The sequence below is a fragment of the Nocardia sp. NPDC059195 genome (assembly GCF_042754695.1).
GTDB lineage: Bacteria > Actinomycetota > Actinomycetes > Mycobacteriales > Mycobacteriaceae > Nocardia.
In genome coordinates this window covers 56,762-172,104 of the sequence record NZ_JBHZBG010000006.1, presented here as the reverse complement: position 1 = coordinate 172,104, position 115,343 = coordinate 56,762, and the positions used below count along the sequence as shown (strand labels likewise).

94 protein-coding genes and 1 pseudogene (2 of these 95 running past the window's edge) are annotated in these 115,343 nt (G+C 67.1%); 48 read left to right on the top strand and 47 right to left on the bottom strand.

The annotated features are described in order from the left end of the window. Together ACFXKN_RS11100 and ACFXKN_RS11095 are read left to right on the top strand one after the other, a co-directional pair. Positions 1-230 carry the end of an AAA family ATPase gene (locus ACFXKN_RS11100; RefSeq protein WP_379432923.1) on the top strand. Its footprint begins 835 nt before the window's first position, so the window shows 230 of its 1,065 coding nt (coding positions 836-1,065); its start codon lies off the left edge, out of view; its stop codon occupies positions 228-230. Positions 231-390: 160 nt separating this feature from the next. Continuing rightward, positions 391-879, top strand: a complete 489-nt coding sequence (locus ACFXKN_RS11095; RefSeq protein WP_379432922.1) for a DUF3558 family protein — start codon at positions 391-393, stop codon at positions 877-879. Positions 880-934: 55 nt separating this feature from the next. On the opposite strand, the gene ACFXKN_RS11090 is transcribed toward ACFXKN_RS11095, so the two are convergent. After that, positions 935-1,930 carry an LLM class F420-dependent oxidoreductase gene (locus tag ACFXKN_RS11090; protein WP_379432921.1) on the bottom strand — a complete coding sequence of 332 codons (996 nt, stop codon included), beginning with the start codon at positions 1,928-1,930 and terminating at the stop codon, positions 935-937. Between the two features lie 188 nt (positions 1,931-2,118). On the opposite strand from ACFXKN_RS11090, the gene ACFXKN_RS11085 reads away from it, so the two are divergent. Then, entirely contained in the window at positions 2,119-2,646 is a 528-nt protein-coding gene (locus ACFXKN_RS11085; RefSeq protein WP_379432920.1) for a hypothetical protein, read from the top strand. Here the strand turns inward: ACFXKN_RS11085 and ACFXKN_RS11080 are convergent. Next, complete coding sequence (locus tag ACFXKN_RS11080) at positions 2,625-3,311, bottom strand: DUF899 family protein (RefSeq protein ID WP_379432919.1); 687 nt, start codon at positions 3,309-3,311, stop codon at positions 2,625-2,627. The two genes, ACFXKN_RS11085 and ACFXKN_RS11080, sit on opposite strands and share 22 nt — an antisense overlap. Positions 3,312-3,391: 80 nt before the next feature. Here ACFXKN_RS11080 and ACFXKN_RS11075 point away from each other — a divergent pair, with 80 nt between their 5' ends. Both ACFXKN_RS11075 and mgtE read left to right on the top strand, forming a co-directional pair. Further along, positions 3,392-3,967: a TetR/AcrR family transcriptional regulator gene (locus ACFXKN_RS11075; RefSeq protein ID WP_379432918.1), complete on the top strand. Its 576-nt coding sequence runs from the start codon at positions 3,392-3,394 to the stop codon at positions 3,965-3,967. Between the two features lie 357 nt (positions 3,968-4,324). After that, a complete protein-coding gene (mgtE, locus tag ACFXKN_RS11070; protein WP_378953277.1) occupies positions 4,325-5,773 on the top strand; it encodes a magnesium transporter in 1,449 nt (482 codons plus the stop codon). A 16-nt stretch (positions 5,774-5,789) separates the two neighbouring features. Here the strand turns inward: mgtE and ACFXKN_RS11065 are convergent, their stop codons facing one another. From ACFXKN_RS11065 to ACFXKN_RS11055, 3 genes are all read right to left on the bottom strand, one after another. After that, positions 5,790-6,770, bottom strand: coding sequence for a peptidase (locus ACFXKN_RS11065; protein WP_378953279.1), 981 nt, complete (start codon positions 6,768-6,770; stop codon positions 5,790-5,792). Positions 6,771-6,950: 180 nt separating this feature from the next. Beyond that, a complete protein-coding gene (locus ACFXKN_RS11060; RefSeq protein WP_379432917.1) occupies positions 6,951-7,895 on the bottom strand; it encodes a hypothetical protein in 945 nt (314 codons plus the stop codon). Between the two features lie 20 nt (positions 7,896-7,915). Continuing rightward, positions 7,916-8,902: a hypothetical protein gene (locus tag ACFXKN_RS11055; protein WP_379432916.1), complete on the bottom strand. Its 987-nt coding sequence runs from the start codon at positions 8,900-8,902 to the stop codon at positions 7,916-7,918. Positions 8,903-9,281: 379 nt separating this feature from the next. On the opposite strand from ACFXKN_RS11055, the gene nrdF reads away from it, so the two are divergent. Next, on the top strand, positions 9,282-10,244 hold the full coding sequence (nrdF, locus tag ACFXKN_RS11050; RefSeq protein WP_378953286.1) for a class 1b ribonucleoside-diphosphate reductase subunit beta: 963 nt from the start codon (positions 9,282-9,284) through the stop codon (positions 10,242-10,244). Positions 10,245-10,291: 47 nt separating this feature from the next. On the opposite strand, the gene ACFXKN_RS11045 is transcribed toward nrdF, so the two are convergent. After that, positions 10,292-10,570: a hypothetical protein gene (locus ACFXKN_RS11045; RefSeq protein WP_378953288.1), complete on the bottom strand. Its 279-nt coding sequence runs from the start codon at positions 10,568-10,570 to the stop codon at positions 10,292-10,294. Positions 10,571-10,666: 96 nt separating this feature from the next. Continuing rightward, positions 10,667-11,113, bottom strand: a complete 447-nt coding sequence (gene tnpA / locus ACFXKN_RS11040) for an IS200/IS605 family transposase (RefSeq protein ID WP_378953290.1) — start codon at positions 11,111-11,113, stop codon at positions 10,667-10,669. A gap of 25 nt (positions 11,114-11,138) precedes the next feature. Between tnpA and ACFXKN_RS11035 the strand changes: the two genes are divergently transcribed. From ACFXKN_RS11035 to ACFXKN_RS11020, 4 genes are all read left to right on the top strand, one after another. Continuing rightward, a complete protein-coding gene (locus tag ACFXKN_RS11035; protein WP_378953292.1) occupies positions 11,139-12,287 on the top strand; it encodes an RNA-guided endonuclease InsQ/TnpB family protein in 1,149 nt (382 codons plus the stop codon). A gap of 94 nt (positions 12,288-12,381) precedes the next feature. Next, positions 12,382-12,762 (top strand): hypothetical protein, encoded by a 381-nt coding sequence (locus ACFXKN_RS11030; RefSeq protein ID WP_378953294.1) that lies wholly within the window; start codon positions 12,382-12,384, stop codon positions 12,760-12,762. 62 nt (positions 12,763-12,824) lie between these two features. Next, complete coding sequence (locus ACFXKN_RS11025) at positions 12,825-13,502, top strand: TetR/AcrR family transcriptional regulator (RefSeq protein WP_378953296.1); 678 nt, start codon at positions 12,825-12,827, stop codon at positions 13,500-13,502. Between the two features lie 41 nt (positions 13,503-13,543). Further along, a complete protein-coding gene (locus ACFXKN_RS11020; protein WP_378953298.1) occupies positions 13,544-13,666 on the top strand; it encodes a hypothetical protein in 123 nt (40 codons plus the stop codon). A gap of 31 nt (positions 13,667-13,697) precedes the next feature. Here the strand turns inward: ACFXKN_RS11020 and ACFXKN_RS11015 are convergent, their stop codons facing one another. From ACFXKN_RS11015 to ACFXKN_RS10980, 8 genes are all read right to left on the bottom strand, one after another. After that, positions 13,698-14,603, bottom strand: coding sequence for a dioxygenase (locus tag ACFXKN_RS11015; protein ID WP_378953300.1), 906 nt, complete (start codon positions 14,601-14,603; stop codon positions 13,698-13,700). An 86-nt stretch (positions 14,604-14,689) separates the two neighbouring features. Next, positions 14,690-15,784, bottom strand: coding sequence for an ABC transporter substrate-binding protein (locus tag ACFXKN_RS11010; protein ID WP_379432915.1), 1,095 nt, complete (start codon positions 15,782-15,784; stop codon positions 14,690-14,692). 48 nt (positions 15,785-15,832) lie between these two features. After that, positions 15,833-16,621 carry an ABC transporter permease gene (locus tag ACFXKN_RS11005; RefSeq protein ID WP_378953304.1) on the bottom strand — a complete coding sequence of 263 codons (789 nt, stop codon included), beginning with the start codon at positions 16,619-16,621 and terminating at the stop codon, positions 15,833-15,835. Then, positions 16,621-17,439, bottom strand: coding sequence for an ABC transporter permease (locus ACFXKN_RS11000; protein WP_379432914.1), 819 nt, complete (start codon positions 17,437-17,439; stop codon positions 16,621-16,623). The genes ACFXKN_RS11005 and ACFXKN_RS11000 overlap by 1 nt, the downstream gene beginning before the upstream one ends. Then, complete coding sequence (locus ACFXKN_RS10995) at positions 17,436-18,446, bottom strand: ATP-binding cassette domain-containing protein (RefSeq protein WP_379432913.1); 1,011 nt, start codon at positions 18,444-18,446, stop codon at positions 17,436-17,438. Before ACFXKN_RS10995 ends, ACFXKN_RS11000 begins: the two co-directional genes overlap by 4 nt. Then, a complete protein-coding gene (locus ACFXKN_RS10990) occupies positions 18,443-32,215 on the bottom strand; it encodes an amino acid adenylation domain-containing protein (protein ID WP_379432912.1) in 13,773 nt (4,590 codons plus the stop codon). The genes ACFXKN_RS10995 and ACFXKN_RS10990 overlap by 4 nt, the downstream gene beginning before the upstream one ends. Positions 32,216-32,359: 144 nt before the next feature. Beyond that, entirely contained in the window at positions 32,360-32,782 is a 423-nt protein-coding gene (locus ACFXKN_RS10985) for an AMP-binding protein (protein ID WP_378953313.1), read from the bottom strand. 144 nt (positions 32,783-32,926) lie between these two features. Further along, entirely contained in the window at positions 32,927-33,730 is an 804-nt protein-coding gene (locus tag ACFXKN_RS10980; protein WP_379432911.1) for a VOC family protein, read from the bottom strand. A 295-nt stretch (positions 33,731-34,025) separates the two neighbouring features. Here ACFXKN_RS10980 and ctaD point away from each other — a divergent pair, with 295 nt between their 5' ends. From ctaD to ACFXKN_RS10930, 10 genes are all read left to right on the top strand, one after another. Next, a complete protein-coding gene (gene ctaD, locus ACFXKN_RS10975; RefSeq protein ID WP_378953317.1) occupies positions 34,026-35,768 on the top strand; it encodes a cytochrome c oxidase subunit I in 1,743 nt (580 codons plus the stop codon). 81 nt (positions 35,769-35,849) lie between these two features. After that, positions 35,850-37,079 carry a phosphoserine phosphatase SerB gene (serB, locus tag ACFXKN_RS10970; protein ID WP_378953558.1) on the top strand — a complete coding sequence of 410 codons (1,230 nt, stop codon included), beginning with the start codon at positions 35,850-35,852 and terminating at the stop codon, positions 37,077-37,079. Between the two features lie 110 nt (positions 37,080-37,189). After that, complete coding sequence (locus ACFXKN_RS10965) at positions 37,190-37,972, top strand: peptidyl-tRNA hydrolase (RefSeq protein WP_378953319.1); 783 nt, start codon at positions 37,190-37,192, stop codon at positions 37,970-37,972. A 255-nt stretch (positions 37,973-38,227) separates the two neighbouring features. After that, complete coding sequence (tnpB, locus tag ACFXKN_RS10960; RefSeq protein WP_378953321.1) at positions 38,228-39,694, top strand: IS607 family element RNA-guided endonuclease TnpB; 1,467 nt, start codon at positions 38,228-38,230, stop codon at positions 39,692-39,694. Between the two features lie 85 nt (positions 39,695-39,779). Further along, positions 39,780-39,938 carry a hypothetical protein gene (locus ACFXKN_RS10955; RefSeq protein ID WP_378953323.1) on the top strand — a complete coding sequence of 53 codons (159 nt, stop codon included), beginning with the start codon at positions 39,780-39,782 and terminating at the stop codon, positions 39,936-39,938. An 18-nt stretch (positions 39,939-39,956) separates the two neighbouring features. Beyond that, entirely contained in the window at positions 39,957-40,793 is an 837-nt protein-coding gene (locus tag ACFXKN_RS10950; RefSeq protein ID WP_378912610.1) for an ABC transporter ATP-binding protein, read from the top strand. Positions 40,794-40,993: 200 nt separating this feature from the next. After that, a complete protein-coding gene (locus tag ACFXKN_RS10945) occupies positions 40,994-41,800 on the top strand; it encodes an NUDIX hydrolase (protein WP_378953325.1) in 807 nt (268 codons plus the stop codon). Between the two features lie 10 nt (positions 41,801-41,810). Then, positions 41,811-42,587 carry an enoyl-CoA hydratase-related protein gene (locus ACFXKN_RS10940; protein WP_378953327.1) on the top strand — a complete coding sequence of 259 codons (777 nt, stop codon included), beginning with the start codon at positions 41,811-41,813 and terminating at the stop codon, positions 42,585-42,587. Positions 42,588-42,802: 215 nt separating this feature from the next. Further along, positions 42,803-43,780, top strand: coding sequence for a class I SAM-dependent methyltransferase (locus ACFXKN_RS10935; protein WP_378953329.1), 978 nt, complete (start codon positions 42,803-42,805; stop codon positions 43,778-43,780). Further along, the gene (locus ACFXKN_RS10930; RefSeq protein WP_378953331.1) at positions 43,781-45,094 is read left to right on the top strand and encodes a class I SAM-dependent methyltransferase; all 1,314 of its coding nucleotides are present in this window, start codon (positions 43,781-43,783) and stop codon (positions 45,092-45,094) included. A 61-nt stretch (positions 45,095-45,155) separates the two neighbouring features. Here ACFXKN_RS10930 and ACFXKN_RS10925 read toward each other — a convergent pair whose 3' ends face one another. From ACFXKN_RS10925 to ACFXKN_RS10915, 3 genes are all read right to left on the bottom strand, one after another. Next, positions 45,156-45,608 (bottom strand): Uma2 family endonuclease, encoded by a 453-nt coding sequence (locus ACFXKN_RS10925; protein WP_378953333.1) that lies wholly within the window; start codon positions 45,606-45,608, stop codon positions 45,156-45,158. A gap of 77 nt (positions 45,609-45,685) precedes the next feature. Next, positions 45,686-46,228, bottom strand: a complete 543-nt coding sequence (locus ACFXKN_RS10920) for a DUF1697 domain-containing protein (protein WP_378953335.1) — start codon at positions 46,226-46,228, stop codon at positions 45,686-45,688. Positions 46,229-47,146: 918 nt separating this feature from the next. Continuing rightward, positions 47,147-47,893: an acyltransferase gene (locus ACFXKN_RS10915; protein ID WP_378953337.1), complete on the bottom strand. Its 747-nt coding sequence runs from the start codon at positions 47,891-47,893 to the stop codon at positions 47,147-47,149. Positions 47,894-48,027: 134 nt separating this feature from the next. Here ACFXKN_RS10915 and ACFXKN_RS10910 point away from each other — a divergent pair, with 134 nt between their 5' ends. Further along, on the top strand, positions 48,028-49,320 hold the full coding sequence (locus tag ACFXKN_RS10910; RefSeq protein WP_378953339.1) for a PQQ-binding-like beta-propeller repeat protein: 1,293 nt from the start codon (positions 48,028-48,030) through the stop codon (positions 49,318-49,320). Between the two features lie 53 nt (positions 49,321-49,373). Here ACFXKN_RS10910 and ACFXKN_RS10905 read toward each other — a convergent pair whose 3' ends face one another. After that, positions 49,374-50,387, bottom strand: a complete 1,014-nt coding sequence (locus ACFXKN_RS10905; protein ID WP_378953341.1) for a polysaccharide deacetylase family protein — start codon at positions 50,385-50,387, stop codon at positions 49,374-49,376. Positions 50,388-50,502: 115 nt separating this feature from the next. Between ACFXKN_RS10905 and ACFXKN_RS10900 the strand changes: the two genes are divergently transcribed. Then, positions 50,503-51,852, top strand: a complete 1,350-nt coding sequence (locus tag ACFXKN_RS10900; RefSeq protein WP_378953343.1) for a putative glycoside hydrolase — start codon at positions 50,503-50,505, stop codon at positions 51,850-51,852. A gap of 48 nt (positions 51,853-51,900) precedes the next feature. Here the strand turns inward: ACFXKN_RS10900 and ACFXKN_RS10895 are convergent, their stop codons facing one another. The 6 genes from ACFXKN_RS10895 to ACFXKN_RS10870 form a co-directional block, all read right to left on the bottom strand. Next, entirely contained in the window at positions 51,901-52,263 is a 363-nt protein-coding gene (locus ACFXKN_RS10895) for an STAS/SEC14 domain-containing protein (RefSeq protein ID WP_378953345.1), read from the bottom strand. A 124-nt stretch (positions 52,264-52,387) separates the two neighbouring features. Next, positions 52,388-54,325 (bottom strand): TerD family protein, encoded by a 1,938-nt coding sequence (locus ACFXKN_RS10890; RefSeq protein ID WP_378953347.1) that lies wholly within the window; start codon positions 54,323-54,325, stop codon positions 52,388-52,390. A 155-nt stretch (positions 54,326-54,480) separates the two neighbouring features. Next, positions 54,481-55,026 (bottom strand): GNAT family N-acetyltransferase, encoded by a 546-nt coding sequence (locus ACFXKN_RS10885; protein ID WP_378953349.1) that lies wholly within the window; start codon positions 55,024-55,026, stop codon positions 54,481-54,483. Between the two features lie 11 nt (positions 55,027-55,037). Beyond that, positions 55,038-56,291, bottom strand: coding sequence for a glycosyltransferase family 4 protein (locus tag ACFXKN_RS10880; RefSeq protein ID WP_378953353.1), 1,254 nt, complete (start codon positions 56,289-56,291; stop codon positions 55,038-55,040). Further along, positions 56,288-57,832 carry a 1,4-alpha-glucan branching protein domain-containing protein gene (locus tag ACFXKN_RS10875; protein WP_378953355.1) on the bottom strand — a complete coding sequence of 515 codons (1,545 nt, stop codon included), beginning with the start codon at positions 57,830-57,832 and terminating at the stop codon, positions 56,288-56,290. The genes ACFXKN_RS10880 and ACFXKN_RS10875 overlap by 4 nt, the downstream gene beginning before the upstream one ends. Further along, a complete protein-coding gene (locus ACFXKN_RS10870; RefSeq protein WP_378953358.1) occupies positions 57,829-58,617 on the bottom strand; it encodes a class I SAM-dependent methyltransferase in 789 nt (262 codons plus the stop codon). The genes ACFXKN_RS10875 and ACFXKN_RS10870 overlap by 4 nt, the downstream gene beginning before the upstream one ends. A 187-nt stretch (positions 58,618-58,804) precedes the next feature. Here ACFXKN_RS10870 and ACFXKN_RS10865 point away from each other — a divergent pair, with 187 nt between their 5' ends. The 5 genes from ACFXKN_RS10865 (at position 58,805) to ACFXKN_RS10845 (ending at position 64,163) form a co-directional block, all read left to right on the top strand. Continuing rightward, positions 58,805-59,590 carry an electron transfer flavoprotein subunit beta/FixA family protein gene (locus ACFXKN_RS10865; RefSeq protein WP_067449214.1) on the top strand — a complete coding sequence of 262 codons (786 nt, stop codon included), beginning with the start codon at positions 58,805-58,807 and terminating at the stop codon, positions 59,588-59,590. Between the two features lie 37 nt (positions 59,591-59,627). Further along, positions 59,628-60,584, top strand: a complete 957-nt coding sequence (locus ACFXKN_RS10860; RefSeq protein WP_378953360.1) for an electron transfer flavoprotein subunit alpha/FixB family protein — start codon at positions 59,628-59,630, stop codon at positions 60,582-60,584. Positions 60,585-60,776: 192 nt separating this feature from the next. Next, the gene (locus ACFXKN_RS10855) at positions 60,777-61,427 is read left to right on the top strand and encodes a hypothetical protein (protein WP_378953362.1); all 651 of its coding nucleotides are present in this window, start codon (positions 60,777-60,779) and stop codon (positions 61,425-61,427) included. 39 nt (positions 61,428-61,466) lie between these two features. Beyond that, entirely contained in the window at positions 61,467-62,447 is a 981-nt protein-coding gene (locus tag ACFXKN_RS10850; protein WP_378953364.1) for an aminoglycoside phosphotransferase family protein, read from the top strand. Positions 62,448-62,558: 111 nt separating this feature from the next. Continuing rightward, positions 62,559-64,163, top strand: coding sequence for a protein kinase (locus tag ACFXKN_RS10845; protein ID WP_378953366.1), 1,605 nt, complete (start codon positions 62,559-62,561; stop codon positions 64,161-64,163). A gap of 43 nt (positions 64,164-64,206) precedes the next feature. Here ACFXKN_RS10845 and ACFXKN_RS10840 read toward each other — a convergent pair whose 3' ends face one another. Further along, positions 64,207-65,058 (bottom strand): LysR family transcriptional regulator, encoded by an 852-nt coding sequence (locus ACFXKN_RS10840; RefSeq protein WP_378953369.1) that lies wholly within the window; start codon positions 65,056-65,058, stop codon positions 64,207-64,209. A gap of 145 nt (positions 65,059-65,203) precedes the next feature. On the opposite strand from ACFXKN_RS10840, the gene ACFXKN_RS10835 reads away from it, so the two are divergent. The 4 genes from ACFXKN_RS10835 (at position 65,204) to ACFXKN_RS10820 (ending at position 75,101) form a co-directional block, all read left to right on the top strand. Further along, entirely contained in the window at positions 65,204-66,541 is a 1,338-nt protein-coding gene (locus tag ACFXKN_RS10835) for an NAD(P)/FAD-dependent oxidoreductase (RefSeq protein WP_378953371.1), read from the top strand. Between the two features lie 248 nt (positions 66,542-66,789). Further along, complete coding sequence (locus ACFXKN_RS10830) at positions 66,790-67,608, top strand: GNAT family N-acetyltransferase (RefSeq protein ID WP_378953373.1); 819 nt, start codon at positions 66,790-66,792, stop codon at positions 67,606-67,608. Positions 67,609-67,654: 46 nt separating this feature from the next. After that, positions 67,655-68,569 carry a lysophospholipid acyltransferase family protein gene (locus ACFXKN_RS10825; protein WP_378953375.1) on the top strand — a complete coding sequence of 305 codons (915 nt, stop codon included), beginning with the start codon at positions 67,655-67,657 and terminating at the stop codon, positions 68,567-68,569. 439 nt (positions 68,570-69,008) lie between these two features. After that, entirely contained in the window at positions 69,009-75,101 is a 6,093-nt protein-coding gene (locus ACFXKN_RS10820) for an amino acid adenylation domain-containing protein (protein ID WP_378953377.1), read from the top strand. A 49-nt stretch (positions 75,102-75,150) separates the two neighbouring features. Here the strand turns inward: ACFXKN_RS10820 and ACFXKN_RS10815 are convergent, their stop codons facing one another. Further along, a complete protein-coding gene (locus ACFXKN_RS10815) occupies positions 75,151-76,002 on the bottom strand; it encodes a 3-hydroxybutyryl-CoA dehydrogenase (RefSeq protein ID WP_378953379.1) in 852 nt (283 codons plus the stop codon). Between the two features lie 154 nt (positions 76,003-76,156). Further along, positions 76,157-76,348, bottom strand: a pseudogene (locus ACFXKN_RS10810) (amino acid permease C-terminal domain-containing protein); the annotation flags it as partial. A 116-nt stretch (positions 76,349-76,464) separates the two neighbouring features. Here ACFXKN_RS10810 and ACFXKN_RS10805 point away from each other — a divergent pair. Then, positions 76,465-76,776, top strand: coding sequence for a hypothetical protein (locus ACFXKN_RS10805; protein WP_378953564.1), 312 nt, complete (start codon positions 76,465-76,467; stop codon positions 76,774-76,776). 43 nt (positions 76,777-76,819) lie between these two features. Here the strand turns inward: ACFXKN_RS10805 and tnpB (ACFXKN_RS10800) are convergent, their stop codons facing one another. The 4 genes from tnpB (ACFXKN_RS10800) to ACFXKN_RS10785 all read right to left on the bottom strand — a co-directional run bounded on the left by tnpB (ACFXKN_RS10800) (position 76,820) and on the right by ACFXKN_RS10785 (position 83,747). After that, positions 76,820-78,289: an IS607 family element RNA-guided endonuclease TnpB gene (tnpB, locus tag ACFXKN_RS10800; protein ID WP_378953381.1), complete on the bottom strand. Its 1,470-nt coding sequence runs from the start codon at positions 78,287-78,289 to the stop codon at positions 76,820-76,822. 633 nt (positions 78,290-78,922) lie between these two features. Beyond that, a complete protein-coding gene (locus ACFXKN_RS10795) occupies positions 78,923-82,396 on the bottom strand; it encodes an indolepyruvate ferredoxin oxidoreductase family protein (RefSeq protein ID WP_378953383.1) in 3,474 nt (1,157 codons plus the stop codon). Positions 82,397-82,553: 157 nt separating this feature from the next. Beyond that, complete coding sequence (locus ACFXKN_RS10790) at positions 82,554-83,039, bottom strand: Lrp/AsnC family transcriptional regulator (protein WP_378953385.1); 486 nt, start codon at positions 83,037-83,039, stop codon at positions 82,554-82,556. A gap of 120 nt (positions 83,040-83,159) precedes the next feature. Then, on the bottom strand, positions 83,160-83,747 hold the full coding sequence (locus ACFXKN_RS10785) for a TetR family transcriptional regulator (RefSeq protein ID WP_378953387.1): 588 nt from the start codon (positions 83,745-83,747) through the stop codon (positions 83,160-83,162). Positions 83,748-83,871: 124 nt separating this feature from the next. Between ACFXKN_RS10785 and ACFXKN_RS10780 the strand changes: the two genes are divergently transcribed. Continuing rightward, positions 83,872-84,810 (top strand): aldo/keto reductase, encoded by a 939-nt coding sequence (locus ACFXKN_RS10780; protein WP_378953389.1) that lies wholly within the window; start codon positions 83,872-83,874, stop codon positions 84,808-84,810. After that, on the top strand, positions 84,807-85,853 hold the full coding sequence (locus ACFXKN_RS10775; protein WP_378953391.1) for an NADPH:quinone reductase: 1,047 nt from the start codon (positions 84,807-84,809) through the stop codon (positions 85,851-85,853). The genes ACFXKN_RS10780 and ACFXKN_RS10775 overlap by 4 nt, the downstream gene beginning before the upstream one ends. On the opposite strand, the gene ACFXKN_RS10770 is transcribed toward ACFXKN_RS10775, so the two are convergent. The 3 genes from ACFXKN_RS10770 to ACFXKN_RS10760 form a co-directional block, all read right to left on the bottom strand. Further along, positions 85,835-86,059: a hypothetical protein gene (locus ACFXKN_RS10770; RefSeq protein WP_378953393.1), complete on the bottom strand. Its 225-nt coding sequence runs from the start codon at positions 86,057-86,059 to the stop codon at positions 85,835-85,837. The two genes, ACFXKN_RS10775 and ACFXKN_RS10770, sit on opposite strands and share 19 nt — an antisense overlap. A 79-nt stretch (positions 86,060-86,138) precedes the next feature. Continuing rightward, positions 86,139-86,828 carry an isochorismatase family protein gene (locus ACFXKN_RS10765; protein WP_378953395.1) on the bottom strand — a complete coding sequence of 230 codons (690 nt, stop codon included), beginning with the start codon at positions 86,826-86,828 and terminating at the stop codon, positions 86,139-86,141. A 120-nt stretch (positions 86,829-86,948) separates the two neighbouring features. Then, positions 86,949-87,128: a hypothetical protein gene (locus tag ACFXKN_RS10760; RefSeq protein ID WP_378953397.1), complete on the bottom strand. Its 180-nt coding sequence runs from the start codon at positions 87,126-87,128 to the stop codon at positions 86,949-86,951. Between the two features lie 202 nt (positions 87,129-87,330). Here ACFXKN_RS10760 and ACFXKN_RS10755 point away from each other — a divergent pair, with 202 nt between their 5' ends. The 3 genes from ACFXKN_RS10755 to ACFXKN_RS10745 all read left to right on the top strand — a co-directional run bounded on the left by ACFXKN_RS10755 (position 87,331) and on the right by ACFXKN_RS10745 (position 89,992). Further along, a complete protein-coding gene (locus ACFXKN_RS10755; RefSeq protein ID WP_378953399.1) occupies positions 87,331-87,804 on the top strand; it encodes an RrF2 family transcriptional regulator in 474 nt (157 codons plus the stop codon). Between the two features lie 69 nt (positions 87,805-87,873). After that, positions 87,874-89,121 carry an MFS transporter gene (locus ACFXKN_RS10750; RefSeq protein ID WP_378953401.1) on the top strand — a complete coding sequence of 416 codons (1,248 nt, stop codon included), beginning with the start codon at positions 87,874-87,876 and terminating at the stop codon, positions 89,119-89,121. 169 nt (positions 89,122-89,290) lie between these two features. Continuing rightward, positions 89,291-89,992 (top strand): phosphotransferase family protein, encoded by a 702-nt coding sequence (locus tag ACFXKN_RS10745; protein ID WP_379432910.1) that lies wholly within the window; start codon positions 89,291-89,293, stop codon positions 89,990-89,992. Between the two features lie 88 nt (positions 89,993-90,080). On the opposite strand, the gene ACFXKN_RS10740 is transcribed toward ACFXKN_RS10745, so the two are convergent. Beyond that, positions 90,081-90,659 carry a dihydrofolate reductase family protein gene (locus ACFXKN_RS10740; protein WP_378953405.1) on the bottom strand — a complete coding sequence of 193 codons (579 nt, stop codon included), beginning with the start codon at positions 90,657-90,659 and terminating at the stop codon, positions 90,081-90,083. A 95-nt stretch (positions 90,660-90,754) separates the two neighbouring features. Continuing rightward, positions 90,755-91,942 carry a PucR family transcriptional regulator gene (locus ACFXKN_RS10735; protein WP_378953407.1) on the bottom strand — a complete coding sequence of 396 codons (1,188 nt, stop codon included), beginning with the start codon at positions 91,940-91,942 and terminating at the stop codon, positions 90,755-90,757. A 279-nt stretch (positions 91,943-92,221) separates the two neighbouring features. Between ACFXKN_RS10735 and ACFXKN_RS10730 the strand changes: the two genes are divergently transcribed. The 3 genes from ACFXKN_RS10730 to ACFXKN_RS10720 all read left to right on the top strand — a co-directional run bounded on the left by ACFXKN_RS10730 (position 92,222) and on the right by ACFXKN_RS10720 (position 96,184). Next, on the top strand, positions 92,222-93,937 hold the full coding sequence (locus ACFXKN_RS10730) for an aldehyde dehydrogenase family protein (protein ID WP_379432909.1): 1,716 nt from the start codon (positions 92,222-92,224) through the stop codon (positions 93,935-93,937). Between the two features lie 23 nt (positions 93,938-93,960). Then, positions 93,961-95,535 (top strand): GMC family oxidoreductase, encoded by a 1,575-nt coding sequence (locus tag ACFXKN_RS10725; RefSeq protein ID WP_379432908.1) that lies wholly within the window; start codon positions 93,961-93,963, stop codon positions 95,533-95,535. A gap of 214 nt (positions 95,536-95,749) precedes the next feature. Next, a complete protein-coding gene (locus ACFXKN_RS10720) occupies positions 95,750-96,184 on the top strand; it encodes an ester cyclase (protein WP_378953413.1) in 435 nt (144 codons plus the stop codon). Positions 96,185-96,213: 29 nt separating this feature from the next. On the opposite strand, the gene ACFXKN_RS10715 is transcribed toward ACFXKN_RS10720, so the two are convergent. Next, positions 96,214-96,831, bottom strand: coding sequence for a pyridoxamine 5'-phosphate oxidase family protein (locus ACFXKN_RS10715; RefSeq protein WP_379432933.1), 618 nt, complete (start codon positions 96,829-96,831; stop codon positions 96,214-96,216). A 214-nt stretch (positions 96,832-97,045) separates the two neighbouring features. On the opposite strand from ACFXKN_RS10715, the gene ACFXKN_RS10710 reads away from it, so the two are divergent. Continuing rightward, positions 97,046-97,582, top strand: coding sequence for a DinB family protein (locus ACFXKN_RS10710; RefSeq protein WP_379432907.1), 537 nt, complete (start codon positions 97,046-97,048; stop codon positions 97,580-97,582). A 690-nt stretch (positions 97,583-98,272) separates the two neighbouring features. Here the strand turns inward: ACFXKN_RS10710 and ACFXKN_RS10705 are convergent. The 3 genes from ACFXKN_RS10705 to ACFXKN_RS10695 are packed head-to-tail and all read right to left on the bottom strand — an operon-like array spanning position 98,273 to position 102,139. Continuing rightward, positions 98,273-99,595, bottom strand: coding sequence for an amidohydrolase family protein (locus tag ACFXKN_RS10705; protein WP_379432906.1), 1,323 nt, complete (start codon positions 99,593-99,595; stop codon positions 98,273-98,275). Beyond that, a complete protein-coding gene (locus ACFXKN_RS10700) occupies positions 99,592-100,845 on the bottom strand; it encodes a threonine/serine exporter family protein (protein ID WP_378953421.1) in 1,254 nt (417 codons plus the stop codon). Before ACFXKN_RS10700 ends, ACFXKN_RS10705 begins: the two co-directional genes overlap by 4 nt. Next, on the bottom strand, positions 100,835-102,139 hold the full coding sequence (locus tag ACFXKN_RS10695; protein WP_378953423.1) for a CapA family protein: 1,305 nt from the start codon (positions 102,137-102,139) through the stop codon (positions 100,835-100,837). The genes ACFXKN_RS10700 and ACFXKN_RS10695 overlap by 11 nt, the downstream gene beginning before the upstream one ends. A 60-nt stretch (positions 102,140-102,199) precedes the next feature. On the opposite strand from ACFXKN_RS10695, the gene ACFXKN_RS10690 reads away from it, so the two are divergent. Continuing rightward, on the top strand, positions 102,200-102,817 hold the full coding sequence (locus ACFXKN_RS10690; RefSeq protein WP_378953425.1) for a TetR/AcrR family transcriptional regulator: 618 nt from the start codon (positions 102,200-102,202) through the stop codon (positions 102,815-102,817). Positions 102,818-102,881: 64 nt separating this feature from the next. Here ACFXKN_RS10690 and ACFXKN_RS10685 read toward each other — a convergent pair whose 3' ends face one another. The 3 genes from ACFXKN_RS10685 to ACFXKN_RS10675 form a co-directional block, all read right to left on the bottom strand. Continuing rightward, a complete protein-coding gene (locus tag ACFXKN_RS10685; RefSeq protein WP_378953427.1) occupies positions 102,882-103,574 on the bottom strand; it encodes a GAP family protein in 693 nt (230 codons plus the stop codon). 102 nt (positions 103,575-103,676) lie between these two features. Continuing rightward, positions 103,677-105,014 carry a M20/M25/M40 family metallo-hydrolase gene (locus ACFXKN_RS10680; RefSeq protein ID WP_378953429.1) on the bottom strand — a complete coding sequence of 446 codons (1,338 nt, stop codon included), beginning with the start codon at positions 105,012-105,014 and terminating at the stop codon, positions 103,677-103,679. Positions 105,015-105,215: 201 nt separating this feature from the next. Then, a complete protein-coding gene (locus ACFXKN_RS10675) occupies positions 105,216-106,775 on the bottom strand; it encodes an SLC13 family permease (protein ID WP_379432905.1) in 1,560 nt (519 codons plus the stop codon). Positions 106,776-107,089: 314 nt separating this feature from the next. Here ACFXKN_RS10675 and ACFXKN_RS10670 point away from each other — a divergent pair, with 314 nt between their 5' ends. The 3 genes from ACFXKN_RS10670 to ACFXKN_RS10660 are packed head-to-tail and all read left to right on the top strand — an operon-like array spanning position 107,090 to position 110,316. Next, on the top strand, positions 107,090-107,467 hold the full coding sequence (locus tag ACFXKN_RS10670; protein WP_378953433.1) for a glutaminase: 378 nt from the start codon (positions 107,090-107,092) through the stop codon (positions 107,465-107,467). Positions 107,468-107,509: 42 nt separating this feature from the next. Further along, a complete protein-coding gene (locus tag ACFXKN_RS10665; protein WP_378953435.1) occupies positions 107,510-109,177 on the top strand; it encodes an MFS transporter in 1,668 nt (555 codons plus the stop codon). A 26-nt stretch (positions 109,178-109,203) separates the two neighbouring features. Beyond that, the gene (locus ACFXKN_RS10660; protein ID WP_378953437.1) at positions 109,204-110,316 is read left to right on the top strand and encodes a hypothetical protein; all 1,113 of its coding nucleotides are present in this window, start codon (positions 109,204-109,206) and stop codon (positions 110,314-110,316) included. Between the two features lie 23 nt (positions 110,317-110,339). Here the strand turns inward: ACFXKN_RS10660 and ACFXKN_RS10655 are convergent, their stop codons facing one another. After that, positions 110,340-110,669 carry a hypothetical protein gene (locus ACFXKN_RS10655; RefSeq protein ID WP_378953439.1) on the bottom strand — a complete coding sequence of 110 codons (330 nt, stop codon included), beginning with the start codon at positions 110,667-110,669 and terminating at the stop codon, positions 110,340-110,342. A 106-nt stretch (positions 110,670-110,775) separates the two neighbouring features. On the opposite strand from ACFXKN_RS10655, the gene ACFXKN_RS10650 reads away from it, so the two are divergent. Beyond that, positions 110,776-111,999, top strand: coding sequence for an MFS transporter (locus tag ACFXKN_RS10650; RefSeq protein WP_378953441.1), 1,224 nt, complete (start codon positions 110,776-110,778; stop codon positions 111,997-111,999). 18 nt (positions 112,000-112,017) lie between these two features. Here the strand turns inward: ACFXKN_RS10650 and ACFXKN_RS10645 are convergent, their stop codons facing one another. Both ACFXKN_RS10645 and ACFXKN_RS10640 read right to left on the bottom strand, forming a co-directional pair. Next, positions 112,018-113,127 (bottom strand): AI-2E family transporter, encoded by a 1,110-nt coding sequence (locus ACFXKN_RS10645; RefSeq protein ID WP_378953443.1) that lies wholly within the window; start codon positions 113,125-113,127, stop codon positions 112,018-112,020. Between the two features lie 630 nt (positions 113,128-113,757). Next, positions 113,758-114,189 carry an NUDIX domain-containing protein gene (locus tag ACFXKN_RS10640; RefSeq protein ID WP_378953445.1) on the bottom strand — a complete coding sequence of 144 codons (432 nt, stop codon included), beginning with the start codon at positions 114,187-114,189 and terminating at the stop codon, positions 113,758-113,760. Positions 114,190-114,364: 175 nt separating this feature from the next. Between ACFXKN_RS10640 and ACFXKN_RS10635 the strand changes: the two genes are divergently transcribed. Together ACFXKN_RS10635 and ACFXKN_RS10630 are read left to right on the top strand one after the other, a co-directional pair. Beyond that, positions 114,365-114,643 (top strand): hypothetical protein, encoded by a 279-nt coding sequence (locus tag ACFXKN_RS10635; RefSeq protein ID WP_378953447.1) that lies wholly within the window; start codon positions 114,365-114,367, stop codon positions 114,641-114,643. Between the two features lie 250 nt (positions 114,644-114,893). Beyond that, positions 114,894-115,343, top strand: the start of a protein-coding gene (locus ACFXKN_RS10630) for a cysteine desulfurase family protein (protein ID WP_379432904.1). Its footprint extends 771 nt past the window's final position; only the first 450 of its 1,221 coding nucleotides appear in the window; it begins with the start codon at positions 114,894-114,896; its stop codon lies off the right edge, out of view.

Genomic DNA, 115,343 nt, shown 5'->3' with positions numbered 1-115,343 from the left:
TCGCGTTCGAAGACGACGGTTTGCGCGACGGTGAACACCTACGGCCGTGGATGACCGAGCGTTTTCGCGACGAACTCACTCGCACCGGAAGGCGATTCACGATGCTGACCGGTCCGCACGAGCAACGCCTCGCCACCGCTGTCGCCGCTGTCGACGAGCTGCTGGCCGAAGGCTGGGCCATCGCGGACCCGCTGCCGGAACGCGCCGCAAGTGAACGGGCGTGCACCTAGTTCGCTGACAGCGCGCAAGACGGAGCACCCGGTGCGGGTTCGTCACAGCGCGAATGCGTACCGGTGGTGATCGGCCCAGGTCTTGTCGAGCGATGGCGCAGCGATGTTGCGAGCCTTGTTAGCGTGGCCGCGTTGTGCGATGCACGGTGAGAGGGAACGGATGAAGCGCGCGCTCATGGTGGTAGCGACCGGAGGATTGGCGCTGGCGGCGCTCGTCGGATGTTCGAGCGAGGAGCCCGGGTCCGCGGAAACGACGGCGTTGTTCGAGCCGTGCACCGGGGTTGCCGCGGACGCACTGCGGAAGGCCGGTGTCGACCCTGCGACGAAGGTGGCGGCCGGTGCGGCATCCGCGGGCTGGCAGACTTGCGCGTGGACCGGCGCCACTGCCCACCTGAGGGTGTTCTCGACCTCGCGAACCCTCGAGGAATTCGAAAACGAATCAGGCGCAACATCATTCACCGACGACACCGTCGCGGGCCGCACCGGCCGCCGACTCGGTGACACCCCTACCTCCTGCGACATTCTCTTCTCCGCAGCCCAAGGTGTAATCCGCATGGTCGTAGCGAACAACCCCACCCAGCCGACCACCGACGCCTGCGCCACCCTGCGCCACATGGGCGAATCGATCGTCCCGACCTTTCCCGCGTAGGCCGGCGAACCGCGACCGCCCGTCACTCCTGAGTGCTATTCGGTGACGACGGGGTTCAGGGTGCCAATGCCGGGATCACCTCGCGTTCGAACAGTTCGATGCCGGAGGTGTCGTAGGCCGCTTCTGGGAAGTTGAGGATGGCGTAGGTGAGGCCGAGATTCTTTACCTCGGTGAGGCGTTCGATGATCTGTTCGGGGGTGCCGACGGCTGCGCTGGTCGCGAATTGTTCGTGCACATAGGATTTCGCCTCATCGGCGCCGAGGAAGGGCGTGAAACGGTCGATGACGGCCGAAAGGCGTTCTTGTACTTCGGTTTCGGTGGTAGCGACGATGGCATTGAAGTTGGAGCTGCGGGTGATCGCCGAAAAGTCTGTGCCGACCTCGGAGCAGTGCCTGCGCAGGATGTCGGACTTGCGGGTGAACTCTTCGGGATTGCCGCTGAAGTTGGTGTAGTCGGCGTATCGGGCGGCGATGCGGAGGGTCTTCTTCTCGCCGCCACCGGCGATCCAGATCGGAATCCCGTTCTCCTGCAACGGTCGTGGGTGCACGATGGCGTCGTCGACCTGGTAGTACTTGCCGTCTAGCGTCGCCCGGCCGGTCTGCCACGCCTGGCGGAAGATCTGCACGCCTTCGTCCAGGCGGCCAAGCCGCTCACCGGCGGACGGGAAGCCGTAACCGTAAGCGCGCCACTCGTGTTCGTACCAGCCACCGCCGATGCCCATCTCCACCCGACCGCCCGAGATGAGGTCGACGGTGGCGGCCACCTTGGCGAGATAGGCAGGGTTGCGGTAGCTCACGGCGGTACACATCTGGCCCAGCCGCACGCGCGACGTGGTGGCCGCGAACGCCGCCATCAACGACCACGCCTCATGGGTCGCCTCGTCGGTGGGAACGGGCGTGGTGTGGAAGTGGTCGTAAACCCAGATCGACTCCCAGTCGGTGCCCGCGTCGAACCGCTGGGCCAGCTCGCGCATCACCGACCACTGATCGGCCGGTTCGATACCGACCAGATCCAGCCGCCAGCCCTGGGGAACGAAGATGCCGAAGCGCACAGGTTTTCTCCTGGAGTGAGAAGGGTGGAACTCGAGCGGCGCCACACGCCGCGGCTGTCGAGATCCACTGTTCCACTTCTCCGCGCTCAGGCAACTATTGTGCGCGCACCGCGCTGAACCCTGGACCGGCCGTTATGCATCGAAATTCGCTTGGCACGCGGGGAAAACCCGGGCATGCTGGCAGCTGTATGAACAATATTTCTCCACCCCGCCTCGGCGTCGACTTCGGCCGAGTGATCCAGGGGGCCGCGCTCACACCGGGCGCCGCGGACACCGTATTCCTTACCGGCGGCTTCGACGAAGCAATGCGCACCCCGCCCAGCCCCGCCGCGTTCGAAGTGCTCAACCGGCTGGTTAACCGCTTCGACGGCAACGCCTGGGTGATCTCGAAATGCGGCCCGCGGATCGAGCAACGCACCAGGCAATGGCTCGACCACCACGACTTCGCCGCCCGCACCGGCATTCCGCGAGAACACTTGCGCTTCTGTCGAACTCGCGGCGGCAAGGCACCGCACTGCGCTGAACTCGGCATCACCCACATGATCGACGACCGGCTCGATGTGCACAGGATCCTGCGCGATCTGGTGCCACGGCTGTATCTGTTCGGCGCGCAGACCGGGCAGGTCCCCGATTGGGTGACCCACACGCCCGACTGGCGTGCGGTCGAGCGTGCGGTCGGTGCGGATCTCGCAGGTCAGGCGCTCGGGTCGCCGTAGGAGGCGGCGATGTCCTTGCTGCTCGGCCAGCCGCTGTAGGTCGGCGACTGCGGCCAGCCCTCGGGGCTGTCCTGCCATTCCTCCTGACGCCCGTAGGGCAGCGCGTCGATGAGGCCGAAGCTGTAGGCGAGTTGCTCGGTGCCACGGCCGGCGGTGTGCCAGCTGCGGTAGACGGTGTCTCCGTCGCGCAGGAAGGTGTTCACGGCGAAGCCCTCGCCGGGGCCGGCGCCCATGTCGGTGCCGAACGGACTGTCCGCGGTCGAAAACCAGGTCATCGTGTTGCCGACGCGCTTCTTGTAGGCGAGTACCTCGTCCATCGGCCCCTGCGTCACGATGACGAATCGCGCGTCGTAGCCGTCGAGGAAATCCAGCCGTGCGTACTGCGCGGTGAGGCCGGTGCAGCCGCCACACTGCCAGGTGTTCCCCGGCGTCCACATGTGGTGATAGGTGATCAGCTGCGAGTGTCCGTCGAAGATGTCGGCGAGCGAAACATCGCTGCCGTCTTCGGCTTTCAGCGTGTAGCCGGGCAGGCGGACGGCGGGCAGGCGCCGCCGCTGGGCGGCGACGGCGTCGAGTTCACGCGTCGCCGCCTTCTCCCGGATCCTGAGCTGATCGAGTTCGGCCTGCCAGGCGTCGCGATCGACGATGGTGGGCAATGCGGTCATGATGGGCCACCCTTCGATGTATACGGTGTGCACATTTGATATGTTCACACCGTATACTTCATCGAAAGGGAGTTCAAGGGTTGGCCTATCACCATGGTGACCTCGCGGCGGCATTGGTCGAGGCCGGGCTGGAACTCACCAGATCCGGTGGCCCCGACGCGCTGACGATCCGCGAAGTCACCCGCCGGGTCGGCGTCACGCCGAACGCCGCCTACCGGCACTTTCCCGACCGGCAAGCTCTGCTGCGCGCGGTCTCGGCCGCGATCGAGTCCCGGATGGCCGAGGGGATGGAGCGCAGCCCGGCGGCGCCGCGTGCGAGCCTGCGCGCGGTCGGCCTCGGCTATATCGGCTTCGCCCTGCTCGAGCCGGGCTGGTTCGCGGTCGCGTTCTTCGGCGCCGGTGACACCTCGCCCGATTCGGTCGTCGACTCGCCCGCCTACCTCGCCCTCGCCGACGCGCTCGACATGATGGTGCACGTCGGCGACCTCGCTCCCGCGGCGCGTCCGGGTGCGACCTGGAGTTGCTGGTCCACCGTGCACGGATTCGCGGAACTGGCGTTGCGCGGGCCGTTGCGGCATCTGGACCGTGCGCAGCTGTGGCCTCTTGCCGAGCAGGCCGTCGACACCGTCATCGCCGGACTGCCGCCGGCGGTGTGATCGACGCCACTGTGACCAGTGGTACGCAAGCTCGAGGTGAAACGGGTGGGCTCCGCATGTATTCTCATAGGTGGAAGGGTGTGCCCGGGTGGGTACTCCAAGCGATCCGCGGAGCGAATACCCGCGGCGACTGCGAGGAGGTGGGGTTGCCATGCGCAACGAACCTCCCAGTCGAAGGCCGCGCGGCGTCGCCCCTTCGTCTTCGCACTGCAAATCCTGACCTGCTCGGTCCGGTCTGTGCGTGTCGGCCTCGGCGGTGGACGCCCCGCGGTGTGAACCACCGTCACTCGTTCCACTTTTCGCACATCCTGTAGCTGTGCCGCAGGCGTGTGCGCTGTAACGCCAGAGGACTCGATCATGTCGAACGTCGATCTCGTCACTACCCGTCATGTACCCACCGAAACCGTTGTGCCCGAGGTGGTTTCGCCGCGCCGGACCACCGTCGAAGATCACGCGGTCACCGAGGCGCTCGAAATCCTGTCCGAATCGGTGCGCGACATCGTCGAGACCCACCGGGTCTGTGGCGGTCTCGACTGGCTCGACAACCGTCCGCCGCACGTCATCGCCGACGCGCTGGCCCGCATGGACGCCGTGCAAGCCGGTGTCGTGTTCCGGCTGCTCGACAAGGAGCGCGCCCTCAGCGTGTTCGAAGAGCTCGAGCCGGTGGACCAGCAGCAGATCCTGCAGGGCCTGCGCGAGAAGAGCTTTCGCGATCTCGTCGAGGCGATGGACCCCGACGACCGCGCCCGCATGCTGCACGAAGCACCCGCCAAGGTCGCCAAGAAGGTACTCGCCGGGCTGAGCCCGCGCGAGCGCCGGATGACGGCCACGCTGCTCGGCTACCCCGAGGGCTCGGTCGGGCTGTACATGACACCGGAAGTTGTTGCGCTGCCGGACAATCTGACCGTCGCCCAGGCGCTGGGTTGTGTGCGCGCCAAGGGCAGCAACGCCGAAACTGTCTACACGCTGCCCGTGGTCGACCGCGGCCGCCGCCTCACCGGCATCGTCGAACTGCGTGAGCTGGTGCTGCATTCGCCGGACGCGATGGTGTCCGAACTCGTCGTCACCGAACCGCCGTTCGTGCGGGCCACCGATTCCGCGGAGAAGGCCGCCCGGCTGATGAGTTCCACCAACCTCATCAACCTGGTGGTCGTCGACAGCGAGGACCGGGTGGTCGGGCTGCTCACCATCGACGACGCGATGGAGGTGCTCGAGGCCGCCGACAGTGAGGACGTCGCCAAGCAGGCTGGTTCGGCGCCGTGGGAGGGCCACTACATGGCCGCCAAGGTGTTCCAGCTGGCGCGCTACCGGGCGCTGTGGTTGACGCTGCTGTTGTTCGCGGCCACCCTGACGGTAAGTGTCACCGACATGTTCGCCACGACACTCGAGCAGGCGGCGAGCCTGGCGCTGTTCATCCCGTTGCTGATCGGGGCGGGCGGCAACGCCGGTGCGCAGGCCGCGACGGCATGCGTGCGAGCGCTGGCGGTCGGCGAGGTGCGCGTCTCGGATCTGTTCAAGGTGATCTGGCGCGAATGCCGGGTGGGGCTGGTGCTCGGCAGCATGCTGGCAGCCGCCGGGCTGCTGATCGGCACGGTGTTCGTCGGCCCGAGGATCGCCATTGTCGTGGCCATCACCTTGGTGGTCATCTGCGGCTGGGCGGCGACCATCGGCGGCACGATGCCGTTGCTGGCCAAGAAGTTCCGCATCGACCCCGCGGTCGTGTCGGCGCCGATGGTGACCACGCTGGTCGATGCGACCGGGCTGATCATCTACTTCACCACCGCGAAGCTGGTGCTGGGGATCTGAAGCTGGTGCTGGGGATCTAACGCGCTGGGAAGAGCGTGAGCGCCTGTGCCATGACGTCCTTGGCGACGTCGTCGGTGGCGGCGACCACCTCGACAACCGGGATGCGCCTGCCGAACGCGGTGGATTCGGCGGGCAGTTCCGGGCCGACGGCCGCGGTGTAGATCGGGATCGAGCTGTCGTAGACCGAGACCGAACGGTGCACGGTGCGGCCGTCGATCTTGTCCTCGGTGCTGTTGGCGGCCAGATAGTCGGGCACGCGGTACTCGTAGCTCACGGTGATCTTCTCGCCGCGATAACCGAACAGGCACTGGGTGAGCCGCTGTTCGTCGTCGGGGACGGCGCCTGCCAGCTTGCCGCGGACCGTGCACGGATCGGCGCCGAGCAGCACGGTCGGTGCGGTATCGGGGGAGGTGCCCTGTTTCGGTGACTGAAGCCAGCGTTCGATCATGCCGGGCATCAGTTCGCCGGCGACCGTGCACGGGTTCTTGCCCGGTGTGGAAAGGCCGAGGTAGAAGGCCGCGCTCGACGGGAACCGGGCGGTCGCACCGCAGGCGCGTGGTTCGCCCGTATCGCGGTCGGGAACTGTGCGTACGCTCGCCTCGCCGACCTGCGTGGTGACACCTCTGCCGCTCGCGCCGAGGCTGCTCAGCAGGGTGGCGTGCCAGGTCAAGGTGGAATCCGCGCCGTCTTTGTCACTGCCGATAATGGCCCGGCACGAATCCAGGCCGACGGTCACGCTCTTGACCTCGCCGAGCTTTGCCAGGGTGTCGCGGGGGAGCAGCGCGCAGACATCGATCTGGCGTGTCGCCTGGGCTACCTCGGCGCGCTGGTTCGCATCCTGGGGGACCTTCGACCAGAACTCGGCGGGCTGGGCGGGAATCACCGGTGCGGGCGGCGGCGGCAACTTCCCGTAATCGGGTGGATTGCCCGCGTCGTCACTCCCGCATCCGGCGCACACGAGCAACGCGGCAGCGGCCAGCGCCATCCTGCGATACATCGGTACCCCTGTCCTCGGCGGATCCGGGCCCGGACCCGCGCCCGACCCACCGAGTCTGCCTGTGGCGGCAACCCTCGCGCAAACATCACGCCAGGTCGTTCTCAGAACGTTGTCGTCAGCGCACCAGCGCCGGGGTGCCAGCGCACCAGCGCCGGGGTGTCAGCGCCCAGCGCCGGGGTGTCAGCGCACCAGTGGCAGGGTTTCGCGCATGACCTTCTCCGCGATCGCCGAGTGGGCCGTGACCGAGACAGTCGGCACGCGCCGACCGAGCAGCGCGTCGGTCGGCCCTGGTGCGAGGCCGGGGCCGACTACGGCAGTCAGCGACGCCAGTTCGGGCTGGGCGGTGTCGAACCGGTACACCTGGCGGGTGCCAACGGTGAATGCGGGGGTGTCGTCGATGATCGAGCGTTCCTCGTTGTAGTCGTAGGTGACGATCGCATCGTGCCCGTCGACGCTCAACTTGCACGTGGTGACGCGCTGATCGGCCACCGGCACCCGGACACCGAGCAACGGCGCGACCGCACACGGATCGGCCCCGGTGACCACTGCCCGATCCGAATCCGGCGAGTAACCCTGCGGCGGCTCGTTTCGCCACTCGGTCAACGCGATCCGCAACAGTGCCTTCGCCGACACGCACGCATCCTGGGGTGCCCGCACACTCAACGACAGATCGGCCCCCGCCACGAACCGCGCCCACGCCTGACATGCTCCACGAACCTGCGGATCGGCCGACGCCGCGGGCTCGGCATGCAACAGCGCCCGCACATCCCCCATCGATTCCTCGTCCACCGGGCCGTCCATGCTCGGCTCACCCTCGAACATCACCCCGGTACTCCAGGTCGCATCGATCCCGGTGAGATGGCCCTCGACGGCGATGCTGAGCCGGCACTGATTCGGATGCACGTTCTCGATGTCACGCACGGTGCCGAGGGCGCCGAGCGACGCGCGCGGGAGCAGCGCGCACACATCGATCGCCCTGACCTTGCGCAGGACGGCGAGCTTGTCCTGATCGGAAACCGCTGCGGTGGACCAGAATCCACCTTGGGGCATGGAGTCCGGCGCGGATTCGCTCCCGCAGGCGACCATCGTCAGCACCGCGGCGGCGAGCAGGATCAGCTGGCGCACAGGGGTTCTCCTTGTCCGGTTCAGGCGGCGGGGAAGAGTTCGACGGTTGCGCGAAGGGCGGATTCGAGGGCCGCGCGGTCCTTGCCGAAGACTTGGACGACGGGGACATTCGGCCCGAGGAGTGTGGAACCGGGTCCCGGCAGCGCTGGGCCGACAACGGCGGTGTAGGAAGCATATTCGCCCGCGTTAGAACTGGAGCCGTAGCCTCGGTGGCCGTTGATGACGAAGATGGGCTCCCCGACGGCGGAGATATCTCGGGCTTGATAGCGGTAGTCCACATCGACGGAAGCATCGCGGAAAGTGAACTGGCACGACCACATTCGTAGATCGAGAACCGTGACCGCGGCGTTGAGCACGGTGGCGACCTCGCACGGGTCTTTGCCCTGCAGCGCGGTCCGCGGGGTATCTGGGGAGGTGCCCTGCGGCGGTTCGGTGGCGAGTCCGCCCATCGCGCGGGCCAGCGCGGACTCCGCGGCCGGGCACGGTTCGGTGCCGAGTGGTGTTCGCACATGTACCGGGAGGGTGGCTGTATTAGCGAAAGCTACGGTGGCGACGCAACTTCGGTCCAGCTGTCCTTCGACCAGGGGGGAGTTATCGAGATCGCCCAGAACCCCGACGGTGATGCCGTCCACCTCTTCACGCTTGGACTCTCCCCAGCCGTACCCGCTCGGCGCGACACCGATCGCCCAACTGACCGAGGTGCCCTTGCCGCTCTCGGTGGAGTCGAACTTCGCTTCGCACCTGTTCGGGCCATCGTTCTCGACCTCGATCAACGTGCCGAGTTTCGCCAGGTCGGTCCGGGGGATGAGCGCGCACGGGTCGATCGCGCGAAGGCGTCGCAGCAGTTCGAGGCGCTGCTCATCGGTGGTCGGCGCGGTCTTCCAGTACGCGGGCATCGCGGAAGCGGCTTCGATCGGTGTGGCGGGCCGATGCTTGGGCAGGTTCTCCTGGCAGGCAGTGAGCCCGATCATGACCGCGGCGGCCGCCGCGTAACGACGCAACAGCATCGATAATTCCCCCTCGCGCGGGACGACTCCCGCTTGCCGCCGGCCCGCGATCGAGCCCTATCGAATGTCCAGTCTGCCGGATCGGCACACGTGGGGAGGTGCCGGGTAGTGGCCGCCCTCACCGGCGGCGGCCACCGCTCACACGCATGTGGCGAATCACTGGCGATGCGATGGTGGTGTGTGCGCGATCGTGCCGCACAATGGTGGCCGCGTGGGTGGTGTGGGTGTTCGGCCGGTCAGGTCGAGTTCTCCGCGCCGCAACACAAGCTGTAGTGCTCCCAGAGGTTGTCACCCACTACGAGTAGTGTTCTGGGTGAAAGGCCTCGTGCACGGCGGCGAGTGCGGGTCATCAGGTCTGGCGGAAAGGTGTGGAAGCGGAATGAAGCTCATCGATCGGGCGTCGGCCATCAACTGGAATCGGGTGCCCGATGAGAAGGATGCCGAGGTCTGGGATCGGCTGACCGGCAACTTCTGGTTGCCCGAGAAGGTCCCGGTGTCCAACGACATCCCGTCCTGGAACACCCTCACCCCGGACGAGAAGCAGCTCACCATGCGGGTCTTCACCGGCCTGACGCTGCTCGACACCATCCAGGGCACCGTCGGCGCGGTCAGCCTGATCCCGGATGCGATCACCCCGCACGAGCAGGCGGTGTACACCAACATCGCGTTCATGGAGTCGGTGCACGCCAAGAGCTACAGCTCCATCTTCTCCACCCTGTGCTCCACCAAGGAGATCGACGAGGCGTTCCGCTGGTCGGAGGAGAATCGCAACCTGCAGCGCAAGGCCGAGATCGTCCTGTCGTACTACAACGGCGACGACCCGCTCAAGCGCAAGGTCGCCTCCACGCTGCTGGAGAGTTTCCTGTTCTACTCCGGCTTCTACCTGCCGATGCACTGGTCCTCGCGGGCCAAGCTCACCAACACCGCCGACATGATCCGCCTGATCATTCGCGACGAGGCCGTGCACGGGTACTACATCGGCTACAAGTACCAGAAGGGCCTCGAGCTGGTCTCCCAGGCCGAGCGCGACGAGCTGAAGAACTACACCTTCGAGTTGCTCTTCGAGCTCTACGACAACGAGGTCGACTACACCCAGGACCTCTACGACGAGGTCGGCCTCACCGAGGACGTCAAGAAGTTCCTGCGCTACAACGCCAACAAGGCGCTGATGAACCTCGGCTACGAGGGTCTGTTCCCGAAGGACGAGTGCGAGGTGAACCCGGCGATCCTGTCGGCGCTGTCGCCCAACGCCGACGAGAACCACGACTTCTTCTCGGGTTCGGGTTCCAGCTACGTCATCGGCAAGGCGATCAACACCGAAGACGCGGACTGGGAGTTCTGAGCGAACTCGACGGCAACGGCGGCGGAGCGTATTCCGCCGCCGTTCTGCTACTCCGGGGCGGTCGCCCGGGTGTATCGCGCGGCGATCAGGCGTAGATGGTCGGTCAGTTCCGGGCCGTGCTCGATGTCGAAGTCGGTGTCGAGGGCGCCGAGGAGGAAGGTCAGTCCGCGGGGGGTGTCGGCGCCGATCTCTAGGCGGCAGGAGTGGGCGTCGATCGGTTCGACGGTGGCGTAGGTGGCCGCGGAGCGGGCCTGTTCGGAGTCGGCGGGCACGTGCAGTCGCACGGTGGCGCGGTAGGGCCAGAGCTGGGCGACACCTTTCGCCACGTGCGCCGCGGCGCCGCCACCGGGGATCTGGCGCGGCGAAAAGCGCGGGCCAACGGGGATTTTGGGCGCGCGCGAGCCCGGTCCTTCAGGGCTGGGTTAGCGCATCAATTTCGGCCTTCCTGGGGCACGGGGCGGCCGTTGCTGTTGCTCGATGTACTGCCTCACGATGGAGATCGGCGCGCCACCGCAGGACGCGGCGAGGTAACTGGGACTCCACAGGTGTCCGTTCATGCTGTGCTGGTTCACCCAGTGCCGGTACTCGTCACGAAGGCGGCGAGCCGACACCCCCTTGAGGCTGTTCACCAGCCTCGACACCGCGACCTTGGGCGCGTACTCGACGAGCAGGTGCACATGGTCGGTTTCGCCGTTGAATTCGACGAGGGTCGCTTCGAAGTCGGTGCACACCTCGCGCATTACCCGCTCGCAGGTGGTGAGCATGTCGTCGGTGAGCAGCCCGCGCCGATATTTCGTGACGAAGACCAAGTGGACATGCATGGCGGAAACAACGCTGCGGCCACGCCGATAATCGTCAGTAGAAATCATAGGCCAATACGGTACTCTCGATCTTGTGCAGCTCCGGTACAACTATCGCGTGTATCCGACGCCGGGCCAACAGGATTCGTTGGCTCGGGTGTTCGGTTGCGCGCGCGTGGTGTACAACGACGCACTACGCGCCCGCCGCGATGCTCACGCCGCAGGGCTCCCGTACATCAAGGACTCGGCGTTGCAAACCAGGGTGATCACCGAGGCCAAGCGGACACCGGAACGGGCGTGGCTCGCCGAAGTGTCATCGGTGGCACTGGTTCAAGCGTTGGGCGACCTGCACACCGCCTACCGCAACTTCTTCGCCTCCGTCACTGGGAAACGCAAGGGCGCGAGGGTCGCGGCTCCGAGGTTTCGGTCCCGCAAGGACAACCGGCAGGCGATCCGGTTCACCCGCAACGGTTTCTCGCTGCGCCCGAACCGGCGGCTGTATATCGCGAAGATCGGCGAACTGAAGGTCGCGTGGTCGCGGGAACTGCCCGCCGACCCGTCGTCGGTGACTGTCGTCAAGGACGCGGCGGGCCGCTATTTCGCGTCGTTCGTTGTCGAGGTCGACGCGCAGCCGCTTGCGCTGGTCGATTCCGAGGTCGGAATCGACCTGGGCTTGACCACGTTCGCGGTCCTGTCGGACGGGAAGATGATCACCTCGCCAAGGTTCCTGCGGCAGGCGGAACGCCGGTTGCGGAAGGCGCAGCAGTCGTTGTCCCGCAAGGACAAAGGCTCGAAGAATCGGGCCAAGGCGCGGCTGCGGGTCGCGAAGGCTCATGCGAGGGTGGCCGATACGCGCCGGGATTGGGCGCACAAACAGTCCACGACGATCATCCGCGACAACCAAGCGGTCTACGTCGAGGACCTGTGTGTGAAGGGCTTGGCCCGGACCCGGTTGGCGAAGTCGGTGCACGATGCCGGGTGGGGCATGTTCACTTCCATGTTGGAGGAGAAGGCCGCGCGGTACGGGCGGACGTTCGCCAAGGTGGATCGCTGGTTCCCGTCGACCCGCCTGTGTTCCGAGTGTGGAGTCGTGGGCGAGAAGAAGCCGTTGCATGTCCGGGAATGGACGTGCGGGTGTGGTGCGGTCCACGATCGCGATCTGAACGCCGCGATCAACATCCTCGCCGCCGGACAGGCGGAGAGGCTAAACGTCTGCGGAGGGGCTGTAAGTCCTGCCGCCTAGCGGAAGGCACGTCCCTGTGAAACAGGAACCCGCCGGAGAACCGCGAGGTTCAGGAGGAATCCCGGCCCTTCAGGGCCGGGAGGATGTCAACAACGTGATGCTCTACTCGCTCGCTCTGGCACTCACCGGCACCGCGGCTTCGTCAGCCGCGCTGTATTACGAGGCCACCCACGTTCGCTCCTGGGAGACCACGCCGCTGACCACACCCACCGGCGTCGCGGTCTTCGCCGAGGACATCGCGATCCGGCGCTACGCCGATGCGGATACCGACATCGTGCACTGGTCGGAGTTCGACCGGGTGGCCACTTCGGGGCGATGGAAATACCGGACTTGTTCGTCGCCGATGTGCGTACGTTCTTCCGTGGACTGCGCCGAATCAGCGGTTTCTCGGCAGAGCAGGCGGCGCCGACCCCGCGTCGGCGCCGCCGAGTTCGCTCAGCCGAGCGCGGCCGGGCCGCGGCGGGTCCAATTCTAGCAAGTGGCCTTGTTGAGAACAAACGGATCTGCTGACATGCGGCAATCGGTAGGCTGAGCTGCGTGACGTCGACCGACAAGAGCCAAGTCCCCTCCCGGCGCATCCAGGGTCTGGACGCCGAACAGCGCCGTGCGCGCAGGCGTGAACAGATCCTCGCCGCCGCCTTCGACCTGATCGCCGCCGAGGGCTACGTCAACACCGCGATCGAGCAGATCTGCCAGACCGCGTTCGTCGGCAACAAAGCCTTCTACGAACTCTTCGAGAGCAAAGAAGACTGCTACCTGGCGCTGCTACAGCAGCAGAGCGAACGCGCACAGGACATGGTCGCCACCGCGCTGTCCGAATCCTCGGGCGACCGCGACAACGTGGTCGCCGCCGTCATCGGCGCCTTCGCCCATTCGATGGTCGACGACCCGCGCGTGGCGAAGGTGACTTTCGGTGAGGCGAGCGGCATTTCGGCAAAGGTCGAACAGCAGCGGCGCGTCAACCGCCGCTGGGCCGCTCAGTTCCTCGAAATCCTGTGGCGGGAAAACGGATTCGTGCCCCCCGAGGAAATCGGCGTAGACCTGCACGCCCTGGCCGTCTCCACAATCGGCGGTCTGTTCGAGAACGTCGCCGACTGGCTCCACACCGACGCCGGTGCGACGGGCGAGATCGATGTGCTGATCAGGGATCTGATGGCTTTTATCGAGATCGTGCATCTCGGCTTGGCCGTTGCCGCGGACCGTTCAGCGCGCTGAGGGCGCCCGGTCGCCTAGCCGAATCGGTCCGCGGTTCGGTGGTGCGCGCGGTCGAACTGGTGTCGGTCTTCGCCGTGCTCGGCGGCGGCCTGGCCCTGTTCGCGCTGCTGGTGATCGGCGGAACTTGGCTGATCGTGGACCGATTGTCCCGCCGATCGCGATGACGTGTGAATGAGTCACCACTGACGACGCCTGTCAGCGGGGTGCGGGGCCGCCGGGGGGTGGGCCGCCGGGTGCGCCGTTGCTAGAGGGCGGGGCGCCCGGAAAACCGTTGTCGGACTGGATGTTCTGGGATTTGGCTGCTACGCCGATGGTGAGTGAGACGGACAGGCCGGTGGTGGGGGTGCAGGTGACCGTGGCCAGTTCGGCGTCCCAGCCGTCGCCGAAGACGCCGTCGGAGGACAGGGTCACGCCGGACATGTTGCGGGTGCTGTTCACATAGCCGGGGTCGGCGTCGAAGACCGAGGTGCAGGCGTCTTGGGGGAGGGCGATCTGGGAGGTGAGGCGGGCGTTGTCGCCCGCGACCGCGGTCGACAGGGAGTCGTAGACCTCGAAGTGGATGTGTGGCCAGCGACCGGCGTAGCAGGCCGGGAAGATCGAGGTGAAGCGTACGGTGCCGTTGTCGTCGGCCACTTGGACGCCGCGCAGATAGTTCTGTTCGGTGGCGCCCTCGGTATAGAGGGAGTACCGGCCCTCGCGGTCGCAATGCCACACGTATACCGCCATCCCGGTGCCCGCGGCGTTCCCGACGAGGTCGCGCAGGTTCAGCGTGAGCGTCATCGGAACACCCTGGGCGGTACCGGAATACGTGCCGAAGCTGGTGGTGATATCGGAGCGCACCACGCCGGATTCGATCAGGACATTGGGTCCGTTGGAACCGTCACCCGGGTAGGGGCCCGCCGTCTCCTGCGGTGCCGCGGCGGGGGTTTCCGCTGACGCGGAAGTGGTGCCATCGGGCGAACTCGTGCTAGAGCCGGTGCTGTCGGTCGAAGTCGCGCAGCCCGCCGCCGCCGCGATCCCGGCCACGCCGAGAAAACTCAGCGCTCGCCGACGTGACATCACTCGAAGATCGTGCCCTAGTCCCAGGTCGTGCTCGCCCATCGCTGCTCCTTCGCTGCCGTGTTGTCGACCACGTTAAGCACGTGGACTGCGTCGGAGCTGCGAACACGCTGGGAGGTAGCTGGGAGTCAGTCGGTGACGTAGCCGTTGAGGCTGTTGCGCAGGTCGGTGAGGATGGCGCGGGCGGCGGTGATACCTGTTGTGTGCCAGATCTTGTCGTCGACCGCGAAGACGCGCTTGTCGGTCGAGGCGCCGAGTTCTTCGAACTGGTCCGAGCGCAGGACCTGTTTGCCGTGCTGCTCGCCGTCGGGGCCGTCGAACATCACGTAGATGAGGTCGCCCTCGGCCTTGGTGGCGAGGTCGGCTTCGGTGATGTCGAAGGAGGGCCCGCGCTGGGCGGTCGGGCGTTGCACGCCCACGTCGGAAAGGACTTGGGCCGCAAAGGTTTCCGAGCCTTGGACCTGAGTGGTGCCGGCGGTGAAGCGCAGCACCGAGGCCTGGGACTGGCGCGCGTTCAGTGCGGGGCCGAGGTCGTGGGCCTCGGTGAGGTAGTTCCGCAGGGCGATGTCGGCGGCGCCGTCGCGGTTCATCCCCGCGGAGTAGGCGGCGAAATCGGACTGCCAGCTTCCGCCCGCACCGATCAGGACGGTCGGGGCGATCTTGCTCAGCGCGTCGTAACTACCCGCTGCCGGGGCGACGTCGCCGAGGATCAGGTCGGGCTTCAGCTCGGCGATCCGTGCCGGATCGGCCTGACCGATCGGGCCGACGCTCGGCACCTTCAGCACGCCGTAACCCAGGTACATCGGCTGCGAACGATCGCCGTCGAGGGTGACCGCGCCCGCGACCCGCTCCCACAGGCCGAGCGCGCAGGCCGCGTCGAGTGCCGAGGTGGTGAGTACCACGATGCGTTGCGGGTCGGCGGGAACCTGCGAGACCCCGGCGGTGTGGGTGACCGTGCGGGTCGCGCCGGAGCCCGCATCGGGCGCGCTCGGCAACGGGCACGCGGTCGCGGTGTCGCGGGCAGCGCCGACCACGCCCGCGCCCGCGATATTCGTGGTGGTGCGGATGATCGTGCTCGCGTCATCGGTTTTCTCCGCGCACCCCGCGGTGAGCACGGCGGCGCACAGCAACGCGGCGGCCACAACGAAGCCGCGCGAGCGGACGCGCCCGCCCGGCTCGGCGGTGCGACGGAATCGGGTGCGGTTTCGGGCGCTCGCCAGCATGCGCACGAGGGTACTGCGTGGCCGCCGGTGTGAGTGCCGCGGGCCGATCTACCGGCGGCTCGCGCGCCGGAAGCCGATGGCGGCGGGCACGGCGAACAACAGCACGGCGGCGCCGGACCAGGCGAGGGTGAGCAACAGTGGCCGGGCGATCGGACCCTGATCGGACAACCCGCGCATGGCATCGACGGCGACCGACATCGGCTGGTTGCGCACCACCGGCTGAATCCAGGTCGGGAAGGCCACGAGCGGCACGAATCCGGTGCTGAAGAACATCATCAGCGAGGTGAGGATCGTGATGCCCTCGACCAGCGAGGCCTTCGCGGTATAGACCGCCACGGCGGTGACGATGGTGGCGAAGGCGAGCCCGAACACCACGGGGACCAGCAGGAACACGACGGCAGCCAGTAGCCCCTGGTGGAAGCGGAAGCCGAGCAGGAAGCCGACGAGCACCACCGCCACGGTGCCGAGCACGATGCGGCAGCCCTCGGCGAGGATGCGCGAGACCAGGCCGGAGGCCCGATGCACGGGCAGCACCCAGAATCGGGCCAGCAGGCCCGCGTCGCGTTCGCGGCCGAGCAGCACACCGCTCGCGACGGCACCGGACAGCGCGCCGACGATGGCGACCATCGGGACCGAGCCGTACAGGGCATCGCCACCGGTGAACTTCTCGATCTGACCGCCGACCACGATGTCGAGCATCACCAGCAGCAGGCACGGGATGAGCAGGGTCTCGAGCAGCGTGATCGGATTGCGGGCCCAGCGCACCAGCAGCCGTTCGGTCTGGATCAGCGTGTGCCGGACCAGCGACCCCGCCGAGGTCTCCAGTTGCTCTGCCATCAAGCCCTCCTCGAACTCAGCCGGATGGCCACCGGTGCGCAGATCGCCACGATGGCGGCGAGCCAGAGCAGCGACGGGCCCATCAGCGCCCAGCTCGCCGTCCCCGCATTGCCCAAGGTGTCACCGGCCAGCGCGCGCAATACCGTCGCGAACTGGGAGACCGGTTGATTGCGGACGAACCACTGGATCCAGTGCGGGAACTGGCTCGCCGGTGCGAGACCGGTCGAGAGCATGCCGAAGATCAACGGCGGCAGCACCAGCGCCTGCGAGGTGGCTTCCGGGCTCTTGGACAGCGTGCCGATCACGTCCGCGCCGAGCGTGAACGCGAGACCGATGAGCAGCGAGAACGCCAAGAAGCCGAGGGTGTGCGCGGCGTCGAGCCGGAATCGGAAGCCGATGACATACCCCGCGGCGACCGCCGCCGCCAGGGAGACCAGCAGCCGGAACAGGTTGGCCGACATCCGCGCCGCGACCGGGACCAGCGGGCGCAGCGGCATCGCACCGAACCGGCGGTTGAGGCCGGCGACGGAATCGCTGGCCGAGCGGAAGGCCGCCGAGATGGCGGTGAACGCCGCGGCCTGCAGGATCACCAGCGGCATCATGTATTGGGCGTAGCTGCTGAAACCGTTGCCGGAGAACGTCATCACGGTCTTCAGCGGGATGTAGAAACTGGCAGTGAAGGCCGCTGGTGCGAATACCGATGCCAGGAACTCGCCGGATTTGACCGAGGGCACGATCACCCGGGTGGTCAGTACCCACCACTGCTGGAGGGTGTCGGGCATGGCGCGGGCATTGGTCTGCCACGTGGCGGCCGTCATGAGGAGACTCCCGATTCGGTCTCCGTCGAGGCGAGATGGCCGGTGAGCTGCAGGAACACATCGTCGAGCGAGGGCCGCCGCAGGGCGATGTCGACGAGTTCGACCGAGGCGTTGTCGAGTCGTCGCAGGGCCTCGGCGAGAGTCTTGGCGCCGTCGGGCGCGGGGATGGTGATGCGGTCCGACTCGGGGGTCAGCGCCGCCAGGTTCTCCGCGGGCAGCAGCGAGCCGAGCGCGGCGACGATGGCGGGCAGCTCTTCGAGATCCAAGGGCACGATCTCGCAGTAGCTGCCGCCGATGTGTTGTTTCAGCTCGTCCGCGGTGCCGGAAGCGATCACCACGCCGTGGTCGATCACGATGATCTGATCGCTGAGCGCATCGGCTTCCTCCAGGTACTGGGTGGTGAGCAGGGTGGTGATACCCGAGGTCTTGAAGCTGCGCACCAGGTCCCAGACGCCCTGTCGGCTGCGGGGGTCGAGGCCGGTGGTCGGCTCGTCGAGGAAGACCACATCGGGCCGCACCACCAGTCCGCAGGCGATGTCGATGCGGCGCCGCATGCCGCCCGAGTAGGTGCCGACGCGCCGATTCGCCGCCTTCTCCAGATCGAATTCGCCGAGCAGTTCTCTGGCCCTTGCCTGTGCCGCCGGCTTGCGCAGGCCCATCAGCCTGCCGAACATGACGAGGTTCTCGTAGCCGCTGAGCATGTCGTCGAGCGCGGCGTACTGCCCGGTCAGCATGATGCGTTTGCGGACCGCGGCCGGGTCGGCGACGACGTCGTGCCCGGCGACCACCGCCCGCCCTCGGTCGGGTGTGACGAGGGTGGACAGGATGTTCACCATGGTCGTCTTGCCCGCGCCGTTGGGACCGAGGATGCCGAGCACCTCACCGGGGGCGGCCTCGAAATCGACGCCGCGCAGGGCGTGGACGTCGCCGAAGGACTTCGCGATCCCTTCGACCACGACACCACCGGTGCGCGGGTTGCTCTGCACGAGAGTGTGTTCGACGCTCATATCCGGTCTCCTGCTTCCAAGTGGTCGTCGAGCAGTGGCGAGATGACTGACAGTGCATACGGATTGGTCATGTCGTCGTGGGTCACGTCGACGTCGTGGTTGGTGATGTCGCCGGTGATGAAGGGCCGCCAGCCGTCGGGCCCCATCCATTCGGGGGGATCGACCGTGGCGCTGAAATAGACGACGTCGCCGTCGTAGACCGGGCGCTGATATCCGGTCCGCGTGCCCGCGGAGGCGTTGTAGGAGCCCGCCATTCGCTCGATGGTCGACGCGTCGATGAGCTCGACTCCGCCGAGGCGAGCGGTGATGAGCTCGGCCGCTTCCTCGGCGGTCGATGCGGCGGGGACGTCATCGATGCCGAAGATGGCGCCGAAGGTGTTGATGAAGGCGCCCGCCGAGAGCCGCTCGATGGTGTCGCCGTCGATGTCGGCGGTGTCGGTGTCCAGGAGCGCGACGACCCCGACCTGCTCGCCCGCGGCGGCCAGTTCCACCGCCATCGCTTGGGCGATGAGGCCGCCGAAGGACCAGCCGAGCAGGTGATAGGGGCCCCTCGGCTGCACCGCGCGGATCTCGCGCACGTAGCGCTGGGCGAATTCCTCGATCGAGCGGGCCGAGGGCTCGCGACCACTGAGGTCGGGGGCCTGGAGTCCGTAGATCGGCCGCCCTGGTCGTAGCTGTTCGGCCAATCCCAGGTAGCTCCAGGACATTCCGGAGGAGGAGTGGACGCAGAACAGCGCGGGTCGATCCCCATCGGGGCGGATCGGTAGCAGCACATCGAGTCCGAGACCGGTCGGCCCCGGCTCCACGAGCGCCGCCGTGTGGGCTGTCATAGCGGCGGCTTCGTCGGCCGAAGCGGTCTGGGCCGCAGGGGTTTCGGCGAATCGTGCTGCCGCGCCGAGTGCCTCGACCCACAGATTCGCGAGTTCGGCGACATCGTCGCGGGCTAAAAGCTGTGCGGCGTAACCGAAGTCGGCGTGTAGCCGGTTGCCGACCACCATGGCGTTGATATCGATCGCCGACATGATCGGTATCTCCGGATACTCGGCCGCCTCGAGATCGCCTAGCGCGTCGGTGGGTAGCCAGCCGAGACCTTCGAGGCCGGTGGGTGTGTCGACGGAGGTGTGCTTGCCGAGGTAGTTCACGCAGATCTGGCCGGGCAGTCGTGCCGGGAGTTCTTCGGCTGCTGCGGGATTCAGATAACGCAGTAGCCCGAATCCGATGCCCTTGTCCGGGACCGCGGCCAGGTCGTGCTTGCCCCGGCGGATAGCCGTGCCCATCGCCGGGCCACCCGCCAGCGCGTCCTCGATATCGATGTCAGCGAGATCGAGCCGCACCGGGTACAGGTTGGTGAACCAGCCGATGGTCCGCGACAGGTCGGCGCCGGGCACGACTTCTTCCTGTCTGCCATGGCCCTCCAGGCGCAACAGCGCCGAGGGTTCGTCCACGCCTCTGCGGGCACGCCAGCGCACCAGCGCCAGTGCCAGGGTGACGAACAGCGCGTCGGTGACGCTGCCGTGGAACAGGCGGGGCAGGGTGGTGAGCAGGGCCGTCGTGGTGTCTTCATCGATCTCGATATCGAGGCGGCGGACCGTCTTCGCCTGATCTGTGGCCGGTTCGAGGTGGCGGGTACCGAGCAGCGGGTCGGGGCCGTTCACCACCTGCTGCCAGTACGGAAGTTCGGCCAGGCGCCGCTCGGAATGTGCCTGCTCGGTCAGGGCATACGACCAGCGCCGCATCGAGGTGCCGATATCGGGCAGGGCCGGCACGGCGCCCGCGGATACCTGGGCCCAGGCGGCGATCAAGTCCTGCACCAGGATTCGCCACGACACGCTGTCGATCGCGAGGTGGTGCGCCACGACGATCAGGCGTCCGGGCCGGGTGTGCGAACCGGCGTCACCGACCGGATCCAGCCACACGAATTGGAGTACCACGCCGTCGGCCGGGTGCAGGCGGTTCATCGCGGAGTCGAGCTCGGTCTGCGCGTATTCACGCAGCTCGACCGGGTCGGTGGCGGCGTCGAAGGCCGTGCGGTGCACGAGTGCGTCGACGTCGATCGAACCGGGGTCGGCCACGCGCAGCCGCCAGCCGTCCTCGCCCGCCCACAGGCGTGCCCGCAGCATGTCGTGCCGGTCGATCGCGGCGGTGAGGGTGGTGACGAGTTGTGCGCGGTCGATGCCGACAGGCAGTTCCAATACCGCGGTTTGGGCGAACCGGTCGAAATCGCCGCCGCGTTCGATCATGTATCGGACGATCGGGGTGAGCGGCAGGTCACCGGTACCGCCGCCGGGCAGTTCCGCGAGCGCCTCCACCGTCTCGGCGGCATCGACGGCAGCGCCCAGCGCCGCGACCGTGCGGTGTTCGAAGACCTGCAGCGGTGTGCAGTGCACGCCGCGCAGCTTCGCCTGGGTGACCAGCTGGATGGCGAGGATGCTGTCGCCGCCGAGGGCGAAGAACGAATCGTCGATGCCGACCTGTGCGCGGCCGAGCAGTTCGGCGTAAACCTCGGCGAGCACCTGTTCGGTCGGTGTTTCCGGTGCGCGGTACGGGGTGTCGTCGGTGACGAACACCGGGTCCGGCAGGGCTTTTCGGTCCAGCTTGCCGACTGCGTTGATGGGAATCTCGTCCAGGACGACGAAGGCGGCAGGCACCATATAGGCGGGCAGTGTGTCGGCGGCGAGTGCTCGGACGTGTGCGATGTCGAGGTCGGTGCCTGGCAGTCGTACAAGGTACGCGGCCAGGGCGGTGGACCCGGTGGGACCCGGAACACCCAGCGTCACTGCGAGATCGATGCCGTCGATGGCGCCGAGGACCGCGTCGATCTCGCCGAGTTCGATGCGCTGGCCGCGGACCTTCACCTGGAAGTCGGTGCGGCCGAGGTATTCCAATACGAGGCTGGCCGGTGCACTGGAAATGCTTTCGGGCCGAGCGGTGGCGTCGGCGCGAGCGCGGTTGCCGAACCGAGCGGGGTTGTCGGACACGGCCGGGTTGTCGCTGCGAGCGGGGTTGCCGGTGCGAGACCACCGCACCAGATCGCCAGTGCGATAAAGACATTCACCGGCCCCCCTGAACGGGTTGGCGACAAATCTGGTCGCAGTCAAGCCTGGCCGGGCGTGGTAACCCCGTGCGAGGGCGGTGCCCGCGAGGTACAGCTCACCCGCGACACCGACTGGCACCGGGCATAGGCGGTCGTCGAGGACGAGTGCCGCCGCACCTCGAACAGGTGAGCCGATGGTGACCGGTTCCGCAGCCGACAGGGGCTCGGAACCCGTTGCCCAGATGGTGTATTCGGTCGGGCCGTACAGGTTGACCATCGTGCGTGCGCCGGCACCGCCGCACCAGCGGGCGACCAGATCGGGGCCGACCGCCTCACCCGCGACCGCGAGTACCCGCAGACTCGACACGTCGGCGGGATCGATCGTGGCCAGTGCCGACGGCGTGATCACCATGTGGGTAACCGACTCTGCGGCGATCAGCTTCGCGAGTGGTGCACCACCGAATACATCCGGCGGCGCGATCACCGAGGCGCCACCGCAGCCGAATGCCATGAGTGCCTCGAAGATCGACGCGTCGAAGCTGGGGGAGGCGACCTGGAGCACTCGGGAACGTTCGTCCAGCGCGAGGTCAGTTCGCTGGGAGGCGACCAGGTCGGCCAGGCCGCGGTGGGTGACGGTGACGCCCTTCGGGGTGCCGGTGGAGCCGGAGGTGTAGATCATCCAGGCCGGGTTCTCGAGCCTGATCGGGACCGGGAGTTCCTCGGGGGTGATCTCGGCGGCGTCGGTGGTGTCGAGACGGGTGGCGAAGTCGGGGTCATCGAGGACCAACCAGCGGGTGGTGCCGGACAGCGTCGGCCGGTATTCGGCGAGGGTGATCCCGACCTCTGCGCCGGAATCGGTGAGCATGTGGTCGATGCGGTCTGCTGGATGCTTGGGGTCGACCGGCAGGAACGCCGCGCCGACCTTCGCGGCGGCCCAGATGCCGACGTGGAGTTCGGCGCAACGTGGGAGGCCGAGGGCTACAACAGATTCCGTGTGCGCCCCCGCCTCGATCAGCAACCTGGCCAGCTGGTTCGACCGGGCATTCAGGGCGCCGTAGGTGGTCGTAACGGATTCCTGCGCGCTGTGTTCCGGGCGGGGCCCGCTGGTAGTTGCCGGTGCGGGCTGGTCCGGGGACGCTGCGGCGGCGTCGATGATCGATGCCGGTTGTCCGCGATGGCGCGCGCCGGTGTCGGTTGGCGGGGTGTCCTGGTTCGTAGGTGTCGCGATGGTGCCGGTGACCGGCGCGGGTTGTTCGAGCAGGACCGCGGTGGTGTGAGTGAAAGGCCTGGGTCGAGTCGCGGAAGCGGTCGTGGTGTCGGTGACCAGCGCGGGTCGGTCAGGGAAGGTTGTGGCGGTGGTGGTGAGCAGGTCGGCCAAGGTGGTCGTTCCCGCGGTGGCGGGGCCGCGGACCGGGATCAGTTCCGCGCGTTCGGCTTCGGCGAGGATGTCGATATCGGCGAGGCGGATGTCGATGTCGGTGAGGACGGTGGTGAGCACCTGCCGCCACCGGGTCGCGAAGGTGGTGACCGTGTTCGCGTCGAACAGGTCCGTCGCGTAGGTCAGGACGCCTTCGATGCCTTCGGGTCCTGCTTCGCCGAACCGTTCGCGCAGGTCGAGGGTGAGGTCGAAGGCCGAGGAGCGGCGGTCGAAATCCTCTACTTCGAAGCGCAGTCCGGGCAGTTCGAGCACCGGCTCGATGAAGTTCTGCAGCGAGAGCGACACCTGGAACAGTGGGTGGTGGGCGGTCGATCGGGTGGGGTCGAGTGCGCCGACGAGCTGCTCGAACGGCACGTCGGCGTGGGCGAAGGCGTCGAGGTCGGTGGTGCGGACGGTGGCGAGCAGCTGCCGGAAGCCGGTGCCGGGATCGACTGGTGTGCGCAGGGCGAGAGTATTGACGAACATGCCGACGAGGTCGTCGAGAGCGGCCTCACCACGCCCCGCGATCGGGGTACCGATGACGACATCGCCGGTGCCGCCGAGCCGGGCCAGTAGTACCGCGAGGGCGGCGTGGACCACCATGAAAACGCTGACATTGTTCGCGGCGGCGAAGTCGATCAACGCGCGGTGCGTCTGTTCGTCGATGCTGAAGTCGACGTCGTCGCTGCGCATCGTCTGTACCGCGGGGCGGGCACGATCGGCGGGGAGTTCCAGGGCGTCCGGTGCATCGGCGAGTGTCTCGCTCCAGTATTTGATTTGCTGTGCTGCAACAGATTCCGCATCCGACCCGCTGCCGAGTAGCTCGCGATGCCACTGCGCGAAGTCGGCGTACTGCACGGCGAGCGGAGGCTGAGCGGGAGCCGCACCCGCGACCCGTGCCGAGTAGGCGGCCACCAGGTCGGCCGCCAATGGTGCCATCGACGCACCGTCCGCGCTGATGTGGTGCACCACGAGGACGACAACATGCACTGGGGCACCGCCATTGGGGCTGTTGGTGTCCTCGGCACTCGGGTGACCGTCGGAGGCCGACGTGCTGCGTGCGCCGTTGTGGCTCGGGCGAGTGTCGATGGCCCGCGAACCGTCGGGTGGGCCGCCGTTGAGGCGGAAAAGACCGACCCGAAGCGGGGGCTCGCGGGTGAGGTCGAATCCGGTTGCCGCCAGGCCATTGATCTGATCCCGCAGTGGCGCACCGTCTTCGGTGTCGATCAGGGGCATTGTGGGGATGGCGATGTCGATGCCGACGATGACCTGGCGTGGGCCTTCGACATCGGCGGGGTAGCGCGTGCGCAGGCTTTCCTGGCGTTCGACCACGTCGGCGAGTGCTCGGCGCATGGCCGCCACATCCAGGGTTCCGGTGAGGCGAAGGGCGATCGCGATGTTGTAGGCCGACGACTCCGGATCGAGCTGGTTGAGTACCCACATGCGCTGCTGGGCGGGAGACAGGGGAATGCGGTCGGGGCGCAGGCGTGGGGCCAGTGCCGGTCGGCCCGCAGTGCCTTCGGCGGCGGGGACGACGCGCGACGCCAGCTGGGCAACGCTCGGTGCGTCGAACAGATCACGCAGCGCGATCGTGGAGCCGAGCGCCGAATTGACCCGGGCGACAACCTTTGTCGCGCTCAACGAATTGCCGCCGAGCTCGAAGAAGGACTGGTCGACGCTCACCTGTTCACTGCCGAGCACGTCGGCGAACACCTCGGCGACGGCCTGTTCGATCGGCGTGCACGGCGCGAGATAGGACTGCTGAGTCGCCGAGAAGTCCGGTATCGGGAGGGCCTTGCGATCCAGCTTGCCGACCGGGGTGAGCGGGATATCTTCCAGGACAACGACATAGGCCGGCACCATGTATCCGGGCAGTTCCGCCGCGACCTGCGCGCGCAGTGTTTCGGTGTCGAGTTCGATGTCCGGCACGGGGAGTACGTAGGACGCGAGCACGGTGGCGCCCGCCGGTCCCTCGCGCCCGATCGTTACCGCGTAGTCGACCTCCTCGGCACGCGAGAGCACCGCGTCGATCTCGCCGAGTTCGATCCGCAGGCCGCGAATCTTGACCTGGAAGTCGCTGCGGCCCAGGTATTCCAGGGTGAGCGCGGCATTCTCGCCGGTAACCCAGCGCACCATGTCACCGGTCCGGTACATGCGTTCCCCGGCGATGCCGAAGGGGTTGGCGACGAACCGGCTCGCGGTCATCTCGAACCGGTTGAAGTAGCCACGCGCCAGCGCGGGCCCGGCCAGATACAGCTCGCCCGCGATACCGACCGGCACCGGCCGCAACCAGCTGTCCAGCACCACCAGCGCCGCACCGCGAATCGGTCCGCCGATGGTCACCGGCTCGCCCGCGACCAGCTCGGCCGGTCCGGTGGCCCAGATGCTGAACTCGGTGGGGCCGTACAGGTTCACCATCCGCCTGCCCGCTGCCCACTTCTCGATGAGCTCGGGCGTGGCCGCCTCACCGGCCACCGAGAGCACCCGCAGATCGGTGAGGTCGGTGGGTTCCATCGTCGCCAGTGCCGACGGGGTGATCACCGCGTGGGTGACCCGCTCGGTGCGCAGCAGCGTCTCGAGTTCGGCGCCGCCGTACACCTCCGGCGGTGACACGACCAGTCGTCCACCCGCCGCGTGCGCGGTCAGCATTTCGAAGACGGAGGCGTCGAAGCTGGGGGAGGCGACCTGCAGTGCGCTGGCCGACGGATCGAGGGCCAGGGTTTCGCGCTGGGCAGCAACGAGATTCGCGATACCGCGGTGACTGAGCAGCACCGCTTTCGGCTTGCCGGTGGAACCGGAGGTGTAGATCAGGTAGGCGGTGTGGTCGATATCGACGGGGCCGCCGCGTTCGGCGTCGGTGATCGGCGCATCGGAGACCAGCATGGCGCGGCGCATGGTGTTCAGATCGTCGAGCAGCAGCCAGTCGATGGATCCGGGCAGGTCTTCGCCGGTGGCCGTCACAGTCACGCCGATCGGGGCCTTCGAATCGGTGAGCATGTGCTCGATCCGCTCCACCGGATAGCTCGGATCCAGCGGGACGAACGCCGCACCGGTCTTGGCCAGCGCCCACACGGCGACCACGGATTCCAGCGACCGGGTCAGCGCGAGCACGACGAATATCTCGGGGCCGATCCCGCGACCGAGCAGCACCCGGGCGAATCGATTGGACCAGGCGTCGAGTTCGCCGTAACTCATCCGCAGCTCACCCGCGCTGACCGCGATCGCATCGGGATCGATGCGCGCACCCGCCGTCAGGATGTCGGCCAGCGTGCGCATCGGCAGCGGTGGCGGGCCGTGAACCGGTGCGAGCGAGGCCAATTCGGTATCGCTGCAGTACCGCAGCTGGGACACCACAGCATGCGGATTCTCGGCGAGTTGGGAGAGCAGGCGGACAAACCGGTCCAGGAGTGACTGCGCCGCAGTGTGTTCCAGCTGGTCGGCCATGAATTTCACGGTGATGCGCAGTGCATCGCCCGCGCCGTCCTCGCCACGCAGCGGAATCACCATGAGGTTCAACGGGTATGGCGTGGCGTCGGTGCCTTCGACATCGAGCACCCGCATGCCCGCGATGTCCAGGGTTTGGGACAGTGCCTCGCGATCGATCGGGTAGGACTCGAAAACGGTGAGGGTGTCGAACAATTCGGCCAGCCCGACAGCGCGGTGGATGGCGGCGAGGCCGACATGCTGATGGTCCATGAGCCGGGCCTGCTCGGCTTGCACGCGGGCCAGTAGGTCGGAAACCTTCTCCGACGGATCCAGCGTCACCCGGACCGGAACGGTGTTGATGAACAGCCCGACCATCTCCTCGACACCGGGCAGCTCCGGCGGCCGACCGGACACCGTGGCGCCGAACACCACATCGGTGCGGCCGGTGAGCATGGCAAGCAGCATCGACCAGCCCGCCTGGACCAGGGTGTTCACGGTCGCGCCCGCCTCCCGGGCGGCCGACTCGAGTACGGCGACCGTGGCGGCGGACAGATCCTGCGAGAGCATCGCGGTTTCGGTCGACTCGATCCCGGCGAGCGTGGGGACGGCGCGGGTCGGCGTGTCGATTCCGGCCAGCGCCTGTTTCCACGCGGCCAGCGAGGCTGGTGCGTCCTGGTCTTCGAGCCAGGACAGGAATTCGCGGTAGGACCGGGCGGCCGGCAATATCGACGCGTCGCCCGCGGTGACGTACAGGGTGAGCAGTTCCCGCACCAGCAGCGGCGTCGACCAACCGTCCAGCACCAGATGGTGATTGGTCATGACGAGCCGGAACGTCTCCGGTGCGGTCCTGATCAGGGTGAAGCGCAGCAGCGGGGGACGGGTGAGGTCGAAGCGGGTCAGCGCGTCCAATTCGATCGTCCGGTCGAGTTCGCGCGTGCGTTGGTCGTCGTCGGCGATATCGGTGAGATCAATTTCCTGCCAAGGGATCTCGGCGGCGGACAGGACCAGTTGGCGGGGGCCGTCGTCGGTCTCGACGAAGGCGACGCGCAGGTTCTCGTGCCGATCGATCAGCGCCTGTGCCGCGCCGCGCAGCCGGGTGGCGTCGACGGTGCCCGCCAGGGTGAGCAGCGATTGGACGGTGTAACCATCGGCGGTATCGGAGTCGTAGAGCGAGTGGAAGAGCAGGCCGTACTGCAGCGGCGAGAGCGGCCAGACGTCGGTGAGCTTCGGATAGGTGTGCTCCCAGCGCTCGATCTGCGGCTGATCGACCGTGACGAGCTCGAAGTCCGAGGGGGTCCGGCCACCCGCGTCGCCGGATCCGGCATGGGTGACGAGCGCACGCAGTGCCTGCGACCACAGGTCGGCCAATTCGCGCACCTCGGCCTCGCCGAGCAGCCTGCTCGCGTAGGCCCAGGTGACTTCCAGTCCGGCATCGGTCAGCACCGCGTTGATGTCCACGACGGCGGCCAGCGGAGCGCGGTCGTCGTTGGTCGCGGCGAAGCGCCGGGGTACCCAGGGATCGTCGCCGGTCACCGCCCTGCCGAGATAGTTGAAGCTCAACTGGGGTGTCGGCGCGTTCGCGAGCGCCGCGGCGGCCTCGTCGTTCAGGTAGCGCAGTAGGCCGAAGCCGACACCGCGATCGGGGACCGACCGCAGCTGCTCCTTGGTCGCCTTGATCGCCGAACCCGCCGCGCGACCACCGGTGAAAGCCTCGCCGAGATCGATCTCCGCCAGGTCGAGTGCGACCGGGTACACGCTGGTGAACCAGCCGACGGTGCGCGCGAGATCGGCACCGGGCAGCAGGGACTCGCTGCGGCCGTGGCCTTCCAGCGTCACCAGGGCGCCGGTGCGGTCGCGCCACCGGCACACTGCCATGGCGAGGGCGGTGAGCAGCACATCGTCCGCGCCGCAATGGAATTGCTCGGGCACGGTGTGCAAGACGGTGTGTGCGACGTCCGCGGGCACCGTTGTCTGCCACTGCGCCATGGTGGCGACCACGTCGAGGGCTGGATCGAATGCGGCAGGGACCGAGGATGAGCCGGTCTCCGCCATCTCGTCGGGGTGATCGGAGGTGGCAGACGGCGAGGCGGTCTCAGTGTCGGCTTCCTGACCGGAGGTAGCCGAGGGAGACGAGGTCTTCGCTCTGCTGGCGTCCTGACCGTTGGTCCGGGCGAACGACGGGTCGGGTGTGGCCAGGATTCGCTGCCAGATCGGCAGTTCGTCGATGCGTGTCGTGGCGTTGCCGGCCTGGCTGTGCGCCCAGCGTCGGAAGGACGTGCCGACGGGGTCGAGCGCGCCGCCGTAGGCCGCAGTGGCGAAGTCCGGCAGCAGGATTCGCCAGGAGACACCGTCGGTGACCAGGTGGTGCAGGACCAGCCAGCACAGCGGGGCGGCGTCGACGCGATCGATCAGGACGAGCCGGGCAACGGTGCCCGCGGTGGGATCGAGCAGATCCGCGGCGTCCTGCAAGGCGCGTTCGGCCGCGTCCTTGGTGTCGGCGCTGACCACGTCGATCAGGGTCTCGGCGTCGACCGAACCACGTTCGGCCACAACCCATTCCCAGCCGTCCGGGACTCGCCGCAGCGAAGAACGGAGCAGATCGTGATGATCGAGCAGGACCTGTAGCGCGGCGGCGATCCTCGGGCGGTCGATGTCGGCGGGCAGCCCGATCAGGACGGCCTGCCCGTAGCGGCCCCAGGTGTCGCCGTGCTCGATCATCTCGTGCACGATCGCAGTGAGTTCCACCTCGCCCACACCGCCACCGGGCAGCTCCTCCACCACGTGGACCTCGGTCTCGCCGGCGACCGCGGCCAGCGCGGCGACCGTCTTGCGTTCGAAGACATCGCGGGCGCGCAGCGAGATACCGGCGGCCTTCGCGCGCGAGACCAGCTGGATGGAAACGATGCTGTCGCCACCGAGAGCGAAGAAGCTCTCGTCGACTCCTACCGCGTCGAGTCCGAGTACCTCGGCGAAAAGGGCTGCCAGTGCCTGCTCGCGTGGCGTCGACGGCGCCCGGCTCGTGACGGCGCGGGCGCTGAAATCCGGTGCGGGCAAGGCCTTTCTGTCCACCTTGCCGAGTGGGGTGAGCGGAACTTCGTCCAGCACCATCACCACGGCGGGCACCATGTAGGCCGGAAGTCGTTCGCCGACCGCGGCTTTCACGGCTTCGGGATGGGCCTCGGCGCCCGGCTCGGTCGTGACATAGGAGACGAGCGCGGTCGCGCCGGTGGCGGTCTCGACGCCGAGGGTGATCGCGAAATCGATCTCGGGAAGCTGCTGCAGGGCGGCATCGATCTCGCCCAGCTCGATCCGGTAGCCGCGCACCTTCACCTGGAAATCGCTGCGGCCCTGGTATTCCAGGGTGAGCGTGCCGTCGCGGTCGGTCCACCGCACCAGGTCGCCGGTGCGATACATCCGTTCGCCCGGTGCGTGCGGATTCGCGACGAACCGGCTCGCGGTCAAGCCGCTGCGCCGGTGATAGCCACGCGCGACGCCGGGGCCCGCGAGGTACAGCTCGCCCACGGTGCCCGCCGAGACCGGTCGCAGCCACGGGTCGAGTACCAGGCCGGACACGCCACGGACGAGGCTGCCGATAGTCACCGGGGCGCCGGGAACCAGCGGTTCGCTCAGGGTCGTGGTGATGGTGGTCTCGGTGGGTCCATAGCCGTTGATCAGGGCGCGCCCGGCCCACTTCGACACCAGCTCCGGCGGGCACGCGTCACCACCGACAACGATCGTGCGCAGGTCGGGCAAGGTCGTGGGGTCGAGGGAACCGACGACGGCCGGGGTGACATTGAGATGAGTGACGTGATGCGTGCGCAGCACCTGCGCCATCTCCTCGCCCGCGTAGGCCGACGGCGGGACCACCGCGAGGGCCGCGCCTGCGGACAGGGTCACCAGAATCTCCTCGACGGAGATGTCGAAGCTCGGTGAAACGGCATGGGCGACAACAGAGTCGGAGTCGACGCCGAAGCCGGCTCCCGAACTCGCGACGAGATTCGCCAGGCCACGGTGCGAGACCAGGACGCCCTTGGGTAGTCCGGTCGACCCGGAGGTGTAGATGATGTAGGCGACCTGATCGGGCTCGATCGCGGCGGTTCGCTCGGAGTCGGTGATCGGGGCGGCATCCTGTGCGGCGAGGTGCGCGACGGTGGCTCCGTCGTCGAGGGAGAGCCAATCGACCTTGTCGGGCAAGGACTTACGTACCTGGGTGACGGTCACGCCGATGACGACGCCGCTGTCGTCGATCATGTGCTCGATCCGGTCATCGGGATAGGTCGGATCGATCGGGACGAACGGCGCGCCCGTCTCGGCCACCGCGATGGTGGCGAGCACCGACTCCGCGGAGCGCGGAATAGACAGTGCGACACCGTGTTCGGGGCCCGCGCCCGCGGAGATCAGGAGCCGGGCCAGTCGATTCGTGTAGTCGTCGACCTCGCGGTAGCTCAGCGTGTCGTCGGTGCCCCAGCGCAGGGCCACCGCGTCCGGGTCGAGCGTGGCGCCCGCGGTGAGGATCTCGGGCAGGGTCTTCGTCTCGACCCCGGCTGGACCGCGAGCGGGCACCGAAGCGGCCTGTTCGGTGACCGAGAGCACGGGCACCGTCGACAAGGGAGCATCGGGCCCGGCGACGAGGAACCGGTGCAGGAACATCAGGAAGCGATCGTGGTGGGCCGCCAGATCGGCGTCGCTGTAGAGGTTTCCGTTGCCTTGGAGATCGATGTGGGTGCTCTCGCCGCCCACGCCGGGGTACACGTTGACGAACAGATCGTCGATCAGGCCCGAGGTGAGCACATTGAGCCGCCCGACGACCGGGCCGAGGGCAATCCTGGTGTCCACCATCATCAGATTCACGGCAGGACCGAACGACGCGGCCTCGTCCATCGCCCAGCCGAGATCGCGGACGATGTCCTCCTGGCGATAGCGCTGACGTCGCAACGCGCCGGTCAGCTCGCTCTGGACCGCGCGGATCACCGCGCCGACGGTCGTCGTGGGATCGAGGGTGACCCGCAGCGGCACGACATTGGCGAGCATGCCGCCCGAACGCCGTAGTGTCGCCGAGGTCCGCGCGGACACCGGCAGGCTCAAGACCACTTCCGGCGCGCCGGTCATCGCGGCGAGATAGGCGCCGAACGCGGCGACCACCGTGGGCGCCACCCCCGAGTTCACCGCCGCGGCAACGGAATCCAGCAGCGCGGTCGTCGCCGCGGGCAGTGCGCCGGAGACCCGGTTCGGATGGCCGTCGACCTCGGCGGCCCGGCCGGCGAGGGTGACCGGATCGGCCAGGTCGGCCAAGTGATCGCGCCAGTACTCGCGGTCGGTCGCGAAGCGGTCGGAGGTCCGGTAGGCCAGATCGGCGTCGACGATCTTCTGCAACGGCTCGGCCTTGGCCGGCGGCGGCTCGCGACCGTCGAAGGCGGCGTTGTAGAGCTCGCCGGTGCGCTGGACCAGGGCAAGCGCGCCCATTCCGTCCAACACGATGTGGTGCATGCGCGAGTACCAGAACCAGCGATCCTCGGCGACCCGCAGCATGGCCAGGCAGACCAATCGGTCGCGCATCACATCCAGTGGTGCGGTGTACTCGGCCCGCATCCAGGCGTGCGCGGCCGCTTCCGGGTCGGGGCGGTCCCGGAGATCCACGTGGGCGATGTCGTCGTCGAGGGTCAGGTCGACGATCTGCTGCGGCTGGCCCTCGACATCGACCAGGCGCAGGTAGCCGGTGCCGAACTCGCGGCCGGTCTGCCGGGCCGCCTCGGTGAGCAGCGTGTGGTCGATCGCGCCGGACAGTTCGACGTACTGGGCGATGGAGATGGGGGTATCGCCCGCGATGTGCTGGGCGAACCAGATGCCGCGCTGGGCGGCGGACAGAGGAAAAGGGCCGTCTGGTGCGATCATGAGCGAACCTGCGTTCTCATGTCTCGAGCTGGGCGTTCACGAGGTGTCCCCGAGCGTCGGGCAGCTACCTGGTTGGTAGTACCCGCCGTTGCGTACTGCGCTCTATGTTCATTCTGGACCAGCGCGGACCGCATCGGAAAGGGTTCAGGAGACTGCCCGCAGTTCGGCGGCCGCCAGCGGCGCGTCGGAACTGACCAGATAGCGCTGCAGGGTGGAACGGTCGTCGAGCACCAGCCAGTCGACGCCGTCGGTGAGCTCGGCCCTGCGGGCCTTGGTGGTAATTCCGAATCCGGCGCCGGGGGCGGTGGACGCACCGTTCGTGAGCGACACCGGGATCGCACCGATCTTGCGCACCGCCGCCTCGGCGACGACCGCCTCGATCCGGGGGTCGACGGCAAGGGCGATGTGGTCGCCCGCCTCGGCACCACGGGCGAGCAGCATGCGGGCCAGGCGGTTCGCCCAACGGTCCAGGTCGGCGTCGGCGAGCTGACCGGCGGCGATCGGCGCGCCGGACCGGCGGCGCAGCTGGATGACGTTGTCGGCGGGCGCGGTGACCATGGTGCTCATCGGGTTCCCCTCGAAGGCTCGGCGGCGGGTGTTTTTCCTACTCCTCCAATCTCGCCGTCAGGAGGGGAATCCGACAGCAACCCCAGCGTTGATGCGCCGACTCCAAGGTGGATCGATTACCACCCCTAAGTGGGCGAACCTCGATCAGCGGGCGTTTCCGCCGATGCTGAAATGCGCGCCGGTCGGGTCGATCAGCCCGGCGAGGCGACCGTAGGGGGTGTCCATGGGTTCGAAGGCGATGGTGCCGCCGAGGGTCACCGCTTGTTCGGCGGACTTGTCGACGTCGTCGGCGCCGAAATAGACCGTCCACGAGCCGGGTACGCCCTCGGCGAGATGGCCCGCCGCGTCCATGATGCCGCCGCCCATGGGTGGTGCGGCGTGGATGGTGGTGTAGCGGAAATCCGCGGTGTCGGCGATCGTCAGGGTGTCGCGCCAGTCGAAGACCTCGCGGTAGAAGACCAGGGACTCGTCGTAGGCGCGGGTCATCAGCTCGAACCAGGACGGGACGCCGACGTGGTCGGTCCAGGTGCCGTCGGCGACCATGCCGACCGCCTCGAAGCCGGCGAAGGTGTCGGCCTGCCAGACGCCGACCCCGATGCCGCCCACATCGGCGAGCACCGCCATCGCTCCGAGATCGGCGACCGCCATCGGCTCGACGATCACAGTGCCGCCCGCCCGGCTCGCCTCGGCCGTCGTCGCGAGGGCATCGGGGGAGTTCAGATAGACGGTCCAGCGGTCGGGATACGGGTCGCCGGGATCGTCGTGACGGCCCATCGCGCCCGCCACCGCCCGACCGTCCTTGCGCAAGGTGGTGTAGCCGCCGAATTCCTCGCCGCCGCGTTCGGCGGTCCAGCCGAACAGTTCGCCGTAGAAGGCGATCGCGCGGTCGAGATCGGTGGTGTAGAGATCGACCCAGGTGGGATCGCCGGGTTTCGGGTGCATCGACATGACTTCTCCTCGGCTGAAGGGGTAGCGCGATAGAGACGCTGACACGTTCGTGCGTCGCATCGATCATGACGCGCCGACCGTCGAAAAGTCATCGCCGACAACCGTTGCACCCACGCGACCTGCGGAGGAAGATCGGGATCGCGAACTACGGCGCGCCGAATACGACACAGAGTAGGACCCGCGCGGAATGCTGCGGCAGCACGGTTTACGATTCACTCCAACGCATGTCTGCTGCTGTTCGTTCCCGAGACGCGGCTGGCCTGCGAGTGACGTACAGGCATCTTCAGGAGGATCAGTGACTGCGGTAGAGCCCAGGCCAGTCCCTCAGTTGGAAGCGACTCGACCGTATCCGGCACGGACCGGTCCGAAGGGCTCGTTCCTCTACAAGGCGGTCACCACCACCGACCCCAAGGTGCTCGGCACCATGTACTTGGTGACGGCGATCAGCTTCTTCCTGGTCGGTGGACTCATGGCGCTGCTCATGCGCGCCGAGTTGGCCCGACCGGGTCTGCAGTTCCTCTCGCCGGAACAGTTCAACCAGCTGTTCACCATGCACGGCACGATCATGCTGCTGTTCTACGCGACGGCGATCGTGTTCGGCTTCGCCAACATCATCCTGCCGCTGCAGATCGGCGCCCCCGACGTCGCCTTCCCGCGACTGAACGCGTTCAGCTACTGGCTGTACCTGTTCGGCGGCACCATGGCGACCGCGGGCTTCGTGACCCCCGGCGGCGCGGCGGACTTCGGCTGGACGGCGTACGTGCCGCTCACCGACATCCTGCACTCGCCCGGTGTCGGCACCGACCTGTGGATCCTGGGTCTGGCCGTGTCCGGTCTGGGCACCATCCTCGGTGGCGTCAACATGCTCACCACCGTGGTCTGCCTGCGCGCACCCGGTATGACCATGTTCCGCATGCCGATCTTCACCTGGAACATCGCGGTCACCTCGGTACTGGTGCTGCTCGCGTTCCCGCTGCTCACCGCGGCGCTGTTCGGTCTGGCCTACGACCGCCACCTGGGTGGTCACATCTACGACCCGGCAACCGGCGGCATCCTGCTCTACCAGCACCTGTTCTGGTTCTTCGGCCACCCCGAGGTCTACATCATCGCGCTGCCGTTCTTCGGCATCGTGTCGGAGATCTTCCCGGTGTTCAGCCGTAAGCCGATCTTCGGTTACACCACACTGGTCTACGCGACGCTGGGTATCGCGGCGCTGTCGATCGCGGTGTGGGCGCACCACATGTACGCCACCGGCGCGGTGCTGCTGCCGTACTTCTCCTTCATGACCTTCCTCATCGCGGTTCCGACCGGTGTGAAGTTCTTCAACTGGATCGGCACCATGTGGAAGGGGCAGTTGACCTTCGAGACACCGATGCTGTGGTCGATCGGCTTCCTGGTGACCTTCCTCTTCGGTGGTCTGTCGGGTGTCATCCTGGCCTCGCCGCCGCTGGACTTCCACGTCACCGACTCGTACTTCGTCGTCGCGCACTTCCACTACGTGCTCTTCGGCACCATCGTGTTCGCCACCTTCGCGGGTATCTACTTCTGGTTCCCGAAGATCACCGGCCGCATGATGGACGAGCGTCTGGGCAAGTGGCACTTCTGGACCACCTTCGTCGGCTTCCACACCACCTTCCTGGTGCAGCACTGGCTGGGTGCCGAGGGCATGCCGCGTCGCTACGCCGACTACCTGCCGTCGGACGGTTTCACCACGCTGAACACGATCTCCACGATCGGTGCGTTCATCCTCGGCTCGTCGATGCTGCCGTTCATCTGGAACGTCTTCAAGAGCTACCGCTACGGCGAGGTCGTCACGGTCGACGACCCGTGGGGCTACGGCAACTCCCTCGAGTGGGCCACCACCTGCCCGCCGCCGCGCCACAACTTCTACGAGCTGCCGCGCATCCGCTCGGAGCGCCCGGCATTCGAGCTGCACTACCCGCACATGGTCGAGCGCATGAAGGCCGAGGCGCACGTCGGCTGGGGCTCGGGTAAGCACAGCACGCACGTGTCCGAAGACGCGCTCGCGAAGAAGTAAGACACCACCGAACGACAGGGTGTGCACCTGCTGAAGAACCAGCAGGTGCACACTCTTTTTGTGGGTAATCGAACGGAGCAGATCGACTTGGCCGACACCACAGTTCTCGTGACCGTCACCGGCCCCGACCGACCAGGCGTCACCTCGGTGCTGCTGGCGGCGCTGTCGCGGCACCAGGTGAGCCTGCTGGACGTGGAACAGGTCGTCATCAGGGGCAGGCTCACCCTGGGTGTGCTGGTGTCGTGCCCCAACGACGCGGAGGCGTTGCAGGACGACCTCGAAGAGGCGATGAACACCGTCGGCATGCAGGTCGACGTGTCCGTGGACGCGCAGATCGGCAAGCCGCCGATGTCCACGCACGCCGTCGTGGTGCTCGGCGCCCCGGTCACCGCGAAGGCGTTCAGCGCGATCTCGCGGGAACTGGCCACCGGTGGCGCCAATATCGACTCCATCCGAGGCATCGCCGACTACCCGGTGACCGGCATGGAACTGATGGTCACCGCGACCGACACCAGCGACGAAGGCGACGCGCGGCTGCGCACCGCACTGGCCGAGGTGGCCGTCGCCGAACAGGTCGACATCGCGGTGGAACGGGCCGGGCTGGCACGCCGTGCCAAGCGCCTCATCGTGTTCGATGTGGACTCCACGCTGATCACGGGCGAGGTGATCGAGATGCTGGCCGCGCACGCCGGCGTCGAGGACCAGGTCCGCGAGGTCACCGAGGCGGCCATGCGCGGCGAACTCGACTTCGCCGAATCGCTGCGTCAGCGCGTGGCCACCCTCGAAGGTCTCGACGAGTCGGTGATCGAGGAGGTCGCCGACCGGATCGAGCTCACTCCGGGCGCACGCACCACGATTCGCACCCTGCGCAGGCTCGGGTTCCGCTGCGGTGTGGTCTCGGGTGGGTTCCGGCAGGTGATCGAGCCGCTCGCACACGAGCTGGAACTCGATTTCGTGCAGGCCAACACCCTGGAGATCATCGACGGCAAACTCACCGGACGGGTCGTCGGCGAGATCGTCGACCGGGCGTTCAAGGCGACCGCGCTGCGCAAGTTCGCGGCCGAGGCGGGGGTGCCGATGGAGCAGACCGTCGCGGTCGGCGACGGCGCCAACGACATCGACATGCTCAACGCGGCCGGTCTCGGTGTGGCGTTCAACGCCAAGCCCGCACTGCGCGAGGTGGCCGACACGGCACTGTCGCATCCCTACCTGGACGCGGTGCTGTTCATCCTCGGCGTCACCCGCGACGAGGTGGAAGCGGCCGACGCGCGCGACGGTGGCGTGCGACGGGTTCCGCTGCTCGGCCGGTAGGGCCATCCTGATCGCCGACGGCGGCGCCGGGTGCGAAGACCGACGAACACTCCGCGACCGCGCTATTAGGCTGGCGGGCGGACTGGTGTCGATCGAACGGGTGTTGTGGCATGGGTAGTGGGCTGGAAACCGAGGAGCAGGCCGAGGCGACGGTCCGCGACGAGGCGGCCGAATTCGCCGCTCGGCATGCGGAATTGGCGCAGGGTTACGGCGGCAACGGTGACCCCGACGACCCGGCGATGGTCCAGGCGATGCAGATGGTGCTGCACATACCCAAGATCGATCCGCCTGCCCGCAGCGCACTGCTGGAGGCCGCGGCAGCCGCGGCGGTGGCGGTGTGCCTCGACCCGCGTTCGGGGCCCGGCGGGGAGTGGGAGCCTCGGTATCTCGCGTGGAAGCGGTCACGGATCAGGAAGGTGGCCCGGCGGGCGCGTGGTGCGCAGTGGGTGGCCGCGGGTGACGTCGACGGAATGACTGTCGATGTCGATGGCGCGCAGGCTCGTGCGTTCGTCCCCGGCCCGGTGGGGGAGATCGATCAGCGCATCCGCAAACTCCAGATCGGCGGTACCGATCTAGAGCACGACGAGCCGGGGCCCGCGGATCCGGCGTTGCCGGTGCTGTGGGTGAACACGGTATTGGCGATGTCGGTGGGCAAGGCGGCCGCACAGGTCGGGCATGCGAGCATGTTGCTGGCGGGTGCGCTGCCCGTGGACGCGGCGGCCGCGTGGGCAGCCCGCGAGTTCCGGTGCGCTGTGCGCGACGCCGACGAAGCGCGGTGGGCGAGCTTGGTGGCCGAGGTGGCCGCGGGTCGTGCGGTGGCTGTGCGCGATGCCGGTTTCACCGAGGTGGCGCCCGGCTCGATGACGGTGATCGCGGTGCCCGCGCACGGTTGATCTCCTCGACACAAGCATCCGAATTCGACGGTTCGGTTGAGGTTTTCGTGAGGCGCCGCGGTCGCTGTGTGTAGCGCCCCTGCCCAGGGGGTACTCAGCGGTTCGGTGTTTCGCGAACGAATGTGATCGACCGTGAGCGATCATCGATAGGGATGCTCTCGACTACTGGCGACGGATCGAGATATGTCGTATGGCTATGGAATAGTGGCCGTGTTGGCTGCTCGCAACGAAACTCGGGGGAAGGAGTGATCGCTGGTGACCAGGTTCGAGATCCCCGAGGGGTGGACGGTTCAGGCCTATCGATTCGCGCTCGACCCCACGCCACAACAAATTTCGATGTTCGGTTCGCATTGCGGTGCATCCCGATTCGCGTTCAACCACATGCTTGCCCTGGTCAAAGCGGTGTTGGATCAGCGTGCCGCCGAACGCAGCTACGGGATCACTGACACCGATCTGACCCCGTCGCTCGGTTGGTCACTGCCGAAGCTTCGCAAAATCTGGAACCAGCGCAAATATGAGCACGCACCGTGGTGGGCGGAGAACTCGAAAGAGGCTTACAATAGCGGGCTCGACGCGCTAGCGCGTGGCCTGGACAACTGGGCGAGCTCCAGTTCCGGTGTGCGGGTGGGAAAACCGGTCGGATTCCCGAGATTCAAAACCGCGGTCCGATCCCGGCGATCGGTCCGGTTCACCACCGGCCCGATCCGCGTCGAACCCGACCGCCACCACGTTGTCTTGCCGCGGGTCGGGCGGCTCAAAACGCACGAATCCACCCGCAAACTCGCCCGTCGGATCGAGGCCGGATCCGCACGGATCTTGTCAGCCACCCTCGCTCAGGACTCGAGACGCCGATGGCACGTATCGTTCCAAACCCTTGTCGCGGCCAAAACCCGTCCAGCACATGCCCGTCGATCGCCACATCCAGTAGTCGGCGTCGACGTCGGGGTCAAAGCTGATGCGCTGCTGGTGATCGCGACCGCTGAAGGTTGTGAGGTCGCGCGTGTTCCGGCGCCTAAATCTTTGAGTGCCGCACAAGCCCGGTTGCGGGTGTTACAACGAAAGGCGGCACGTCAGCAGGGTCCGTATGACCGGGTCACGAAAAGCCGACGCCGTCCGTCGAAGCGGTGGCAGGACACCACGGCACGGATTGCCCGTATCCACGGACGGTCTGGGGCGGTCCGTCGGGACGTTCTCCATAAGGCAACCACTGTGCTTGCCCAGCAATACCAGGTGATCACGGTGGAAAAACTGAACGCGGCAGGGATGCGATCTGCCGGTGGTGCTCGAAAGAAGGGGTTGAACCGGGCGCTTGCTGACGCGGCCCTCGCCCAGATCCGGCAGCAGTTGGCGTATAAAACTCGCTGGTACGGATCGGTTCTGGTGGAAGCTGATCGGTGGTTTCCGAGTTCGAAGACGTGTTCGGGGTGTGGTGGGCGAAAGCCAAACCTGACCCTCGCCGACCGCGTTTATGAGTGTGGGTTCTGTGGTTTATTGATCGATCGTGATCGAAATGCCGCGATCAACCTCGCCCGACTCGGCGAGACCCATTACATGTTGGGTGAACAGAGTTGTGCCGGCAGTGGGTCGGTGCCAGGACGTGGAGCCATCCAGAAGACCGAGCCTGCGCGAGCGGACGAGGCAGGAGGCTGCGAAGCGTCTACCCCGCACCGGCTGCGGCTGGGGCAGGCGGGGACCGCTTCACCGCAAGGTGAGGCTGCCTGATGGAGCGCATGCAGCTTTTCGCAGCGAACGGCAACGGTATCCGTAACCGACAGCCGAACACATCGAGGCACACGGAGGTTCCGCGATGACGACGACGATTGTGGTGATCCTGCTCGTCTGGATCGTGCTGTCGGTGCCTGTCTCTTTTGTCGCCGCGCGGATGTTGCGTAGCGAGGTTCGCAACGCGCGGGACCCGTCGACGACCAGGACCGACGAATCTCGTACGGGCCGGTCGCTGCGCTGAGAGCCCGCGTGGGCCAAGATGGAGCGCGTGTCGCAACCCGATCCCGATCTGCTCATCGACTTCTCCGACGTGACCATCCGTCGCTCGGGCCGAACTCTGGTCGGCCCTGTCTCATGGCAAGTAGAGCTCGACGAACGCTGGGTGGTGCTCGGCCCGAACGGCGCGGGCAAGACCTCGCTGCTGAGAATGGCTGCCGCCGAACTCCATCCGACCTCCGGTGACGCGAATCTGCTGGGGGAGACGCTCGGTCGCGTCGACGTCAGCGAATTGCGCCCGCGCATCGGACTGTCCTCGGCGGCGGTGGCCAGCCGGATCCCGGTGGACGAGAAGGTCAGCGACCTGGTGGTCTCGGCCGGCTACGCGGTGCTCGGCCGCTGGCGCGAACGCTACGAGGACATCGACACCGAACGCGCCGTCGACATGCTGGAAACCCTCGGCGCCGAACATCTTTCCGACCGCACCTACGGCACCCTGTCCGAAGGCGAACGCAAGCGGGTGCTGATCGCGCGCGCCCTGATGACCGATCCGGAACTGCTGCTGCTCGACGAACCGGCCGCGGGCCTCGACCTGGGTGGTCGTGAGGAACTCGTCGAACGTCTCGGCGATCTCGCCGCCGACCCCGACGCGCCCGCGATGGTGCTGGTGACCCATCACGTCGAGGAGATCCCGCCCGGCTTCACCCATGCGCTGCTCCTCAAGGAGGGCGAGGTGGTCGGCCAAGGGCTCCTCGGCGACGTGCTCACCGCCGAGAATTTGAGCAATGCCTTCAGCCAGTCGATCGCCCTGGACCGGGTCGACGGGCGCTGGTTCGCGCGGCGGGCTCGTCGTTCAGGCGGGCATCGGCGCCGGAACTGACCGTTCGCGCGGTGTGCGCCGATTCCGGCTGTCCGAGCTGGCAGGGGTCGGTCAGTCGGGGATCTCGACGCACCGTCGACCAAGCGGGCGTTAGGGTGCTGAAAAGGTTGCCCGCACTCGAAGTAGGCAGCCGGGACCGGTCGGTAGGCCGGTGCGGTGTTGGTCGCCGGGCCGTCGGTTCGGTGGTGGAGAGGAACGGTATGAGTGAGTCCGGGGTCCCCGCGCGGGACGCGTCGACCGTGATGCTGGTGCGTGACGGCGAGGCGGGTATCGAGGTGTTCCTGCAGCGCCGGGTCAAGGCGATGGCGTTCGCGGCAGGGGTGACGGTGTTTCCCGGCGGCGGCGTCGACGCTGCCGACGGCACGGCCGACATCTCCTGGACGGGCCCCGAACCTGCCTGGTGGGCCGAGCGTTTCGCCACCGACGAACAGACCGCGCAGGCCCTCGTCGCCGCTGCCGTGCGGGAAACCTTCGAGGAATGCGGAGTGCTGCTCGCCGGGCCGACCGCGGATTCTGTCGTCGACGACTCGGCGCGCTACCGCGAAGCGCGGGGCAAGCTCGAGCGCCGCGAATTATCGCTCGCCGATTTCCTCGCGGCCGAGGGCTTGGTGTTGCGCGCCGACCTACTGCGCCCGTGGTCGAACTGGATCACGCCCGAGGCCGAACCCCGCCGCTACGACACCCGCTTCTTCGTCGCGGTGCTCCCCGAGGGGCAGATCGCCGACGGCGCCACCTCCGAGGCCGCCCAGGTGACCTGGCGGACCCCGCAAGACGCGCTGGCGAGCTGGCGAGCAGGTGAACACGTGCTGATGCCACCGACGTGGTCGCAGCTCGACGCGCTGTGCGAGTTCGCCGACACCGCGGCCGTGCTGGCCGCCGACCGTGTCGTCGAGCCGATCATGCCGAAGTACTCGCCGGGAGCGGGCGGTCGACCGCTGTCGAACTTCCCTGACATCGAACGGTATTTCGACGAGCTGCCGGAGTTGGGTGCACTCGGCGGCCGGTAGGTTGAGGCGCATGGCCGAATTCGTGACCCTCGAGCTGCCCGCCGAGCCGACCACCCGTGGCGTCGCGCTGCTGCGCGTCGATCGTCCGCCGCTGAACCTCGTCGACGCCCAGCTGGCCCGCGAGGTGGCGGCCGCGGCGGCCACGGTGGCCCAGCATCCCGGGGTCTGCGCCCTGATCGTCTACGGCGACGAGCGGGTGTTCAGCGCGGGTGACGAGATGTCGGAGCTGGCCGAACTCGACGCCGGCCAGGCCGCCGCCATGGCCGCCGATCTACAGGCCGCGCTCGGCTGCCTCACCCGGGTTCCGCAGCCGACGGTCGCCGCGATCACCGGCTACTGCCTCGGCGCCGGTCTCGAACTCGCACTCGGCGCCGACCACCGGATCGTCGGTGACAACGTGAAACTCGGTCTGCCGCAGATCAAAGCTGGCCTGATCCCGCTCTCGGGCATCCGTCGGCTCTCGCTGCTGATCGGTGCGAGCCGGGCCAAGGACCTCGTCTACACCGGTCGTTTCGTCGACGCCGAAGAGGCCGCGAAGCTCGGCCTGGTCGACGAGGTCGTCGCGCCCGACGATGTCCTCACCGCCGCCCGCGCGTGGGCCGCTCAGTTCGTCACCGCCGCGCCCCGCGCCCTCGCCGCGGCCAAGGCGGTTTTCGAGTCCGGCCCGCACGGTCACTCCACTGCCGTCACCGAATGGTCGGCGCTCTTCGACACCGACGACGCCCGCACCGGCACTCGCACCTTCGCGGCCGAGGGGCCCAACGCCGCCACCTTCACGGGCCGCTAGCAACCGGTTCGGAACCCTTGTTAACTTCGCGCATACCGATCGTGCGACAACCTGGGCAACTCTCAGCGACTCCGCGGCGGTGGGGTGCGAAGCGTCCGTTCGGACCGGGGTCGGCTCGCGCTCGCGGGCGCGCGACGGTCGGTCCCGCGCGGTGGAAAGGCCCGTCGCTTGTCCCAGCAGCAGCGTGCCCGGGCGCACATATTAGGCTGGCCTGCATGACGGTCCATCCCGACGACCCGGCGCCGAACCCCCACGCCACCGAGGCCCAGGTCGAAGCAGCGCGCAAAGACACCAAACTCGCCCAGGTCCTGTACCACGACTGGGAAGCGGAGACCTACGACGACAAGTGGTCGATCTCCTATGACGAACGCTGTATCGCGTATGCGCGCGGCCGGTTCGACCTCGCCGTCGGCCCGGCTCCGCTGCCGTACGAGCGCGCGCTCGAGCTGGGCTGTGGCACCGGATTCTTCCTGCTCAACCTGATGCAGGGTGGCATCGCCAAGTCCGGTTCGGTCACCGACCTCTCGCCCGGCATGGTGAAGGTCGCGCTGCGCAACGCCGAGCACCTCGGCCTGGATGTCGACGGTCGCGTCGCCGACGCCGAGACCATCCCGTACGACGACGACACCTTCGATCTGGTCTGCGGCCACGCCGTGCTGCACCACATCCCCGACGTGGAGCTGGCGCTCAAGGAGTGCCTGCGCGTGCTCAAGCCGGGCGGGCGCTTCGTGTTCGCCGGTGAGCCGACCACCATCGGCAACATCTACGCTCGCCGCCTCGGCCAGGCCACCTGGAAGGTGACCACCGAGATCACCAAACTGCCGTTCCTGGCCGGCTGGCGTCGTCCGCAGACCGAGCTGGACGAGTCCTCCCGCGCGGCCGCGCTCGAGGCCGTCGTCGACCTGCACACCTTCGACCCGAGCGATCTCGAGAAGATGGCCAAGTCCGCGGGTGCCGTCGATGTGAAGGCCACCACCGAGGAACTCGCCGCCGCCCTGTGGGGCTGGCCGGTGCGCACCTTCGAGGCCGCCGTCCCCGACGAGAAGCTGACCATGCCGTACCGCCTGGCGCAGTACCGCGCGTGGCTGGGTCTGAGCTGGCTGGACGAGAACGTGCTGCGCAAGGTCGTGCCGCGTGAGTTCTTCTACAACGCGATGATCACCGGCGTGAAGCCGGGCGCGGCGAAGAAGTAGGTGGGCTACCGCTTCGGCCGCGACGATGTCGCCTACCTCGGCAGCGCGGCAGGCCGTGCCGCGCTCGCCGAGGTCGACCGGCTGGAGCTGATCCCCGCGACGCACCTGCGCGATATCGAGCAGGTGCGTCGTTCGCACGGTGATCGTGCCGCCGCGCTGATCGAGACCGTGCGATTGCGTCGCAAGGCCGTGGTGAAGCTGCCTGATGCCGCCGAGTGGTTGTTCACCGACGACGCGCTGCAGCAGGCGACGCCCACGCTCGTCGCCCGACATCGGGCGGCCCGTTTGGCCGGTCGCGCGGTGCACGACGTGACCTGTTCGATCGGGGCGGAGTTGGCCGAGCTGGCCGCGAGGTGTCCGGCCGTGATCGGCAGCGATCTCGACGATGTGCGGCTCGCCATGGCCGCCCACAACCTCGAGGTCTCGCCGCCATCGGTGGCAGACCCCGGCACCATTGCCTCGAGTCCGAGCGACCGCGCGGAGCGGGCCGGCTCAGCCCACGATCGTGCGGACGACCTCCGCCGCGGCGTGCCGGGTGAACAGTCGAACGTCGCGATCGGGACGCGAAACATTGTGCTGGCCATGGCAGATGCGCTCACGCCGATCACTCGCGACACCGTGATCATCGCGGATCCGGCGCGCAGAGCCGACGGCCGCCGCACCTACGACCCAGCGAAACTCCAGCCCCCACTTCCGGATCTGCTGGCCGCGTACACGGGCCGCGACATCGCCGTGAAATCCGCCCCCGGCCTGGATTTCGACCGCCTCGGCTGGGACGGCGAAGTGGAGATCGTCTCCCTCGACGGCGCTGTGCGCGAAGCCTGCCTGTGGTCACCCGGCCTCACCGAGCCCGGCGTCACTCGCCGCGCCACCGTCCTGGACTCCCGCGGCGGCACAACAACTCTCACCGACGCCGCCCCCGACGACATCCCCGACCGAGCCCCCGGTGACTGGATCATCGACCCCGACGGCGCCGTCGTCCGCGCGGGCCTGGTCCGCCACTACGCCGCGAAACACGACCTCTGGCAACTCGACCCCCACATCGCCTACCTCACCGGCGACACGGTCCCCCCGGGCATGCGCGGCTTCCGCGTCGAAGACCGCTTCGAACTCCGCGAGAAAACCCTCCGCCAGGAACTCTCCCGGCGCGACTGCGGCTCCCTGGAAATCCTCATTCGCGGCGTCGATATCGACCCCGACGCCCTCCGCAAGAAACTCAAACAACGAGGCTCCACCCCGTACACCCTGGTGATCACCCGAATCGGTCGAGCCGGCGTCGTCTTCCTCTGCCGAGCCGTCGCAGCCACCCACTGACGGACCAGGGAGACGGCTGCCGTGGCACTGACCGCATGCGGTTCGCCTCAGCCCTCGCAGTTCAGAAGGCCAGATCTGACCAGGGGATATCGATGGGGAAGGGATGGGTTGTGTGCACTCCGCCGTGATCTTCGGCGAACCATTCGCCGGTCAGGATGTAGTTGGCCCGCCGCAGCGGTGTAACGCCCTGCGGGAGGTGGAGCGCATCGGTCGACAACGCATAGGCGCGGACTGCGCTGATTCGACGGGGTTGTGATGCGAGCTCTGCCTCCCAATACCAGGAGATGCCGCCCTCGGCATAGCGGCGCTTCTTCTCTTCGATCTTCTTCGGCGTGTTCGCGGGCGAGAGCACTTCGCCGGCCAGGAGAACATCCTCGGCGAAGACCCAGCCGAATTCGTCTCGCAGGCAACGGAAGATCATGAACTCGGGCGTGAGGAAGCTGGACTTGTCGGGCCGGAAGAAGACATTGGTCTCGAGGTCAACCTGCCAGCAACAACCTGGTTCAGCTGTCATGTGGCGCTTGGCTTCCCGCTCGAAGGCATTGGCGAAGCGCCTGCTGTACGTTCGAGGCTCGGTGCGTGATGAAGGGCTCAGCTCTCGATCTTCTTCACCACCCGCTGCACCGTGAGCCAGGTGCGGGTGGTGATGTCCTTGCCGTAGGTCTTCTCCAGGCGGGCCATGAAGTCAGGGGTCTTGCCGGTGCTGTTGTCGACGACGGTGAGGAAGGCACGGGCCTTGTGGTCGTAGCCGATGACGCGGGTGAGGGGGTCGTCGTCGAAGGCCTTGGTGTCGGCTTCGCGCATCTTCGTTTTGAAGAAGGTGACGGTGAGGTAGGAGCCGCGCTCGTGGGGGAGTCCTTCGAACGGGTCGCGGTCGAGGAGCGCGCGCAGTTCAGGGTGACTGCGGATGATGGTGCCGCCCGGGATGCCGAGTTCGGCGTTGAGCGCCTGCTGAATGCGGTCTTCCAGCTCGGCGGGGTCGTCGGCGGTGCGGAAGACGACGTTGCCGCTGGTCAGCACCGAGGCGACCTTCTCGAAGCCGAGCCCCTCGAACACCCCACGCAACTTCTCGTTGCGCATGTTCGGGTTGGTCGGCATGATCCCCCGCAGCAGCGCCGCATAACTCTCCACCATGCGACCGTACCCACCACCCCCGACAGCCCGCCATATCGGACGGGTCGTCAGCTCCTGCAGCGGGACGTCCTGAAATCTTCCTCGACCGGGCGCGCGCAGCGTGACGGTTTGCCGACGAAGGGGATCTGTCAACGGGAAGCGTGTCGGCGGTCGCGGCGAAATGAATTCCGGTGACGCGATTCAGTTCGGGCAATCAGCGTTCGTTTCCGAAAGCATGACCGGGACCGGCGAAACAATCGCCGATATTCCGACCAGCGCATGTTTTGGAATTCGATGTCCGACGCGCAGAATACGTCCTGGAGGAATTAGTGACGGCAGCGAACTGGAAAAACGGCACTCGGCCATCGCGCCGACCAATCTGGACGAGGCGCGGAAGCCTCGCCCAAGGAAATTGACATAGTATCGGCCCGGGAATCGCGAGCGGTCGGACGTGAAATGACTACACGCAGAACACCCAAAGGATGAATGAGCCGACCAACCATGGCATGGGCATGGGGCCGCAAAAACCGCCGCCGGCGACTTCGTGGAGTTGCCCCGCAGAGGGTCCGGGTACAGGGTCTGCTGTGGCCACGCCCGAACCGAGGGCGATGACGGGGGCAATCGCGAAGGCCGCTGCCGCCGCACGCAATCTATTGTTCATGATGAACCTCCTGGGATTGATGATCAGTGTCAGTGTCCCGGGCGCAGATAAACGTCCGACCGCCGGATAATGGCATTCTGACTCCACCCGGCTCAGGACAGCACTATTATCCCGCGCTCGACGGGATCACACAAGACATCGTTCGTGCAACCGAAGTGAACACCGCCGGTGAGATTCAACGGTTGTCGGTCGTGGCCGTCGAGTTCGGTCAATGAAACCTTTTTATCATCATCCCGGGGCTGAAATCCATCAGACCTCGACGCACGCAGCACGGCGATTTATCCCTGGGCGGCGGCGTTCTTCTTTCGCTCGATATCGGCCAGCGCCGCCATGTAGGCCTCGCGCTCCTCGGCGCTCGCATCCCACGCGACCTTGCGGTTCTTCACGACCTTGGCGGGCGCGCCGACGGCGATGCTGTAATCGGGGACATCTCCGCGCACCACCGCGTGTGCGCCGAGCACACACCCGCGCCCCACCCTGGTATCGCGCAGGACGGTCACCTTGGCCGCGATCCAGGTGTCGGGGCCGATGCGCACGGGGCTCTTCACGATGCCCTGGTCCTTGATGGGCATGTTGATGTCGTCCATGCGATGGTCGAAGTCGCAGATGTAGCACCAGTCGGCGACCAGGGTCGACTCACCGATCTCGATGTCGAGGTAGGTGTTGACGACGTTGTCCTTGCCGAACACCACCTTGTCGCCGATGCGCAGCGAGCCCTCGTGGCAGCGCAGGGCATTGCCGTCGCCGATGTGCACCCAGCGGCCGATTTCCATGCGCGCGAGTTCCGGGGTCGCGTGGATCTCCACATTGCGGCCGAGGAAGACCATTCCGCGCAGCACGATATGCGGGTTGGCCAGGCGGAACTTGGCCAGGCGGTAGTACCGCACCAGATACCAGGGGGTGTAGGCCCGGTTGGCGAGCACCCAGCGCAGCGAATCCCTGGTCAGAAATCGGGCCTGCTGCGGATCGCGGCGGCGTGATCCACGCCAGCGCGCGCTCAGCGGCGCGCCCCACATGCTCGTCACGAACTACTCTCCCTCATTGACCGAGGACAATGATCCGCCGGGCCTGCCCCGGGGATTCGGTCGTCGGCTACACAGAGTACTTTCGCAGGGCACACTTACCGTGCCATACCCCGATAACACAGGGAGATCTGCAGGTGCGAACTCGGACTCGCGTCGTCGCCTCGCTCGCTGCCGCCGGTGTGGTGGCGCTGGCCGGGTGCGGCACGGATGTGGACGACATCAAGGTCGGCGCCGGAAAAGGCTGGCCCGCAACGCATCACGACGGCAGCAATGCGAGCAGCAGCCCGGTGTCGGGTGCGGACTCGGTATCGCTGAGCTGGTCACGTCCGGTGGGTGGCCCGATCGCCCAGCCGTTGACGATCGGCGCCGAGGGGCAGATGTTCGTCACCTCGAACACCGGCAACTGCGCGATCTTCTCCTTCCAGATGCTCACCGGCCGCAAACGCTTCTGCAACCCGCTCGGTCCGTCGACGATCGCGGCGCCGACCGTGCTCGACGGGGTCAGCAATGTCTACGTCGGTGACGACGGCGCGGTGAATTCGTTCAACTACCTCGGTCAGCCCCGGTGGCGCACCCCCGTGGCGGGCGTGCCGGTGGCGATCCAGTTCACCGGCGACGGCAATGTGCTGACGGTGACCCAGTCCGGCCAGGTCGACGTGCTCAGCCGTCAGACCGGCGGTCGTGAGGTGCCGACGGTGCAGTTGCTCGGCGAACCCGACTTCCTGAAGTACCCCGGTCTCACCCGTCCCGCCTCCGGCGACGGCCTCGACGACTGCCAGACCGGCGGCCCCCGCTGCGCCGTCGCCAACACCACCGCCGTCGACCCGTCGACCGGCCGCTTCTTCGTCACCGTCTGGGAGCCGGGCAAGCCGGCCGCCGCCCTGCGCGCGATGCGCTACGCCGACGGCGCCGTGACCCAGGAGTGGAGCGCCGAGGTCCTCACCGGCGGCAGCGCGACCAGCCCCACCCTCTCCGCCGACGGCGACACCGTCTACGTCGGCGACAACAGCAAGCGCCTCATCGCCCTGAACACCGCCGACGGCGCCACCCGCTGGGTTCAGCCACTGTCCTGGGCGCCCCGTGGCGGCATCTCCGTCGCAGGCGATCTGATCATCCCCGCGGGTGACGACGGCTACCTGATGGCACTGCACGACAGCGATGACAAGGCCGAAATAGTCTGGGAGCGTAAGGATCTCGCCCTCCGCGGCACCCCGGCCCAAACCGCGGGTGACATCGGCTACACCGTCGCCGCCATCGGCGCCGGCCTGAACCTCATCACCTTCGACACCACCACCGGCAACACCATCGATTCCGACCCGCTGCCGGCCGCGACCGGCACCACCACGGGCACCTCCATCGGCCCCGAAGGTGAAGTCGTCGTGGCTACCCGCCTGGGTGAGATCTTCGCCTTCACACCGGACATCTGACGGCGCGACAGCTGCGCACTGCCGCAGGTACGCCTGACCGGGTACGCCGTACGTCAGTACGGGTTGGCTCGGTCCAGCCAGCGCACGTCGAGTTCCGTCGCGCGCTGCTGGGTGAAGGAGATACGCGCCGGGTCGCCGTCGGCGGTGTAGCGCTCTTCCGGGTTCGCGGCGAGCCAGTCCAGCCAATAGGCCGAATCGAACGGGACCGCACCCCGGCCCGATCGGATCCGCGGCACCCCGCCGGGGTCGACCGCGCCGTACGGGGCGGGCGCGGGGTTGGAGCCCACCAGCATGACGGCATCGAAGCGGTAGGGGGTGCCGTCCCAGGTGCCCGCCGTGGCCAGCGCGTGATCGCGGGGATACACGCCGAGTGGCAGTGCCATGGTGCGCACGGTGACTCCGGGCGCCGCCGTGGTCACCGCGCGCACGTTCTGCACCAGTTCGCGTTGCACGTTGTCGGCGTCCAGGCTCGCGAGATTCGCGTGATCGGCGGTGTGCGCGCCTATTTCGTGGCCGTGGGCGAGCAGCCATGGCAGCGCGCGCTGGTCGCCGCCGAAGGGCTCGTTGTTGACGTAGAAGGTGGCCACCGGCCGGAAGTCCGGGTAGCGGGCGCCGAACTCGGCGAGGATGCCGGCGGCACTGTCCGGGGCCACCGCGCCGGAATCGGTGAAGCTGAGTTGGCTGCCGGTGGAGTCGTCGAAGGTGAGCACCACCGGGTGTGTGCCCGCAGGCAGGTCGAGGTCGCCGGAGATGTATTGCGCGGCGGTGACCGGGCGGTAGCCCTCGCGGTACAGCCGTTCCAGTTCGTCGCGGAACTCCGCCGGGGTCTGGTCGTATTCGCCCGCCGGGTTCGGTGCGATCTGGTGATACATCAGGACCGGGACGAGTCCCAGTTCGTTGGCGGCGATCTCGGCCGGATTCGGTGGTGCCGGTCTCGCGATTGTCGTCACCGACTCCGCCGGGTGCGCCGAAGCCGCTTCCTTTTCCACGGCGGCACAGGCCGTGAGTGCGGCTGCCAGCGCTGTCGCTGACGCGAGCCGGAACATTGTGTTCGAACCGCCCATCATCAATGCGATATTACGCCGCGGCGACGGATTACAGTCGATTCATCGATACCGAGTACGCCGTGTCGGGACTACGAAATAGTTGGCGTGTCAATGGTTTTGGAAGGCGGTGTTGACGTTGGGATTGCAACTCCGATCGGCCGATCGACGGCGATGGACGACTCCCGTTATCGGTGTCGCCCTCGCGGCGCTGGTCGTCTCTCTGGTGGCCGGGTTCGCGCTGAGCAGATCCGGCGAACTGCCATCGGCGGACACCGTGCCACCGACCCTTCAGCTGACACCGGCCGATCCCAACCGTTCGTATCGCGAGCCGGTTGTGGTGCGCGGTAACGCTGTCGACGCGGTACGGGTGTCCATCGGCGAGGCGGCGGTGACCCCGGCTCCGGACGGTGCCTTCGAGATCTCGGTGCCGTGGGCGCCCGCTGTCGAGGTCGTCGCGGTGGACGCCGCGGGCAATCAGAGCAGCAGCGTCGCCGTCACCACGCTCGCGCTGCCGCGGATGCGGGCCGTGCACGTCACCGCGCACGCATGGGCGCACGATGGCTTGCGCGAAGCCGTTCTCGATCTCGCTCGCGAAGGTCGCATCGACACGGTGCAGCTCGATATCAAGGACGAGGACGGCGTCGTCGGCTACGACTCCCAAGTGTCTCTCGCCCGCGAATCCGGTGCCGTCGCTTCGATCTACGACGCACCGTCGGCCCTGCGGCAATTGCACGACCTGGGTTTGCAGGTGGTCGGCCGCATCGTCGCGTTCCGCGATCCGACCGTGGCCGCGTGGGCCTGGCACAACGGCAGGCCGGACTGGGTCGTCCAGAACCCGTCCGGCCAGCCCTATTCCAGCCACTACGGCCCGATCGCCTTCACCAATGTCGCGCACCCCGACGTACGCCGCTACAACATCGACCTCGCCGTGGAAGCCGCACAGCTCGGTTTCGACGGCATCATGTACGACTACGTCCGCCGCCCCGACGGCAGCCTGACCAGCATGAATTTCGCCGGACTCACCGGCACCCCCGCCACCGCGGTCGCGGACTTCCTCGCCCAGAGCCGCTACCCGGTACACCTCGCGGGCGCGCATCTGAGCGCCGCGGTCTACGGAATCGCGTCCACCCGCCCCGACGAGATCGCCCAGGACATCCCCCTGATGTCGCGCAGCGTCGACTTCGTGGCGCCCATGGTCTACCCATCGCATTGGGGCCCCGGCGAGTACGGCGTCGCCAACCCCAACGCCCAGCCCTACGACATCATCTTCCGCTCCCTACGAGACTTCCAAGTGGCCACAGCGGGCACCGGCGCGAAAGTGGTCCCGTGGCTCCAGGACTTCAGCCTCGGCATCACCTACGGCGACGCCGAACTCCGCGCCCAGATCGACGCCACCCGAGACGCGGGCATAGACAGCTTCTTCCTCTGGAACGCCGCCACCCGCTACCACGGCGGCGGCATCTCGCCGGCCCCGGAGGCGAAGTAGCCGAATCGATCGTCGGCAAGGGCTGGGTCAGCCTGACCGCTGTTCGATTCACCGAACCCAGGCGAGTGCATCACCCTCGTCGTCCACCGGAAACACCCGCACCTGCGCCGGAATCAGAAACCCCAGCAGATGCACAGCCTCGCCCAACACCCGGTGATCGGTGACCAACGCGATCCGCCCCCACATGTCCCGCGGCACCTTCACCAACTCCAGATCCTTCGCCATCGCCCCCAACGAATACCCGTCGAATTCCTCGCCGAGCACATAGACCATATTGATCGGTTCCTCGCGCTCGACGGCCTTCCTGATCGCCGGATCGAGCACATTCGCGTAGTCGTCGGCGGTCACCGTCCCACTGGCCCGGAACCCGATGGTCGCGGCGGGCAGATCGGATATCGGCTGCAGAGGCATCGGCTCTCCTCGAATCGAAGGCAATTGTCCAGACCCCGCGACCCTAGATCCGAACCGTCGCTCCCACCTCGCCCATCACGGGTGAACTGCCCGGAATCCTGCAATCCGCTGAGCGGTCATCGGACTACTCGACCGGCTCTGGAGTGACATCGGCCTGCTTCGGAGCCGCGGGTACCCATTCGCGCAGAGGCTGCATCACCGCGCCATAGAAGGCGTCGGTGGCCGTGGTGACGCCGGCGATGAAGCCGGCCGCGGTGCCGGACCGTTTGCTGGCCATGGGGAAGGTCTGTTCGAGGGTGAACGAGACGATCGGGCTGGTGCGGCCGTCGATAAGTGACTTGGGGGTGGTGCGGACGGTGTCGAGGAATTCGCACGTTTCGTTGCCGCGTTCGGCGAAGACGGCTTCGACCTGGACGCGGCCGGGTGCCTCGGTGAGCTGTTTGGTCAGCCAGGACACGCGGCGGGCCTGGGTGCCCTCGTCGGGTGCGGCGATGGTGGTGCGGCAGCGGACCTTGTTCGTCCGCACGTCAGCGATGACGGTGAGATCGCCCGCGGTGTCGGGGATGCGCAGGATGGCCTCGAACGAACCGTCCGTGGCCAGCCGTTCGGCGACGGCGGCGGCGCGGACCGCCGGATCGGAGTGGAACTTGCGGGCGAGGACATGCTTGACCTCGACACCGAGTTCGGCGGTGAGCCGTAGCGCGAGATGCCTGCACAGCGCCACCCACGTGTCGGCGACCGTCAGCGCTTTCGCATCGCCGGCACGTAGCGTTCCCTGGGTGACGGCGTCACGAACGGCGACCCAGTGCCTGCCCATGTCGACGAATTCGGCTGCGCCCGAACGGGGATGGTCGAGAAAGCGCAGGAACTCGGCGAGAATCCACGCTTGCAGTGCGTCGTCGATACCGCCGTGCGCGGTGAGCATGCGCGCCTCGTGGGCCACTTCGGCCCACGACAGATGGCGCAGTGCGACCTTCGTCAGCTTGCGACGGTCCACTTGGACGGGCAGCTCTCCCGGCCCGGCGGGTATGTCGTTGGACAGGCTGACGACGGCATCGTACTTCTTTCGCCGCGCGACGTCGAGGTAGCTCTCCAGCTGGTCCCGCCGGAGCTTGCCGTTGCCCGTCTTCACCTCCAGCAGACCGGTCCACTGCTTGGCACCGCGGCTCACCTTCAACACCGCATCCGGGATGACTTTGGTATCGCCCGATTCGTACTGCACCTCGAGGTAGCCCTCGAAAGCCCCTGCGGGCGCCCCCATCCGGGCGCAGATGGCGCGGGCAAAAGGGCGGACGGCCTGCATGGTAGCGATGAGCGCGGAGGTGGTGCGCCGTTCCTGTTCCTCGCCCGCGCCCACCCCGATGACCGAGAACAAGCGAGCGGGCTGCCAGGTATCCGATTCGGCCTGTCTGAATTCGATCGGCTTGGTTTTGCGTACTACGCGCCTGGTGGTCGCTACTCCGCGCGACGGCGCCGGTACCGTCGGTGCCTCGGATGCAACGACTTCCGCCTCTACGGTCGCAGGTTCGGCGTCCTCGACAGTGACCCCGAAATCCGTTGCTAGCCCCGACAATCCGGACTCCCAGCCCTGTCCGACAGCTCGCACCTTCCAGTTGCCGTCGCGTCGATATACCTCGCCGAAGACGAACGCCGACTCCGTGTCCGCGTCGGCGGTGAGATACTCGGCCAGTGAGTGCCCGGCGGGATCGATGACGTGGAACGCGAGTTTGCCCAGCGCCCCGAAGGTGCCCTCGCCGACGCTGCCCGCCAGCGCGATGGTGCGCACGTGCGCGGGAACCGCCGACAGATCGATCGAGATCCTGGCCTGCTTACCTTCCTCGGTGGCGCTCGTTCCGAGGAAACACACTGAGCCATCGGGCGATTCGGTCTGGTTATAGAAGACGAAATCGGCATCGGATCCGACGCGCCGGTCCGCGCCGAGTAGTAGCGCGGAAGCGTCGACCTCGATGTCGGGTTCCGGCCAGCCGATCACGATGTCGACACGGTCGACATCCTCGGGAAGCGGAATGTTCTGGCCCTTGGACAGCAGCGGAGACGACACAGTGGCGGTTCACCCTTCGAAGTCGGCATTCAGTCGCAAGGCTGATGCAGCCGACCCGCTCGCTGACCCCCTTGCCGCACACCGCGATTGCGTGACGGTGCCGAGGGGTGTCGGCGGTGGGGACTACTCTGTTACACGGATCACGTTTGAGTGGTTCACCGAATGGTAAAGAGATCTACTTCGGACCCCGTTCCGGCAGTTGTTTTTCCACGGTTGTCCAGCCTCTTCTCGAACCAGTGGTCGGCCAGCGGGTCGTCGCCATACGGCGGGATCGCGGTGTAGCCGTGTTTCGCGTAGAGGGTCCGTGCCTCCACGAGATCCTTGCGCGTAGTGAGCCGGATCCTGCGGGTGTGGGTCTCGCGGGCGGCGGCTTCGGCCGAGCGAAGCAATGCCGCAGCTCCGCCCGCGCCGCGCGTATCGGAGCGGACGAACATACGTGTCAGTTCCACCGATTCCGCGTCGAGGCGGCGCACACCGATACAGCCGACGGCCTCGCCGTGTCGGCGGACGATCAGTAGCAGCCCGGTGGGCGGGGCCAGATCATCGCTGTCGTGGCCGTCTGCAAGGTGCCGGTCGATCTCGGCTTCATCGGTTGGACGCCCGTAGTAGCGACTGATCATTTCGGCCAAATAGAGCCGGAGGAGTGCGGCGGCCTCCGGCGTGTGCGGTTCGGCGGGTTCGACAGTCCACCGGGCGCTCATCGGGATCGGCCCTACTTCGGATCCCGTTCCGGCAGTGGTCTTTCCACGATGTCGGGGCGGCCGAGGGAGGTGCGGACCCGGCGTTTGGCGGCGGTGTAGACCTGGGCGGTTTCGGCGGCTACTACGTCCCAGGCGAAGTCGGCGGTGAGGCGTTCTCGGGCCGTGCGGGCGCGGGCTTGGGCGGTGGCGGGGTCGTCGAGGACGGCTCGGGTGGCGTCTACCAGGCCGTCGATGTCGGCGGGGTCGAAGGAGGCGCCGGTGACGCCGTCGATGACGGCTTCGCCGAGGCCGCCCGCGGTCGAGGCGATCAGGGGGACGCCCGCGGCGGCGGCCTCGAGGGCGACGATGCCGAAGGGTTCGTAGCGGCTGGGCAGGACGATGGCGTCGGCGCCGTGCAGCCAGCCGAGGAGTTCCTCGTGGCCGAGGCTGCCGACGAAGTGGACGGCGCGGGCGACGCGGTGCACGCGGGCGCGCTCACGCAGCCACTCGAACTGGGTGCCCACACCGGCGACGGTGAGGGTGGTGCCGGGGTGGGCCCGGCGGATGCGGGGGAGTGCGGCGATCGCGTCCTGCACGCCCTTCTCGTATTCGAGGCGGCCGACATAGAGCAGTCGCGGCGGGCCCGAGCGCGGCGCGCGCGGACGGAAGGTCCACGAGCCGACGTCGATACCGTTGCGGATCACCGTGATCGGGGCCAGTTCCGGTCCGTAGAGTCGTTCGACTTCGTCCTGCATGGAGGTCGAGCAGGTGATGAGCTGATCGGATTCGTTGGTAAGCCACCACTCGACCGAGTGGACCTGCTTGTTGACCCGGCCCGACACCCAGCCGCTGTGCCGTCCGGCCTCGGTGGCGTGGATCGTCGAGACCAGCGGCACGTCGTAATATTCCGCGAGCGCGATGGATGGGTGCGCGACGAGCCAGTCGTGCGCGTGCACCACATCGGGCGTCCAGCCCTCGCCGACGCCGGGCTTACCGAGTGCCACCCCGGCACGCACCATCGCGTGCCCCATGGCAAGGGTCCAGGCGAGCATGTCCTCGCCGAAGTCGAAGCACGGCGGGTCCTCGGCCACCGCGACGACGAGCACGCCGTCGGCGATGTAGGAGTGCGTGGGATGGGTGACCGAATCGGTCCCCGTAGGTCGACGTGCCAGGACGACGACCTCGTGGCCGGCCGCGGCCAGCTCGACGGCCAGGTGATGCACATGCCGACCGAGCCCACCGACCACAACCGGCGGGTACTCCCACGACACCATCAAAATCTTCATACGGATCCTTCAGCGGCGGCCGACGGGACAGCGGTCGGCAACCGCCGCGCGTCCAGACCAGGGAAGAATCCGTCGGCCATCGCCCATCCTGCCGCGAGACGGGTCGCTTTGGCGAACTGTCCGGCGCCGATCGCCTCGGCGAGCTCGCGGACGGCGTGCGCGTGTTCGTGTGCCCGGTCGCGGGCGTACCCGGCGGCGGAGTCCTTGCTGACCATGAACGCCCAGTCGCTGGACACGGTGAGAATCGCCTCACGCAGCAACTGATCGGCGACCGGATCGCGCAGGGAGCCGTCGCGGCGCACCTTGTCGAGGGTGTCCAGCGCCAGGCGAACGATGTCGGCGTTGAGCTCGACGAGGTCGGCGACCTGGTCGCCCGCCCACACCCGCCAGTCCTTGCCCGAACCCCACGAGGAGTCGTTGAGCTGCACAGGTTCGCCGACGAAGCCGTTTTCGCGGGCGTCGGCGAGGGTGCCCACATTCACGCCCGCTTCGGGCAGCGCGCGCAGGACCTGCTCCAGCCACTGCGGCCCCTCGTGCCACCAGTGCCCGAACAGTTCGGTGTCGAACGCGGCCACCACGAGGGCGGGCCTGCCGATTCGCGCGGACTCCTCGATCAGCCGGGTGCGGACCGTTTCGACGAAGTCGGTGACGTCGCGGGTGACCGCCTCGGCCGCCAATTCCGGATCGTAAGGGGCCTTGTCAGGACCGTCGACGGTTTTGCCGGTGACGCGCGAGGGTTTGAGCCCGGTCGCGTGGTCGTAGTGATGGAAATCACGGTAGGCGCTCTGGCCGGGGTAGCCCTGTTTCGGCGACCAGACCCGGTAACTCACGGCGAGGTCGCGCCCGAAGGCGACAACCTCGGAATCGCGCACCGGCCTGCCGAGCGAGGTGTCACCGCGTAGTGACGGACCGTCGACCATGAAGTGGGTGATGCCCGCGGCGTCGTAACCCCGTTCCATGCCGGGGGTGTAGCCGCATTCGGGTGCCCAGATGCCCGTCGGCGTGGTGCCCCAGCGCAGTCCCGCGTCGGCCAGGCCCTCGGTGAGCTGGAACTGGCGCAGGCGCGGATCGAGCAGCGGCTGGAACGGGTGCGCGAGGGGTCCGCCGAGCAGTTCGATCGCGTCGGCGTCGATCAGCGAACGCCACACCGGTGAACCGCCGTGTTGCCAGTTCTGTTCGAAATCGGCCAGAGCTGTTGCCGCGAGCCGATGTTCGTGACGGCCCAGCGCGACGTTCCCCGACATCGACGCTTCGTCGGCGCGCAACTGCCAGTTGCCCAGCCAGTGATGCATGCCGGCGAGGCTGTGCGGATCGTCGAGCTGCGCGGCGAGCACGGGGGTGATGCCAAGGCTCAGCAGATGTGAACGCCCTTCGGCGGCAAGATTTTTCAGTACCCGAACCAGCGGCAGATACGACGCGGCCCAGGACTGGTATAGCCATTCCTCGCCGACCGGCCAGCGCCCGTGATGGGCGAGCCAGGGCAAGTGGGAGTGCAGAACCAGGGTGAATTGGCCCGGCACGGCGGAGCGGGAATCGGTCAACGCGTTGCCTTCTCAGCGATCGCGACCAGGTCCAGGCTCGCGTCGATATCGCCTGCACGCAGGTCGAAATCGTCGATGGTGACGGCGGCGACGTCGGCGGTGAGGTCGGCGGGCCACGGCTCACCGGCCAGCGCGCGCTCGATCTGGGCGTCGATGAACGACCCACCGTGCTTGGCGTCCAACGCTGTCAGGCTCGCGCCGTGGTGCACGCCGAGCATCTCGGCGACGGTGAACCCGGCATCGACCAGCAGTTCGGTCAGCTCGGCCGCATTGAGTTCGCGGGTGTGGAACGGATTGAGGGGGGTGTCGCGACCGGGGGAGAAGGTGATCCGGTTCGGTGTGCTGATCAGCAGCACCCCGCCGGGGCGAAGCACGCGCAGGCATTCGCGCAGGAACTGTCCCTGGTCCCAGAGGTGTTCGATGACCTGGAAATTCACCACGACGTCGACGGATTCGTCGTCGAGGGGCAGCGCGGCGAGGTTGCCCTGGATCATTTCCACGCGGGGGTAGCGCGCGCGGACGTGCGCGACGGCGCCCTCGTCGTAGTCCAGACCGGTGACACGCCGGGCGACGCCCGCGATCATGTCGGCGCCGTAGCCCTCGCCCGAACCCGCCTCCAGCACTACCTTGTCGGTGCATCGGTCGAGCAGGCGGGCGTAGGCGATCTCGTGCCGACGGAACCAGTAGTTCTCCTCGGCGATGCCGGGCACCGTCCGCTCGCCGGTCAACGGCAGTGGTTCATGTGTTGCGGCCACGGGTGCGGCAGGGATCACAGCCTCGCTCATTGCTCCGAGGTTACTGGTACCGCCGGTTCACGCAGGAGTCAGGGACCTCTTGCGCAGGTAGGTTACCCACGAGTAACTTAGCGTAGGGTAGTGTTCCGATCTGAGCTAGATATCTCACACGGACGTACGGCTGAGCTCGTGCGGTCCCACCACATACGTGTCCCCAGAAGGAGGTCGACGAAGACCGATGCCGAACATCGTCGTACTCATCAAGCAGGTCCCCGACACCTGGTCCGAGCGCAAGCTGACCGATGGTGACTACACCCTCGATCGCGAGGCTGCCGACGCGGTCCTCGACGAGATCAACGAGCGCGCCGTCGAGGAAGCGCTGCTGATCAAGGAGGCCCAGGGCGGCGAGGTTACCGTGCTGGCCGCCGGTCCCGACCGCGCCAACGAGGCCATCCGCAAGGCGCTGTCCATGGGCGCCGACAAGGCCATCCACATCAACGACCCGGCGATCCACGGCTCCGACGCCGTGCAGACCGCCTACGTGCTGGCCGCCGCGCTCGGCCAGGTCGAGGGTGTCGAGCTGGTCATCGCCGGTAACGAGGCCACCGACGGCCGCGCAGGTGCCGTGCCCGCGATCATCGCGGAGTACATCGGCATCCCGCAGCTGACGCACCTGCGCAAGCTCACCGTCGACGGCGACAAGATCACCGGCGAGCGGGAGACCGACGAGGGTGTCTTCAAGCTCGAGGCGTCGCTGCCCGCGATCGTCTCGGTCACCGAGAAGATCAACGAGCCTCGCTTCCCCTCCTTCAAGGGCATCATGGCCGCGAAGAAGAAGGAAGTTCTGGTCTTCACCCTGGCTGATCTGGGCGTCGACCCGGAGACCGTCGGTGTCGCCAACGCGGGCACCCAGGTCACCGGTGCCACCCCGAAGCCGGCTCGCACCGCGGGCGAGAAGATCGCGGACGAGGGCGAGGGCGGCAACCAGATCGCGTCCTACCTCATCGGTCAGAAGATCATCTGATCCGGCGCCGTCCGAGACTTCTAAGGAGAAAGAACTAATGGCTGAAGTACTTGTGCTCATCGAGCACGCCGACGGTGCCGTGAAGAAGGTCAGCACCGAACTGCTCACCGCCGCCCGCACGCTGGGCGAGCCCGCCGCCGTCGTCACCGGCCCGGCCGGTACCGCCGACAAGCTGGCCGCCGCGCTGGCCGCCGGTGGCGCCGAGAAGATCTATGTCGCCGAGTCCGACGACATCGAGGGCTTCCTGGTCACCCCGAAGGTCGACGTGCTCGCCGGTCTGGCCGAGTCCGCCGCACCCGCCGCCGTGCTGGTCGCCGCCACCGCCGAGGGCAAGGAGGTGTCGGGCCGCCTTGCCGCGCGCATCGGCTCCGGCCTGCTCGTCGACGTCATCGGCGTCAACGCCGATGGTTCGGTCGTGCACTCCATCTTCGGTGGCGCGTTCACCGTCGAGGCCAAGGCCACCGGCGACCTGCCGGTGATCTCGGTCCGTCCGGGCGCCATCGAGGCCGCTCCGCAGGCCGGCGCGGGCGAGCAGGTCGTCGTCGAGGTTCCGGCGCAGGAAGACGGCGTCGTGAAGGTCATCTCGCGTGACCCGATCGTCGGTGGCGACCGCCCCGAACTCACCGAGGCGAGCATTGTCGTCTCCGGTGGCCGCGGTGTCGGTTCCGCCGACAACTTCGCGGTCGTCGAGGCCCTCGCGGACTCGCTGGGTGCCGCTGTCGGCGCCTCGCGTGCCGCCGTCGACTCGGGCTACTACCCGGGCCAGTTCCAGGTGGGTCAGACCGGCAAGACCGTCTCCCCCCAGCTCTACATCGCCCTCGGCATCTCCGGCGCCATCCAGCACCGCGCCGGCATGCAGACCTCGAAGACGATCGTCGCTGTCAACAAGGACGAAGAAGCACCCATCTTCGAGATCGCCGACTACGGCATCGTGGGCGACCTGTTCAACGTCTCCCCGCAGCTGACCGAGGCCGTGAAGTCCCACAAGGGCTGATCGCCACCCGGTTGAGTTGACCTCGGTCCGCGAAACCTGTTCCTGCGCCAGCGCAGACAGGTTTCGCGGGCCGTTGGTGTTTTGTGCCGACGATCGAGATCGCCTGATCTGCATTGACCTTCTGATTGTGCGCGGCGCTGTCGGCGAGGTGCACGTGACGCATCGCGCGGCAGGTCTCGCTAGGCTGACGCCGTGCAGTTGACCTGGCTGGGATCGAACAACCGTAAATCCCTCAACGAGAACGGGTTAGAGCTCCGGGACAGGCTTGCCGATGCGGCGAAGGCCGGTGATTGGGAGGCGGTCATCGGCTTGATCGCGGGAGACAACCGCGTCAACGCGGTCCGGGTGGGTGGCTCGTCGCTGTTCGCGCCGCTGCACCAGGCCGCGTGGGCAGGGGCGCCGGAGTCTGTTGTGAAGCGACTGTTGGCTTTTGGTGCCTGGCGCACACTCCGTACCGCCGATGGCGAGACGGCTGCGGATATCGCGGCAGCTCGCGGCAACGATCATCTCTCGGCGCTGTTGGTACCCGAATTGCTGCGCGAGACTTCCGAAGCCACTATTGCCCAGCTCGAATGTCAACTGCAGGCGGTGATCTACGGTCGTGTCCTTGACCTGTGTCGGGAGCATCGCATCCGCACGCCGCAGGTCGGGCCTCTGCTCGAATACCCAGCTGCGGTCATGTGGTGTCCGATCCCCGGGATGTACGGCGGCTTCTCGATCACCTTCGCTCCCGACGCTGATGAACTGATCGTCGAAAGCTGGTGTCGGGTGGTCGGCGGCTCGGGCGAGCGACATCGGGTGCGTCCGGACGGTTTCGAACTCGTCGAGAAAGGGTTTGTCTAGGAGTTTGACCTGCGCAGTCGGGGTCGGCAGGCTGGGCTGATGTCGTTGGGACGTGTGGTGTTGCCTGCGGAGGTCGAGGAGACGGTCCGGGAGGTGTTCGGGCAAGCCGGGGCGCGGTGGATCGATGGATTGCCCGGCGTGGTGGTGGGTTTGGCCGCGCGCTGGGGGTTGTCGGAGTTCTCCGCGCCGTTTCGGGGTGGCACTCATGCCTACGTGGCGGCCGCGCGACGTGCGGATGGGTCGTGGGCGGTGTTGAAGGTGCCGATGGTGGACGAGGAGAACCTTGCCGAGGCCACCGCACTGCACGTCTACGCGGGTGACGGTTCTGTCCGGCTGCTCGACTTCGACCCGGACAGTGGTGCGCTGTTGCTCGAATGGGCGCGGCCTGGCACGGAATTGCTGCACCAGCCGGGGTTTCCGAGTCTCGAGGGCCGCCCGGAGAACGCCGAGAAGGTCGCGTTCGCGTGCGGGCTGTATCGCCGACTGCGGCGGCCGGTCACTACGGTGCCCGCAGGTCTCCCGGCCTTCACCTTGGCTACCGACCTTGTCGCGGGCCTGCGTAGTCTGCTGAACGCACCGAATTCGGCACTGGCCGAACTGCTTTCGTCGCAACTGCGTGAGCGTGTCGACTATTGGTGCGGTGAACTGGCCGAACCCGACGGCCCGCTGCTGATCGTCAACCGCGACACCCACCTCGGCAATATCGTTGCCGCCGAACGTGAACCGTGGCTACTGATCGACCCCAAGCCCTGCCTCGGCGAGGCGGCCTTCGACGCGGGCTTCCTGTTGATGATCCAGATCCAGTCGAAACCGACGCGAGAACACGCGGAGACCGTCATCGCGGCCACCGCCGCGGCTCTGGACGTCGACCCCGAACGTGCCCGCGGCTGGGCCCTGGTCCGAGCCGTGGAAGAGATGGCGTGGACGATCGAGGACGAGGACCACGACATGCTCACATTGCATGCCGCCGTGGCGGACGCACTGGTGGGCACGCCGCTGGAACGGCGCGCTCACCAGTGACCGTGTCCCCGGCTTTCGCGGTCGAGGGGTTCGGAAGCTTGTCGGCATATGGCCGAAATCTGTGTGCGCGGGTAGCGTGCGGGCTGCGAGTGGGGATAGTGAGGAGTTGTTGTGCTGCAGGCGGGGGCTGATTTCGCTGGGTACCAGGTGGAAGGTGTACTGGGACAAGGCGGGATGGGCACGGTCTACCTCGCCAAGCATCCGCGGCTGCCGCGCAGTGTCGCCCTGAAACTGCTGAACCGGGAGTTCACGGCCGATCAGGAATTGCAGCGGCGGTTCGAACGGGAAGCCGATGTCGTTGCACAACTGGACCATCCGAGCATCGTCGGGGTGTACGACCGCGGCAGCGACGACGGGTACCTGTGGATCGCGATGCAGGTCATCCGCGGAACCGACGCCGCGACTTGGGATTCGCACGCGCACGAGCCCGCGGTCACCGCGCGCCTGATCGGCGAGACGGCCTCGGCACTCGACTACGCCAACCAGCACGGCGTCCTGCACCGCGACGTGAAGCCGGGCAATATCCTGATCGCCGATCCCGAACACGGCCGCGAGATCCGCGCGGTACTCACCGATTTCGGGATCGCGCGGGTCGCCACCGCGAACACTCAGCTCACGGCGACGGGCACGTTCACCGCCACCCTCGCCTACGCCTCACCCGAACAACTCTCCGGCGAGATCGTCGACCACCGCAGCGACCAGTACTCGCTGGCCTGCACGCTGTTCGCCATGTACGCCGGGCACCCGCCTTACACCGCGACCAACCCCGGACAGGTGGTCGCGGGACATCTGTCCCAGCCGGTGCCGCGACTCAGTGCGGTCAGAACCGATCTGCCACCCACGGTCGACGGTGTCATCGCCCGTGCGATGGCCAAGCGTCGCGACGAGAGGTTCGGCAGCGCGACAGAATTCACCGATGCGGTTCGCGACGCGCTCGAAGGCAGACATGTCGCCGCACTCACCGTGCACCAGCCGTGGACCGATCCCGTGCGAGAGGCAGCGGGATCCGGCGAACATGCGCAGCGACCGTGGACCGATCTCCCACGACCGGAGAACGGTTCCGGTGGACATCCGGCGCAGGCGTGGATCGGACCGGCGCAACAGGCGCACGGTTCCGGTGGACATCCGCAGCAGGCGTGGATCGGACCCGCACAACAGGCGCACGGTTCCGGTGGGCACGTGCAGCAGCCGGTCTGGGGACGAGCGGAATACGGTGCGCCGGTGAGTGATCCGCTCAGGCGGCCGATGGCGGTGGGAAGTCCGTGGCACCAGCCGGTGGGTGGCCCCGCGCCGTCGAACGGCGCCGCGATCCTCGCAGGCAGTGTGACGCTGCTGCTCAGTCTTTCGATCTTGGCCTTCCTGATCTTCGGCATCACCGAAACGCTCGACGAGATCCGCAAGGGTGACGACCCGACCGGGTCGTTCATCGCGATCGCGATTCTCACCGTCGTCGTCGCCTTCACCGGCAGTGGCGGCGTCTTGCTGCTCTGCGCGCGCACCGCCGGTCGTGTCATCGCGATCATCACGGCGGTGCTGATCGGGCTCTTCGCGCTCTTCGCGGTCATCGGCTCCGCGATAGGCGGGGTCTACGCCGGGACCGCGGCGGCGAGCGCGGTGTTCATCCTCGCGGCGGCAATGGTCGGCTGCGCGGCCTCCTCGTCGACCGGGCAGTGGATCCGCTATCGCAAGGCATTGCGCGCGAACCGCTGGCGATGACGGGGCACCCGTAGCGTCGCGGCTTTCCGGAGCCGACCCGGAGTCAGTGGTGCAGGGCATCCAGCAGGGTCCGCACGATCGGATTCTCGCGGGCGTCCTCGCGCAGGACGGCCGACACCGGGATGCGCAGACGGTGGTCGGTGAGGTCGAGGGTGAGCAGGCCCTTGGTCGGTCCCTCGTAGAGGATGGTCCAGGATTCGGGGCGGTTGAGCAGTTCCATCGTGGCGGTGTGATCGGGCGGGATCGGCGGGCCGAAGGTGGGGCCGGTCGGGAGGTCGGCGAAGGCCGAGCGGATCAGTGTGTGCAATAGCACCTGTTCCTGTTCGGGTGGGAGCAGCAGGGGATAGGGGCTCAGGTCGGCGAGGGTGACCGCGCCGCGTTCGGCCAGCGGATGGTTGCTGGAGATCGCGATCACCAGGTCCTCGACCCACAGCTGTTCCACCGCGAGACCGGGCTGCTCGACGCTGCCGCGGATCAGCGCCAGATCGCAGTCACCGTCGGCCACCGCCGTGATCCGCTGCCGGAACGGTTTGATCACGTATTCGATCTCGGCGTCGGGGTGCGCGGCCCTGGCGGTGGCGATCGCCGAGAGTGCCGGTGCGGCGAAAGACATGTTGGCGGCCAAGCGAATGCGCGGTCCGGTGGTGCGCACGGCGGCACGAATCGCCGATTCCAGGCTCAGCATCTGCTTGGCCAATGGCAGCAGCCGCAGGGTCGCGTCGGTGGGGACGACGGCGCGCGTGGTGCGCTCGAAAAGTTGCGCGCCCAGGTCACGTTCCAGTCTCGCGATCTGATGGCTGATCGCGGATTGCGAGATGAAGCAGCGGTTGGCCGCGCGGCTGAAACTGAGCTCCTCGCAGACGGCCACGAAGTAGGCCAACTGTCGAAGTTCCACCAGGTACCTCCCATTGATTAGTTATACAGATAAGAGTCATCTCTATTATGCGCCCAGGCAGTGGAAACATCTTCGTTCCGCATCGCGTTTACTCATAGGAAAGGATTTATTACCGATCTGGAACGCGATCTTGGAGCGAGTGATCATGGAACACACAGATGTCGTCATCGTCGGCTCGGGCTTCGGTGGCCTGGCCGCAGCCAAGCAACTGGCCAAGTCACGAGTCGGTGTCGTGCTGATCTCGAGCACGCCCGAACACTTGTTCCAGCCGCTGCTCTACCAGGTGGCGACCGGCGTGCTCGCGCCCGAAGAGATCGCACCGCCGATCAAGAACGTACTGCGCCGCCATCCCGAGATCGATGTGCGCCTTGGCAAGGTCACCGGAATCGACGCCGCCGCCGCGGTCCTCACCTACGAGACCGCCGACGGCCCCCGCCAGATCGCCTACGCCTCGCTGATCGCCGCCACCGGCGCCAGCCAGAGCTACTTCGGCCGCGACGACTTCGCCGAGAAGACCTATTCGCTCAAGACCATCGACGACGCCCAGCGACTACGCGATCAGATCGCCCACGTGTTCGCCCTGGCCGAGGGCGCCGACGAGGTCACCAAGCACAAGCTGCTCAGCTTCGTGGTGGTCGGCGCGGGCGCGACCGGCGTCGAGGTGGCCGGCCAGATCAAGGAACTCGCGAAGAGGCACTTCCACCAGCAGGTTTCGGTAACCCTGGTCGAGGGTGCCGATGCGGTGTTGCCGCCCTTCGGCGGTGGGCTCTCGGAATATGCGAAGCGCTCGCTCACCGACAGCGGCGTCGAGGTGCTGCTCGGCACCTTCGTCACCGACATCGAAGAGGGCAAGGTGACGGTCAAGGACAAAGAGGGCATCGAGCGCCGGATCGCCGCTGAGACCGTGGTGTGGTCGGCGGGCGTGCAGGTCGGCGGCTTCGCGACACTGCTGGCCGAGGCCACCGGCGCCGAGACCGACCGCGCGGGCCGCCTCCTGATCAACCCCGACCTCACCGTCGGCGGCCACGCCGACATCTTCGCCATCGGCGACATGACCTCGCTCAACGGCTACCCCGGCCAGTCGCCGGTCGCCATGCAGGAGGGCCGCCACGCCGCCGACATCATCCGTCGCAAGAAGGACGCGGGCACGCCGTTCGTCTATTGGGACAAGGGCAGCATGGCCGTGATCAGCCGCTTCAGCGCGGTGGTGAAGCTCAATGAACGCATCACCTTCAAGGGCACCATCGCCTGGGGGATGTGGCTGGCGGTCCACCTGATGTATCTGGTCGGCTTCCGTAACCGCTTCGCCGCGGTGGCAGGGTGGCTGGTCGCGTTCATCGGGACGGCGCGTCCCGGCTTCGACGAGGCCGAGCGCGCGGAAGCCGAGCGTGCGAAGGCTGCGCCGACGAAGGCTGAGCCGGCGGACGTCGATCGCACGGATGACACCGCCGCAGCGGCCATCGAGGAGCGGGTGCACGCCTGATCCACCCCTGCGACGGCCCGCCGAGGAATCGGCGGGCCGTTGTCGTTCCGCAACGCTCGAAATGCCCGATCGCGAACCGGGTTCAGCGCCGAAATCGGTGGTGTTCGGCTAGAAACCCGCAGGTGGGCGAACGATTGGCAGCGCCTCGGTGAACGTCCGGTGTGACTCCCGTCTCGTTCACCGAGCTGGCATCGACACGACACTGACGCGTCGCCCCGATGCCAGCTCGGACTGGCTTCATCAGCAGTATGACAATTTCGTCCGTGTTGACCGCCCCGGCGCCGGACTCCGGGGTGGGGAAATCTCGGTACTCCTTGGTCGTCGCGTCTGATGCCGAGCACCGGGAGGCCGCGCAGCGACTGCGCTATCAGGTGTTCGCCTCCGAACCCGGTTTTCAGATGCCGGCGAACGCCACCGGCCTCGATGCCGACAAGTTCGACCTGCACTGCGACCACCTGCTGGTTCGCGACGAGTTCGCCGGACAGTTCGTCGGCTGCTACCGCATGCTGCCGCCGGACAAGGTCGACGCGGCGGGCGGGTACTACACCGCCACCGAGTTCGATCTGACCCAGCTCGATCCCACGGGCAACCGGATCGTCGAGATGGGCCGCGCCTGTGTGGTGCCCGATCACCGCAACGGCTCGGTGCTCACCCTCATGTGGGCGGGCATCCTGCACTACATCCAGCTCACCGGCTACGACTGGGTGATGGGCTGTGTGTCGGTGCCGATGCGGGATTCACCCACCGATCCGGCCGGGGCGAACGTGCGCGGCGTGCGCGACCAGCTCCTCGGCCGCCACGCCTGCGACCCCGAGCGTCGTGTGCACCCGTACAACCCGGTCGTCGTCGACGGACTCTCCCTCGATCAGCTGACCCCGCCGAGCCGTCCCAAGATGCCGCCGTTGCTGCGCGGCTACCTGCGCCTGGGCGCCGAGATCTGCGGTGAACCGGCCCACGACCCCGAATTCGCCGTCGCCGACTTCGTTGCGCTGCTCGGCATGGAAACCATCAACACCCGGTACCTGGAGCGGCTGCAGAGCGCGGCCGCCAATTTCGACGGGAAGTAAACCCATGGTGTTCGACGCGCCGCTCGCAACTCACTCTCATTCGTGGATGCCGTCGAGCCCCTGTGGGTCCGGCTGCATCGAGCCGATCGACGAGGTCGGCACCGTCAGGATGTTCGCGCGACTGGCCGGTATCGCCGGACTGGTGCTCAGCTTCCCGGTGCTGACCATGGCCACTCCGAAGTCGCGGCGTGAGCAGGTGCAGCGCCGCTACGCCAGGGCGGCACTGGGTTGCCTCGGGATGCGGTTGCGCATCATCGACAACCGCTCGCCTGAGCAGGGCGGATCGGCGGAGGGCTTCGCCGATCCGGGCACCGCGGTGATGATCGTGGCCGGGCACATCGGCTGGGCGGATGTGGTGGCGCTGGCCGCGGTGCAGCCGGTCAGTTTCGTCGCCCGTGCCGACATGGTCGAATGGCCGCTGCTCGGCAAACTCGCCGAGCTCACGCGCGTCATCCCGATCGAGCGGGCCCGACTGCGCGAACTGCCCGGCGTAGTCGGGCAGGTGGCAGACCGGCTGTCCGCCGGTAACCGGATCGTGGTCTTTCCCGAGGGCACCACGTGGTGTGGCCGGGCCTACGGTTCGATGCGGCCGGCCATGTTCCAGGCCGCCGTCGATACCACCACCCCGGTCCAGCCGGTGCGTCTGCGCTACCTGGACAGCGACGGAATGCCATGCACCGTACCGGGTTTCGTCGGCACCGACACCTTCGCCGATTCCGCGAAGCGGGTGCTGCGCAGTAAGGGCATGATCGCCGAGATCGTGCTCGAGCCGCTCGAGCGTCCAGGAACGGATCGCCGGGATCTGGCCCGGCGCTGCGAGACGGCGGTGCGCGGCACCGACCGTTCCCGTCACGGCGTGGCCGACACCCAGTGGATCGAAGCGGGCAACACCCGCGTGCAGGACCCCTCGGTGGGGGAGCAGGAGCAGGTTCGCCGACCGGCAAGGGCTACCGCCTGGTAACCGATCTCGGTCGCACTCATCGACTACCGGAGGCCGCGTTCGCGGCCTCCGGTTTTGTCGTATGCGTTGGGCGAAACGTCACAGATGCGCAGTTCGGTATCGAGGGTGACGTATCGGGTGAATCTGAAAATCTCGCGTCCGCCCGAATGTTGTTCGCCCTGCGTATGACCTGCGTATGAGCTGTGTAACAAACTGGCCGGTCGGCTATAACCAATGGTGTGCACGGTGAAACTACGAAATTGCCACTGCACCGAAATTGATGAGATATTTGCGGTACCGTCACGCAGGATTTTTCCGATACCCCGTGTAGCCGAGAGTCCAGGCGACGTTCCAGATGTGCGATCGCGTGGGTGATCCATGGTGAAGGGAAGCCTTTCCGGTGACAGAGCAAGCTTCTGGCGTCCGCCGCCGCGCCGCACGCCGACATCGTCGTGCGCCCGTGTCGTCTACGCTGCCGCGGCTCCTGCTGGCCGCCGTCGAGCGTGCCCCAGAGGCGCCCGCGCTGCGATTCGACGGGCAGACCCTCACCTACACCGAACTCGACCAGTGGTCCTCGCGCCTGGCCAGGGTGCTGATCGCGCGCGGCCTCGGTCCCGGCGACCGCTTCGTCCTCGCGCTCACCCGCTCGATCGAGTCCGTGGTCGCGGTCTGGGCGGCGGCCAAGACCGGCGCCACCTTCGTCCCCGTCGATCCGCGCTACCCGGCCGAGCGCGTTGCCTACATGCTCGCCGATTCCGGTGCCGCGTTCGGGCTGGCCAAGGCGGCGGACGCGGCCCGGCTGGACGCCGGAATCCAGTGGCTGTGCCTCGATTCCGACGAGTTCGGTGTCGAGTCGGCCGCGATGTCGGACGAACCAGTGAGCGCGGGCGAACGCGTTCGCGGGCTCTCCCCGGACGATCTCGCCTACATCATCTACACCTCCGGCTCGACCGGCGTCCCCAAGGGCGTCGCGGTCACCCACACCGGCCTGGCCGGTCTGTGCGCCGAGCAGGTCCGCCGCTTCGGCATCACCGGCGACTCGCGCACGCTGCACTTCGCCTCGCCCAGCTTCGACGCCAGCATGCTGGAGATGCTCCTCGCGATCGGGGCGAGCGCGACCATGGTCATCGTGCCGCCCGATGTCTACGGCGGCGACGAACTGACCGAACTGTTGCGCGCCGAACGGGTGACCCATGCCTTCATCACGCCCGCGGCCCTGGCCGGGCTCGACGCGGCGGCGCTGCCGGAACTGGCCGCACTCGCCGTCGGTGGCGAGGCGTATCCGCCCGAGCTGATCGCACAGTGGGCGCCCGGCCGCGAGTTCTTCAATGTGTACGGCCCGACCGAGACCACCATCGTCTGCGCGATGAGCGATCGGCTGACCGCCGACGACGTGATCACCATGGGCGACACGATCCCCGGGATGACGGCACTGGTCCTCGATGCCCGGCTGCGTCCGGTGCCGGACCGCGTGCCCGGTGAGCTCTACCTCGCCGGTGTCGGCCTGGCTCGTGGCTATCACGACCGGGCCGGGCTCACCGCTAGCCGGTTCGTCGCCGACCCACTCGGTCGCGGCAGGCTCTACCGCACCGGTGACCTCGTGCAATGGGTACCGGTACCCGGCGGGTTCGGCTTGAAATTCCTCGGTCGCACCGACGCGCAGGTGAAACTGCGTGGCTTCCGCATCGAACTCGGCGAGATCGACGCGCTGTTCGCCGCCGACGACACTGTCCGTTTCTCGGCCACTCTCATCCGGACGCTGCCCAGCGGTGCGAGCGCGCTCGTCTCCTACCTCGTCGCGGCCTCGGGTGCCACGATCGACGCGGCGGCGCTGACCCGGCTGGCCGAACGGCACCTGCCCCAGCACGCGGTGCCCGCCGCGATCGTGGTGCTCGACGAGGTGCCGTTGACGCCGGTCGGCAAGCTCGATCACCGGGCGCTGCCGGCACCGGAACTCGTCGCGCGCGAGTTCGAACAGCCGCGCGGTGACACCGAAAGCGCGGTGGCGGCGGTCTTCGCCGAGCTGCTCGGCGCCGACCCGATCGGGCGCGGCGACGACTTCTTCGCCCTCGGTGGCAACTCGTTGCTCGCCACCCAGCTGGCCGGTCGCCTCGGTGCCGCGGTCGGTGTGCGGGTGCCCGCCCGCACCGTTTTCGAGCACGGCACGGTGGCCGAGCTGGCGAGCGCCCTCGATGCGCTGGTCGGTGCCGCGTCGGCGCGTGTGCCGCTGACCCGGCGCGAACGTGGTGTGCACGTACCGCTTTCGCTCGCCCAGCAGCGCATGTGGTTCATGGCGCGACTGGATCCCGAATCCAGCGCCTACAACATCCCGGTGGCACTGCGTCTGTCCGGGCCGCTCGACACCGCAGCGCTCACCGCCGCACTCGATGACGTGCTCGAACGGCACGAGGTGCTGCGCACGGTGTACCCCGAGCACGGCGGTGCGGGCTTCCAGCAGATCCTGCCCGTGGCCCAGGCGGGTCTCGACGTGGTGGTCGACCCGATCGCGGAATCCGAGCTGCCGCGCGAACTGGCCCGGCTGACGCTCGGCGGGTTCGACGTGTGCCGGCGAGTTCCCGTGCGCGCGGCCATATTCCAGCTCTCCGCGACCGACCACGTGCTGGCGGTGGTCGTGCACCACATCGCCACCGACGGCTTCTCGCTTGGTCCGCTGACGCGCGATCTGATGACCGCCTATGCCGCGCGTGCCGCCGGTGCGGCGCCGAGCTGGGCGCCGTTGCCCGTGCAGTACGCGGACTACACGCTCTGGCAGCAGGAAATGCTCGGCGCGGCAGACGATCCCAGCTCGCTGCTGGCGGAGCAGCTCGCGTTCTGGCGCACCGCGCTCGCCGGTGCCCCTGCCCTGCTCGAGCTACCCACCGACCGACCGCGGCCACCGGTCGCGGGCACCCGTGGTGCGGCACAGGACTTCGCTGTTTCCGCGCAGGTGCATTCCGCGCTGGAAACCCTCGCGCGCGAACACAATGCCTCGCTGTTCATGGTGGTGCGCGCCGCGCTGTCGGTGCTGCTGGCGCGGGTCGCCGGTACCGAGGATGTCACCGTCGGTGCTCCCGTCGCCGGTCGTGGTGAACCCGAGCTCGACGATCTCGTCGGCATGTTCGTCAACACCGTCGTCCTGCGCACCCGCATCCACGCCGCCGAATCCTTCGCGGCCCTGCTGGATCGGGTCCGCGATATCGATCTGGCCGCCTTCGCCCATGCGGATGTGCCGTTCGAACGTCTTGTCGCCGAACTGGATCCGCCGCGCACCCAGGCCCACCACCCGCTGTACCAGGTGGCGCTGTCGTTCCAGAACTTCGGCGCCACGCGCCTCGAACTGCCTGAGTTGACGGTAACGGCGGTCGATCTGGGCGAGGAAGCCGCACCCGTCGACCTGCAGCTCACCGTCGTTCCGCTCGAGGACAGCGACGGGCCCGCTGGCCTGCGTTGCTCCTGGCGCTATGCCACCGACCTGTTCGACGCGTCGACCATGGCTACGCTCGGCGAGCGCCTGGCCGGGCTGCTGACCGCGGCCGTCGCCGCACCGCACCGGCCCGTCGGTGACCTGCCGTTGCTCACCGAGGCCGAGCTCACCGAGCCGTCGGGCGAGCTGCGCCTCGTCGCGGACTCGACGTTGCTCGACGAATTCCGGGCCCGCGCACAGCATCGTCGCGACGCGCCCGCGGTCACCTTCGGCGAGGTCACGCTGAGCTACGGGGAGCTGGCCGGTCGCGTCAACCGACTGGCCAGGCTGCTCGTCGCCGACGGTGTCGGCCCCGGAAGCACTGTGGGCGTGGCGATTCGGCCCTCGATCGATCTCGTCGTCGCCATGTACGCGGTCTTCGCGGCCGGTGGCGCCTACGTGCCACTCGATCCCGATTCCCCCGCCGAGCGTCGCGCCGACATCCTCGCCGCCGCACAGCCGGTGTGCCTGCTGACCACCACCGGCGATGCGATCGAAGCCGATGGGCTGCCGGTCGTCTCGGTGGACCGGGTCGCGTTGTCGGACTTCTCGGACGCCTGGCTGACCGACGCCGACCGGTTGCGCCCGCTGCACACTCTCGACCTGGCCTATGTGATCTTCACTTCCGGCTCGACGGGCAAGCCGAAGGGTGTCGGCGTGCCGCATTCGGCGATCGTCAACCAGGCCGCGTTCATGGTCGGCGAGTACGGGGTGAGGGAGTCCGACACTGTCCTGCAGTCGATTCCGTTCACCTTCGACGCCTCGATGATCGGCTTCGCCACCCCGTTGCGGGCAGGCGCGCACATGATCGTGGCCGCCTCGCAGCGACTCACCGATCCGGCCTACCTCGCCGAACTCATTGCCCGCCACCGCGTTACCGGCACCACCATCGTGCCCTCGGTACTCCAGATGCTCCTGGATTCCGCACCGACGGGCGCCCTGCGTTCGCTGCGGGCGGTGTGGGTCGGCGGTGAAGCACTGCCGAACGCCACCATCGAACGCTTCACCACCGTCACCGCGGGCCGTCTGCACAACCTGTACGGCCCCACCGAGGCCACCGTGTCGATCACCGGCGCCGATGTGACCGACGTGGGTGCCGGTATCGTCCCGATCGGCTTGCCGCACTGGAACTCTCGCGCCTACGTCCTCGATGCGCGGCTGCGGCCGGTACCCGCCGGCACGCCCGGCGAGCTGTACCTGGCCGGTGCGCAACTGGCTCGGGGTTACCTCGGCAGCCCCGACAAGACGATGGAACGATTCGTCGCCGACCCGTACGGTCCCGTCGGCGAACGCATGTACCGCACCGGCGATCTGGTGCGCAGGCTCCCGTCCGGTGACCTGACCTACCTGGGCCGCACCGACGTTCAGCTCAAACTGCACGGCCTGCGCATCGAGCCCGGTGAGATCGAGGCGGCGCTGCGCACGCATCCGGCGGTCGCTGGTGCGGCGGTCGCGGTGCACCACGAACAGCTCGTCGGCTACGTGACACCTCTCGATACTTCTGTGGACACCGCCGAGGTGTTGGCGACGATCCGAACCCTGTTGCCCCCGTACATGATTCCGCACCGCCTACTGGTGCTCGACGAATTCCCGCTCGGCGCGACCGGAAAGCTCGACCGCAAGGCGCTGCCCGCGCCCGCTGTGGAGATCCGCGAGTACCAGGCACCGGCCACCGCCGATGAGCAGATCGTCGCCACCGCGATCGCCGAAGTGCTCGACCTCGAACGGGTCGGCCGCGACGACGACTTCTTCGTCCTCGGTGGCACCTCGCTCGCGGCGATCCGGGTGCGCGCTACCCTCGCTGAGCAACTCGGCATCGAGGTGCCGTTGCGCCTGCTGTTCAGCTATCCGCTGGTCAGCGACCTGGCACTGGCTCTGCGCGACGAGTCATCGGCCTCGGCCGCAGGCCCCGATCCGGCGCTCGACGCGATCCTCGACCCGTCGATCGACCTCACCGGCTGCGCGCCACAGCGCACCGGCGAACCGGCCACGCTGCTGCTCACCGGTGCCACCGGGTTCCTCGGTAGCTTCCTGCTGCGCGAACTGCTCGAGCAGACCACCGCGACCATCCACTGCCTGGTCCGCGCCACCGATGATCAGGGCGCCGTGGATCGCGTGGTGTCGACAGCCGCGAAGTACCGCATCGACCTGACGCCCTACCTCGACCGAATCGTCGGTGTCCCAGGCGATCTCGCGCAACCGAACCTCGGTATGGACCCACTGCGCTTCGCCGAACTCGCGGCCAGGGCCGACGCGATCTATCACAACGGTGCGCTGGTGAACCATCTCGAGCCGTATGCGCGGATGCGGGCGGCCAACGTCTGCGGCACCACCGAGGTGCTGCGCCTGGCGACCACCACACGGGTCAAGCCGATCCACTATGTGTCGACACTGTCGGTGCTCGCGGGGATCCCGCAGGACAACGGGGTGCCCGCCGGTCTACCCGGTTACGCGATGACCAAGTGGGTCGCCGAGCAGCTCGTGCACGCCGCGATCGAGCGTGGCGTTCCCATCGCCGTCTACCGCCCCGGCCTGATCACCGGCGATTCCCGCACGGGCGTCGCCCCGGCCGAAGACGCCTGGTGGACGATGCTGCGTGCCATGTTGGTGCTCGGTGTGGCGGTGGATGTACGCGCGATCGGCATCGAAATGGCGCCCGTCGACCATGTCGCGGCGGGGATCGTCAGCCGATCACGCGACACCGCGGCCATCGGCAACGTCTTCCGGGCCGCCGGTGCGCAGGTGCCGCTGCATGTCGTCTACGAGGAGATCCGCAGCCGCGGTTACCGTTTCGACTTCATCGACCCGATGGAATTCGGTCTCCAGCTGTCCACTGCCGCCGAACGGCCGGACGCCGACCCGATCCTGGCTCGGGCTTCCGCGCTGAGCGGCAACTACGCGGCCGCCATCGCCCAGGCGAACCCGGCCGCGGTGCTGACCGGTGTGGAGTCGGCTCCCGCCGAACCGTTCCGCGGCCTGCCGATCGAGTTCCCCGCCGTCGACGCCGCGGTCATCACCCGCTACTTCGATCACTACATCGACATCGGCTTCTTCCCGAAGCCCGAAGCGGAGAATCTGACGTCGGCGTGAGGTCGGGCGGGCCGTCCCGCAGGAGCACGAGCTCCTGCGGGACAGAACATCACTTCGCGTAGTCGTAGAACCCACGCCCGGTCTTGCGGCCCAGCCGGCCCGCGTCCACCATCCGGCGCAGCAGCGCGGGCGGGGCGAGGTGCGGCTCGGCGAACTCCGCGTACAGCGACTCCGACGCCGCGAGGGCGATGTCGAGGCCGACGGTGTCGAGCAGCGTCAGCGGGCCCATCGGGTAGCCGCAGCCGCCCTTCATCGCCGCGTCGATGTCCTCGGCGGTGGCGTAGCCCGACTCGAGCATCCGGATCGCGGAACAGAGGTAGGGGATGAGCAGCGCGTTGACGATGAACCCGGAGCGGTCACCGGCCTGCACGGCCATCTTGCCGAGGGTGTTCTTCACGTAGTCGGTGACGGCCACGGCCGCTTCCGGCGCGGTCACCAGCGTCGAGATGATCTCGACCAGCGGCATCACCGGGACGGGGTTGAAGAAGTGCACGCCGACGACCCGCTCGGGCCGCTCGGTCGCCCCGGCCACCTTGATCACGGGGATCGAGGAGGTGTTGGTGGCGAGGATGCCCTCGGGCTTGACGATCTTGTCCAGCTTGCCGAAGATCTCGTACTTCAGCGCCTCGATCTCCGGCGCGGCCTCGATCACCAGGTCACGATCGGCGAACTCGTCCATGTCCAGGGTGACGCGCACCCGCGCGAGCACGGCGTCGGCCTCGTCCTGGGTGATCTTGCCCTTGGCGACGCCACGGGCGATCGAGGTGGCGATCCGGTTCTGCGCCGCCTCGGCGAACTCCGGCTTCGTTTCGAGCACGAGCACCGAGCTGCCCGCCTTGGCGCACACCTCCGCGATCCCCGCGCCCATCGTGCCGCCACCGATTACACCGATCAACTCCACTGCCGTACTCCCAACATCGCATTGCCCTGGTTGTCCCGGGGATTATTTCACCTGACCTGGCACTGAGTGCCACAGGCTGTGAAAAGTGAGTGCTCGCGGGGTCGGCCGCCGCCTGCTCGCTGGTCGAGCAGACGGCGGCCCAGTGGGTTTCGAGCTAGCGGACCGGTGTCAACTCCGGTTGCGCGGGTTGTGGTTGCCCGCGGCCGAGGATCGAGTGTCGGCGACCGTACGCGAAGTAGACGATGACACCGAGGGCCATCCAGATCACGAAGCGCAGCCAGGTCTCGATCGAGAGGTTGACCATCAGCCATATGCAAGCCAGGGCGGCCAGGATCGGAACCACGGGTCGTCGGCGATGCGCCGCAACACCGCCTCGTTCCCATCGGTCATGCAGACGTCGACGCCGCCGGGGTAGGGCGGTAGTTTTCGCGGCCGACTTGCCTACGACTCGACGGCGACCGTATGACAGCGTCGTTGCGCCCCAAACGTATTTGGGCCTGGCGCGCATCGGCATGGAATATGCCGAGTGCGGTCCGCCCGGCACTGTGCCGATTGCCGCCGACGGCGACGGTGCTGGCGTCGGCGATGGCGGGCGTGCCTGCCGATGACATCCAGATCGTCGGTGTCGGTACCCACATCGCCCGCCGTGATGTAGCGCCCGCCGAGCGTGTCGACGGCGCGCGTACGCGGCGGGAAGGCCCTCGCTGTTGCGCGTCGCCGATGATCACGGCCTTGCCGCCACCGATGCGGGCGCCTGCCGTGGCGGCCTTGTAGGTCATGCCGTTGCCTTTTGGTGAGCGACCGTGCGTGTGCTCCATCAGGCAGCCTCACCTTGCGGTGAAGCGGTCCCCGCCGAACCCAGCTGACGCTGCGACGGGGTAGACGTTTCACAGCCTCCTGCCTCACCCGCACGCGCAGGCTCGGACTTGCGGATGGCTCCACGTCCTGGCACCGACCCACTGTCGGCACAACCCTGTTCACCCACCCTGGACAGGCGGGTCTCGCCGAGTCGGGCGAGGTTGATCGCGGCATTACGGTCACGATCAATCGACAGACCACAAGACTCACAGCTATAGACACGGTCGGCGAGGGTCAGGCTTGGCTTTCGCCCACCACACCCCGAACACGTCTTCGAACTCGGAAACCACCGGTCCGCTTCCACCAGAACCGACCCGTACCAGCGAGTCTTATAGGCCAACATCTGCCGGACCTGAGCGAGGGCCGCGTCAGCGAGCGCCCGGTTCAACCCCTTCTTCCGGGCACCGCCCGCGGACCGCATCCCAGCCGCGTTCAGAGTTTCCACGGTGATCACCTGGTACCGCTGGGCCAGTTCAGTGGTGGTCTTGTGGAGAACGTCGCGGCGGACTGCGGCGGCCCGCCCGTGCGTGCGGGCGATCCGTGCCGTGGTGGCCTGCCACCGCTTCGATGGCCGCCGCCGGTTTTTCGTGACGGGGTCATACGAACCCTGCTGACGTGCTGCCCTCCGTTGCAACACCCGCAACCGGGCTTGTGCGGCAGTCAGGGGTTTGGGCGCCGGAATTCGGCCTACTTCGTGACCGTCAGGGGTCGCGATCACCAGCAGCGCGTCGGCTTTGACCCCGATATCGACCCCGACCACCGGGTGAGGTGACCGGCGGGCATGCCCGGGACGGGCTTTGACTGTGACGAGGGTTTGGAATGAGACGTACCAGCGGCGACGCGAATCCTGGGCGAGGGTGGCGGAGAGGATGCGTGCGGTTCCGGCCTCGACCCGGCGGGCGAGTTTGCGGGTCGACTCATGTGTTTTGAGCCGCCCGACCCGTGGAAGGACGATGTGATGGCGGTCGGGCTCGACCCGGATAGTCCCCGTGGTGAAGCGAACGGACCGCCGTGACCGGGCCGCGGTTTTTAATCTCGGGAACCCGACCGGTTTACCGGCCCGCCGGCCGGTTCGGGAGGCAGTCCAGTTATCGAGCGACCGGGCGAGGCCATCGAGTCCGGTGTTGTAGGCCTCTTTCGAGTTCTCCGCCCACCACGGCGCGTGCTCGTGTTTACGCTGGTTCCATATTTTGCGGAGTCCGGGTAGTGACCAGCCGATCGACGGGGTCAGTTCGGTCTCGGAGATCCCGTAGCTGCGTTCAGCGGTGCGTTGATCGATCACCGCTTTGACCAAGGCGAGCATGTGGTTGAACGCGAACCTGGATGCACCGCAATGTGATCGGAGTACCGGTTGTTGTCGCGGGGTGGGGTCGAGCGCGAATCGGTAGGCCTGCATCGTCCATCCGTCAGGGATATCGAACCTCGCCATCAGCGATCAACTCCTTCCCCGCATCTCGTTGTCGCTCACCAACACAGGCCACCATGCCATAGCCGTATGACATGTTCGACCCATCGGAGGTAGTCGAGCCTCGTCCATGTTGTTGGTTGCTTACGCTCGATCAGCTACGTTCACGAAACACCTGGCAGCTGAATACCCCACGACAGTCGCAGCACGTCTTGCAAGGTGATGGATTTGTTGGGGTATGGGTAAAACGAGTTCTGCCCATACCCGGGCCGAACGCGGCCGAGTGGATCGCGGTGATCGCCTTCAGCCGAACATGTCGTCCTCGCAGAACACCACTTGCTCGTGGGCGCGGGCGCTCAACTCGTGCGATCGGCCGAAGACTCCTGCCTCGGTGTGCACAACGGTCACTGTCGATTCCTTTCCGGTTTCCGCGCACCAGGGTTGTGCCCGGATGCGGCGGTGTTGGTGTGCCGCGGATGCGCGGCGGTGTTGTGCCGCGGGGTGCGGCGGTGTTCTTGTGCTGTGGCGTCGCACAGTGCGATGATGTTTGAATCTCCAGGGCGCGGCCGAGATTCGGCGGTGTGGGGCACCGCGGCCTCGAGGCGCACAGGCTTGTTGGGCCGCTGACGCACAGTCGGGCACCAGGCGGGGTGACGGTCAGTAATCGATACCGAGCTCGCGCAGCCGGGCGCGGTACAACTCGACATTGCCGAGTTTGATGTCCTCGTAGCCGCGTACCACATCGGTCAGTGCGGCTGCCTCGGTGGCTGTTTCGTAGTTCTCGGCGGTCAGATCGTCGGCCAGTCGGCGCACGAGTTCGGTGTAGTGGGCCAGCAGTTCGCGCTCGACCTTGCGGACGTGGGCGTAGCCGAAGGGGTCGAGCTTGGTGCCGCGCAGGAATTTGCCCTTGGCTAGAACCTTCAGCGCGACATGCGATTTCGGCCTGAGCCCGATCTTCTTGTCCCGGCCCATCGCGCGCAGCACCGGCGGATGCAGCTTGTAGGTGAGCTTCTCACCGCCTGGCACCTGGGCTTGCACGTCGGCGAGGAAGTCCGGATCCACGAGTAGCCGGGCCACCTCGTACTCGTCCTTGTAGGCCGTGAACTTGAACAGTCCGCGCGCGACCGCCTCGCTGAAATCAGTGCGCTCGGTGACGGAACGTTCTGCCGCCCAGACGGATTCGACCGTCTCGATATAGCGACGTGCCACCTTCACGTTCTGGTAGCCGATCAGCTGAGCCGCTCGCAGTTCCACGAGCCGACGCACCTCACCATCGAAACCGGTGTGCGCCAGCAACTCCGCGGGCGCAACCGGTGCAGTACGCCGCGGCTGCCCCTCATCGACCGCCGCGGCGAAGGCCGCCGGATCGGCGACGGCGACCCGACCCCAGCGGAAGGCCGCGATGGTGGCATCCACCGCGACACCGTTGATCCCGATGGCCTCCTCGATCGCCGCGGCCGGTAGGCGCAGCCCGCCGTTCTGTACGGCCGCGCCTACGATCAGGAAGTTGGCCGCCGCCGTGTTCCCGAACAGTGTCAGCGCCGCCGCGAGCGCGTCGAAGTGACTGATCGAATTCGTCACCGTGGCAAGCCGATCCAGCAGCGTGTCCGTCGCGGGGTAGTCCACCGACTTGTCGAAGACCATGTCGCCGGTCGGGGTCTGACTCGTCGACGCCACGGCCACGGTGCTCGCCGCATCGCCGTACTGCAGGTATTTGGGATCGGTTGCGGTCAGGAGATCGACGGCGAGCAGGCAGTCCGCACTGCCCGGGGTGAGCCGATTGGCAGGCTCCAATTCCGTTGCGGAGAACCGCAGGTGCGACAGCACAGGGCCGGCCTTCTGACTCAGGCCGATCTGGTCCAGGCTCTCGACCTCGTACCCGGCGCGCAGCGCGGCGGTGGCCAGCACCTGGTTCACCGTCACGATGCCGGTGCCACCGATCCCGGCGATCAGCACGTTCTGGGTGCGCAGTGGTGCGTCCACACCCGGATCGGGCACGCCGGGCGGCACGACAGCTGTGCGCCGCTGCGCCTTGCTATTGTCCGGATCCACCTCCACCGTCACGAAGGACGGGCAGTCGCCGTCCAAGCAGCTGTAATCGGTATTGCACGAGGTCTGATCGATACGGGTCTTGCGCCCGAACTCGGTCTCGACCGGCTGCACCGACAGGCAATTCGACTTGGCGCCGCAATCACCGCAGCCCTCACAGACGGCCTCGTTGATCACGACCCGGGTATTGCGGACCGGCAGTGTGCCGCGCTTGCGCTGCCTGCGCGCGTCGGCGGCGCAGTGCTGGTCGTAGATCAGCACGGTGACGCCCTCGACCTCGCGCAGCAGCCGCTGTGCCTCGTCGAGCCGGTCGCGGTGCCACAGCAGAGTGCCCTTGGCCAGCGCGCGCTTGGTGTGGCGTTTCGGTTCGTCGGCGCAGATGATGATCTGCCGCACGCCTTCGGTGGTGAGCTTGTGGGTGAGCTGCGCGACGGTGAGCCCGCCCTCCACATCCTGGGCACCGGTCATCGCGACGACCTCGTTCCAGAGCAGCTTGTAAGTGATATTCACCCCGGCCGCGACACAGGCCTGGATGGCCAGCTGCCCGGAATGGAAGAAGGTGCCGTCGCCGATGTTCTGGAACAGGTGCGGTACATCGGTGAACGGTGCCTGCCCGATCCACTGGCTGCCCTCACCGCCCATCTGGGTGAGCCCGGTGACCGCGCTGTCGGTGCGCCCGGACATGGTGACCAGGGTGTGGCAGCCGATGCCGCCGCCGCCGATCGAGCCGTCGGGCAGCGCGGTGGAGCGGTTGTGCGGGCAGCCGCTGCAGAAGTAGGGCGTCCGCTTGGCGGCGAGGACTTCCAGCGCAAGTGCCGGTGGCGCTGCCCGTTTCAGCTCCACCTTCCCGCGCAGCACCCGGCGCAGTGGGGCCAGCAGGCGTCCGGCGGTGAGTTCGCCGTCGACCGGCATCAGCCGCGCGCCGCGCTCGTCCTGCTTGCCGAGCACGCGCGGCGCGTCCGGGGTGCCGTAGAGGATCTCGCGGACCTGGGTTTCGATGAACGCGGTCTTGTCCTCGACGACGATCAACTGCTCGAGCCCGCGGGCGAACTCGGTGAGCGCGGTCGCGCCGAGCGGATACGGCATACCGATGCGCAGCAAACGGATTCCGGCCCGGTGCATGGTCGCCTCGTCGACACCGAGGTCGAGCAGTGCTTGCCGGACGGCGTCGAAGGTGGTGCCGGTGGCCGCGATCCCCACCTTCGCCTCGGCCGGGTCCACCTCGATCACGTCGAGGGCGTTGGCCGCGCCGTAGGCGTGCACCGTCGCCCAGCGCGGCCCGTACAGGTCGGCCTCGGCGAGCACGCTGTCGGTCGGTGCCGCCATCGGCCGCTGCCGGTAGACGAAAGGCGTTCCCTCCCACGGGATTTCGGGAACGGTCACGGCGAGTTCCGCGACCGCGGCGTCGACCGTCCATGCCCCGTCGGCGACATCGGCGACGATCTTCAACGCCACCACACAGCCCGAGGCCCGCGACATCGCGATGCCCTGCATACCGAGGGTGATGATCTCCTCGGCATTGCGCGGGAACAGCACCGGCACGCCCATGGCGGCCAGCGAACGTTCGCTCACCGCGGGCACCGTCGACGATTTCGAGGCCGGATCATCGCCCACCAGCAGCAGGACGCCGCCACGCGGGTTCACGCCGTACATGTTGGCGTGCCGGATGGCGTCGGTCGCGCGGTCGACGCCGGGACCCTTGCCGTACCAGACACCGACCACGCCGTCGTGGGTCGCCTGCCCGGCGGGCAGGTCGGCCTGGCTGCCCCAGACCGAGGTGGCGGCCAGCTCCTCGTTGAATCCGGGCACGAAGGTGATGTCGTGCTCGGTGAGCACCTCCGACATGCCGAGCAGCATCTTGTCCACCCCGCCCAGCGGGCTGCCCTGGTAGCCGGAGACGAACGTCGCGACGCGGCGACCGGCGCGGATATCGCGCACGTGCTGTTCGACCAGCAGCCGGGCGATGGCCTGGACCCCGGTCAGCAGCACCGGGCCCGCGCCGGAGCGGTAGCGATCGGCGAGGTCGTAGGGAGCGGCCGGGTCGGCCAGCGGTCGGGCGGTGGAACAGACGACGCTGGTCATGGTCACCTCACTGCGCGAAGGAACTTGCTATCGGTGCCGCGAAATGTGCCGGGGAGGGGTGATCTGTGTCAACAGTCAGCCGAAAAGTTGATCAGACTGCTCAAAAGTGATCTAGACCACTGAGTGGATTGCGTCAATCTGCTCGAGGCGCGGAGACCTAGGTCACATCGCCAGTGCTGGTCAGATGCTCGACCAGCGGCAGGCTCCGATACCCGATCGGGGTGGCCAGCGCGAGCATCGTCTCGGTGTGTTTCACGCCTTCGATGGCGTGAACCCGCTGGATGATCTCGAGCAGATCCTGCTGGGATCGGGCGGCGATGCGGACCAGCAGGTCGGCGCGTCCGGTGGTGGCGTGCACCTCGAGCACGTGCGGGAACCCACGCAGCGTCTCGATGATCGGATCCATCTTGTTCTGATCGAGTTCGATGCCGAGGAACGCGTGCACCGCGAACCCGATCGCCTGCACATCGATATCGGGCGGATAACCCCGCACCGCGCCCGAGGACTCGAGCCGCCGCATCCGCGCCTGCACGGTATTGCGGGCAACCCCGAGCCGCTGCGCCAGCTCGAGAATCGGCCGCCGCGGGTCACTGGCCAGTTCAGCGAGCAACGCGGCATCGAGCGCATCGAACTTGATGGTCATGGCCGAATTCTCACACGGCTCCCGCTCCTGCTCGGCCACTCCCCAATCGGACTGCAGAAGATGTACTCGCGGTTGCCGGCTCATCCTCCCTTTGCTCGACCCGGCGTCACGCCGAGGACGTCACCGGGCCCGGAGGCCGTCGAGGATGAGCGAGACGACCGCCGTGGAGTCCGCTTCGGTCTCGGGGAAGTGCCATTCCGCGGCGTGTGTCGGGTCATGGAAGCGGCTCGTCGCGTTCAGCACGGCCCGTGCAATCACTTCCGGCTCGCCCGCAACGAAGTCGCCGGCGGCGACACCGTCGATGATGATGTCCCGCAGTTGGGCGACCAGGAAGCCGACATGGTCGGAAGAAACGGCGCTGTGCTCGGCCGCCAGCACCCGGAAGGTGGCGAACAGCTCCGGGTCCGCCCCGGCTTTCGTCCATTTGATGGCGAACATGGTGACGAGCAATGCTCGCAACCGCTCGGCCGGGGGTAGTTCGGAGTTCTGCGCCACGGTAGCGAGTTCGTTGCGCACCTGGTCGAGCCAGCGCCTGATCACGGCCTCGCGGAGCGCGGCCTTGGACGCGAAGTGCCGGTACACGCTGCCGTGGCTTACGCCCAGCTGCCGTGCGACGTCGAGCACCGTGGTCTTGTCTGGACCGTGTCGGCGCAGCATCTCCTCGGTGGCCGACACGATCGTCTCCGCGTCGAGCGGTTCCCCGCGCATCGAGCCTCCTTGCCTGTTGGTCACGTCATCGGCCACGCGAACCTATGTCGCCACCGAGTCAGCGGTCAAACCCTGGCATCTGACTGACAACTATTGAAATCTGTCATCACAAGTCTATAGGGTGATGGCATCGCACCACCACCGACCGAGGAGACTCGTCATCAACACCTCCACCGCTTCCATCGCCGGTCGCTCCGTATCCCGGATCGGCTACGGCGCGGCCCAACTCCCCCGGCTACACGACCGCCATGACGAGGCCGTCGCCCTGCTCCGACGTGCCGTCGAGCTCGGCGTCAACCACATCGACACCGCCGAGTTCTACGGCTTCGGCTTCGCCAACGCGGTGATCCGCCAGGCCCTGCGCACCGGGGACGACGTGCTGGTCGTCACCAAGGTCGGCGCCGACGCCAACCCGGGCGGGCCTGTGCCGCTGCGGATCGCACAGCGGCCCGAACAGCTGCGGGCCAGCGTCGAGGACAACCTGCGCAGCCTCGGCGTCGAACAACTCCCCGTTGTCAATCTGCGACGCCTGGATACCGGCCCCGGACTGCGTCCGGAGGGCAACCAGGTGGTCGACCTCGACGACCAGCTGGCGACCATGACCGCCCTGCGTGACGAGGGCAAGATCGGCGCAATCGGCTTGAGCAGCGTCACCCTCGATGTGCTGCGCCGCGCCCTGGCGGCCGACATCGTCTGCGTGCAGAACGCCTACAGCCTCGTCTCCCGTGACGATGAGGACACGCTGCGGCTATGCACAGCCGAGGGCATCGCGTGGGTACCGTTCTTCCCGCTCGGCGGAGGATTCCCGAGCCTGCCCAACGTCACCGACGAGTCGGCCGTGCACGCAGTGGCCGAGTCCCTGAACGTGACCACGTCCCAGATCGGCCTGGCCTGGCTGCTGCACCACGCACCGAATATTCTGCTCATCCCCGGCACCGTTGACCCCACCCACCTGGCGGCCAATATCGCGGTCGGCGAGATCACCTTCGACGCGCACACACTGACCACTCTCGACGCCGTCGAGTCCCGCACCAGCAACGTCGCGATCGGCGCGGCGTCGTGAAGGCCGTCGTCTACCGCGACAACGGCCGTCCCGACGTACTCCAACTGGTCGACCGAAAACCGCCCGTGCCCGCCCCCGGCGAGGTCCGCGTCCGGGTGGCCGTGTCCGGGGTCAACCCCACCGACTGGCAGGCCCGCGCCGGCCAGGCCATGGCGTTCTCAGAGATCACGCCGCACCTGGACGGCGCCGGTGTGATCGACGCCGTCGGCGCGGGAATCGATCAGCGTCGGGTCGGCCAGCGGGTGTGGCTGTTCATGGCCGCCGCGGGACGGCCCACCGGCACCGCCGCGGAGTTCACCGTCGTACCGGCCGGGCAAGCCGTGCCACTGCCGGACGAGGCCGGTTTCGACGTTGGCGCCGCCCTCGGTGTTCCCGCACTGACCGCGCACCGCGCACTTACCGTCGCCGAAGACGGGCCGCGCCGGCTGCGGCCCGGTGCGCTGGCGGACAAAGTGGTACTCGCTGCCGGCGGGGCGGGGGCGGTCGGGCACGCGGTGATCCAGCTCGCCCGCTGGGCTGGTGCCACCGTGATCACCACGGTCAGCAACCCCGAGAAGGCGCGGCTCGCCACCGCCGCCGGCGCCCACCATGTGGTCAACTACCGCGAGGGCGACCCTGGCGCCGAGATCCGCGCGATCGCTGCTGACGGCGTGGACATCATCGCCGAGGTGGCGCTCGGCGCGAACCTCGCCCTGGACCTGGCCGTGCTGCGGCCTGCCGGCACCATCTCGACCTACGCCAACGACGGCGGTCATCCGGTCGAATTGAACGTGGGGCAACACATGGTGCGCAACACCCGCATGCAGTTCATAGTGCTCTACACCGCCGGTCCTGACGTCCGCGCCGCGGCCGTCGCAGACGTCGCCGCCGCTGTCGGTGACGGCGCCCTGCCGGTCGGCGAGGAGCACGGCCTGCCCCTGGTCCGTTTTCCCCTTCACCGCACCGCGGATGCCCACCGAGCGGTCGAAGGCGGCGCGGTCGGCAAGGTCCTGGTCGACGTCACGTCACGTCGTGATGGTCCTCGTCATCGGCACGCCATCTGATGGTGCGAGCGGTCGCCGAGTGAGGGCATCGCCCCCTGCTGCTGGGCGGCGGCAAAGATCGGTTGGGCCAGCTTCAGGAACAACCCGCGTCCACTTGCTGGCGCGGGTCGCAGACCGACAGAGATAGCAAGCGCGCCAGCGGGTTTCAGCACTCGTGCCGATTCGGTCAGGACTTGTTCGACATCAGCCATCAGCATCAACGCCATGTGGGACCTTGTCGGTTGCGGTCATGAAACGAACCTAACTGCACTGCGAATAGGTGCCTTTGGGCTGGTGGCAGAGCCGTCAGGTCGTGGTGGAGAGCATTTCGAGCACGTCCGCGGTGGGCCGCACGTCACCGAATGAGCGGTAGATGGTGTGTAGGGCGGCGTTGTGGTCCTGGTCGCGGCGGGCGGCATTGGCGTCGGCGACCAGGATGACCCGGAACCCGAGGGTGGCGGCGTCGCGCGCCGATGACTCACAGCACACGTTGGTGACGGTTCCGGTGATCAGTACGGTGTCGATGTCTCGCTGGACGAGCAGATCCGGCAGCACACACCGATCGGGAAAGAAGGCGCTGAAGGCCGACTTCTCCACGAACAAATCGGTGCTGTGGGTGCTCATCGCCGGCCACATACGCGTGTGAACCGGACCAGAACCGCCTGTACTGCTGTAGATCTCAGCAATCCGCGGGCCGAAGAACTCGATCTCGCGAGGGGTCGGTGTGGTGAATGCGGGTGTAACCCAGGCCACCACTCCACCCGCGGTGCGCAGGGCTTCGGCCATGAGGTTGAGATTGGGCACGATCGCGCGGCAGTAGGCGCTGTCCGCTACATGGAACGGCACCATGTCGATCACCACCAGCGCTGTACGGCAGGGGTCGAGTTCGGGAAAGGCGAACCGTCGCCCGCGGCGTGCTTCGTGGCGAGCGTACTCGCGGGAGTCGATCCGCCACCGGTGCGTTTCGATCCTTTGGATGCTGTTCTCGGTATCCACGGGGGCACAGTCTGTCACGACCTGGGCGGTTGTCGACAAACGATCATTGCAGGCACAACCCGCCTCGTGTGGAAGGGCCAGCACGGGAAGTGCCGGAATCCCGTGTCGACTCGGAGGTGATCAACCAATCGGTGCGCTGGTCCGATCGTGCTCGCGCAGCAGCCGTAGGACGGTGGCCGGTGAGGGGTGCTGGCCTTTCTTCTTGCCCTTGGTGATAACCAAGCGGGCGGCGATGTCGCGCAGGCTGTGGTTGTTGCTGCGCAGGTGCAGCGCCATGGAGAGCATGGCGTCATCGACCACGGCGGCGCCGCCGATGGTTTTGCCGCGCCGGCGGGCGGATTCGTGGCCTTCGAGGGTGCGGCGCTCCTAACATGCGGATTCGTTTCACCCCGAAACAGTCCGGCTGCTCGAGCTCATCAGCGCTCATGTACCAGGTGACACGATTCGTACGGCTACCCCTATCCGGCATTATTCGGGATATGTAGTATCCCTGTTCATGTTGATGAGCGAGGGAGTCGAGTGGGGCTTGCACTGCTGCATGGTGCTGGCGTGGCTCGATGACCGGGCGCCGATCTCGACGGCCAGGCTGGCGGAGATGTTCGAGTTGCCACCGGAGTATCTGAAGAAGCGGCTGCAGCCGCTGGTGCGCGAGGGGATTCTCGAATCCGCTCCGGGATCACGTGGGGGGTACCGGTTGGCGCGGATGCCGGAGCGCATCACGTTGATGGATGTCGTCGGCGCGGTCGAGGGCAGGACAGACGCGTTCCGGTGCACCGAGATCCGCCGCCGCGGCGCCGGTGCGGCGGCGGCGAGGTCGGAGTTCGCCGAGCCGTGTGGTATCGCCACGGCAATGCGGCGCGCGGAGTTGGCGTGGCGGCGCGAGTTGGCGAATCAGACCATCGCCGATCTGATCGCCGACGCTCCAGTCAACGCGGCGGCACGGGCGCGCCGCTTCTACGAGAGCCCTACCGCCTAGCAGCGGGCACCTCGCCCGCGAAAACCACCCGGCCTTCGGGCCGGGTTTCTTGGAAGGAGAATAGGGATAATGAATGTCCCGATTAAAGATCGTCCGGAAGGGATCTCGCCCCAGCTGGTCGGGTCGCCGAATGGGTTGCGGCGCACGTTGATTCTGGCGCTGGGCACCTTCGCCGTCGGTACCGATGCGTTCATCCTGGCGGGATTCCTGCCCGACATGGCCGCGGAGCTGAGTGTGTCCACGGGGGCCGCCGGTGCGGCGGTGACGGTGTTCGCCGCGGCCTACGCACTCTTGTCGCCGGTGCTGGCCACGCTCACCGCACAACTGCCACGCCGTGCCCTGCTGGTGACAGCGCTGGTCGTGCTCGGCCTGGCCAATCTGGGGTCGGCGGCGGCTCCGAGCTTCGCGGTGCTGCTGGTCACCCGAGTGCTGGCGGCGGTCGGCGCGGCCGCGTTCACCCCGAATGCCGGTGCGGTGGCCTCGGCCCTGGTGCGGCCCGAAGCGCGGGCGCGCGCGTTGGCGGTGGTCGTGGGCGGGTTGACGATCGCGACCGCGCTGGGTGTGCCGCTCGGTGATGCGATCGGGCAGTGGCTGGGCTGGCGCTCGGCATTGGTCGCGGTCGCGATCGTATGCGTGCTGTCCGCGGCCGGGGTGGTGGCCTGGGTGCCGTTCCTGCCCGGCAATCCACCGGTGCGGCTGTCCACGCGCCTGGCAGTGGTGCGGAATCGATCGGTGGCGAAGGTGTTGCCGCTGACGGTACTGGGCATGGGCGCGGCCTATGTGGTCTACGCCTACAGCGTGCCCGCGCTGGCGGCTGTTGGCATCGACGCGCCCGCGACGGCCTGGGTGCTGGCACTGTACGGGTTCGGCGCGGTGGCAGGCAATCTGGCATCCGGATATGCCACCGACCGGTGGGACGCGACACGAGTGCTCACCGGCGGCTACCTCGTGATGGCGATCGCGCTGGGACTCATGGGCGCGCTGGCGGCCACCCACACGAGCGCGGCGTGGCTGGTCGGCGCGCTCGCCGCGGCGTGGGGTGCGGCCAGCTGGTGCCAGACCCCGGCCCAGCAGCACCGCCTCATCGACGCGGCCCCGCAGGACACGGGACTGGTGGTGGCACTCAACGCCTCCTGCATCTACCTGGGCATCGGCGCCGGCACCCTGCTCGGCGGCTTCACCGTCGAGCACGGCGCGACCACCATGTACGCCGTCGGCGCTGGCCTGGCACTGGTGGCACTGATCTACCTGCGCGTCACCGCCCGCGGCGAGCAGCAACATCGTGGCCGAAACGGGCGCCCGATCGGCAGCCGGTGAAAGTCGTCGACCAGGATCACATCCGCTGGGGTGTGGTCGATCTGGACCCGGCGTCCACCTGCTGCGCCACCTGGTAGTACGAGAACACCGCCAACTATGGCTACGAGTCACAATAATGGCCGACGTGGAACCGGTCGAGGTTGTCGTTGCCCATCACGAGCGCGCGACCTTGCGCGTCGGCGACGTGTTCTTGAAAATTGACATTGATCAGGGGCGTACCGATATCGAGATCGAGGCGATGGCTTTGGCTCCGATCCCGACTCCGCAGATCCTGTGGCGTACACCGCCTGTGCTCGCGCTTGCCGCTCTTCCGGGGACCGCGCTCGGCCGTCTCGGCGAGCCGTCGACCTCGCCGTCGGGGGCGTGGGCTGCGGCGGGTGCCGCGGTGCGGAAGCTGCACAGCGCGGCGCTGCCGCCGTGGCGCGGCCGGAGCCTCGACGAACTCGCAGTGGAACTCGATGTCGCGTGCGCTTGGCTTATCAGCAACGGCATTCTTTCCGCCGACATGGTTACGCGAAACCGCCGGATTGCCGAGGCTGCGCTGCGGCCCTGGGCACCGGTATTCACCCACGGCGACCTCCAGGTCGCCCATGTTTTCGTCGCCGGGGACGAGATCACGGGCGTGATCGACTGGTCCGAGGCGGCACCTGGCGATGCACTGTACGACCTGGCCACGTTGACACTCGGACACGAGGAGCGCCTCGGTGAGGTCGTCGCGGGCTACGGCACCGATGTCGACCTCGACGTGATCCGGGCATGGTGGTCGTTGCGAAGTCTGCGTGGGATCCGCTGGCTGGTTGAGCACGGCTTCGACCCGAACTCGCCAGGCTGCGAGGGCGACGTGCTGAGAGCCGGGGCGATGCGAGACTGACAAGAACGAAACAAACGCGATCTGCACCCGGCCCCCTCCCCGTCGATCGAGATTCCGGCCCCGGTCAGGAAGGGGTGAGCACGAGGGCTCAGCCGTGCAGGGTCGGCCGGTAGACGAGTTCCTGGATATTGCCGTCGAGCGTTCGGCTCTCGAGCAACTCGAGGTCGAAATCGGCGGCACCCCGGAAGATCGGGGCGTCACCGGTCTGTCCGGTGATCACCGGGAACAGTGTCACCTGGACACGGTCGACGAGCCCCGCGGCCATCAGCGCCCGGTTCATCGACAGGCTGCCGTGTGAGCGCAACGGCACCGGGGACTCCTCCTTGAGCCGGGCTACGACATCGACGGCGTCACCGTGGGCGATGGTCGCGTCCGGCCAGTCGAGCGGCCCCTTCAGCGTGGTCGACACCACCGTCGCCGGGAGGTTCCGCATCCGCGTGACCCATGGGTCGCGCACCTCCGCCACGTCGCCCGAAGCCACCATCTCCGCGAATTCCCGATAAGTGTTGGGCCCGAAGACCATTCGCTGCTCCACCTCGAACAGGGCCAAGCGGTGGTCGAGCAGTTCGGGACCCTGCTTACCCCAGTACCCACCCCAATCACCGCCGCTGACGCTGCCGTAGCCGTCCAGGCTGGAAAAAACGTCGAAGGTGTAGGTGGTCGCCATCATGTTCTCCTTGTCGTCTGCTGGGTGTATCGATGCAGACGAGGTCACACGGGGAAACTCATCGCTCGGTGGCGGGCTACCGACGGATTCGGGCGCTACAGCCCGAGGAGTGTGACTGCTTGCAATGCGAGATGCAGCTCCGCGGAGTGCACCGGGTCGGCGGTGTCGCGTCCGGTGAGGTCGCGAATCTTGCGCAGGCGATAGCGCACCGTATTGCGGTGACAATGCAGCTGCTCGGCGGCAGCGGCGGTCGACCCGCGGCATCGATACCACGCGTCGAGCGCGGCGATCAGATCGTCTCGCTCGGGCGCGCGCAGTCGAAGCACGGGCCCGAGGATCTGGGCGGCGGCGCGCCGACTGGCCTCGGGCACGGTGACGAGCAGGTGGGCGACGGGCTCGCTCCCGAACCGGACGACGGTGTGCGTGCCAGGGCGCGCGCTGCGAGCGGCGAGGCGGGCTTCGGTCAGCGCGCCGGGTATGGCGGTCGGGCTGGTGAAGATGGCGCTGAGGCCGATCCGTCCGTCGACGAGCTCGGCCAGCGCGGCGGCCGCCCGTTCGACCGCCGCCGCTGTCGTCGAGGACAGCAACCCGGTGTGCGAGTCGATCTGTGAATCCCACACCGACCCGGCGCCGAGATCTCGTAAGGCGCCGATCAGACGGCCGGGGAGGGTGGCGCCGGGGTCGGTGGTCTCGATCGCCACGACAGCGAACGTGCCGTTCTCGGGCAGGCCCAATGTGCGCAGCGCGGTCAGCGTGTGGGCGGGATTATCGGAGTGATCGTCGAAAAGCGTACGGATCAAACGGCTCTGGGCCTGTGCATCGACGTGCGCGAGCATGATCTCGGTCTCGCGATAGGCCTCGACCGCCGCGTCGGAGAAGGTGTCGATGAGTTCCCACAGGTCGGTGGCGAGATCGGGTAGTCGCGGATCGCCCGGACCGGCGGATCGGGCTGTGAGCTCCTCCCAGGTCAAACGGCCACCGAGCCGGTAGGCGTGCAGCAGCGCGGCGATCGGGACCCCGCGCTCGGCCTTGAGCCGACCGACCGCGCGCGCCGAGTGCAGCCGCGTCGGCCCGATTCCGGCCAGGGCGCTGATGATCGCGGTGAGGTTCGCCAGGCACGCCTGCTGGAGTTCCTCGGCCGTCAGCAGTCCCGGATCGGCATAGGAACGGTCCGCGCCCGCGATGCGATGAACGAGTTCCCCGGCCATCGTCTCGACCGAGTCGAGCAGTAGCTCGGCCAGCCCGAGGGGCGGCGCGGCGGTGGTCGGTGGTGGTGCGGTCACCCCTACAGGCTAGAGGATCCGACGTGATCCATGCCACCTCGATGTTGTGCACGAGCACACTCTGCCTCCTGGTGACTGTGGTCGATATTCGGTATCGATAACCGGATCGTCCGAAAACCGGCATGAGCCACGTCACGCCGTTGTTGTGCTCGAGCACAATCGGAAGGGGGGCTGATCCGCAACGGGCGCACATGGTGCTCGCCTGGTCCGCCGCGACAGAATCAAGTCATCTCGTCCGCCGCGCGCCGCGGACCGTCCCAGAGTCGTGGAGGATCGCAAGTGGTCACCAAGAAGGCAGAGCCCGCCCGTGCCGCGGTTGATGTCGCGTTGTCCGAACTCGTCGCAGGCGAGAAGAGGTGGGCGGCCACCTCGTTGTCCGGCAGGCGTGCGCTGCTGGATCGGGTGCGCGAGCTCACCGGGCGCCATGCTCAGGAGTGGGTCGACGCGGCCGTCGGCATCAAGGGTCTCGCGTCGACCTCGCCGTTGGTAGGTGAGGAGTGGATCTCGGGACCGCATGTGATGGCCGCAGCACTCGGCGCGCTGTCGAAGACGCTCGATGTCCTGGCACGCGGCGAGAGTCCGCTCGACAAGGGCACTTTCGGCATCGCGGGCGACCGGGTCACCGTGGATGTGCTGCCCGCGAGCCCGTTCGACGCGTTGCTGCTCAACGGGTTCAGCGCGCAGGTGTGGTTGCAGCGCGGCGTCAGCAGTGCCGCCGCGAAAGCGAATGCCGGTTTGGCCCAATTGGATCCGAGCCGAACACAGGGGATCGGCGCGGTACTCGGTGCGGGCAACATCACCTCGATCGCTCCGCTGGACGTGCTCTACGAGCTGATCGCGCACAACCGGGTCGTCGCGCTCAAGCTCAACCCGATCACCGATCCGATGCTGCCGGTGTTCGCCAAGATCCTGGCCCCGCTGATCGAGCTCGGCGCGGTGCGGCTGCTGACCGGTGGCGCCGAGGTGGGCGGCTATCTGATCGACAACGACCTCGTCGACCACGTGCACATGACCGGCAGCGCGCGCACCCACGACGCGATCGTCTGGGGCGTCGGTGCCGAGGCGGCCGAGCGGAAACTGGCGGGCACACCGAAGCTGACCAAGCCGGTCACCAGCGAGCTCGGCGGCGTGTCACCGACGATCGTGCTGCCGGGCGACTGGAGCGTGGCCGACATCGCCTTCCAGGCCGAGCATGTCGCCACCCAGCGACTGCACAACGGCGGCTACAACTGCGTCGCCGCCCAGGCCATGATCATCTCCGCCGACTGGGCGCAGAAGGACCAATTCCTCGCCGCGGTGCGCGACGCGCTCGCGCAGGCACCCGCCCGCCGCGCGTACTACCCGGGCAGCGACGATCGCGTGGCCAGGGCCCGCGAGTCCTATCCCCGGGCCGAGCGGCTCGGATCGAACGGCGAACGGCTGCTGGTCACCGGGGTCGCGCCGTCCGCGGCCGAGCCGCTGCTGGCCGAGGAGTACTTCGCGCCGGTGCTGGGCGTGGTCGAATTGCCGGGAACCGGCGCGGAATTCACCAGGGCGGCGACCCGCACCGCGAACGAGGCGTTCGTCGGCACGCTCGGCGTCAACATCATCGCCGATCCCGGCACGATCGCCGAGCTCGGTGCGACCTTCGACGAGCTGATCGAGGACCTGCGCTACGGCACGGTGGCGATCAACGCGTGGACCGGCGTCGGCTACCTGACCCCGACCGCGTCGTGGGGCGCCTTCCCCGGTCACACCATCGACGACGTGCAGAGCGGCATCGGGGTCGTGCACAACGCGTGGCTGATCGACCGGGTGGAACGCACCGTCGTGCGCGGCCCGTTCCGTCCGGCGCCGCGGTCGCTGCTGCACGGCGAGCTCGCGATCTCGCCGAAGCCGCCGTGGTTCGTCGGCAACAAGACCGCCGCGAGCACGGGCCGGTTGCTCGCCGGATTCGGCGCCGACCCCGGCTGGCTGCGCCTGCCCCAGATCTTCGCTTCCGCCCTGCGCGGCTGAGCCCGACTTCCATGGAGAATCAGATGAACAACAGCATCGCCGACTACGTAGTCGTCGGCACCGGTTCCTCGGGCGCGGTGCTCGCCGCACGGCTCAGTGAGCGCTCGGCCACCAGTGTCATCGCCCTGGAGGCCGGCCCCGAGGACAAGGCTCAGGCCGTCCACATCCCGGCGGCGTTCTCCAAGCTGTTCCAGACCGATGTCGACTGGAACTACCTGACCACCCCGCAGTCCGAACTCGGTGATCGCCAGGTCTTCTGGCCGCGCGGCAAGATGCTCGGTGGGTCGTCGTCGATGAACGCGATGATGTGGGTCCGCGGTTTCGCGGCCGACTACGACGAATGGGCTCGGGCCGCCGGGCCGGGCTGGTCGTTCGCGAACGTGGTCGAGTACTTCCGGCGCATCGAGTCCGTCGAGGACGCCACCGAATCCGACGAGGGCCGCGCCGGACCGCTGCGGATCTCGCACCAGCGCAGCGCCCGCCCATGGACCGACGACTTCCTCGCCGCGGCCGAGCACGCCGGTTTCAAACGAGAGCGCGCGAATCTGCCGCAGCCAGAAGGTTTCACGCAAACCATGGTGTGCCAGAAACGCGGCGCCCGGTGGAGCACCGCGGACGCCTATCTGAAGCCCGCGCGCAAGCGTTCGAATCTGACCGTACTCACCGGCGCGCAGGCCACTCGGATCCTGTTCGAGGGCACCAGGGCGGTCGGCGTCGAGTACCGCAAGGACGGCACCACCCAGACCGTGCGCGCCCGCAAGGAGGTGGTGTTGTGTGGTGGGGCGATCAACAGCCCGCAGCTGCTGCAGCTGTCCGGTGTCGGCGACCGGGAAGAGCTCGGGCGCCACGGCATTCCGGTTGTGCACCACCTGCCCGAGGTGGGCCGAAACCTCACCGATCACCTGATCTCACTGCTCGGCTTCGCCGTCGACTCCGATACCCTGTTCGCCGCGGAGAAGCCGTTGGAGCTGCTCAATTACCTCCTACGGCGCCAGGGCATGCTCACGTCCAATGTCGGTGAGGCGTACGGCTTCGTGCGCAGCAGGCCCGAACTGGAACTGCCTGACCTCGAGATCATCTTCGGGCCCGCACCGTTCTACGACGAGGGGATCGGCGTCGCGCCAGGCCACGGCATCGCCATCGGCCCGATCCTGCTCCAGCCACGCAGCCGCGGCACGGTGACCCTCGCCTCCGCCGACCCGATGGCCAAGGCGCTCGTCGACCCCAGATACCTGTCCGACCCCGACGGCGCCGACCGCGCGGCGCTGCTCGCCGGCCTGCGTGTCGCCCACCGCATCGTGACCGCCGCGCCGCTCGGCCCCCGGATCGGCCGATTCCTGCAGCCGAAACGGGAACAGCCGACGGTCGAGGAAACCCTCGCGGACGCCCTCACCTGGCACTCCCACACCCTCTACCACCCGACCAGCACGTGCCGGATGGGCACCGACGCCGCCAGCGTCGTCACCCCCGACCTGAAGGTCCGCGGTCTCGACGGCCTGCGCGTGGCCGACGCCTCGGTGATGCCGACCATCATCCGCGGCCACACGCACGCCCCGGCGGTGGTCATCGGCGAGAAGGCAGCCGACCTCCTCCGCTGAGGTACTCACGCTCTCTGTCGCCCCTTACCTTGCTTGCGAAAAAGGCGCACAATAAATTGGGTACACCGGCTTCAAGGTTTGCGACCGGCGGGTAGCTGAATGCTCGGCAGCGCGGCCGCGTCACACCATGCTGAACGCCGGGCGCGGCGAATCCTGCCTGTAGCGACTACGAGCCTCGTCGCCGGTTCGGCGTAACTACTGGATAGGAAACGCCATGTCAGAGCAGAACAAGGCTTCGGCCAAGCGCATCTTCGACGCGTGGAACGCGCGAGACCTCGATGTATTCGACGAGCTGATCGCCGACGACGCCATCAATCACGATCCGCAGAACCCGTTCGAGGAGATCCACGGCCCCGCCGGTCTCAGACGGCTCGTGCAGATGTATCTCACGGCGTTCTCGGAGCAACGGTTCCTGATCAACGAACAGATCGCCGAAGGCGACTTCGTCACGACCCGATGGACGGGATCAGGAATCAATGACGGCGAGATGATGGGTATGCCCGCCACCGGCAAATCGGCAGTTGTGCAGGGAATCACCATCAATCGCTTCCGGGACGGCAAGATCGTCGAGAGCTGGGCATCCTGGGACACCCTCGGGATGATGCAGCAACTCGGCGTTGTCCCGTCAGCGCATTCGGCGGCGAACTGACTCGTAACGTAGCCGACCGTTCGAGACCACTACTCCGAAGGAGAACGTCGCACGTTCGAGAAGGGAGTCCGCCAAGCGGCCGGGTCGACAACAGGAAACCGGCGACCCGTCACCAGGGTGGGTACGATTCGGACGAAGAAATTCTTCGCCCCGGCCTGCCACGGAAAGAGGGGCAGATCCACGGTGTCCATCACATCACCGATCTCACGGATCCCTTCGGCGCGTCCCTTGATCACCACGCTCCAGGCTTCGTGAGAACCAGAGATGTAGCCGTCGACTTCCAGCGCGACGGGCGCATCCGACAACGCGGCCGATATCTTGGTGCCTCCCGCGGATCGGAACACCAGAGTTCCGTGATCGACCGCGTAGTTGAGGGGAAAGATGTCCGGATGGTCATCCACCCACACCGCGAGGCGGCCTACTTCCCCAGTGCGCAGTAGTGCCCAGCATTCGTTGACAGCGAGTTCCTTGATAGTCGGGTTGTCGCTTCCCATCGTCTTCGCCTTCCTGTCGTGGGCAATAGTCTGTCCGTTGGCCGGCCGATGCGCCGATCCGTCCATGTCGGTCGGCGGCGCGTCCTGATCGGGACTACCGCCACAGTCTTCACGAGCGAGCTCGCCGACCGTACAGATCGAGCCATTCGACATCAAGGTCACCTGGGGGCAGGGTTGTTTCGATCGCGATGAACGGCAGAGGGAGGCCGACGTCAGCCGGTTGCGCCTCGAGCCCTCGGTGACCAGCGTCAGCCGGCATACCGCCTAGGTCACCGAATCGCAGGCGCAGTGACGACCGCGCGCCACGCTGTGCGCATTATGGATACGAGGGAATCGAGGTCATTCGTCCGGATAGGGGTGAGCGCCGATGGCTGCCGACCTTGTCGATCGTGCGGCGATCGCCGCTGACTTGGAACGGGCCCGCAGCGAGTTCCACCGGTTGCTGGCATCGACCGCGCCCGACGAGTGGGCGGCACCGACCAACGGGACGCGGTGGACCAACGAGCAGCTGCTGTTCCACATGGTGTTCGGCTACATGGTCGTGCAGCGACTGCTGCCGCTGGTGCGAGTGTTCGGGCGACTACCGGACCGGGGCAGCAAAGCCTTTGCGCGGCTGCTCGACGCGGCGACGACTCCGTTCCATGCGGTCAACTACCACGGCTCCCGCGCCGCCGCGCGCGTGTACAACCGGCGGCGGATGGGCGCGAAGCTCGACCGCGTGATCGCGGCCCTGCAAGCTCGACTTGCCCGCGAATCGGAGGCAAGCCTGCACCAGGGAATGCATTTCCCGACGCGGTGGGACCCGTACTTCCGCGCCTGGATGACGCTCGAAGACGTCTATCGCTATCCAGGTCGGCATTTCGATCACCACGCCCGCCAGCTGACGATCACGAATCCCGGCTGAACGACACGGCGTCGACACCTCAGATGAGTCACGTCGAGGCGGAATAGCGGTTCCTACGCGGGTGCCTCCGCGCCCGCTCTGGCCTGGTCGTAGACCCCCTGGTGGTCCGCATCGGGGAATATTCGGCAGCGACTCTCTGGTTGAGGATCGTAGAAAAATCGTAGAACACCGGCGATGGAAGCCGGTAGCCCGTGACCGGGATGGGGGATTGCAGCCCACGAGCGTCCAACCAGAGACATGGGTGAGCGCTAGAAATCCTGGGTCCCATTGCCTGTCGCGAGAGGCGGTCGCAGGTTCGCACCCCCGGCAGGGCGCACAAAACATGGGCAACCGGAAAACGCCTGGTCGTCGCGGATTCCAATTCAATCTGATACCCACACGGACCGCCGGTACGGATAGGTGCAGACGGCCTGTGGTTATCGGCAATTGGTGATCGAAGCCGATTTTCGGCAGTAGGCGGACGGTGACGTTGGGTTGGGCCGTTTGCCGTCCCGCCCCCCGGACATGGCCGCATTACCAGCACACACCACACCGCGGGGCGCGGCCGCGATCAAGGTCAACTTCTACGGCCTGTTCTCTTTTCTGTCCCGAACACGCGCCGTCGCGCGAGGTCTGACATCCGCCACGCAGTGACTCCGACATGTCGACGGGACCAGATCTGAGCACGACGCCGAGTCGATCAAAGTCGAATCAGAAGGAATCGAGTTGTGCGTCGAGGTCGTCGAATCGTTGGACGCCGGGCCGCTCGATGCGGGTGCCCGCCATTACGACCATATTCGGGTTGGTGAACGTGCGGAGGTCGTCGAGGGGATTGGCATCGACAAGGACCAGATCGGCGGACTTTCCTACCGACACCGAGCCCGTAACGTCGTCGATACCGAGGATCGCGGCGTTGGCACCGGTTGCGGCGTGGAAGGCGGAAGCGGGGCTCAGGCCTGCGTAGCGAATGACGTAGTCGATTTCGCGCCAGGTGTTGTAGTGGGTGACGTAGGTGACCGATGAGTCGGTGCCCATGCCCATGCGGATTCCGTTCTTCTGGGCGGCGTGTACGGCGGAGATGATTCGGTCGAGCACGATCTCGGCGTTGGCTGCGACGATCGGGGTGATTCCGGTGTCGGCGCGGTCGAGCTTGACCAGTGGCAGCGCGGCCATCAGCGTGGGGACCAGGGCTGATCGGCCGTGTAGGGCTCGGGGGTTGTCGCCGAACAGGTCGATGATCTCGTTGTCCATCTCGCTGCCGTGCTCGATGGTGTCCACGCCCGCGCGTAGCGCCGCCTTCACTCCGGCCAGGCTCTCCGCATGCGCTGCGACAACCAGGCCGGCTCGGTGGGCTTCGTCGCAGATCGCCGTCATCTCTTCTTCGGTCATCTGTGGTCGGCCGGCCTCACCGATCGTGCGTGCGTCGGTGACTCCGCCGGTCGCGGCGATCTTGATGACGTCGACGCCGTTGCGCAGGTTGATGCGAACGTTTTTTCGCGCGTCCCACGGGTTGTCGCTGACCAGCGCGATCACGGGTGCGCCGTGTCCGCCGCTGACGGCCAGCAATGGTCCGGAGGCGAGTACGCGTGGTCCGGGGCACTTGCCGGCGGTGATCTCGTCGCGCACTGCGGCGACTTCGTAGGCCACGTCGCCGAGACTGCGGATGGTCGTGACGCCGGAGTGCAACTGGGTCTCGACGTTGGTTCGGGTGCGGCGTTTGGCGATCACGGTGCCGATCGGGCTGTGGAAGAACTTCGAGACCGGGCCCTCCAGCTTCTTGTTGGTCAGGATCGGCGACAGCGGTTTGCCGTCGGAGAACAAATGAGCGTGTGCGTTGATCAGGCCGGGGGCGACGAACTTGCCGGTGCCGTCGACGCGGGCGTATTCCGGGGCGACCACGACGGAGGTGGTGGGACCGACGGCCTCGATGAGCCCGGAGTCTCCGACGACGATCGTGTGATCGGGCAGCACGGTGCCGGCGTGGTCGCCGGTGACGATGGTGGTGGAGGTGATGGCGAATGGTGCTGTGGTCATGGCTTCTCTTCTCGTGCGTGGTTTCGGTGGTGCCGTTGCGGTGTGAGCAGGTCCGCGATCAGGGCACCGGCTTTGGTGCCGAGGCACAAGCTGACAAACGTGGCGCAAATGCTTTGTGCGGAAGCGGTATTCAGCGATGCCAGGGCTGCGAGGCCGACCGTTCCCGGGATCAAGAGCAGCCAGGCGGGTTGATAGGAGACTGCCGTCGGGACATCGGTGAATCGCTCCAGAATCCGAGCGATGACCAGTAGCGCAGCCGCGGTGATACCGGTGGCGACAACGTTGCCCACCAGCGGAGTCACGGCGATCAACAGCGAGTAAGTGGCCGACATCATCACGACACTGAACGCGGTGAGGCGCATGCCCGATCCGAACGCGAGACCGATGCCGATGGACAGCAACGCGACGCCGATCCACGTCAACGGCAGCCCCGGCAGCGCGTGCCAGCCGCTGCCGCCGGTAACCGTCGCGATCTCACCGATCAGCGTCGCTGACCCCTGATCGATGTGTAGTCCGGTCGCGGCGGCGCCCGCGACTATTCCGGCGTACATGAAACCGAGCATCATCAGCCCATACACCAGGCGCGACGCGCCGGTGACGATGTCGGTGGCGGTCAACTCGAGTAGCGCGTTGGTGATGACAACCCCGGGCACCAGGATGGCGATCGGTGCGCAGACCGCGAACAACGGCACGGGGCCCAACCCGAGGACTGACGCTGTCACCCCGATCGAGACGGTGGACAGGAACGCCGCGACGAACGGTGCGACCGCGACGGCATTCTCGCCGCGCAGCATCGAGGCGACCAGGCCGACAACGGCCCCGATGACAATGGCGGCCAGGATCGACCACCACGGGGACCGGAAGGTCAGGGCGAGCCCACCGGCGATGAGCGCGCTGCCCAAGGCCCAGTTCCAGGTGGTCGGCGGTGACTGTGACCGTCGAATATCGTCGATGCGATCGAGAAGCTCACCTCGTGCTACCGGTGTAGTCGTCGCGCGGCGCACCAGCTGGTTGGCCTGAGCCGCCTGTTGGAACGTCAGTGCGCCACCGTGGGATCGAACTACTGTCGCGGCGCCGGAATCTCGGTCGGAAACGATGACCATATCAGGGAGAGCGGCGAACTCGAGTGGGTGCTCGCCGAGCGCGGCGCCCGACACCGATTCCATCGACGCGCGGACATCGGTGACCGACATTCCGGCATCCAGGAGCAGTGCGCCGAGCTCGCCGAGCCGCCGGTCGTCAGCGAGCACTGTGGGCTCGCCGCGGGAGAACGCGGGCCGCCAGGTTCGCCAGACGCCGCAGTTCGGTGCGTTCGACTGCCGATGTCGTTTCCGCGTGCTCGACCAGCGCCTCGAGATCGTGGATGCGGAAGTCGGTGCAGCGGCCGTGTGCGTCGAATTGCGCTCGGCGATAGATCGGTCGCCAATCGACGTCAGTGATGATGGTGGTCGGCTGCCCGTTGCGACGTCCTTTGCTGAGCGTGAATCGGACGATGTTGCCCAGCATCGAGTTCGGGACGGCGTCCACGTAGGACACCAGATCGCCATGCGCGTAGACGATCAGTCCGTCCTTGTCGAGTCCTGTCTGTGGGTCTGTGAACCGGTGACGCTGCATCGGCTGGATGACGTGGGGATGATTGCCGAGGATCACGTCGATGCCGAGTTCGGCGAGGCGGTGCGCGTTATCGATCACCGTCTGGATCGGGTATGACTCGAACTCCAGGCTCCAGTGCACACAGGCAACGACCGCATCAGCTTTCAGATTTTCTCTGGCGATTTGCACGTGCCGCTCGACCATCGAGATATCGACATCGGGCAGGTTCAGTCGCAGGTAATTCACGAGGTATTCCTCGCCCGCCGGTGCCGTCGCGCCATTGACCGAGAAGGTGTAGGCGAGGAACGCCACGCGGATTCCTCCGATATCGATCACGGGGATCTCATCGCGTTCGGCGTAGGTGCGCGCGGTGCCGACATGGCCGAAGTCGGCCTCGTCGAGGACGTCGATTGTTTCGCGCACGCCCGCCGGTCCCTGATCGAGGGAGTGATTGTTTGCGGTGGAGAAGAATCCGAAGCGGCCGAAGACGTCCAGCATTTCTCGTGAGGTATTGAGCGGAGGTGCCGACAGGATGCTTTTCGGCGGTGCGCCGACCACGCGCGACGGTGCGACCGGCGTTTCCAGGTTCGCGACAGCCATGTCGACATCGAAGAGGAAGTCCGCGACGTCGTCGAATAGATGGGGTGTGTTGTCGGGCCGGATGTGTTCGGAGGTGAGCAGGTCACCGGCGGAGGAGAAGGTTGCCGTGTGCTCCTGAGTGAAGTCGTCGGGAAGGTCGAAGCGCAGGTTCTGGCCCGCGAAGTATTCCTCGATTCCGCGACCGGGCTCGGCGTGTTCCACCGCCGCGACAAAGAACTTGTGTCCCCACCAGAGCTTGTCGGACAGGCTCATGGTGCCTGCGTTGCCTTCCACGGGTCGTGAGGTCGTGGTCTTGCCTCGATATACCAGTCCGTAGACCCAGAAGATCGCTTTGACCAGTCGCGAAAGCATGTCACGTTCTCCCATATCGCCTTGACATGTCACATGTGTGACACTTACAAGTGTGGCGACGTGGCCACCGGGAAGTCAACGAGATCGTCTCGAGTGCTACAGATAACGAGAAAGTGTGACAGTGCCGTGGGCATAGCGAAAGGCAGTGATTCCGTCAATCCGATCGCGGCGCGATCGCAGGCATGGCTGATCGACGCACTGTTCGAATTGATGCGCGAGAAGCCCTATGTCGAGATCACGGTCACCGATATCGCTCAGCGTGCGCAACTCTCACGCCGGACCTTCTACCGCAACTTCGCGACCAAGGACGAGCTGATTTCGATGCATGCGCGGCGTTTGGTCGACGAGTACGTCGACCGGCTCCTGCCCGCCGATCTCTCGCAGACGCGGGCGGTCGCGCTGACATATTTCGAATTCTGGACAGACCACGCCGAATTCCTGCGCCTGCTCGCCGCGAGCGGAATGAGCAGCCTCGTGCTGCAGAAATTCAACGAACATATTCCTATGATTTTCGAGCGGAGTCGGAGTCCGAAATATGCGGGTGTCGCGCAGCTGCGGTATGCGCTGGCGTTCAACGCGGGCGGGTACTTCAACCTGCTGTTCGAATGGCTGCGGGGCGGGGCGAAGGAAACCCCCGCCGAAATGGCTGATGCTGTCGCCGCTTTCGACGCAGAGTGAGTATCGAGCCGGATTTCGGACTCGGCACCACGACTACCGACCGGGTCCTGCGACGATCGGCAGTTCAGGCGGTGAGCCGCAGGCCCTGGCCGAGGAAATAAGCGCCGAGGATGAGCAACACTGTGATCGTGATCGCCGTCATGTTCGTGTCGATCCACGCTCTCGCTTGCGCGAGAGCTGGGTTGATCCGTTGGCCGCCGAGGACTGCGGCAGCCAATGGGACGACGACACCCAGCGTGGCGAGAAACGCGAAGATCGCCACTGCCACAGCCGACTCCGCGGTATTCAAGCCTGCTGAGCCGAGCGCCGCCCCGGCGCTGACTCCCAACGGGATGTTCTTGACCACGAGGAACCCCTGAGCTAGTCCGAGGCCCACAGCACCCACCAGGCTGAACCCGTCCAGTCGATCGAGCAGGCCGCCTTTGCCCGACGCCGACTTCGATGCCTCAGCGGTGGTCGATGATGGGCGTTTCATCCAGGCGACGACTGCCAGGGCGAAGAACAGTGCGGCGAAGACCAGTGCGATGATGTCGATTCCGTCCGCGGTCTGTTCGGGGTAGTCGTCATCCACGCTGTCGACGACGAGCATCGCGACGGTCGTGATGACAGCGAGTGCGGCGAACCATCCGAGACCGAACAGTGCTGCTTTGGTGCGGCCCCGGTCACCTAACAGGAAAACTATCCCGGTGGTCACTGCGAACGGACTGAGCGCCAATCCGATGGCGTAGGTCAATGTTTCGCCCAACGCGCTGACCATGACGATCCTCCCAGTCAACCAATCCGAGCCGATCGGTGAATCCGCTCCGAAGGCGATCTTCGGCAGCACGTGATGCCGTAGCCGCTTTCGGCTCGGGGTGAATCAGTGGCTGCGCCGCAGGACAGCGTCGTAGAAGTGGATCCCGTGTTCGAGGGCGTCGACGGTGAGGCGTTCGTCGGTGGAGTGGATGAGGCCGCGTGTCTCGGCGTCGAGCTCGAACGGGTAGAAGCGGTAGACGTAGTCGCTGATCTGGGCGAGGTGGCGTGCGTCGCTGCCGCCGACAACGAGGAAGGGCGATGTCACTGTCCCTGGAAATGTTTCCGAGACAGCGTCTTTGACGCGCTCGAAGGCGGGTCCGTCGGTGGGTGAGACCGGGGTCGGCTCGGAGGAGTTGAGGATGTCGAGCCGGACGTCGGGGTCATTGATCAGTTTGCGGACGCGTTCTACGGTTCCGGCGACGGTTTCCCCGGTGAGGATGCGGATATTGAGCACGGCGCGCGCCGATTCGGCCATGACGTTGTTGCCCTTGCTCCCTTCGAGCACCGTGGGCACCGCGGTGGTGCGGATCATCGCGTTCATCAGCGGACCGGAACGGGGCATGAGCGCGGTGATCAGCCACTGCAACTTGTCGGCGCGTGCGAGTACCGCGCCGAGTGGGCCACTCGAGTGTGCGCCGATGATGGTGAGCATCTCCATGATCGGTGGTGTGAGCTGGGGCGGGAAGCTGAAGTTGCCCACCTTCACCAAGGCCAGGGCGATGCGGGTAGTAGCTGGTTGCTTACCGGGCATGGAGGCGTGGCCGCCGGGATCCACCGCGGTCAGCTGAAGGTCGAGCATGCCCTTTTCCGCCGTGCCGATCACGGCGATCTTCTCCTTGATCGGGAACAGGTCGCCGGCCACGCCGCCGCCCTCGTCGATGACCAGGCCGGGCACAATGTGCTGCTGGCGGAAGTATTCCACCACGGTGGGGACGCCGTCGCCAGCTACTTCTTCGTTGTGCCCGAACAGTAGATAGACGTCGCGGTCGGGGGTGAACGCCTGGGCGAGAAGGTCTTCGACGGCTTCGCAGATGCAGACCAGCGGGCCCTTGTCGTCGATGGCGCCGCGGCCCCAGATCACTCCGTTCGCGACGGTGCCCGAGAAGGGCGGGTGCGTCCAGCTGTCCGGGTCGCCGGCGGAGACGACGTCTTGGTGCGCCATGAGTACGATCGGGTCCGCGGTGGATCCGGTCTGCCAGTGGTAGAGCAGGGTGTGGTCGGCGAAGATCTGCTTGTGCAATTTCGTGGCTATCAGCGGGTACAGAGTTTCGAGTGTCTCGCGGAATGTCGCGAATTGGGCCCAGTCGGTGTCGTTCTCGTCCTGGGTGGTGACCGTCGGGATCTGCAACAAGGTGGCGAACCGTGCTGTCGCGCGGTCGATGTCGATGGTGCCCTCCGGCATGACGATGTCCTCTCGCGAGAATGCTGACCGTGGCGTGTCGATCCAGGCTCACAGCCTATACCGGGACGCAGTAAGTGATGGCTAATTCACGGCTACGGGTGTCGGTGCGGCCACACACGAGGCCTCCTGTGCTCGTCGAGCCCGCGGCGGCGGTCGAGCAGGCCGAGCACGTCGGAACCACAGATGGCGATGCCGAGACAATCAGAACGGCCAGATCAGTGGCACGAGAAAGGTAGCGACCGCGGCGAACAACGCGGCCAGTGGCAGTCCCAATTTCCAATAATCACCGAACCGGTAGGCACCGGGTGGCGCCACCATCAGGTTGGCGGCCGTGGCGATCGGCGTGAGAAACGAGGCAGCACCGGCGACCGTCATCGCCATCAGCATCGGCAACGGTGAGATCCCAGTCGCCGCGGCGACTGACACGGCGATCGGTGCCACGATCAACACGGTGGCGAGGTTGCTGATGAACTGGCCGAGCACGATGACCACCGCCACGATCCCGAACTGCAGCAGCAGCGGCGAGCCTGTGCCGACCAGGTCGAGCAAGGTGCGCGAGATCAGCTCCGCCGCACCACTGGACTGCATAGCGGTGGCCATCGGGATCATGCCCGCCACGATCACCAATGTCGTCAGCGAGATCGCGTGCTCGGCTTGGGACACGGTGATCACCCGCAGCGCGAGCATCGCCGTGGCAGCACCGAGCGCCACGATCGCCGCCGGGGCGGCATCGACGACGAGCAACGCGCACATCACCGCGAGAACGGCGACCGCCGCATAGGAACGCGGACCCAAGCGGGTCGCTTGACGGCGCAGCCGCGATGGTTCGGTGACGGTGAGCAGGCCAGGATGGGACGCCCGCTCATCCAGGGCGTCCCAACTGCCACTGAGCACGATGATGTCGCCCACCCGCAGCCTGGCCCGGGTGAGTCGGTCCCCACCTCGGTAGACGGCCAGGATCACCAGATCCCCGGAGTCGGTGCGCATCCCGGCGAACACCTTTTCCCCGATGAACTCCGAGCGCGGCGCGATGACCACCTCCGCCGCCCCACCGGCGGCGCAGATCGCCGTCTGGGTGGGGTCGAGCTCGTAATGATCAGCCAGTGTCTCGGCGTAACGGCTCAGGTCCGTCGGCGCGTCGGTAGCGACCCGATCCGGCAGGACCCGAGGCCCGAGGTACACCACGATCGTCACGGTCCCGATGAGCAACGGGATACCGACGAGCGAGAACTCGAAGAACCCGAACGGCCGAGCTCCCGCGTCGATGGCGAGCTCGTTGATCATCACGTTGATCGGGGTGCCCAGCAGGGTCAACATCGACCCGGCGTGCGCGGCGAAAGCCAGCGGCATGAGCAGCTGCGCCGGTCGCTGCACGATTTTGGCCGCGATCATCACCGTGACCGGAATCAGCGCGGCGACCGCGCCATTGACGCTGATCAGCGCAGTCAGCGCCGCACACAGCAGCATCACCGCCACCAGCACCGCGGTGCGCCCGGACCCGACCCGGCGGATCAACTGCATGCCCACCCACGCCGTGACGCCGGTGGCGTCGATCGCCTCGCTGATCACAAACAGCGCCGCCAGATACACCACTACCGGATCGCCGAACCCGGCGATGGCGTCCTCGAAACCGATGGTGCCGGTGAGGTAAAGCGCCAACGCCACCCCAAGTGCGACCACCCCGGGCGGGATCCGATTCGACATGAACGCCACGATCGCCACGGTGAGGACGACGAAGGTCGTCGCAATCGGCCCCGTCATGAGCCGTCGGCCCGAAGCGTCGTCGAGCACCCGTTCTCGGCGCACCGATCATTCGACACACAGCGGGTGACCGCGGCACCGATCATAGGCTCACTCTAGCGTTGACCAACCCCGCTATCGCGCGGCAATCACACGATGGCCGGCGAATTCTGTCGGACAACCGGTTCAGAACAGTGAGTGTCAGACAGCCGATTCTCGGCGCATGGGGGCGATACTCGATGGTGCGGTTTCGGACATGCGTCGGCGGATCTCACCGGAGGGTGACGCTCGCGCGCTTCGCAGAGTGGGCTTACTCGGCCGCAGAGGGAGGCGCGATGGACATGCAGGTATCGGATGTCGAGCAGGTGGTCTCCATGGGTGCGCCTCCTCGCGGGGAAGAGATCGATGATCTTGTCGCCGTCGCCTTGGAGCGATACCGCGACCAGACAGCGGGGCGAGTCGCCGACTACATCACTGGCCCATGCCGACCGACGCTGTCCGGCGTCGTGGTAGCCGAGGTAGACGGTGGTACGCACGCCGCCGGCGTGGTCGAGTTCAGTATCCAGTCCATCGCCAAAGCGTTCGTCTACGCACTGGTTTGCGAGGAAGGCGGCCACGAAGTGGTGCGCGGGCGGGTCGGGGTGAACAACACCGGCTTGGCGTTCAATTCGGTGGTTGCTATACCGACTACCTCTCGCGCGCACTGGGACTGAACGTCTTCGCCTCCACCCGCCGACCGACAGGAGTGTGCGGCCATGACCGCGACACCGGCAGCACCCGTCAATGACCGTGCGTCCTGGTTGCCCATGGTCGGGCTGTTCTTCGCCCAAGTTTTGATGTCGGTCAACGTCACCGCGTTGCCGGTGTCGCTGGGCGGGATGGTCGAGGACTTCGACGTCGCTCCCACGGTGGTCAGCTCTACCATCGTCACCTACGGGCTCGCGGTGGCGGCGTTGGTGATGGTCGGTGCCAAGCTCGGGCAGCGATTCGGCTGGGTCGCCATCTTCCGCGTCGTGGTTGCCACCTTCGCGGTGTCGGCATTGATGATGACCTTCGCACCCACCGTCGGGTGGGCCATCGCCGCGCAAGCCGTCGCCGGCGCCTCGGCGGCCGTGATCGTGCCCGCTCTGGTCGCGCTGATCACCGAGAACTACCACGGCACCCAACAGGCCACCGCCATCGGATCATTGGGGTCCGCGCGCGCGATCTCCGGTGTCGGTTCGTTCCTGATCGGTGGTGCGCTGGGCACTCTGGTCGGCTGGCGGCCGATGTATGTCCTGGTGTTCGCCATCGCGGTGCTCGTCTTCGCATTGAGCTTCACCCTGCGCTCCGACACCGGCAACCCAGCAACGCGCATCGACCTGGTCGCCGCAGTCCTGATCGGTGTCGGCGTCGTCTTGCTGACCGTCGGCTTCAACAACCTCAACTCCTGGGGCGTGGTCTTCGCCAAACCCGCGGCACCGTGGGACATGCTCGGACTTTCGCCGGCGCCGGTGGCGATCGTGCTCGGGATCGTTGGGGTCCAAGCATTCCTGATGTGGACATTGCGCCGCATCAAGGCAGGTCGGCAGCCCCTGGTCGATCTTTCGGTCCTGGCCAGCTCGCGCGAACGCGCCGCGATCTATGCGATGTTCACCGTCGTCGCGCTCGAGGCAGCCCTGAATTTCACTGTCCCGCTCTACATCCAAATCGTGCAGGGCCGCTCACCATTCGACACCGCGCTGGCGATGATGCCGTTCAACCTGACCGTCTTCATCACCGCCACCATCGTCGTGCGCGCGTACCAGCGCTATACACCCCGCGCGATCGGCATGGCTTCGTTCGGGCTGACCACCCTCGCGCTGGTGTGGCTGGCCTTCGTGGTGACCAACAACTGGGAAACCGTCCCGACCGTCGCCGGGCTGATCGTGTTCGGCATCGGCCAAGGCGCACTGGTGACCCTGGTCTTCAACGTGCTGGTCACCTCCGCACCGAAGAGACTCGCCGGTGACGTCGGCTCCATCCGCGGAACCACGCAGAACCTGGCCTCGGCAGTCGGCACAGCACTGGTCGGCGCCCTGCTGGTCACAGTCCTGAGCATCTTCGTCGGCCAGCAGGTGACCGACGACGTCACCCTTCCCGACTCGTTGATCGAGCAGGTCGATCTGGACAACGTCAACTTCGTCAGCAACGACTCGCTGCGCGAGGTCCTCGCCACGACCACAGCTTCCCCCGACCAGATCGACGCCGCGGTCGCGATCAACGAGGACGCCCGCCTGCGCACCCTGAAGTTCGGTCTGCTGATCCTGGCCGGGCTCAGCGCCCTCGCCATCGTGCCCGCGAGCCGTCTGCCCGACTACCGGCCCGGCGAAATTCCCGACCCCGCTGCCACCGGACCAGACAACCAAGACCAGCCAACCGCTGATCGGAGAACTGTCCACTGATCCCCAACAACCCATCCGGAGGCACGATGCTGTACACCGACATCCCGACCCGCCGTGAGATCACTGCGCTCGCATCAACTCTCGAGCCGTGGTGCGTATCGATCTACACTCCGATCGAAGGAGACCCAGCCAATCCGGACGCGCACCGCATAGCGTTCTCCAACCAGGTCCGCGACGTACTGTCCCTGGTGACCGACCCCGGGGCTCGCGCGGCGTTGAGTGAGGAGCTCGACGACCTGATCGATGACGACGAATTCTGGCGCTACCAGGCGCGGACCCTCGTCGTGCTCGCCACGCCGACCCGGGCGCGGACCTATCGACTCCCCAACCGGCTCACCGAATCCACTTCCGTCGGAGACCGATTCCAGCTCACGCCGCTGCTGCGGTCGGTGACCTTTGCCCAGACCGCGTTCATCCTCGCACTCTCCGATGGCGCCGCGCGCCTGGTGCAAGCCGACGCCGACCGGCCCGCAGCCGATGTCACGCCGAAGGACATGCCGACCAGCGCGGCGGATCACGCCGGCAAGTCGTCGTTGGGCGATCGGGCACCCAAAGGCCGCGTCCAGGGTAGCGAGGGCCGCAAGATGCGAGTACGCCAGTACGCACGCGCCGTTGACCAGCAGCTGCGCCCGATCCTCGCAGGTCGCGACACCCCCTTGATTCTGGCCGCGACCGAGCCGACCGACGCGCTGTTCCGATCGGTCAACAGCTACCCGGACCTGCTCGAGGAATCCTTGCCGGGCAACCCCGAGCATCTGGGCGACGATGAACTCGCCGCGCTGGCGCGAACAATCCTGGACCGCCACTACAAGGCCGAACTCGCCGCGCTGGCGGAGCTGTTCGCCACCCGGCGCGGGGAAGGACGAGCACTGACCGACCTCGCCGACATCGCCCGGGCCGCCACCTACAACATGATCGACACGCTGTTCGTCGACATCGACGCCACCGTCGCGGGGACTATCGCCGCACAGGACGGTGCACTCGAGGTCGATATCGACGCCGAATCCATGAACGGTCCCGACGTCCTCGACGAGATCGCGCGGCGCGTAGTGCTGGCCGACGGGCGGGTACTGGCGGTGCGTGGAAGCGAAGTCCCCGGCGACGGGCCTGCGGCCGCGATTTTGCGGTATTCGATGTAGCCGGCTAGTGCTGCGGACAAGGGTCAGCCAGCGTCGCCGCGCTCGACTTCGTTGAACTCGATCTCCCCGGAACGAAGGACACGCAATGTCCCCGCCGAGTCCGCGTGGATGATCAGATGCTCGATCAACCGGTGCGCCACGACAGCGGCGGCGTGTTCGTCGGCATGGCTCCACACTGTGCGGGAGACAGTTCTGCCCGAGGTCTGCGATCCGCGGAAGGAACGAAGAATCACCGAGAATTGTTCACGGCCGATTCGCCCACCGATCACACGACTCGCCTTGGCCACGGCGACCTCGGCCACTTCGTTGGCGCGAATCGCTGCTGATCCGATCGAGATCCATAAGGCTCCCATAGGTCCAGTGTGCGCCGTCAACCCACATCGGCGGCGCAGCGGCACGCCCGCCGATCGCTGTGCGCCACCAGCCTGACCGGCATCGGAGAGAAGGGACGGGCACCTGTTGCAGATCATTGGCCACCGTGGGTTTCGCCGGCTGCTCCTCGCTCAGGTAACCGGGTTGATCGGAACCGGCTTGATGACGGTGGCGCTGGGACTGCTCGCCTTCGATCTGGCCGGCGACGACGCGGGCGCGGTGTTGGGTACCGCGCTGGCGATCAAGATGATCGCCTATGTCTTCGTGGCACCTGTGAGTTCGGCACTGACCGACCGGATACCACGCCGGGTCCTTTTGGTGTCGTCGGATGTGGTCCGCGCGGGAATCGCCCTGTGCCTGCCATTCGTCGGCGCGGTGTGGCAGATCTATGTGCTGGCCTTCGTGTTGCAAGCGGCCTCGGCTACCTTCACGCCCGCGTTGCAAACGGTGATTCTGGCGATGCTGGTCGACGAGGACGACTACACCCGGGGGCTGTCGCTGACTCGACTGGCCTACGACGCGGAGTCGCTGCTGAGTCCGCTGCTGGCCGCGGCCATGCTGACCCTCGTGCACTACAACTCGTTGTTCGTGTGCACCGCTGCGGGGTTCGTCATATCCGCGACAATCGTCGCGAGGACGAAGCTACCGCAGGTCCAGCCTGCGGATCGGTCGATGCCGCTGATGGTGCGCATTACCGGTGGCGCACGGATCATGGCAGGCGATCCGGTTCTGCGCGGACTGCTGGCGATGAACATGGTCGTTGCGGCCGCAACGGCTCTGGTCGTGGTCAATACCGTTGTCTACGTGCTGGATCTGTTCGCAGGATCGGATTCGGAGGTGGCGCTGATGCTGGCCTGCTACGGTGCGGGCTCGATCGCGGCGACTCTGGCTGTTCCGCGTGCACTGGCATGGATCGGTGACCGGGCGCTGATGCTGAGCGGTTGTGCGCTGATGGTGATCGGACTCGCGGCCGCGGCGGTCATCACAGTTCGCGCGACTCCGTCGCTCACCTGGTGGTTACTGCTGACCCTGGCGTGGCTGGTGCTGGGGTCGGGTACATCACTGGTCAGTACACCGTCGAAGCGGTTGTTGCGTGCACGCTCGGATGCGATGACTCGTGCCTCGGTGTTCACTGCACAATTCTCGGTCTCGCATGCTTGCTTTCTCCTGACCTATCCTCTGGCCGGATGGGTCGGGGTGGTCGCTGGACAGACGGGAGCGGCGGTGAGCCTGGCCGTGTTGGCCACCCTGGCGGCCCTGACTGCGTCGCTGATATGGCCGCCCTCGATGCGGTCCGGCACATCAGCATGACCTCGTCGACACAGACCATCAATCGACCGCCGGTGCCCGCGTGGATCCGGGCGCCGCGCGGTACTGCCGCACGGCCGCAGTCGATTTGACCACCGCGGCCAGCAGCGGTGGGCCGAGCACCATGCCGATCAGGCCGGCGACAGTACCGCCGATCATAGTGGCGAGCAGTACCGCCACCGGGTGCAGTCGTAGCGATGCCCCGAGTGCCCAGGAACTCACCGCGCTCTGAATGCTGCCGTTGGAGATGACGAACGTCACCGTGAGTATCAGGGCCGCGGTCGGTCCGGCGGCGCCGAAGGCGATCAGTACCGCGAACGCACCGGTGATCCAGGCCCCGACGAACGGGATGAACGACAGTGCAAAGTACAGGATGAAGATCGGGATCGCTAGCGGAATCCGTAACAGCAGCAAGGGAATCATGAAAATCGGTGCCGTGATCAACGCGGTGACTGCCGTGCCTTTGAAATACCCGCGCACCGATTCCCTTGTCAGCGAGACCACCGCGGCGACCTCGGCGGGGTCGAGCGAAGTGCTCCGCGCCAGCCAGACAGGGAATCGGCTGCCGTCCCGTAACGTGAAGTACAGGAAGAACACCGCGAAGAAGGTGCCGACGATCAGCGATATAACGCCGTAGAAGGTGTTGGTAACGATCCCCGCCAGCCCCTGTCCCAGCTGCGGAAGATGACTCTGGACCGCGGTGCGGGCATGCTCCAACCACGAAGATTCGATATCGAGCCCCCGACCCCACACCAGCAACGCGTCCCATCCCAGTGCAAGTTGCCGGTGGATCTCGTTGTACTGACGCACGATTCCCCACACGACAATCGCGATGGTGCACACCACTGCGGCAATCGCGGCGAACACTGCCCCCGCACCCGCCAGCGCCGGTGGGAGCCCGACTCGTTTCAGCAGCTCCACCAGTGGCTCCAGCACGATCCCCGCGATCACCGCGATCACCAAGGGAATCAGGATGCCGCTGACCGCGCCCAGCGCCACCGCGATGACCACCGCCAGCGCGAGAATGCCCAGTATCGACCAGCTCGCGAGGCCGATCCGCCGCAACGCGGGCCTCGTCTGGTTCCTGTCCGGGCAAGCGGGCTGCATCGCCGCGTTACCGCTGTTCGACACAGAGACCTCCTCGTCCGGTTGCGACGATGACCGGCTGACGCGAACAGCCTGCGGACTCCGTGCGGGCTGGGCGGCCAGACCAGACCAGGAAACCACAGCACGACGCTGACCGACGGCGCTAACACACCACGATCCGTGCCGACGATGGTCGGTAGGTCTACCTGCAGCGTCCCGAACACCTCGACTGCGCGAGGGTTTCCGTCCGCGTCCAGCGGCTCCACGACCAGATCGTCACCATCCCGGCCCACAGCGCACGTGATGTCATTGCCCACCCTCGCCAGCCGTGCATGCCGGAGTCGAAGTATCCGGACAGTTCGACGGCCGTGATCGCCAAGCGCCCGCAAGTACTGCGAGACCGAATGCTTATGGCATCGATCACTGCATGGGCGGTGCTTCTGCTCGAACCCGGCGCATTGTTGCTCGCTGTATGTCGCGGCAATCGCAGGGACTGATGGCCAGACAGAACCTCTGACACCCCACATGTCGGTGGCGCGTGAATCTGCAAATCGGCATCGTCCAGCGCCCGACCGGCGGGAACGGGCCGCGATCTACCATCAGCCCCGCAGTCAGTAACGAGGCCCAAGACCTGGCCTTCAGTGCCCTGGTACCTCGGGGTGTGGCGGCAAGCGGTCAGTCGAACATTGTTGGCAGGTCTGGTTTATTCCAGTGGTCGTGGAGCAGTCGGATTTGGGTGTCGAGTACGCGGGTGGTCGACAGCTCAGGCAGGTCGTCGATGTCGAACCAGTCGATCTCCATGGTCTCGACGGGGCTGGGTTGGCCGTGGGAGATGGTCTCGCACAGGAAGAACAGCTTGTACACGTGGTAGGGGAAGGCAGGCTGGTGGCCTTGGACGTCACGGTCGTGTAGTGCCACGAGCTTGCTGGCGCGCACGGTGATTCCGGATTCTTCCTCGACTTCGCGTTCGACTGCGAGTGAGGGTGGTTCCAGGACGTCGCACCAGCCGCCTGGCAGAGTCCATCTTTCGTCGCTGCGGTCGCGGATGAGCAGGATGCGGCCCTGGTCATCGAAGACGCCGCCTCGGACGTCGACTTTGGGTGTCATGTATCCCTTTTCGAGGAACACGTTCTTCGCAGGACCCGTAGCGGACACGAGCTTGTTCGCGCGGCTTGTTCGCACAACTGTCTCCTGATTCGGTCAGTGCTCCCGCACGATGGCGTCGGTCAGGACTGGGTGAGCGAGTCGGTGAACCGCCGTGGTCAGGTCGGTCTCGGCCGAGTTGAAGATCGCGCTGCCCGCCACGAGTGTGTCGGCTCCGGCGGCGATTATCTGCGGTGATGGTGGTGATGGCACCGTCGGCGACGAGTTCGAGACCATTGAGGTGCAGGTTGTGCAAGGTGGTCCGCAGGGTGCGGATCTTGTTCGGGACGGTGGGATCGAAGGTGCTGGTGCCGGGACGGCTGGTCATCAGGACGACGAAGTTCTCGAAGCCGGCCTGTGCACGCAGCAGTGGCGCCGCCGGTCCTTTGCCTGCGGAATATGGGGTTTGTCACGGTAGCGGCGCCGCTAACGGCCGTTGTCGGCCGTTGTGCGGCAGCCCCGGTCCAGCGGGCAGCTGCGGTCCGCCAGCTCAGCTCCTTCGCACCCAGCCTGTCTCGACCGTCTCGCTGGCCTGCTCATCGACGATTTGGGAATGAAAGTAGGTGATACACGTGTTGGAAATCCTGGGTAAATCGTAGAAAAATCGTAGAAAGCAGGGGTGGACCCCGAAGATGACCAGGTCAGCGGTGGTATAGGCTTTGTCGGTCATGAAGTCGGCTTATTCGGGTCCGGTCAACGGTGCGCCCAAGACGGTCTACCTCGATCACGCGGCGACCACTCCGATGTTGCCTGCCGCGGTCGAGGCGATGACGGCTGCCCTGGGGGCGGTCGGGAATGCGTCCTCGCTGCACGGTTCGGGGCGGGCGGCGCGGCGGTCGCTGGAGGAGGCGCGCGAGTCGATCGCGGCTGATCTGGGTGCTCGACCGTCCGAGGTGATCTTCACTTCCGGGGGCACCGAGAGCGACAATCTGGCCGTCAAGGGGATCTTCTGGGGGCGTCGGGCGGCTGATCCGCGGCGCACCAGGATCGTCACCAGCGCGGTCGAGCATCACGCGGTGCTCGATGCTGTGGAGTGGCTGGAGAAGCACGAGGGCGCGCAGGTGAGCTGGCTGCCGGTCGACGCCGACGGTGTCGTGTCGCCGCAGGTGTTGCGTGAG

Bases quoted from the DNA above. Each gene is read 5' to 3' on its own strand.
- ACFXKN_RS11095 (WP_379432922.1), top strand. From the start codon at position 391: ATGAAGCGCGCGCTCATGGTGGTAGCGACCGGAGGATTGGCGCTGGCG.
- ACFXKN_RS11085 (WP_379432920.1), top strand. From the start codon at position 2,119: ATGAACAATATTTCTCCACCCCGCCTCGGCGTCGACTTCGGCCGAGTG.
- ACFXKN_RS11080 (WP_379432919.1), bottom strand. From the start codon at position 3,311: ATGACCGCATTGCCCACCATCGTCGATCGCGACGCCTGGCAGGCCGAA.
- mgtE (WP_378953277.1), top strand. From the start codon at position 4,325: ATGTCGAACGTCGATCTCGTCACTACCCGTCATGTACCCACCGAAACC.
- ACFXKN_RS11065 (WP_378953279.1), bottom strand. From the start codon at position 6,770: ATGTATCGCAGGATGGCGCTGGCCGCTGCCGCGTTGCTCGTGTGCGCC.
- ACFXKN_RS11055 (WP_379432916.1), bottom strand. From the start codon at position 8,902: ATGCTGTTGCGTCGTTACGCGGCGGCCGCCGCGGTCATGATCGGGCTC.
- nrdF (WP_378953286.1), top strand. From the start codon at position 9,282: ATGAAGCTCATCGATCGGGCGTCGGCCATCAACTGGAATCGGGTGCCC.
- tnpA (WP_378953290.1), bottom strand. From the start codon at position 11,113: ATGATTTCTACTGACGATTATCGGCGTGGCCGCAGCGTTGTTTCCGCC.
- ACFXKN_RS11015 (WP_378953300.1), bottom strand. From the start codon at position 14,603: ATGGGCGAGCACGACCTGGGACTAGGGCACGATCTTCGAGTGATGTCA.
- ACFXKN_RS11010 (WP_379432915.1), bottom strand. From the start codon at position 15,784: ATGCTGGCGAGCGCCCGAAACCGCACCCGATTCCGTCGCACCGCCGAG.
- ACFXKN_RS11005 (WP_378953304.1), bottom strand. From the start codon at position 16,621: ATGGCAGAGCAACTGGAGACCTCGGCGGGGTCGCTGGTCCGGCACACG.
- ACFXKN_RS11000 (WP_379432914.1), bottom strand. From the start codon at position 17,439: ATGACGGCCGCCACGTGGCAGACCAATGCCCGCGCCATGCCCGACACC.
- ACFXKN_RS10995 (WP_379432913.1), bottom strand. From the start codon at position 18,446: ATGAGCGTCGAACACACTCTCGTGCAGAGCAACCCGCGCACCGGTGGT.
- ACFXKN_RS10990 (WP_379432912.1), bottom strand. From the start codon at position 32,215: ATGATCGCACCAGACGGCCCTTTTCCTCTGTCCGCCGCCCAGCGCGGC.
- ACFXKN_RS10985 (WP_378953313.1), bottom strand. From the start codon at position 32,782: ATGAGCACCATGGTCACCGCGCCCGCCGACAACGTCATCCAGCTGCGC.
- ACFXKN_RS10980 (WP_379432911.1), bottom strand. From the start codon at position 33,730: ATGTCGATGCACCCGAAACCCGGCGATCCCACCTGGGTCGATCTCTAC.
- ACFXKN_RS10965 (WP_378953319.1), top strand. From the start codon at position 37,190: ATGGGTAGTGGGCTGGAAACCGAGGAGCAGGCCGAGGCGACGGTCCGC.
- ACFXKN_RS10955 (WP_378953323.1), top strand. From the start codon at position 39,780: ATGACGACGACGATTGTGGTGATCCTGCTCGTCTGGATCGTGCTGTCG.
- ACFXKN_RS10950 (WP_378912610.1), top strand. From the start codon at position 39,957: ATGGAGCGCGTGTCGCAACCCGATCCCGATCTGCTCATCGACTTCTCC.
- ACFXKN_RS10945 (WP_378953325.1), top strand. From the start codon at position 40,994: ATGAGTGAGTCCGGGGTCCCCGCGCGGGACGCGTCGACCGTGATGCTG.
- ACFXKN_RS10940 (WP_378953327.1), top strand. From the start codon at position 41,811: ATGGCCGAATTCGTGACCCTCGAGCTGCCCGCCGAGCCGACCACCCGT.
- ACFXKN_RS10935 (WP_378953329.1), top strand. From the start codon at position 42,803: ATGACGGTCCATCCCGACGACCCGGCGCCGAACCCCCACGCCACCGAG.
- ACFXKN_RS10925 (WP_378953333.1), bottom strand. From the start codon at position 45,608: ATGACAGCTGAACCAGGTTGTTGCTGGCAGGTTGACCTCGAGACCAAT.
- ACFXKN_RS10920 (WP_378953335.1), bottom strand. From the start codon at position 46,228: ATGGTGGAGAGTTATGCGGCGCTGCTGCGGGGGATCATGCCGACCAAC.
- ACFXKN_RS10905 (WP_378953341.1), bottom strand. From the start codon at position 50,387: ATGATGGGCGGTTCGAACACAATGTTCCGGCTCGCGTCAGCGACAGCG.
- ACFXKN_RS10895 (WP_378953345.1), bottom strand. From the start codon at position 52,263: ATGCCTCTGCAGCCGATATCCGATCTGCCCGCCGCGACCATCGGGTTC.
- ACFXKN_RS10885 (WP_378953349.1), bottom strand. From the start codon at position 55,026: ATGAGCGCCCGGTGGACTGTCGAACCCGCCGAACCGCACACGCCGGAG.
- ACFXKN_RS10880 (WP_378953353.1), bottom strand. From the start codon at position 56,291: ATGAAGATTTTGATGGTGTCGTGGGAGTACCCGCCGGTTGTGGTCGGT.
- ACFXKN_RS10870 (WP_378953358.1), bottom strand. From the start codon at position 58,617: ATGAGCGAGGCTGTGATCCCTGCCGCACCCGTGGCCGCAACACATGAA.
- ACFXKN_RS10865 (WP_067449214.1), top strand. From the start codon at position 58,805: ATGCCGAACATCGTCGTACTCATCAAGCAGGTCCCCGACACCTGGTCC.
- ACFXKN_RS10860 (WP_378953360.1), top strand. From the start codon at position 59,628: ATGGCTGAAGTACTTGTGCTCATCGAGCACGCCGACGGTGCCGTGAAG.
- ACFXKN_RS10850 (WP_378953364.1), top strand. From the start codon at position 61,467: ATGTCGTTGGGACGTGTGGTGTTGCCTGCGGAGGTCGAGGAGACGGTC.
- ACFXKN_RS10835 (WP_378953371.1), top strand. From the start codon at position 65,204: ATGGAACACACAGATGTCGTCATCGTCGGCTCGGGCTTCGGTGGCCTG.
- ACFXKN_RS10830 (WP_378953373.1), top strand. From the start codon at position 66,790: ATGACAATTTCGTCCGTGTTGACCGCCCCGGCGCCGGACTCCGGGGTG.
- ACFXKN_RS10825 (WP_378953375.1), top strand. From the start codon at position 67,655: ATGCCGTCGAGCCCCTGTGGGTCCGGCTGCATCGAGCCGATCGACGAG.
- ACFXKN_RS10805 (WP_378953564.1), top strand. From the start codon at position 76,465: ATGACAGCGTCGTTGCGCCCCAAACGTATTTGGGCCTGGCGCGCATCG.
- tnpB (WP_378953381.1), bottom strand. From the start codon at position 78,289: ATGGCGAGGTTCGATATCCCTGACGGATGGACGATGCAGGCCTACCGA.
- ACFXKN_RS10795 (WP_378953383.1), bottom strand. From the start codon at position 82,396: ATGACCAGCGTCGTCTGTTCCACCGCCCGACCGCTGGCCGACCCGGCC.
- ACFXKN_RS10790 (WP_378953385.1), bottom strand. From the start codon at position 83,039: ATGACCATCAAGTTCGATGCGCTCGATGCCGCGTTGCTCGCTGAACTG.
- ACFXKN_RS10785 (WP_378953387.1), bottom strand. From the start codon at position 83,747: ATGCGCGGGGAACCGCTCGACGCGGAGACGATCGTGTCGGCCACCGAG.
- ACFXKN_RS10780 (WP_378953389.1), top strand. From the start codon at position 83,872: ATGGCATCGCACCACCACCGACCGAGGAGACTCGTCATCAACACCTCC.
- ACFXKN_RS10770 (WP_378953393.1), bottom strand. From the start codon at position 86,059: ATGGCGTTGATGCTGATGGCTGATGTCGAACAAGTCCTGACCGAATCG.
- ACFXKN_RS10755 (WP_378953399.1), top strand. From the start codon at position 87,331: ATGAGCGAGGGAGTCGAGTGGGGCTTGCACTGCTGCATGGTGCTGGCG.
- ACFXKN_RS10750 (WP_378953401.1), top strand. From the start codon at position 87,874: ATGAATGTCCCGATTAAAGATCGTCCGGAAGGGATCTCGCCCCAGCTG.
- ACFXKN_RS10740 (WP_378953405.1), bottom strand. From the start codon at position 90,659: ATGGCGACCACCTACACCTTCGACGTTTTTTCCAGCCTGGACGGCTAC.
- ACFXKN_RS10725 (WP_379432908.1), top strand. From the start codon at position 93,961: ATGAACAACAGCATCGCCGACTACGTAGTCGTCGGCACCGGTTCCTCG.
- ACFXKN_RS10720 (WP_378953413.1), top strand. From the start codon at position 95,750: ATGTCAGAGCAGAACAAGGCTTCGGCCAAGCGCATCTTCGACGCGTGG.
- ACFXKN_RS10715 (WP_379432933.1), bottom strand. From the start codon at position 96,831: ATGTCGAATGGCTCGATCTGTACGGTCGGCGAGCTCGCTCGTGAAGAC.
- ACFXKN_RS10710 (WP_379432907.1), top strand. From the start codon at position 97,046: ATGGCTGCCGACCTTGTCGATCGTGCGGCGATCGCCGCTGACTTGGAA.
- ACFXKN_RS10705 (WP_379432906.1), bottom strand. From the start codon at position 99,595: ATGACCACAGCACCATTCGCCATCACCTCCACCACCATCGTCACCGGC.
- ACFXKN_RS10695 (WP_378953423.1), bottom strand. From the start codon at position 102,139: ATGCTTTCGCGACTGGTCAAAGCGATCTTCTGGGTCTACGGACTGGTA.
- ACFXKN_RS10685 (WP_378953427.1), bottom strand. From the start codon at position 103,574: ATGGTCAGCGCGTTGGGCGAAACATTGACCTACGCCATCGGATTGGCG.
- ACFXKN_RS10680 (WP_378953429.1), bottom strand. From the start codon at position 105,014: ATGCCGGAGGGCACCATCGACATCGACCGCGCGACAGCACGGTTCGCC.
- ACFXKN_RS10675 (WP_379432905.1), bottom strand. From the start codon at position 106,775: ATGACGGGGCCGATTGCGACGACCTTCGTCGTCCTCACCGTGGCGATC.
- ACFXKN_RS10670 (WP_378953433.1), top strand. From the start codon at position 107,090: ATGGACATGCAGGTATCGGATGTCGAGCAGGTGGTCTCCATGGGTGCG.
- ACFXKN_RS10665 (WP_378953435.1), top strand. From the start codon at position 107,510: ATGACCGCGACACCGGCAGCACCCGTCAATGACCGTGCGTCCTGGTTG.
- ACFXKN_RS10660 (WP_378953437.1), top strand. From the start codon at position 109,204: ATGCTGTACACCGACATCCCGACCCGCCGTGAGATCACTGCGCTCGCA.
- ACFXKN_RS10655 (WP_378953439.1), bottom strand. From the start codon at position 110,669: ATGGGAGCCTTATGGATCTCGATCGGATCAGCAGCGATTCGCGCCAAC.
- ACFXKN_RS10640 (WP_378953445.1), bottom strand. From the start codon at position 114,189: ATGACACCCAAAGTCGACGTCCGAGGCGGCGTCTTCGATGACCAGGGC.